The organism is Ochrobactrum sp. XJ1, assembly GCF_024701725.1.
Taxonomy (GTDB): domain Bacteria; phylum Pseudomonadota; class Alphaproteobacteria; order Rhizobiales; family Rhizobiaceae; genus Brucella; species Brucella anthropi.
On the sequence record NZ_VDGD01000005.1, the window covers coordinates 172,659 to 287,746 of the forward strand.

Here is a 115,088-nt window from a genome sequence, read left to right on the forward strand (position 1 = left end):
CTTGTCTATCTTGTCGAGGCGCATCCTGTCGATCCCGCATCGCCTTTGCAGCCCGGCCAGATCGTGGATGTCGATCTGGCTGCCCGATAGGCGGAGGCGGCCATGGCGAACGCTATCGATGTCAAAGGTCTCGTCAAGCGGTTCGGTGACGCTACGGTCGTCGACCATGTGAGCATGTCGGTGGCCGAAGGTGAGATTGTCGGCTTTCTGGGGCCGAACGGTTCGGGCAAGACGACCACCATCCGCATAATGTGCGGGCTGCTGACGCCCGACGAGGGTGAAGGCAAGGTGCTTGGTTTCGATCTTCGTACCGAAGGGCTGAAGATCAAGCGTGAAGTCGGCTACATGACGCAGCGCTTTTCATTCTATGAAGACCTGACAATTGCCGAGAACCTTGAATTCGTTGCGCGTCTCTACCGGTTGAAGCCAGTGAAGGAGCATGTGGCACGGACACTTGAGGAACTGGGCCTGACATCACGCGGAGACCAGCTGGCGGGCACGCTTTCCGGCGGCTGGAAACAGCGGTTGGCACTGGCAGCCTGTATCATGCACAAGCCAAAGCTTCTGCTGCTGGATGAACCAACTGCCGGGGTTGATCCGAAGGCGCGGCGCGACTTCTGGGACGAGATACATCGCCTCGCCGATGGCGGGCTGACTGTGCTCGTTTCGACCCATTACATGGATGAGGCCGAACGCTGCCACCGCATCAGCTATATTTCCTATGGCAAGCTATTGGCGACGGGAACCGTCCGGGACGTTATCGATAAGGCAGGGCTGACAACCTTTATCGTCAACGGTCCGAGGCTCGGCGAAGTGGCGCGCGAACTGGAGGGCGAACCGGGTGTCGAGCAGGTTGCACCTTTTGGTGCGTCGCTCCATGTCGTGGGGTCCGACAGGGTGAAGCTTGAGGCGGCTCTGGAAAAGATCAGGCATCGTGAAGGAATTACCGTCGAGGCGGGTGAAACCAGCCTTGAAGATGTGTTCATCCAGTTCATGGCCAATGCGCAGGACAATATGTCGAAGGGCAGAAGTTCAGGGAGCGATAAGCAATGAGCGGCTGGTTCTCGTTTGAGCGTCTTGGCGCGATGCTGGTGAAGGAATTCATCCAGATGCGGCGTGACCGCATCACCTTCGCCATGATGCTGGTCGTCCCGTTGATGCAGCTGCTGCTCTTCGGCTTTGCCATCAACAATGATCCGAAGAGCCTGCCGAGCGCACTGGTCGCGACCAGCCAGGATCACTATACGCGCGCCATGATTTCTGCGCTGGAAACCACAGGCTATTACCGTTTCGACCATGTCGTGCAAAGTGCGGCGGAAGCCGAGGCGTTGATTGCCGATGGAACGGTTTCCTTCGTGGTGACAATCCCGTCGGATTTCGCAAGGCGTGTCGATGCCGGCGAACAGCCGCAAATTCTGATCGAGGCCGACGCGACCGATCCGTCAGTGGCAAGCGGTGCCATTTCCACGCTTGGAACCGTCGCAGGTCAGGCGCTCCTGCGTGAACAGGGCAAGCAGGCCGAAGCCGCAGATGCCGCGCGAAGCCAGCTACAGGTCATCGTGCATCGGCGTTACAACCCGGAAGGCGTATCGCAATACAATATCGTTCCCGGCCTGCTGGGCGTCATCCTGCAAATGACCATGGTGATGATGACGGCTATGGCACTGACCCGTGAGACCGAACGCGGCACGATGGAAAACCTGCTTGCCATGCCCGCCACGCCTGCCGAAATCATGCTGGGCAAGGTTCTGCCATTTCTGGTCGTCGGCGGCGTGCAGGTTGTGGTCGTGCTGGTCGCGGCAAAGCTTCTGTTCGGCGTGCCCTTTGTGGGATCGCTGGCACTTCTCCTGACCTGCGTGCTGATCTTCGTCCTGTCGCTGGTCCTGCTCGGCTACACGATCTCGACGGCATCGCGCACACAGATGCAGGCCATGCAGCTTACCTTCTTTTTCTTTCTGCCATCGCTGATGCTGTCCGGTTTCATGTTCCCGTTTCGGGGTATGCCTGATTGGGCGCAGGCGTTGGGCGAAATTTTTCCGCTGACGCATTTTCTGCGGATCGTCCGCGCAGTCATGCTTAAGGGCGCCCACCTTTCCGACATCGCCGGAGAGGTGAACGCCCTCATATTTTTCGTGTTCCTGTTTGCGTCGCTGGCGCTTTTGCGCTTCAGGAGAACGTTGGATTAGCAGGCCGATGGCGCCAGCGCTGTTTTCGGGCGGCGGGACAGTGTGAACAACAGTCCTGCCGCTGCCAGAAGACCGCCTGCGACGGGAATGGCTGCATAGCCATAGCCTGCGCTGATGACGCCGCCGCCAAGGGCCGCGCCCACCGCATTGCCGAGGTTGAACGCACCGATATTGATCGACGATGCCAGCCCCGGTGCTTCCGATGCAGCCTGCATCACGCGGGTCTGAACCGGAGGAACGATGGCGAAGGCCGCCGCACCCCAGGCGAGCAGGCCGATTGCTGCGCCGATATGGCTTCCCAGCAGGAACGGCAGTGCCAGACTGATGATGGCAAGTGCTGCAAGAAATATCCGTGTCGCGCCATTGAGCGACCAGTCTGCGAGGCGTCCGCCGAGCGCGTTGCCGATAGTGAAGCCCACGCCGATAAGAATAAGCGCCAGCGTCACGAAGCCTTCCGAAGCGCCGGTAAGGTCGGTCAGTACAGGTGCTACATAGGTGTAGAGCGTGAACATGGCGCCAGCGCCCATGACGGTTGTTGCGAGCGACATCAGCACGGTCGGGCGCATCAGGACGCCAAGCTCGCGCCGGATGTCGGGCATCTTGCCTGCTTCACCGCGCGGCAGTGAAAGCCAGAGCGCCGAGATGGCGAGCAGACCCAGAACAGCAGTACCGGCAAATGACATGCGCCAGCCGATCTGCTGGCCGATCCAGGTCGCAGCCGGGACGCCGCCGATATTGGCAATTGTCAGACCCATGAACATGGTGGCAACCGCGCTTGCCCGCTTTTCAGGAGGCACGACGCTGGCTGCAACAATGGAACCGAGGCCGAAAAATGCACCGTGATTGAGGCTTGTTACCAAGCGTGCTGCAAGCAGCGTCCAGTAGTCCGGTGCGAGAGCCGACAGGATGTTGCCAAGCGTGAAGATACCCATCAGCAGCATCAGGGCCGTGCGTTTGCCGAACCGCCCGAAGGCAAGCGTCATGATCGGTGCGCCGACCATCACGCCGATGGCATAGGCGCTGACCAGAAGCCCGGCTGTCGGGATGGAAACGTCAACGCCGTCGGCAATGACCGGCAGCAGACCCATAGGTGCAAATTCAGTGGTGCCAATACCGAAGGCACCGATTGCAAGCGCCAGAAGCGGCCAGTTGAAACCGGCCGTCTTCGTCGCGCTGTCGTGAGACGTCATCGTGCTCATCATAGTCTCCGTTATTTGTCCCAGACTGGGGCCAGACCTTCGGGGCTGACCAGTCGTCCATCGGGACGGGCGAGTTTGGAAATCGCTGTCATGTCTTCAGCACTGAGCTCAAAGTCGAATATGTCGAAATTTTCAGCGACACGCTCGGGCTTGGCCGTCTTGGAAAGGGCGATGAAGCCGCGTTCAATCAGCCAGCGCAGACCGACCTGAGCTGCAGTCTTGCCGTATCGGGCGCCAATGGCCTGCAAGATGGGGTCGCGCGGCACTGCGCCATCAGCCATACCGTAATAGGCGGTGATAGCGACGCCTGCTGCCTTTGCGGCCTCGGCTACAGCATTCTGGTCGAGATAGGGATGGACCTCGATCTGGTTGGTGACGATGGGCGCGGCACTGCGAAGGATAGACTCTTTCATTTGCGCGACATTCTGATTGCTCACGCCAATGAAGCGCGTCTTGCCTGCCGTTTGCACTGTGTTCAGCATGTCAATCTGGTCGGCAATAGCCACCTTGTCGGCAGGCCAGTGCAGAAGCAGAAGGTCGACCTGATCCACTTTCAGCTTGTCGAGGCTTTCGTCGACGGATGTATTGAATTTGTCAGGACTGTAATTATCGACCCAGACTTTCGTGGTGAGGAACAGGTCCTCGCGTCGTGCGCCGGCCTTTTCCAGTGCGCGCCCGAGAGCAGCCTCGTTCTGGTAGATCTGCGCCGTGTCGAAATGGCGGAAGCCAGCTTCCAGCGCTGCTGGAACAACGTTTTCCACTTCCGCATCCGTCATGCGGAAAACACCGAAGCCGAGCGCGGGTATGGCCGCGCCGTGTGCGTTCACGATTTTCATATTATCTCCTGTTGACTGGCCTTCGGCGTTTCGCGTGAAGAGCGCGAGCTTGGGAGGCTCATGCTTCGGGCCGTCATTTTGTTGATCCTGTACCAAGCAGCTTTCGGTCAGGTTTGATTTCGTGAAGCAGAAATAGGATAATCGCGCGGGCTTGAAAATCCGCTCGGAAACCACATTATCTGTGAAACGGTTTCATAGATGGAGCGGGCGATGGATAATCGCGTTGGTGAAATGCAGGTCTTTCTGCGGGTGGTGGAAACAGGCAGTTTCTCCGAAGCGGCCCGTCTTCTGCGCATGAACCCTTCGACCATCAGCAAGCTCATATCCCGTATCGAAGCAAGGCTCGGCGTGCGGCTTTTGGAACGCTCGTCCCGCCGCCTGTCGCTGACGACCGAGGGGCAGATTTATTATGAGCGTAGTCAGGGGCTGCTGCGCGATTTCGAGGAAGTCGAACGCGAACTTTCGCAAGGTTCTGCAAGCACGGGCGGTACGGTCCGCGTCAATGCATCGGTTGCATTGGGCACGCTGGCGCTGGAGCCTTTGTTGCCAGAATTTCTGTCAGCCTATCCGAATATCGTGATCGACCTGTCCCTGTCGGACGAGCTGGTTGATCTTTATCTTGATCGCACCGATGTGGCTTTCCGTATAGGCACCTTGCCCAATTCCAGCATGATGGCGCGCAAGCTTGGCACGGCTCGGCGCAAGATCGTGACGGCTCCCGCCTATCTGGAACGCTGCGGGATGCCGTTGACCATAGATGATCTCATTGATCACAATTGCATCGGTTTCAATTTCCGCCGTGCAGCACCTGTATGGCCGCTGAAGGAAAGCGGTCGCATCGTGGATCGCGCGGTCTACGGTTCGCTGCTGGCCAATAATGGGGAGACGGTCCGGCGCATGGCGGTCGCGGGGCTGGGGCTCGCTCGTATCGGCGATTATCACGCGCGGAACGACCTCGCGTCTGGCGCATTGGTGGAGGTTCTGGCCGAGGCGGTGGAGAATGACATAGAGGAAGTACACGCCGTATTTCTTGGCGGCGCGCGACTGCCGCAACGGGTCCGTGTCTTCCTCGATTTTGTAGTGCCGCGTCTGCAGGCTTATCTCGCAGCTCAGTAGAGTCTTTTTGCTCGAATCATTGGCAATGATCCCCGGAAACGTCGAATTTCCGGTGTAAAACGTGCGCTTCATCCAAAATAATTAGCTTTCCGATAGCCCAACGATTTCAGCTTGTTGCTGATGCGAACCCCTATGATCACGGGTTAGTGCTCCGCTTTTGTGTTGACTATTAACACTCCGTTAACCACAGTTTGTTGCAATATGTTACAAAGCGTTATCACTCAGTTGTCAGAACGAGGTGTGGATTGAGCAAAAACCGGCAGACCAGACAGCAATCCTTGCAGGCAAGGGGGAGGTCTGCCGTGGCTGACATGACGTCGTTCTGGGGGCTGATGCGCGCCTATTGGGTTTCCGACCGCTGGAAGGAAGCCTGGGTTCTCACCATCGCAATCTTCCTGATGACGGCCTTTGTGAGCAAGACCACCGTATGGGTGGCCGAGGCCTCGGGCCTGCTCATGAATTCCATTGTTAACGTCAACACTGCGCCTGTTCAGCATCCTCTCATGACCATTGCCGCCAATGCGGGCATTCTTGTTCTGCTGATGCTGGCAAAGGATGTGATGCTGGTCGGTTCCCGCCATTTCCTGTCCACGACGCTGCACCGTAAATGGCGCAAATGGCTGAACGACCAGTTCTCCACTGCGCTTTTGAACGGCAAGCATACACATTTCCATCTGCAACAGGGCAGGGGCAAGGATCAGCCCGACAATATCGATCAGCGTCTGCAGGAATCGATCAAGGGCATGACCGGCGGGGCCATCGGCCTCGTCATGGGCATTGTCGGTGTGTTCCTGTCTGCTTTCTTCATCGGCCAGAAGCTGATCGAAATGTCCACCCACGTGGAGGGGCTGGATTTCCTCGGCAGTTATGGCAGCGCCGTTTTGGCCTTTGCTGCGATCGTGATCTACGTCCCGCTCGGAACGCTGGTCGCGATCAAGATCGGCAAGCGTCTGGAGCGCCTCAATCTCGGCATCCAAAAGGCCGAAGGTTCCTATCGTGGCGAGTGGACAACGCTGCTGCGTCGCAGTTTCCAGATTTCGGCATCCGGCGGTGAGGCCGTCCAGCGGTCGGTCAACGACCGTCTCTACAAGGATGTCGATGGCACCTGGAACCGGCTCAATCGTTTCGATGCTGCCTATCTCGCCTTCTCGCAAGCCTATGGCTTTCTGTCGAACCGTATCGTTGCCTATATTCCGGGCCTTCTGCCCTATATGAGCGGTTCCGTCAGTTTCCGGAACTATGTAACGGGCGCGGAACTCGTCGCAGCAATGATCAACGATTGCTCGTGGTTCATTCAGGTGATGCCGGCGATTGCCAATCTGCGCGCCAATGCGGGCCGCGTGATCGGCCTCGCGCAGGCTATCGAGAATGTTCAGGACCCGACCGATTTCTACAGCCGCTCCGGTATCAATCGCTTCGCTTTTGCTGAACAGCATCCGCGTTTCGGCCTGTCGGTACGCAATCTCACCCTCATGCAGGGACCGGATAGCGAAGCACCGTTCCTGCGCTCTGGCGTGATCAATATTCGTTCAGGCGACTGGGTCTATATGCGCGGTGAATCCGGTTCGGGCAAAACTTCCTTCGTAAAGGCGCTGAACGGCCTGTGGCCATATGGTACCGGCGATATCATTTATCCGCAGAATGCCACCTCGTTTTATGCGACCCAGGAGGCCAAGTTCCCCTCCGTCTCATTGAAGCAGCTTGTCAGCCTGCCCGCCGATGAGAGCCTGTTCAGCGATCTCGCTGTTGCTGCCGTCCTGCATGAGGCGGGGCTGGGTGAATTCATCGAGCGTATGAATGACGCCGATGCCGATGGCACGCCTTGGGATATGGTTCTTTCCGGCGGCCAGAAGCAGAAGATCGTGCTGGCGCGCATTCTCCTGCACAAGCCGTCGATTATCTTCCTCGACGAGGCAACCGGTGCCCTCGATCCGGCTTCCAAGATGCGGTTCCATGAGGCGCTGAAGACGCGCTGCCCGCAAGCCATCGTCATCAGCATCATGCATGAGGACAAGCTGCCGCGGCTCGAAAACGGCCAGAACGTCTATTCGCATGTGCTGGATATCCGCAACGGCTATGTCTCGCTGCTTCCGGTCCATTTCGATACAATGCCGGATGTGGTTGCCGAAACGCCCCTTATCGCCGCCGAATAAAGCCTGTCTCATCGCTCGAAACACCGTAGAGTTGCAAAAGTCCAAATTTGGACTATATTCTGATCTGGACGATCGGAGGCAATTATGGCCAGAAGCAATACGGTGTTGAAGACAATGATAGGCAAGGGGCCTGATGTTCTCGACGCGGCTCGTTTTTCTCCTCATTCGCGCAAGCGATTGAGCGGGCCGGGCCTGCGTACATTTCTGACCATTGCCGATCTGTGGGGGCTGGACGAGCAGCAACGGCTGATGGTGCTGGGTCTGCCTTCCAGATCAACCTATTACAACTGGGTGAAGGCGGTGCGCGAGCATCGCGATATCACGCTGGATGTGGATGTGCTGATGCGCTTGTCCGCCGTGCTTGGCATTCATCAGGCGCTGGGCGTACTTTATCCAGATGGGAAAGCTGGTATCCGCTGGCTGCACACGCCCAATCAGTCCGGTGTCTTCGGCGGTCATCCGCCGTTGAGCCTGATAACAAGCGGTCTGCAGGATGGCTTGCTGACAGCTCGCCGGTTTCTGGATGCGGCGCGCGGCGGCCTTTATATGGAACCGAACGAACTGGATCGCGAGTTCCGACCTTATCGCGATGAAGACGTGGTGTTCTCGTGAAGCGCAATCCCGCGCCACAGCCAAGCTATCGCCTAATCCCGTCGCGTTTCCCGCCGATTGGTCTTTTTGACACGGTTGCCACTGCTGCCGATCTGGAAGCGGTGATGGAACTGGCTGGCTGGACGAATGACCGTCTTCTCAGTGAACGATTGCAGCGCCTTCCCCATGAGGAGTGGGTGTTCGGCAGGCCCAATTCCAGCATCGTCATGGCGACGTTTCTGCATGTCGCGCCGGGCGGCATGCGCTTCAATGGTCCTGAGCTTGGCGCCTGGTATGCGGCGGCGCGGCTGACCACGTCCGTCGTCGAGGTTGCGCACCACATGCGTCGCGAAACCGTTGCGATACAGCAGGACAGTCTGGCTCGCACCTTTCGGGTCTATACGGCGAAGCTGGAAGAGGATTTCATCGATATATGCGGCGAACAGGCGACACTACCTGCTGTTTATGATCCGGCAGATTACGCTGCGTCACAGAAGTTCGGCGAGGAGATGCGCGAGAGTGGCGAGTTCGGAATTCTGTTCGACAGTTTGCGCCACGATGGCGGTATCAATGCCGTAGCATTTCGTCCGAGCCGGATCGCTGAGGTAACGCAGGGCGACCATTATGAAATCACGGTCGAAAGAGCATCGCCGCGCATTCAGGCGAAGAAGCTTAGTGCCTGAAAAGGCAGGCGTTGCCGCCTGCCTCAGCTGACCCGATTATGACCACCCATATTCCTCATCGAGATCCTGAAATTTCTTCAGATCAACGATGTCGCAATATTGCTGATAGGTGATCATATCGCCGGAGCGGGCCTTCGGCGTACCGTCGCGCTTGAGGACTGACAGCGTGTCGCTCACCGCCTTCACCGCCGAGAAAAGCGTTGAAAGTGCATAGAATACGACGTTGAAGCCCATCTGTTCGAGGTCGGTGGCCGTCAGAGCCACGGTTTCGTTGCCGTCGACAATGCTGACGACCTTCGGCCCGTCGACGTGGCGGGCGACAGCTTCGACTTCCGCGATGGTCTTGATGCCGTCGACGAAAACAAGATCGACACCCGTATCCTGATACATTTTCGCGCGACGGATGGCTTCTTCCGCACCGGCCGCAGGCATGGCGTCGGTGCGGGCGATCAGGAGCAGGTCCTTGTCGGCGCGCGCCGCAATCGCGCATTTGAGGCGGCGCACATTTTCTTCTGCGGGGATCAGCCGGATACCGGCAAGCTGGCCACAGCGTTTCGGCGCCATCTGGTCTTCCAGATGAATGGCGGCAACACCGGACTGGATATATTCCTCCACCGTACGAACGATATTGGCCGGGCCGCCGTAACCAGTATCGGCATCAGCGATGACCGGAATATCCACCACGCGGGTCATATCCCGCGCATGGGTTGTCATTTCGGTCTGTGTGAGAAGACCCAGATCGGGCGTGCCGAGGCGGCTTGCCGTCGCGCCGAACCCGGTCATGTAAATGGCCGGAAACCCTGCCTGCTGCACGAGACGAGCGGTCAACGGATCGGGTGCGCCCGGCGCCTGAATGATGCGACCGGTTTCGATGAGGCTTTTCAGGGTCTTTGCCTGCGTCATCATTGTCTCCTTATCGCCCGCCCGAAACGTCAAGCACAACACCGGTAATATAGGCCGCTCCCGGCGACAGCAGCCAGATGGCTGCGTCTGCAACTTCGTCGGCAGTTCCAAGCCGCTTCAACGGAATGAGGTCGGCCATTTTCGCGATACTGGCGGGATCGGCAAAGACGTCCTTCTGGATTTCAGTGTCGATCACGCCGGGCGCCAGTGCATTGACGCGGATTTCCGGCGCAAGCTCCTTGGCGAGTGCGTAGGTGTAGGAAGCGATTGCTCCCTTGGTCGTCGCATAGGCGATATTGCCGACCATGCCGCCGGTACGGCCGGCGATGGAAGACAGGCCAACAATCGATTTACTCGGCTTGATGCCCGGATTGTTGAGGAAAGCACTGGAAACGTAGAATACACTTTTCAGATTGACGGCCAGCACCCGATCCAGTTCGTCCGCATCGAAGTCCTTCACGGTCATGCGCTGACCGATGATGCCTGCGTTGTTGACGAGATGATCGATGCCACCCCATTTGGCGGCGATATCATGCGCTGCGCGATCAACTGCGGCCTTGTCAGAGACATCCACAATGGCCGTCAGAACCTGCTCGCCATGTTTGTCCGCCATTTCCTGCAGGCGCGCGCCGTTCACATCCCAAAGCACTATCTTGGCCTTGAGCGCGATGAGTTTTTCAGCAACGGCCTTGCCAATGCCCGATGCACCGCCGGTGACAAGCACCACCCGGTCTGCAAAAAAATCGACTAGAAACGCTGTTGAACTTGTCGTCATGAAATACTCCTCCTCGAAGATGGACGCTGTTGCGCGCCCATAGGTCACCGAAGAGAATCTGCAGACTCAACCATTCGGCGACAGTGGCTTTAAAAGCCATGTGCGGACACTTCTGTCAATCTAAGGTACAAGATTTTGTATGCTACTTGTAAAGTAGTTGTTTGCACGCTAATCATTGCAGTGGGAGTGAGACGATAACGGCCGGATCAGTGCTCGTGGCCTGTCCGTGATCGGGATTGCCTATCTGTTGGAAGTGAGCCGGATTGGCCTCGGTTCCATTTCCGCTGATGAAGCTCTGAACGGGAGCGCGCATTAACGTGTGACAGCTCCCGCAAAGATTATTGCATGCCGCTCATGCTGGAACGTGAGCGGAGACCTGGGAGGACATCGTGGTCAATTCCACTCTGAGTGCGGTCGGCGCAACGCCCGACCTGCGCGACAGCACCATTCGCAAGCTCAATCTGCGGATCGTTCTGTTCTGCTTTATCTGCTTTATCGTCAACTATCTCGACCGTGTGAATATCGGCTACGCCGCGCTTCACATGAACAATGATATCGGCCTGACACCCTATATGTTCGGCATCGGTGCGGGTATTTTCTTCATTGGCTATATGCTGTTCGAAGTGCCGAGCAACATGATGCTGCACAAGCTCGGCTCGCGCGTCTGGATTGCGCGCATCATGGTCACGTGGGGGATCGTGTCCTGCGCCATGGCTTTCGTGCAGGGCCCGGTTTCGTTCTATGTTCTGCGCTTCCTGCTTGGCGTGGCAGAAGCCGGTTTTGCGCCGGGCGTTCTGCTTTATCTGACCTACTGGTTCCCGGCCAAGGAACGTGGTCGCGCAACGGCCCTGTTCATGACTGCAACCGTGCTTTCCATCGTCGTGGGCGCACCGTTCTCCGGCTGGCTGATGGATGCGGGCGAGGGGCTTTTCGGTTTGCATGGCTGGCAGGCGATGTTCATTCTTGAAGGGCTTCCCGCCGTGATCCTCGGTGTCGTGACCTTCTTCTATCTGGTCGACAGTCCGGAAAAGGACAAGCGTTGGCTGACCGCCGACGAACGCGCATGGCTGATGGCCGAACTTGCCAAGGAAAATGCAGGCAAGCAGGCCGATACCCGTCACTCGCTGAAAGAAGTGTTCAGCGATTACCGCGTCTGGCTTCTGACGCTGGTTTATATGTTCAACGGTATCGCTGTTTACGGCGTGATCATGTGGTTGCCGCAGATCGTAAAGAGCCTTGGCGATTATACCGCAGCGCAGACCGGGCTCATTTCGGCCATTCCGTTCGTGTTTGCCGCGATCGGACTTGTCGTGATTTCGCGCAGTTCGGATCGTACCGGCGAGCGCAAGATCCACACGGCAATTGCCGGCCTGTTCGGCGGTGTCTTTCTTGCCGCCAGCGCGCTGGCTCCGTCGCCGATCCTGAGCCTCGTGCTCCTGTCGGTCTGCGCGTTCTTCCTGTGGTCCTATCTCGGCGTGTTCTGGACGCTGCCGACGCAATTCCTGTCCGGCGCCGCTGCTGCTGGTGGACTTGCGGCCATCAATGGCTTTGCGCAGCTTGGCGGGTTCACAGGGCCCTATCTGGTCGGCTGGGTCAAATCCACGACTGACAGCTTCTCGCTGTCGCTGCTGGCTTTGTCCATCTTCCCGATCCTTGGCTTCTTCCTCTGCATGAGCCTGAAAGCCAAACGGGACTAATCAGATTGACGGGTCCGGTTTTCGGCCGGGCCCGTCATCGTTGATGGGTGTAATTTGAATGCGGTTTCAACCGCTCTATACGTCGCAATAAGGCGTCTGTAAGATTCGGACATGAGAGAGATTCGAGGCAAGAGCAAGAAGTCGCTGGCAAGCAGCATCGCCGAACGTATTCGCGGTGCCATTGTCGATGCAGAGTTTCAATTCGGAGAGAACCTCTCCGAAGACATGCTCGCTGCGGCTTTCGATGTCAGTCGCACGCCGGTGCGCGAGGCACTCAACATTCTGCAGATGCAAGAACTGGTTCACATCGTTCCGAAGTCCGGCACCTATGTTTTCACGCCGACGCAGGAAGATATAGCCGAGCTTTGCGATTTCCGCGTCGGGCTGGAAGATCAGGCCATGCGGTTGGCGCTAATCGGCAATCGCAAGAAGCTCGTCTCTCAATTGAAAAAGCAGTACGATCTTATGCGTGCGGCAATAGATGAGGACGATCTGCGCGCTTACGGGCGTTGCGACACCGAATTCCATCTGGCCTTTTTCCGCGTCTGCGGTAATCGCTATCTCGCCCGTGCCTATGACAGCATTCTGGGGCGCGTCGCAGCCTTGCGGACACATCTTGCCATCGGTGCCGAAGGCGAGCCTGCGCGATCCTTCGCCGACCATGCCACCATCATCGAGCTGGCCGATGCCGACAAGCCCGAGGAATTGCGGGAAATACTGGAGGCGCACATCATGCGCACCAAGACCAATTATTTGAATGCTTTCAATCGGCTGCCTCGTCAGCCGGGGGACAGCCGCACGATGCGGCTGCGCCGACAGTTGTCGCTGACGAACGAGTAACAACCATTCAGGTCAGACGGCCCACTCCACATCCGTCGTAAATGCGATGGTCAACCACCGGTCCGGTCCCTCACCGCCGAGTGCATCACCGATTTCGTCGCGTAACGCATCCCACTCCTCGAGCTTTCGTGGCGGAAGATCGGACGGAACGATGAAATAGAGTTCGATCTGCTTGCCGCGACCGACCTTGGCGACATAAGCGCGGTATGACAGAAAGCCGTTGCGTTTGACGAACTCTTCCGCAACCGCATCGACATGCTGCTTAAGGTCGACAGGCGTAACAAGAAATATGTCAGCCAATGCCTGTCTGATCGTGCCGACTGGCATGGGGATGATGACAAGACAAACAACCGCGAGAACTGCCGGATCGATATAGGGCGTCAGCCAGCCGAGTTCTGTTCCTTCAATGGCATAGCCGACCGAAAAAGCGATCAGAAGTGCCGCGGTTATGCCGCCGGACATGATCCAGGCTTTGGCATCGAGTGCGACGAAATCTGATTTTAGGGTTCGGTTTGCACGCATTTCCAGGAGTGCCATACCGAGGCAGGCAATCAGGGCAACGACAGCATAGAAAATCGCGTAGCTGAATTCGAGATCGCGTCCGCCATCCATCAGGCTGCCGACTGCGTTGATGAGCGCGTAGATCGCAACGCCGGTGAGCATCATACCGTTAAGGGCAAGCACCATCGGTTCGAGATGCCAGAAGCCCATTGTGAAGCGATCGCGCAATTTTCCGCGTGGCTGTTCCGGCAAGGCAGAAAGGGCGATGAGGCGTGAGACGAGGAGAGCTAATCCGCTCATCGCAGCATCAGCCAGCATGTAAACACCATCGAAAACGATAGAAAATGAGCCGGATAACAGGCCGAAAACGACACCGAAACCAGCAACCAGAATAGTAACCGCTATGGAAATTTGAAGAATAGATTGTTCACTACGCAATTTTTACTCCGATATAAACCGCATGCAACGCGGTTTGGTTTCAGATGCGTATTTCTACGTGCTGAACCAATTCCGCGTTGCACGACAAATCTACACCAGCGGCCTGAATCTGACAAATCGCGTCAAATCTTGAATATTACTAGGCCCATTCCGGCACGCGGGTTGCTGATTCTCGCAGGATCAGTTCGACCGGCCATAATTCATGGATGTCGGTTGCCGCGCGTCCGTCGAGTATGTCCATCAGGAGATCGGCACAACGTTTTCCAGCAGCGCGCATCGACGAGCGGGTTGCGGTCAGGGACGGCACCATATTGTCGGCGCTCAGGAACGAGATGACATCGTCATGGGCGATGACGGAAATATCCTTGCCGATAGTCAGGCCGAAAGAGCGCGCGGCCCGGTATATGCCAAGCGCAGTCATCATAGAGCCGGCAACAAACGCGGTCGGGCGCGGATCGCGCTCCAGAAGTTTGCGCGCGAGACGATAACCGATCTCGTCCGTGAAGTCGCCGTGCTCGACAAGTTCCGGATCGAAGGCGATGCCTCTGCTTTCGAGAGCGTTCCGGTAGCCTTCGTCGCGATGAAGCGAAAAGGTGAAGCCGTAGCGACCGTTTATCATCGCAATGCGACGGTGGCCGAGGTCGAGCAGATGGGCAGTCGAACGGTAAACCGCGCCTTCATTGTCGATGTCGAGCCATGCATGCGGAATATCGGTTTCAGACCGTCCGTGCACGAGGAATGGCATGCCCAGTTCGTGCAGCATGCGGATGCGCTCATCATTGGGCTTTGGAGATGTCACGATGATGGCATCGACGCGATGGCTGGTGGCCAGACGTCGGCAAAGCTGCACTTCGTCGTCGGTGCCGTTGTTTGCAATCGGGCTGACGAGAATATCGACTTCATCCTGACTGAGCCGTTCTGCCATGCCGCGCATGAACTCGGCGAAATGAAACTCGCTGTTGCGGCCCATCACGACGCCGATTGCACCGGCACGCCCGGTAACCAGTCTGACCGCGTTGACGTTAGGCCGGTAACCGAGACGTACAGCCTCGTCCATGACCCGCTTGCGCGTGCTTTCCGCCACTTCGGGATAGCCGCTCAACGCCCGGCTGACGGTCGTGGCTGAGAGGCCGAGATGTTTGGCGAATTCACGGAGCTTCATTTGGCTTTCGAATTATTCAGGCAGGCAAGGCAGCGGATTATAGCCGCTTCCTTGCGATTAACAATTGGTCGGTTGAGTTCTTTGAACTGCTGCAACATATAGGGTGCACGAAAACCAAACCGATTTCAAGTTTGTTTCAGTTTTCGCTTTGTGATGTTTGGGAAGCTAAGGTTCCAGACCGACAATCAACAATGAAACGGAACGGTAAGATATTGAAATATCGCTGTTTCATGGTTGGTGTTGGATGAAGTGAAGCATGGTGCAGAATCTGCGGCTTGACAGAAATGCGGTCCTCTGCAACCTTTTCGTCATCCAAACCGTTTTCGATTTTATCAAACCGCTTACAGAATGGATGGGAGGAGGGAACAATGAAGGCTTTTCAGGGTGTGCTCGCGGCCTGCGTGGCATTTGGTATGGCGACAGTGAGCGCTCATGCGGTGGAGATTTCCATCGCAGCCAATTCAACGGGCAATAACATCAAGTTTCTGCAGGAGCAGATCGTCAAGTTCGAGAAGGATACCGGCAACAAGGTCAACATCGTCTCGATGCCATCGTCAAGCAGCGAGCAGTTCAGCCAGTATCGTCTGTGGCTTGCAGCCGGTAACGCCGATATCGACGTTTACCAGACGGATGTAGTCTGGGCGCCGCAGCTGTCCGAACAGTTTGTTGATCTGACGGAAGCCACCAAGGATGTCACGGGCGCGCATTTCCCGTCCATTATCGCGTCGCAGACCGTGAATGGAAAGCTGGTTGCGTTGCCATTCTATACTGATGCTCCGGCACTTTTCTATCGCAAGGATCTCCTCGAAAAATACAACAAGCAGGTTCCCAAGACCTGGGACGAGATGACGGCGACTGCCAAGGAAATCATGGACAAGGAGCGGGCCGAGGGAAAGTCCGATCTCTGGGGTTTCGTGTTTCAGGGCAATGCCTATGAGGGCCTGACCTGTAATGCGCTTGAATGGGTAAAGTCGTCGGGTGGCGGCCAGATCGTCGAAGCCGACGGTACGATTTCCATCAACAATGAAAAGGCTGCGGCAGCGATCGATCGCGCCAAGGGCTGGATCGGTTCGATATCGCCGCAGGGCGCACTCGCCTATCAGGAAGAGGAATCGCGTGGCGTCTGGCAGACCGGCAATGCCGTCTTCATGCGCAACTGGCCTTATGCCTATGCGCTTGGCAACAGTGCCGATAGCGGCGTGAAAGGCAAGTTCGACGTTGCGCCATTGCCTGCCGGTGCGGAGGGTGACGCGCCATCCTCGACGCTTGGCGGCTGGAATCTTGCCGTTTCCAAATATTCCACCAAGCAGGATGCTGCCATCGCGCTGGTGAAATATCTGGCTTCGCCGGAAGTGCAGAAGGTGCAGGCGGTCCAGATTTCGCGCCTGCCAACCATTGAAGCGCTTTACGACGACAAGGATATCATTGCAGCGCAGCCTTTCATGGCAAACTGGAAGCCGATCTTCCAGAATGCAGTGCCGCGCCCGTCGGCTGCGACAAAGGTGAAATACAACGAAGTGTCGTCGAAATTCTGGACTGCCGTGCACAAGACGCTCTCGGGCAGCGGTACGGCTGCGGAGAATCTCGAAATGCTTGAGGTCGAGCTGACTGAGCTGGAAGGCTCCGGCTGGTAGGGACCGATCAAGCCGCGTCCGGGTTGTCCTCCCAAGCCCCCGAAAAGGGCAGCCCGGACGCTCCAGTTTCTCTGAGCAGGACCAAGAGTGGGATCATGACGGAGACTTCTCTCGATATCTCGGGGAGCTCGGCAACAACAAGCCGGGTTCACTCCGATCTGCGCGCGCAACGTATCCGGTCGGCATGGGTGTTTCTCGCACCAACACTGATCGTGCTGGCGCTGGTGGCTGGCTGGCCGCTGCTGCGGACCATCTATTTCAGTTTCACCAATGCATCGCTGACGAGCCTCGGTACGGCGGAATTCGTTGGCTTTAACAATTATCTGTCCTGGGTGACGCTCAAGAGCGGTCGTACCGTTTATCGCGGTCTTCTGGCTGATCCCGCCTGGTGGGGTGCGGTCTGGAACACGATCCGGTTCACTATTCTGTCAGTCAGCCTTGAAACGATTTTTGGATTGATCGTCGCTCTGGTGCTGAATGCGAATTTCCGGGGGCGTGGGCTCGTGCGCGCCGCAATCCTGATCCCGTGGGCAATCCCGACGATTGTTTCAGCCAAGATGTGGGGCTGGATGCTCAACGACCAGTTCGGCATCCTCAATCATATCCTGCTCAATCTGGGCCTCATCAGCCAGAAGATCGCCTGGACGGCCAATCCCGACACCGCGATGGTCGCGATCCTGATTGTTGATGTCTGGAAGACGACGCCCTTCATGGCGCTGCTTATTCTGGCCGGTTTGCAAATGGTGCCATCCGACATTTACGAAGCGGCCAAGATCGATGGCGTGCATCCGGTCAAGGTGTTCTGGCGGGTAACGCTGCCGCTGATCCGTCCGGCGCTGATGGTGGCGATCATCTTCCGTATGCTGGATGCCTTGCGCATCTTCGACCTGATCTATGTGCTGACGCCGAATAATGCGCAGACCAAGACCATGTCGGTTTTCGCCCGCGAAAATCTCTTCGATTTCGACAAATTCGCCTATGGTGCGGCAGCATCGACAATGTTGTTCCTCATCATTGCGGCTATCACCGTGCTCTACATGTTCTTCGGACGCGTCAATGTCGGCAGCAGGGGGGAATAGCATGATGCACTATGTGAAAACCCTCAGCTTCTATCTGCTGGTGGCGCTCATCATTTTGATCGCGGTGTTCCCGTTCTATTATGCGATCATCACCAGTCTCAAATCCGGGACGGCGCTGTTTCAGGTCGATTACTGGCCAAGCAGTTTCTCGCTCGACAATTATGCCGGTGTTCTCACGCAGGGCAGCTTCCTACGCAGTCTTGGTAATTCACTGCTGGTGGCGACCGTTGTAGTGGCAATCTCGCTGTTGCTGGCGGTGACAGCTGCCTATGCGCTGGCGCGTGTGAGTTTTCGCGGACGGGGCTTGTTGCTTCTCACCATTCTTTCGGTGTCCATGTTTCCGCAGATCGCCGTTCTGGCGGGTCTGTTCGAGCTGATCCGTTTTCTCGGTATCTTCAACACGCCGCTGGCGCTGATCTTCTCCTATATGATCTTCACGCTGCCGTTTACGGTCTGGGTCCTCACCACCTTCATGCGTGACCTGCCAATCGAGATTGAGGAAGCGGCCATCGTGGATGGCGCATCGCCGTGGGTGATTATCACGCGTGTTTTCATGCCACTGATGTGGCCGGCGCTGGTGACAACCGGATTACTCGCTTTCATCTCGGCATGGAACGAGTTCCTGTTCGCGCTCACCTTCACCTCTTCGGGCAGCCAGCGCACCGTGCCTGTGGCTATCGCGCTTCTGTCCGGCAGCAGTCAGTTTGAAATCCCCTGGGGCAACATCATGGCGGCTTCCGTCATCGTGACGGTTCCCCTCGTCATCCTCGTGCTCATCTTCCAGCGGCGGATCGTGTCCGGTCTGACGGCAGGCGGCGTAAAGGGTTAGGTACAACCATGGCAGAACTTCAGTTGCGCGATGTGCGCAAGTCTTTCGGTAACTTCGAGGTCATCAAGGGCGTGGATATGGATATCCGACCCGGCGAGTTCATGGTCTTCGTTGGTCCATCCGGTTGCGGAAAGTCCACGCTGTTGCGCCTCATTGCAGGCTTGGAGGAAATCTCTTCAGGTGATCTGTCCATCGACGGAACGGTGGTTAACAGCTTCGCACCTTCGAAGCGCGGCATCGCCATGGTGTTCCAGTCCTATGCGCTTTATCCGCATATGACAGTCTACGAGAACATGGCCTTCGGCATGCAGCTCGCGGGCAAGAGCAAGGATGAGTGCAAGAGCCGCATTCACAAGGCTGCGGAGATGCTGCAGCTGACGCCTTATCTCGAGCGCCTGCCACGCCAGCTTTCCGGTGGGCAGCGGCAGCGTGTCGCGATTGGTCGTGCCATCGTGCGCGATCCGAAAGTGTTCCTCTTCGATGAACCCTTGTCCAACCTTGATGCGGCACTACGTGTGGCTACAAGGCTTGAGATCGCCAAGCTCCACCAGAGCATGGAAGACACCACCATGATCTATGTGACGCACGATCAGGTGGAGGCGATGACGCTGGCCGACCGCATCTGTGTGCTGCGCGACGGACGCGTGGAGCAGATCGGAACGCCGCTCGAGCTTTACGAAAAGCCAAATTCGCTTTTCGTCGCCGGGTTCATCGGATCACCGAAGATGAATTTCCTGACCGGCAGATATAGTGAGCCTTTTGGCGCGCATACGGTGGGTTTGCGTCCCGAACATCTCGCTATCGTACACGAAAATGGTCACTGGACCGGTCAGGTAATCCATACCGAAATTCTCGGTTCCGATACCTATGTCTATATCGATCTCGGCCTGGAGGAACCGCTGGTGGTCCGCGAAAGCGACGTGGCAGCGCGTAAATCAGGTGAGACGCTTTCGGTTTCCCTGATGGGTGAAAACATTCATCGTTTCGATGAAAAGGGCCGCGCCGTCTGACGCTGACCTCCCAAGCTTAATGACACATGAGACAAATGGGTTGTGATGCCCGCAGCAAGGAGAATACTCGTGCCTATTCGTACCATCGTCTGGGGTGAAAACATTCACGAGCAGATCAATGAAACAGTGCGTTCGGTTTATCCGGATGGCATGCACAACACTATCGCCAGGGCGCTGAGCGAGGATAGCGCCATCGAAGCGACGACTGCCACCTTGCAGGAACCGGAGCACGGCTTGACTGAAGAGCGTCTCGCCAAGACCGACGTGCTCGTTTGGTGGGGCCACAAGGATCATGGTGGCGTCAGTGACGAGGTTGTGGAACGCGTCGCGAAGCGCGTTTTCGAAGGCATGGGGCTGATCGTGCTCCATTCCGGACATTTCTCCAAAATATTCAAGCGTCTGATGGGAACGCCCTGTGCGCTCAAATGGCGTGAAGCGGGCGAGCGCGAGCGGCTCTGGGTGGTCAATCGCGGCCATCCGATCACACAGGGGCTGGACGAGAACTTTGTGCTTGAGAACGAGGAAATGTACGGTGAACAGTTTTCCGTGCCGGAACCGCTCGAAACCGTTTTCATCTCGTGGTTTGCGGGCGGTGAAGTCTTCCGCTCCGGCATGACCTGGCGGCGCGGTGCGGGCAATGTGTTCTATTTCCGCCCCGGTCATGAAACCTACCCAACCTATCATGATGCGAATGTGCAGACGGTTCTGCGCAACTCGGTCAAATGGGCCTACAATCCGCAACCGGCATGGACGGGCATTCACACCGCGCCGAATGTTCCAGTCGACAAGGCACCAGAGCCGATTGTCGAGCGTGGGCCTAAACTGCACAAGCCGGGCGAAGCCGGTTATCGTTGAGGTGCATGATGCGTCTTCTTATTCTGGGAACAGGCGGCATGGCGAAGAACCATGCCGAAGCCTTCAAGGCCATCGAGGGCGTCGAGGTGGTTGCCGCATGTGACGTTTCGGCGGAGCGTGTCGATGGCTTCTCTGAAAATCACGACATCCACAACCGCTTCACGCGGCTTGAGGATGCGCTGGAGTGGGGCCGTTTCGATGCAGTTGCCAATGTCACGCCGGATGCCATTCATCATCCGACCACACTTGCGCTGGTGGGCGCGGGAAAGCATGTCTTCTGCGAAAAACCGCTTGCAGAAAGCTACGAAAAAGCCGCTGAAATGGCGGATGCTGCCGAGCAGGCCAATGTCATCAACATGGTCAATCTGACCTATCGCAATGTCGCGCCCCTGCAAAAGGCGCGCGACATGGTGATGGCGGGTGAGATCGGCCAGGTGCGCCATTTCGAGGCGTCCTATCTGCAAAGCTGGCTGGTCTCGAAGACATGGGGCGACTGGAAAACCGAAAGCAAATGGCTCTGGCGCCTTTCGACCAAGCATGGTTCGAACGGTGTTCTGGGCGATGTCGGCATCCATATTCTCGACTTTTCCAGCTATGCTATCGGCAGCGATGTGGCGCGGGCCTCGGCACGTCTCAAGACATTTGAAAAGGCGGATAACAACCATATCGGTGAGTATGTGCTCGATGCGAATGACAGCTTCGTCATGATGGCGGAATATGCCAATGGCGCGCTGGGTGTCATTCACGCCAGCCGTTGGGCGACGGGGCACCTGAACGAGTTGCGGCTGCGGATCCATGGCGACAAGGGTGCGCTGGAAATTCTCCACACACCTACAGGCTCAAGCCTGCGCGGTTCCATCGGCGAGGACATTGAAACGCCAGTCTGGCGGGACATCGATGCGGGAACGGTGGAGACGAACTATCAGCGCTTTGCGCGTGCTGTGGCCGATGGTGCGGAACTGGAACCGAGTTTCCGTCACGCCGCCAATCTGCAACGGGTTCTCGATCATGCGATGACAGTGGATCGACCGTTGCCTGAAGTCGTGAGTGGATAAAAACCAGAAGCCCTCCCGGTAGGACGGGGAGGGCTATCGGTCAGTTGTCTTTGGTAAAAGTGTTGTCTACTTCACCACGGAAGAAGTCACGGCCATATATCAAAAGGCAGAGGACGACACCGGTCGCAAAAGCCCAGGCCGCACCGCGAGTGGCAAGAACCGCACCGACCACGCCGGCAATGCCAAGATCGCGTTGGGAACGTGCTTCGAGAATGCCGACGCGAACCGAAACATATCCCTGAATAAGCAAGGTGAGGGCGAGTGCGACGCCAAGGATCGGCTGCACCAGAGTGACGATCGGCATCAGAAACAAGCCGGTATTGGTGCCCCAGCGAAATGAGCCTGCGCCACCAAAGATCGAATGCATGGCCTTCTTTCCTTGCGAAAAACGCTCGGTGATGACGACGTGCATAGCCGACCAGAGCGGGCCGCACATGCATACATCCGGTCCAAGAACACTCATTGCAGCATTGCGTCCGCCAAAAATGAGATGCGCCCGGTCGGGGTTGTAGTCCACTTTTTCATCAGGACGCGCTTCATCGGCTTCCTTCAGAATGGCGCGGCTTTGCAGGACATCGCCGAACACGACGATATAGGCCGCAAGCATTGTCGGGATTGCGCTGAGGAACATCGAAAGCGGCGGCAAGCCGAGGCCGAAAACCGTATATTCGCGCCATAGCGTGGTGAAATCCGGACTTGTGATCGACCATTCAAGCTTTGGCCACTGTGCTTCACCGAAGAGGGGGGCGATAACGACAGCGAGCAGAATAATCGGGAACACACCAAGCTTTCCGACAATGGCAAGCACCGGATTACTGTTCTTGATACGCGCAAAATGGCGAGAGAAGATGACGTAGAAGCCGAGGCCAACAGCAATGGTGATCGTGAACGGGAACGTATCGAAACGTCCGCCCAGCTGGAAAACCGATATCACGGCGGCAAATCCCGCGCCGACAATGATACCTGCCTTGATGGCGGCGGGAATAAGCTGCACCACCCGATGCGCCATGCCCGTCGCGCCGATAAAGATCGAGAATATGCCGAGCATCATCTGGAATGCGACCAGAGCGTGAACGCGTTCGGGACCTTCGGCGAATGTGGAGCAATAGGCCATCAGAAGCGGGATGGCAGGCGTGATCCAGCCCGGAACAACGGGGTCACCCAGAAGATGATGTGCAAGATAGAACAAGCCGTTCAGCACGACCACAGCAAGGGCGACCTCGAAAGGCATCCCAAGAAGTTCAGTCATGAGCGGGATGGCGGACAGATCCACTGCGCACATCAGCAGCCCTTGAAAATAATCGGGCCATTCGAATTTGTAGTGAACGAAAGGCAGGCGAATTTTGAATGGTCCGGCAGGCCAATAGGGCTGCTCCTGACCGTCGATACGTTCAGTGCTCAATTTATTCTCCAAAGACACAGAGACAAACTGCGGAGAAGCGGCTGTCAGCTCGCTTCTCCGGTGTCCGGTCCGTCAGGTCGTTATGTTTGATCAGAAAGCTTCGCGATAAAGCGCCAGAGCGTCGGCCTCGGTCACATCGACCGGGTTGTTACCCAGAAGCCGTGTTTGCAGCATCGCGTCGCGCGCGAGCATTTCGAGGCTTTCTTCCGTCACGCCGACATCACGCAGGCGGCGCGGTGCGCCGGACTTGTTCATCAGCTCTTCCATATAGGTGACGAATGCCGCAGAACGCTCTTCCGTCGTGCCTTCGGATTTCTCCAGCAGCAGATCGCCAAGCTCTGCATAGAGCTTGGCCGCGCCCGCCATGTTGTAACGCAGCACAGGCCCCAGCATCAGCGCATTGGAAAGGCCATGCGGTACATGGTAGTGGCCGCCGAGCGGATAAGCCAACGCGTGAACAGCGCCGACGGGCGAGTTGGAGAAAGCCTGACCGGCATAATTCGCGCCGAGTAGCATGGCCTCACGGGCATGACGATCATTGCCGTTTTCGCAAGCGGCGATCAGATTGGCCGAAAGAAGCTTCAGCGCTTCGCGTGCAAATGCGTCGGACAGCGGGTTCTTCTTGATCCGGCTTGTATAGGCCTCGATTGCGTGGACCATGGCGTCGATGCCGGTTGCGGCTGTATGCAGGGCAGGCAGACCGCAGGTCAGTTCTGCGTCGAGAATAACGAAATCGGCGTAGAGCTGACGGGCAACGACGCCCATCTTCGTGGTTTCACCGGTCGTCAGAATGGTGATGTTCGTGACTTCAGATCCGGTTCCAGCTGTGGTCGGGATTTGGATCAGCGGAAGACGGCTGCCCTGCACCTTGCCGATACCATACAGTTCGGAAAGCTCCTGTTCGGAGACAAGCAGCACTGCTGCGAGCTTGGCGATATCCATGGACGAACCGCCGCCCAAACCGAGTACGATGTCGCAACCAGCGGTCTTTGCTTGCTCGACGCAGGCAAACAGCACGGATTCCGGCGGATCGGCCACCACGTCATCGAAAACGCTGATACCGAAACCAGCTTTCTCCAAAGAAGCCAGTGCACGGTCGAGAACGCCTGCCTTGTGCAGGCCTTTGTCCGTCACGATCAGAATATTGCGTTCGGAAAACCGTTCGCCGAGGATTTCGCCGAGGCGCTTCGCGGCGCTCCATTCGACGAGCATCGAACCGATGGTGTCGAACGAAAATGGCTTGATCTCTGTTGTCATCATTCCACCCTTATCACATTCACCAGCGCCGAGGTCTCTCATTTCCTCACCGGCACACAACGCTGGGCTTATCCCGGACCTGCTTCTGTCTTGGGAAGGAAGCGTATCCGTAATTCTCCGATGCAGCCGATGCACCGATGGCTTTGAAAGAAGGCCTTGGGAGAAACCTTCGATCGTTCAATATATTGAACGATGTTCAAAGCCTAAAGATCGATACATGATGGAAAGGCGGACTGTCAATTTCTCCCTTCGACTAAGACGCTGAAATCCATGTTGGAAAGCTCATCCGTGCACGCCTCGGAGCGATAAGCGATTGAAAATATTGTCGTTCTTGGCGAGTGTCATCAGGCTGTTCTGTGAATATTTCACTCGAAATAACTTGCGGGGCTTCGTCCGAGGCTGCGCTTGAACGTTGCGGCGAAAGCGCTTGCGCTTTGGTATCCGCAATCCAGCGCCACGGTCACGACAGGCACGCCTGCGGCAAGCGCAGGCAATGCAGCAAGCAAGCGGGCCTGCTGCCGCCAGCGACCGTAGGTCATGCCGGTTTCACGCTCGAAATGACGCATGAAACTGCGCCTGCTCATTCCCGCCCGCGAGGCGGCAGCATCGAGCGATAACTCCGTATCGGGTTCCGCTTGCAGCGTCTGGCAAAGGGTGCGGAGCCGGTGATCCGATGGCACGGAAAGACTGAGGGGTTCGGCGGGCAGAAAAGTGAGTTCCTCCAACAGCAATTCGCAGACACGTTGAGCGAAGGGAGTAGCTGGCCGGCCCTGCAATTCCACAAGACGCAGGATCAGTTCGCGCAGCAAGGAAGAAACTTCCACCACGCCGCAGGATGAGGGGAGGGATCGAGCGGCATCCGGGTGGATAAAGATCGTACGAAACTGAACAGGTCCGTGGCTGCGGGTTGCGTGCTCCACCATCGGTGGCACCCACACGGCGCGATTGGGAGGAACGACCCAGCTCCCGTTTTCGGTTGCAACGGTTACCACGCCGGACCGCGCATAGATCAATTGCGCATCGCGGTGACGGTGCGGCGGCCCTGTAAAGGATGCATCGTCCTGCGCGATGGCGGATATGGCGAGTGCAAGGGGCGCCGGATGATTCAGTGACATGGATTGACCCTTTTACGCTCAAGAATGGCCTTAAAGCGCAGGAATGCCAATATCCATTCACATATGATGGAGTGGAGAAGCCATTTTTAAGAGAGCCCCGCAGTGTCCGCTTGCGCCAGCCACAAGACACTTGTTTCAACGGATTTGAACGCTCCGGCTGGCGGCGCACGCCTGGCTTTTTCGCTTCTTCTCCTTCGACCTACCGGCGACCGTTGGGCCTGATGGCATCCCGGCGGTCGTAACCTGCCGTCAATCCCCTTTCCCAATTGTCGCAGCTGCTGCTCCGCAGCCGAAGGAACTATTGTCATGATGCAAAACCCGGATAGCAAATACCGTCCTTTCATATCTCCGATCGAATTGCCGGATCGCCAGTGGCCGAACCGACGGCTGACGCAGCCGCCGCGCTGGGTCTCGACGGACCTGCGCGACGGCAATCAGGCGCTCGCCGACCCGATGGACGGCGAGAAGAAAATGCGTTTCTATCGCATGCTTCTGGAAATCGGTTTCAAGGAAATCGAGGTTGCGTTTCCTTCCGCTTCGCAGACGGAGTTCAACTTTGTTCGTCGGCTGATCGAAGAGGAACTCATACCCGACGATGTGACCATTCAGGTGCTCACTCAGTCGCGCGCTGACCTCATCGCGCGCACTTTCGAATCCCTGCGCGGTGCCCGTCGGGCCATCGTTCATCTTTATAATGCAACCGCGCCGCTGTTTCGTCGCGTGGTGTTCAATATGGAAAAGGAGGAGATCATCGATCTGGCTGTCAGTGGGGTAACTGCCATGCTGGAAGAAAGCCGGAAACAACCAGAGACACGCTGGACTTTCGAATATTCGCCGGAAACCTTCTGCTTTACCGAGCCTGATTTCGCGCTGGAAATCTGCGAACGTGTTCTGGATGTCTGGCAGCCAACGCCCGAAGATAAGGCGATCCTCAACCTGCCGGCTACGGTAGAAGTGGCAATGCCGAATGTCTATGCGGACCAGATCGAATGGTTCTGCCGCAACCTGTCGCGCCGCGACAGCGTCATTATAAGCGTGCATCCGCACAATGACCGGGGGACGGCAGTGGCTGCTACGGAACAGGCCTTGCTGGCAGGCGCTGATCGTGTCGAGGGTTGCCTGTTCGGCAATGGCGAGCGCACTGGCAATGTCGATCTCGTTACGCTGGCGCTCAATTTCTATACGCAGGGCATCGACCCAAAGCTTTATTTCCCGGAGATGCGCTCCGTCGTGCGAACGGTCGAACATTGCAATGACTTGCCGGTTCATCCGCGCCACCCCTATGTTGGCGAACTGGTCCATACAGCTTTTTCCGGCTCGCATCAGGATGCGATCCGCAAGGGTTTTGCCGCGCATCAAAGCCGCAATGACGGCATATGGGAAATGCCCTATCTGCCCATTGATCCGAAAGATATCGGTGAAAGCTATGAAGCCGTCATCCGCGTAAACAGCCAGTCGGGCAAGGGCGGCGTAGCATGGGTGCTGGAGCAGGACCGGGGGCTGAAACTGCCGCGCCCGCTGCAAATCGATTTCAGCCGTCGCGTGCAGGCATTCGCCGACGATACCGGCAAGGAAACGACCGCGGAAATGATCTGGTCGCTGTTCCACGATGTCTATCATCTGGAAGAGAATGCTGATTTTGAGCTGCTGAACTACAAGGAAAGCAGGCCCGCACGGAGCGGAGAGGCGCGTGTCTTCGCCGGGCGCATTCGGCATCGCGGGCAGGAAATCGCCATAACCGGGCACGGCAATGGTTTGATATCAAGTGCGGTCTCGGCATTGCAGGCCGGTTGCGATATCGATCTGGAAATCGTCGACTATCACGAACATTCATTGAAAAAGGGCACCTACGCGCAGGCTGCGGCTTATATCGAATGCCGTACGCATGATGGACGGAAAGTTTTCGGCGTCGGGATCGACGACGATATCGCAACCGCATCGATACGGGCTGTGTTGAGCGCTGCTGCGAATTTTTCCACGAGCGTTGTCTAAAAATGAGGAAGCAGACGAGATTTGCTCTTGACCTCAACCAAGGTTGAGGAACTAGAGAAGCATGGCCGATCATCTGGAGTATCGTCCATGCGCTTGTCGCTTCTTTTTGTTCCCCTTGCTTTTTCCAATGTCCTTCTTGTTTCGACAACTGCCTCTGGTGAAGGGGCAGATGCTGCGGCGGGAGAAAAACTCTTCAAGCGATGCTCCGTCTGCCACACGGCGGATGCCGACGAAAGCAAACGCGGCCCATCACTGAAAGGCGTGGTGGGCCGCAAGGCCGCCTCCTATCCGGGCTATCCCTATTCGGATGCGATGCGCAAGGCGGCTGCTGAGGGGTTGGTCTGGAACGACGAGGAATTGAAGGCTTTTCTCAGGAAGCCGCAGGCCATGGTGAAAGGCACCTGGATGGCTTTTGCCGGACTGACCAGGGAGAAAGACCTCGAAAACATGATCGCCTATCTGAAACAGCATTCCGAATAGCTGTTTGGAAACGATATGGCCGAACGGACATCCCGACGTGAGGCCATGGCCGGTCGGAAGCGCTGCGGGGCGTTTCCGACCGGCGCTATCAGGGACAGAAGCCGAAGGTTGCCTGAGATGATGAACAGAAACGTGCTGCATATAGACCGCGACGCAATCGGCGCCGTTTCGAAGCGAGAGTTCGCGGATGCGATGTCGCGGATGGCCGCAACAGTGTCCGTGCTGACCTCATGCGATGCCGGTGAAGCCCACGGTCGCACGGTGACAGCGGTGTTGTCGCTTTCCGCCGAGCCGCCCATGGTTTTGGTTTCGGTGAAAAGCGACAGCGCGCTGGCAACGGCGATCCTTTCTGATGGCGGCTTCTCGCTCGCCATGCTCGCGGAAGGGCAGGAGATGATCGGCGATGCCTTCGCGGGAAAGGTTCCCCCCGCGCAGAGATTTCTCATTGGTGTGTGGGGCGAATGGCCGTCTGGGAGACCGCGTCTTTTCGGGGCTTCGGCTGCCATTGACTGCGAACTGGCGGGCAACGTTCCAATGGCGGATCACACGCTTTTTGCCGGGCTGGTAACGAATACCGATCTGCCGCTGCATTCGCGCCCGTTGCTATGGGCACGCCGCAATTATCGCGCGTTGAGACATGATGCGGATTTATGACGCGTCTTGCAATTGTGCGGGGCTGCGGCCTACACATTCGGCATGATCGAGTTTGACGATATGGAACATTCAGGTCTCAAGAAAAGCCTGACGGTTGGTGACGTTTCCCGGCGCGCCGGCGTGGCGGTATCTACGGTCCATTTCTATGAAACCAAGGGGCTCATCGAGGGCTGGCGCACAGAGGGCAACCAGCGCCGCTATCACCGTGCCGTGCTGCGCCGCATCGCCATTATCAAGATCGCGCAACGTGCGGGCATCCCGCTTGCGATCATTCGTGAAGCGCTGGAAGACCTTCCCCACGACCACGTACCGACGGCAGAGGACTGGAGACGTTTTTCGGAAGCCTGGAAAGACATGCTTCAGGAACGCATCGACAGTCTGATGCAGCTTCGTGACCAGATTACGAGTTGCATCGGCTGCGGTTGTCTCTCGCTGTCCGAATGCCCGTTGCGAAATCCGGATGACATCCTCGGTCAGCAAGGCGCCGGTCCCAGAAGATTGATGGTCAAGCCCGGCAATCTTATCTGACTTCCCTGCATCTGAGGCGAACCTGTCCGACGCTGCTGCGCTCATTCGCAGCGGCAATCTTGCGGCGTTCCATGCCACATTTCGCACCGGTCAAAAGCCTTCGTTTCCAGTGGAAATAGCCTATTGACCTCAACCAAAGTTGAGGTCCTATAAACCCGTCGGCAACAATTCAGTTCACGGAGGCCGACAGTGCAAAGTTCGATCGAAGAAACAACACCAGCGGGGATTGCGGGACATGCGCCTGCTGGCTGGGGGGAGCTTCTAAGGGGTAAAAATGGTCTCTATGCCCTGGCTTTGGCCGGAGGGGTCACTCTCCATGCGGTCAATATGTATATCGCGACTACAGTCATGCCGAGCGTGGTGCAGGACATTGGCGGCATGGATTTCTATGCCTGGGCGACGACCTTGTTCGTCGTTGCCTCCATTCTAGGGGCTGCGCTCACCGCGCGGCTGCTGAAAAGTGCCGGTCCAAGAGGCGCTTATGTCGTGGCGACCCTGCTGTTCGCAGCAGGCACACTGATCTCGTCTCTGGCCATCAACATGCCGGTCATGCTGGCGGGGCGGAGCGTGCAAGGCCTCGGTGGCGGATTTCTTTACGCGCTCGCCTATGGTCTCACCCGTGTCGTTTTGCCGGAGCGCCTGTGGGGCCGGGCCATCGGTCTTATTTCCGCTATGTTCGGCGTGGCCACGCTGATCGGGCCGGCGATTGGCGGCATCTTTGCCGAATATGGCGCATGGCGCGCCGCTTTCTGGTCATTGCTGCCGGTATCGGGTCTTTTCGCTGTGGTGGCATTCGCGACTTTGCCACGCTCGAGCTGGGATAAAAACGAGCGTGTTTCCATTCCGATTCTTCAACTCATCCTCTTGACCGGCGCTGTCCTTGCGGTTTCAGCGGGGAGCCTGTCACAGGAAACGCTATGGAAGGTCGTCGGTTTGGGTGTGGCGATGTTCATGATCGCCATCATCACATTCGTGGAGCGCGACGCCAAGGCACGTCTCCTGCCGCGCCGCTCGTTCAGCCTGTCGACGCCGCTCGGGACTCTTTACCTTACGATCGCGCTTTTGATGCTCAGCATGCAGCCCGAAATATACGTGCCTTATCTGCTGCAGCACTTGCATGGCCAGTCTCCGCTCTGGGCAGGATATCTGGCGGCACTTATGGCAATCGGCTGGACGGTGGCATCCTTCCTCAGTTCCAGATGGCAGGAGAAGGGGGGCGACAAGCTTGTCGTTGCCGGACCTGTTCTGGCGCTCGCCGGTCTTGTCCTGCTCGCCATATTTCTCCCGATCCATGGCAACGGCAACTGGTTGCTGCTCGCGCCCGTCTGCCTTGGGCTCATCCTGATCGGTTTCGGGATCGGTCTTGCATGGCCAAGCCTCGTTACCCGCGTCTATCAGAGCGCTCCGTCCACCGAGCAGGATCTCGCAGCGGGTGGAATGACGACCGTACAACTCTTCGCCATAGCCTTCGGGACGGCTTGCGCGGGGATGATTGCCAATTTTGCCGGCATTGCCGTGCCGGGAGGTGTGGAGGGCGCGGCAAATGCCTCGCTCTGGCTGTCGGTGATATTCGCACTCGCGCCAGCAGTTGCCGTGGCGGTCGCATTCAAGGTTATCCGTATCACCGGCGGAAAGGGTTGACCAATGCCGCGTTTCATCGCCAACGTCCTCGATTCCCATGCCAGCCTTTTGCTGGCGCGGGTGGTCCTTACCTTCATTTTCTGGTCGAGTGGGTTGGCCAAGCTCTTCAACTTCGGCGCCAATGCTGCGGAAATGGAAAGCTTTGGTCTTCATCCGGGCTGGCTGTTCAACAGCGCAACCCTGCTTTTGCAGATTGTCGGATCGCTGATGATCATCTTCAATCGCGGAATCTGGTTGGCTTGTGGTGCTCTTGCCGTCTTTACGAGCCTGACCATTCCTGTTGCCCACCCGTTCTGGGCAAAGGAAGGAGAAGAAGCTTTCCGGGATATGACGGTGGCGCTGGAGCACATATCGCTGATCGGTGGTCTCGCTCTTGCTGCTATTCTATCGCGCAAGGTCTAAACCACTGGACGCATTGATTGCCCTGCCTGTACCTTGCCTGTCGTCGGATCGATAGGCAGGGGAGGGCCGGGCATGGACGTGACGATCATAACAGGAGCATCGGATGGTATCGGCGCTGAAACCGCGCGGCAAATCGCCCGGCATGACCGTGCCAATGCTGCTCTGGTGCTTGCTGCGCGCAATGTTGAAAAGCTGGAAAATTTGGCCACAGAGTTGCGGCAACTGGGCAGTTCGGTTCTCGTGGTACCAACCGATGTGAAAGATCGTACAGCCTGTATCGATCTTATTAATAAAGCCGTTTCCGCTTTCGGTCGTATCGACACTTTGATCGTGAATGCAGGCATGTCGGCCCACGCCAATTTTGCTGAGATCAAACCAGATGATCTCAACTGGATGCATGATCTGATGGAGTTGAATTACTGGGGTAGCATCTGGCCCATTCATGCAGCACTTCCGTATCTTGCCGCTAGCAAGGGACGGATCGTGGCTGTGTCTTCTGTTGCCGGATTGATCGGTGTGCCGGGGCGCACTGCCTATAGCGGAACGAAGTTCGCTCTTTCGGGTTTCTGCGAGGCGCTTCGCGCGGAACTGGAACCAAGCGGCATATCCATTACCATCGTCTATCCGGGCGTTGTCAAAACCGACATTCGCAAGGTGGGTTACAGCGCAAGCGGCGGCGCGCTGGGAACAAGTGGTGTGCGCGAAGATGACATGATGCCCGTCGAGGAAGCTGTGCGGCTGATGCTGGAAGGCGTGCAGGCTCGCAAGCGTGAAGTGTTGATGACCCGCCAGATGCGATTTGGGCGCTGGTTGAAACTGATTGCCCCCGCAATGGTGGATCGCATGGCCCTCAAGGCCATCAAGCCGGAGTTCAGACCGAAACCGATTAAGCCAGCTGGGTAAAGAACGCTTCGTTCATTCTAAGCTTTACGGCCAACTATCTGTTGACGAGTTTTTAACTTCGACTACTATATATAGTGTTCTAGGTTCTTTCGATTCGTTGGATCGAAAGCTAAGACGGGAATCCGGTGCGTTTCATCCATGATGGATGCGGCAATGCCGGAGCTGCCCCCGCAACTGTAAGAGGAGAGTTCTGTCCATCACGTCACTGGCTTTGGCTGGGAAGGCGGACAGAATGTTGATCCGTGAGCCAGGAGACCTGCCTTGAACGAGTACGTCCACGGGCGGGGTGTCCGGTTGGCGCGCAATCTTGTGTGGTAAATCGTTGCCTTACGGGTTGCTGCCCCGAACTTCCCGCTCATAGCTTCGGGGTGAAGTCCATGTCCAGTTTATTCAGTTTCGGTTCCGATCCTCCCTTCGAGGCATAGTTTGTGTGGTCAGGCTGCTTGTTCGTGCGGCTGGCCGATCCCGTATCTCATGTCTTTCGACGCGCATTTTGCGATGCGCGAACGGCTCTTTGCGTCTCCTATCGAGAGTATTCCAGTTTAAACCGGACCGTTGGGAATACTCTATCTCTTTGTTTTTACGCATGTCTTAACCCCAAAACCGGTTCCCGCTTTTGGGAGACATGCTCCAGTGAGGAAAAAATGAACGTCACCGTTTACAGCAAACCCGCCTGCGTCCAGTGCACGGCCACCACGCGCGCCCTCGACCGCCAGGGTATCGAATATGAAGTCATCGATATCTCTGCCGATGCCAATGCTTTCCATCTCGTTCAAGACATGGGTTATCGCCAGGTGCCGGTGGTTGTGGCAGGTGAATCCCATTGGGCGGGCTTCCGGCCCGATATGATCAGCACTCTCGCCTGAGGGCTATGGTCACATGAGCCTGATCGTCTATTTCTCCAGCCGGTCGGAAAATACACACCGGTTTGTCGAGCGGCTTGGAATGCGGTCGAACCGTATCCCGATGGACGGTTCAGGCGGATTGCAGGTGCGCGAGCCATTCGTGATCGTGACGCCCACATATGGTGGCGGCGGCTCCAAGGGCGCTGTCCCCAAGCCTGTGATCCGCTTTCTCAACGATGAGAGCAACCGCTCTTTCATCCGCGGCGTGATTGCCGCGGGAAACAGCAATTTCGGCGAGGCTTTCTGTATCGCCGGCAACATTATCTCCGCCAAATGTCAGGTTCCCTATCTCTACCGCTTCGAGCTTCTGGGAACCGATGAGGACATTGGCAATGTCAAAAACGGGATGGAACGATTTTGGACACGGCAGACACGACCTTGATCCGAGAGCGCGAGGCACAGCCAGTGGCGCAGGATGCGCCTCAAGCTGTAACTTCCAACAGCAGTAAACCGTCAAAATCTTTGGATGGGCTGGATTATCACGCGCTCAACGCGATGCTGAACCTTTACGATGACGAGGGAAAAATTCAGCTTGACCGCGACCGGCAGGCTGCGCGCCAATATTTCCTCCAGCACGTGAACCAGAACACGGTCTTTTTCCATAACTTGCGGGAAAAGATCGATTATCTGGTGACCGAAGGCTATTACGAGCAAGAGGTACTGGATCAGTATTCCTTCAATTTCGTGCGCGATCTTTTCGACGAAGCCTATGCGAAGAAATTCCGGTTTCCGACCTTTCTCGGCGCGTTCAAATATTACACCAGCTATACGCTGAAAACCTTCGATGGAAAGCGCTATCTGGAGCGCTATGAAGACCGTGTCTGCATGGTAGCGCTGACGCTGGCGCGCGGCAATGAACAGCTGGCACGCAATCTGATGAAGGAGATCATTGCAGGCCGCTACCAGCCTGCGACGCCGACTTTCCTCAATGCAGGCAAGAAGCAGCGCGGCGAGCTCGTTTCCTGTTTTCTGCTGCGGGTTGAAGACAATATGGAGTCCATCGGGCGCTCGATCAATTCGGCGTTGCAATTGTCGAAGCGGGGCGGCGGGGTGGCCTTGAGCCTTACCAATATTCGCGAGGCGGGCGCACCTATCAAGCAGATTCAGAACCAATCATCCGGTATCATTCCGGTGATGAAGCTTCTTGAGGATTCCTTTTCCTACGCCAATCAGCTGGGTGCGCGACAAGGAGCGGGTGCTGTTTACTTGCACGCCCATCACCCGGATATCATGCGCTTTCTGGATACGAAGCGCGAAAACGCCGACGAGAAAATCCGCATTAAAACCTTGTCGCTTGGTGTGGTCATTCCAGACATTACCTTCGAACTCGCAAAGAATAACGAGGATATGTACCTCTTCTCGCCCTATGATGTGGAGCGGGTTTACGGCGTGCCACTGACCGAGATTTCAGTTACCGAAAAATATCGGGAAATGGTCGACGATGCGCGTATTGCCAAGAAGAAGATCAATGCACGCGAGTTCTTTCAGGTGCTGGCGGAAATCCAGTTCGAGTCCGGTTATCCCTATATCATGTTCGAGGACACGGTGAACCGCGCCAATCCGATTGACGGGCGCATCACCATGAGCAATCTCTGTTCGGAAATCCTCCAGGTGAGTGAGGCGAGCATCTTCGGCGAAGACCTTTCCTATGATCATCTCGGCAAGGATATTTCGTGCAATCTGGGTTCGCTCAACATTGCATCGGCAATGGACTCCTCCGATTTCGGCAAGACCATCGAAACCTCCATCCGCGCTCTGACAGCAGTTTCCGATATGAGCCAAATCGGTTCCGTGCCGTCGGTCGCCCGAGGTAATGATGAAAGCCATGCCATCGGTCTCGGCCAGATGAATCTGCATGGTTATCTCGCCCGCGAGCGGATTTATTACGGCTCGGAGGAGGGCGTCGATTTCACGAATATCTATTTCTATACGGTTACCTATCACGCGATCCGCGCATCGAACCTGATTGCAGTGGAAACGGGCAAGTCCTTTAAAGGTTTCGAGAAATCCAAATACGCAACAGGTGAATATTTCGACAAATATACCGAGCAGCTTTGGGAACCGGCGACGGAAAAGGTTCGAGAAATTTTCGAAAAGGCTGGCACTGCGATTCCGACGCAGGATGACTGGCGCGATCTGAAAAATGCGGTGATGGAGGGCGGGCTTTATAACCAGAACCTTCAGGCCGTGCCGCCGACAGGCTCGATTTCCTACATCAATCATTCGACGTCCTCGATTCATCCGATCGTGTCGAAGATTGAGATCCGCAAGGAGGGCAAGATCGGTCGCGTCTACTATCCGGCAGCGTTCATGACCAATGACAATCTCGATTACTATCAGGACGCCTATGAGATCGGGCCGGAAAAGATCATCGACACTTACGCGGCAGCAACACAGCACGTCGATCAGGGCCTATCTTTGACATTGTTCTTCCGCGATACCGCAACGACACGCGATATCAACCGCGCACAGATCTACGCGTGGAAGAAGGGCATCAAGACCATCTACTACATTCGCCTGCGCCAGATGGCGCTCTCCGGCACGGAAGTGCAGGGTTGCGTTTCCTGCGCCCTCTGACCACTGGTGATGACCAATGAATATTCAAGTGAAAACCAAGAACCCGAAACCCGCCGCAGTGCGTGCGATCAACTGGAACCGGATCGAAGATGAGAAAGACCTTGAGGTCTGGAACCGTCTGACCGGCAATTTCTGGCTGCCGGAAAAGGTGCCGCTTTCGAACGATATTCAGTCGTGGGAAACGCTGAAACCGCAGGAAAAGCAACTGACGATCCGCGTTTTCACCGGGCTGACACTTCTCGATACGATCCAGAACGCAGTCGGTGCCGTGAAGCTGATGGATGATGCAGCGACGCCGCATGAAGAAGCGGTGCTGTCCAACATCTCCTTCATGGAAGCGGTTCATGCACGATCCTATTCGTCGATATTCTCGACTTTGTGCCTGACGCCGGATGTTGACGATGCCTATCGTTGGTCCGAGGAAAACGAATTCCTGCAGCGCAAGTCCGTTCTGATCCTGGACCAGTATCGCGCGGATGATCCGCTGAAAAGGAAAATCGCCAGCGTTTTCCTGGAGAGCTTTCTGTTCTATTCCGGCTTCTATCTGCCCATGTACTGGTCGAGCCGGGCAAAGCTGACCAATACAGCCGATCTTATCCGGCTCATCATCCGTGATGAGGCTGTGCATGGCTATTACATCGGTTACAAATTCCAGCGCGGACTGGAACGCTTGAACGAAGAGCAGAAGCAGGCAATCAAGGATTTTGCCTTCGAACTTCTTCTGGAACTTTACGACAATGAGGTTCGCTACACGGAAGCGCTATATGATGGCGTTGGCCTAACTGAAGACGTCAAGAAATTCCTGCATTACAACGCCAACAAGGCTCTCATGAACCTCGGCTATGAGGCACTCTTCCCGGCTGAAGCGTGCAAGGTCAACCCGGCGATCCTGTCCGCTCTTTCGCCGAATGCAGACGAAAACCACGACTTTTTCTCCGGTTCCGGCTCTTCTTACGTCATCGGCAAGGCGGTCGCGACTGAGGATGAAGACTGGAGTTTCTGATGGCATCTCGGCGCCGCGTAACACCGGTGCCGAAGTTTTCTGTTCTGGAGATGACGTTGACGTTGCGGTCTTGTTTTGCGACACATGAATGATGCAGACCGCCATCACAATCGATCAGGACTATCTCGTAACACGGCTCAAGGCGCTTCTCGCCATACCGAGTCCGACCGGGTTTACCGACGAAGCCGTGCGTTATGTTGCGCGCGAGCTGGAGCATCTGGGACTTGAGGTTATGCTGACGCGCCGGGGGGCTATTCGCGCGCGCAGGGTGGGCCTGACGGAGAGACCGGCGCGCGGGATCGTATCGCACGTCGATACGCTCGGCGCGCAGGTAAAATATCTGAAGGAAAACGGACGGCTGGAACTGGTTTCCATCGGTAACTGGTCAGCGCGTTTCGCTGAAGGTGCCCGCGTTTCCATCTTTTCGTCCAAAGGAATTTATCGCGGTTCGATCCTGCCGTTGAAAGCTTCCGGCCATACATTCAATGACGAAGTCGATACGCAGCCGGTCGGCTGGCCTTATGTCGAACTCCGCGTCGATGCGCTCGCCCGAAATCGTGATGATCTGCTGCAGCTCGGTATCGATGTCGGTGACATAGTTGCTGTCGATCCCGCGCCCGAATTCATCGATAATGGCTTTATCGTCTCGCGTCACCTTGATGACAAGGCAGGCGTTGCAATCATGCTTGCGGCCCTCGAAGCGATGCAGAGAGCCAATGTGGAAACGCCGGTCGATAGCTATTGGCTGTTCACCATCGGCGAGGAAGTTGGAGTGGGTGCCTCTGCGGTCGTTGTGCCGGATATTGCCTCGCTGGTCGCCATCGATAATGGCACGACTGCGCCGGGCCAGAATTCATCGGAATTCGGCGTCACGCTTGCCATGGCGGACCAGACCGGACCGTTCGATTACCATCTGACGAAGAAACTTTACGAGCTTTGCGGAGAGCATGACATTCAGGTCCAGAAGGATGTGTTCCGTTATTACCGTTCTGATGCCGCGTCTGCGGTTGAGGCCGGGCATGATGTGCGTACGGCTTTGCTGACCTTCGGTGTCGATGCCTCGCATGGTTATGAGCGCATTCATCTAAGCGCTCTGACTTCCATTGCAAAACTTGCAGTTCATTATGCAATGAGCGAAGTCGAGATCAAACGCGATGCCGAGGAAACCGCCAAGGGCCTCAAGGGTTTCACGCATCAGAAATCGACCAAGGCAGAGCAGGATTTGAGACCCGAGGATACGCCTGCGGAATAGGCTCTGAACTTTCTGAAATCGCGAGCGGGCTCAGGCCCGCTTTTTTGTCTCGCAAAAATTAATTATGATAATTCATTGATGATAGTTGATTTATGCCTATAAATTAGAGTCTGACGGATTTGACAAATGAAGGGGAACCCCATGAGAAGGTTATTCCGTGCCGTCCTGACTGCTATGGCGCTTTCGGTCGCCGGGGCGGGCACAGTCGCGCTGGCCCAAACGCCGCCCAATGTGCTGATTGTCGGGCAGATTGCAGAGCCGCAATCGCTCGATCCGCATACAGTCACGGCCACCAATGATTTCCGCATCCTCGTCAATATTTATGACGGCCTTGTGCGCTACAAGGACGGAACGCTGGAAGTAGAACCGGCACTGGCGGAAAGCTGGACGATTTCGGACGACGGCAAGACCTATACGTTCAAGCTGCGTCAAGGCGTGAGGTTCCATGACGGTTCGGATTTCAATGCCGAAGCGGTCAAGTTCAACTTCGACAGAATGCTAAAGGAAGACCATCCCTTCTATAACACCGGCCCATTTCCGCTTTCGTTCAATTTCTCGTCCATCGATGCAGTCAATGTGCTCGATGAACACACTGTCGAGTTCAAGCTGAAGGAGCCTTTCGCTCCATTTCTTTCCAATCTGGCCTATCCGACCGGCCTGATCGTGTCGCCGGAAGCGGTCAAGAAATACGGTAAAGAATTTGGCCGTCATCCATCCGGAACCGGTCCGTTCAAGTTCGCGGAATGGCAATCCGGCCAGCGTGTGGTGGTGGAGCGTAATCCCGACTATTGGGACACAGCGCCAGCATTGGAAGCAGTTGTGTTCCGCCCGATCACGGATGCCAATACCCGCGTCGCGGAGATGATGGCAGGCGGGCTGGATGTCATGGTGGAAGTGCCGCCGGATAATCTTGCCACCTTCAAACAGGACGCGAATTTCGCGGTTGCCGAACAGGCGGGCCCCCATGTCTGGTTTACCATCCTGAACGCGAAGAGCGGTCCATTCGCGGATAAGAAAGTGCGTCAGGCGGCGAATTATGCGGTTAACAAGCAAGGCCTCGTAGATAATGTGTTGCAGGGTTCCGCAACTGTTGCTGCGGGGCCGATCCCACCTGCCTTCAACTGGGTCGAGAACAAAACCGAACCCTATCCCTATGATCCTGAAAAGGCCAAGGCGCTCCTTGCCGAAGCTGGTGCAAGCAACCCCGAAGTCACGTTCTATGTGACCGAAGGCGGTTCTGGCATGCTTGATCCAATCACGATGGGTGCCGCAATCCAGGCCGATCTTCAGGCTGTGGGCTTCAAGGTCAAGATTGAAACCTATGAGTGGAACACGTTCCTTGGCAGGGTAAATCCGGGACTGGATGGCAAGGCCGATATGGCCGAGATGGCATGGATGACCAATGATCCGGACACGGTGCCTTATCTGACGCTTCGCAGCGACGCACTGCCGGACAAGGGCGGTTTCAATTCCGGTTACTATTCCAACCCCAAAGTGGATGAGCTTCTGGAAAAGGCGCGGTCATCGACCGATCAAACCGAGCGCGGCAAGCTTTATGGCGAAGTGCAGAGCATTGTCCATGACGATGCACCATGGCTGTTCGTGGCGAACTGGAAGCAAAATGCAGTCACGACCGCTGCCGTCAAGGGGTTCAAGTTGCAGCCGTCCTTCCTGCTGCATTTGAAAGACGTAACCAAGCAATAAGCGGGGAGGGCATTCATGTCAGCCTATATCCTCAAGCGACTTGTCGCCGTTGTTCCTGTGTTGCTCGGGCTCTCGATCATCGTTTTTCTCGTCATGGCGATGATCCCCGGTGATACGGCGACTGCGTTGCTCGGATCATACGCAACACCGGAAAATGTCGAGCGGGTCAATCGCGATCTCGGTCTCGACAAGCCGTTGCTGCAACAATACTTCATCTGGATGGGCAATCTCCTGCATGGGGATTTCGGGCGTTCCTTCGTGCTCAATCGTCCGGTGCTGGATGAGGTTATGGAGCGCTTTCAGGCGACACTCGTGCTTGCAGGCGTAGCACTGGTACTGTGTTCAGTCTTCGGCCTGCTCGCGGGTATCGTTTCGGCAGTGCGCCAGTTCGGCTGGGCAGACAGGGCGATCACTTTCATCGTGCTTGCCGGAATTTCCATTCCCTCATTCTGGTTGGGGTTGCTTCTGATCTATCTCTTCGCGGTTCATTGGCGCATTCTGCCAGCGTCCGGCATGTATGCTGTTTATGGCGGCGGTGACCTGAAGGATCTGCTCTGGCATCTGATCCTGCCTGCCACGACGCTGGCCGTGGTAGCGGCAGGCGTGATCGCACGTCTGACCCGCGGCGCGATGCTGGAAGTGCTTCGTCAGGACTATATCCGGACAGCTCGGGCCAAAGGTCTCAACGAACGTCGCGTGATATACGGTCATGCGTTTCGCGCCGCACTTGTCAGCGTCATTCCTGTGATCGGTATTCAGGCGGGATTTGTGCTGGGCGGCGCCGTCTACATTGAAACCGTGTTCCAGTGGCCCGGTATTGGCGCCATGCTGGTGAAAGCCATTTCCACCCGCGATATCTTGCTGGTGCAGGGTGGCGTACTTGTGGTTGCCGCGAGTTATGTCCTCTTCAATCTACTCGCTGATGTCATCCAGACCATGCTCGATCCAAGGATACGCTCATGAGCGCGCTTCCTGAAATTTCTGCCGCGCCAACGGCGGTCCGCATGTCATCATGGCGGCTCCTGATGAGCAATCGACTGGCAGCTTTCGGTTTTTTTATGCTGGTCCTGATCTGCCTCGTCATTCTGCTGGCCCCGGTTCTCCCGCTTCCCAATCCTGACGCGACTTCTCCCGCAATGCGATTAAAACCCGTGTTCAGCGAAGGACATCTTCTTGGAACGGATCAACTCGGGCGCGATATATTGAGTCGTGTCATATGGGGCACGCGGGTGTCTGTCGCAGTAGGATTTGCAGCGACGCTGATCGCAGCGATTGTTGGCTCGGCGATCGGTCTCGTGGCCGGCTATGCGGGCGGACGAACCGACAATTTGATGATGCGCGGCATCGATATGCTGATGGCATTTCCTTATATCCTGCTGGCGCTGGCTATCGTGGCAGTGCTTGGGCCGGGCCTGATGAATGCGCTCTACGCGATTGCGGTGGTCAATATTCCATTCTTCGCGCGTAATGTTCGCGGGGTTACGCTTGGTCTCGCGCATCGTGAGTTTATTGATGCTGCCCGGCTCTCCGGGAAAAGTCCGGTTTCGATCCTGTTAAGCGAAGTGCTGCCCAATGTGCTGCCGGTTATCGTCATTACCATGTCGACCACGGCGGGCTGGATGATCCTCGAAACGGCAGGCCTGAGCTTCCTTGGTCTTGGCGCGCAGCCGCCGCAGGCCGATCTCGGCTCCATGCTCGGCGAGGGCCGCGCGCAACTGTTCAATGCCCCGCATGTCTCCATCGTGCCGGGATTGATGATCTTCCTGCTGGTCATCAGTCTCAACGTATTGGGAGATGGGGTGCGCGATGTTCTCGATCCGCGATTGCGGTCAGGTGCGCTGGGGCGGCCAGGTGCTGTAACCGATATTGCCAAGGACCGGTCATCGCCCATGATCAAGGATAGCGAAAAAGCTCTTTCTATTGCCGGTCTCGAAACGGGCTTCGTCAATGGTGGGCATTTCACCGCCGCTGTCCGCAGCGTTTCACTGGAACTTGAACGCGGCGAATGTCTCGGCCTGATCGGGGAGAGCGGATCGGGCAAAAGCGTGACCGCCCTGTCAGTAATGGGCCTCGTGGCGTCCCCGCCCGGACTTATCCGCAACGGCGCGATCTATCTGGGCGACCGGGACGTTCTTTCAATGTCTGAAACCGAGTTGACGGCGGCACGGGGCGCAAGAGTTGCTTATGTGTTTCAGGACCCACTGACAACGTTGCATCCTATGTATCCGGTCGGTCGGCAGGTCGAGGAAGCAATTGCAGCGCATCGGCGGATCGGAGCCAGTGAGCGGCGGGAACAGGCGATTGTGCTTCTTGACAAGGTTGGCATTCCAGATGCAGCGGAACGGGCCAATCACTATCCGCACCAGCTTTCAGGTGGCCAGCGTCAGCGTGTCGGCATTGCCATGGCTCTGGCCAATGATCCCGATATCATCATTGCGGACGAGCCGACCACGGCGCTCGATGTCACGGTGCAGGCGCGCATTCTCGAACTGCTGCGCGATCTCCAGCGCGAGCGTGGCATGGCTCTGCTGTTTATCACCCATGACTTTGGAGTGGTTTCGGAGATTTGTGACCGCGTGGCAGTGATGAAAGACGGCGAGATTGTCGAGACGGGCACGACATCGGAAGTTCTTTCCAATCCGCAGCACAGCTATACGAAACGCTTGATAGCCTGCGTTCCCGAACTTGGGCAGGGTGCCGACTTTCTGGAACGTGTGGCTGGTCTCTTCAAGCGCGAAAACGGGAGGGTGGCAGGATGAGCGGAAATGCGATCAGCGTTCGCGATCTCACCAAAACCTTCGGTGGCGGACGAACACTTCTGGGTAAAGAGCGTCACAAGGTCGAGGCGGTTAAAAATGTTTCGTTCGATCTTGGAAGCGGTGAGACACTGGCGATTGTCGGTGAAAGCGGATCGGGCAAAAGCACGCTCGCCAGAATGCTCGTCGGGCTGACAGAGCCGACGGGCGGTACGATGACGATTGCTGGACGCGACGCGCATGAACTGCGAAATTCCGGTGCACAGGCATTTGGCAAGGTCATACAATATGTATTTCAGGACCCTGTCGCATCGCTCAATCCCAGAAAGACAATCCGGCAGATACTGGAAACACCACTCAGGCTTCTGGGCGGGCTGGATTCAGCTCAGTGCCAGCAGCGCATGATCCAGTTGCTGGATGCCGTTCAGATGCCCAAGGATACGCTGGAACGATATCCGCACGAATTCTCCGGCGGGCAGGCGCAACGTATCGCCATTGCGCGCACGCTGGCCGCTGAAGCGGAAATCGTCGTACTCGACGAACCGGTTAGCGCGCTGGATGTCTCTGTTCAGGCGCAGGTTCTTCTGCTTCTGGATCAACTGAAGAAAGAGTTTGGTCTCTCTTATCTCTTCATCAGTCATGATCTTGCCGTGGTGGAAGCCATCTCTGACAGGGTTGCAGTTATGTATTTCGGGGAAATCGTTGAGGAAGCAACTGCAAGCGCTCTTTTTGCCAGACCTGAACATGCCTATACACGACAACTCGTGGAAAGCGCGCCGCGCATCAGGAGAGAGTAGCAAGATATGGTCAGAATGGGCCGGAATTCCGATCACGAACCGCAATCGCGCGCGAGGGCGGCAAAGGTCCGTCGGCGACCGGAAGAGATTGCTGACCGTATCAAGGATGTTATCCGTTCCGATGCATTGAGGCCGGGAGATCGACTGCCACAGGAAAAGGAACTGATTGACCAGTTCAAGGCTGCCAAGGGCACTGTGCGCGAAGCGATGAAGGCGCTGGAGACGCAGGGTCTGATTTTTACGCGCAGCGGTCCCGGCGGCGGGGCTTTTGTTGCCGAACCTTCCGCCCAGCACGCAATGGAAATGCTCGGAAGCTATTTCTTTTTCGATCAGCCGAGTCTTGCCGAAGTTTACGCTATCCGTAAGCATCTCGAACCGGAGGTTGCTGCTCTGTTGTCCGGCAGATTGACCGGTGACGACATTGCTCGGCTGGAAAATGCGATGCGGGTCTATGATCGCCCGCCGGTCGATCTTGATGATCAATATCGCCAGCGGATTGCGGAACTGGATTTCCATTCCTTGCTGGCACAGCTTTGTCCGGACCGTCTGTTGGGCTTCATCTGCGGATTGACCCACAATCTGTTGCGAAGCCTGCCAATAGCGCGCGCGATCTATGCTGATCCGACACCGGCTTCGCGCGAAGAAGGACTTATCTTCCAGCACCGATTGCTTGCAGCGCTTGTCGAAAATCGCAGCGAGGATGCGCGCCGTATAACGTTTGAGCATATGGTTTCCGCTGAAAACTATATGCTTTCCAAGGCGAATTTAGTCGGGAAAGCCACATAGCGGAAACGAAAAAGTTGGGAACAATCCCGGCGCTCCCGCATTTGCAATTATGCAGGCCGCCGCCTTAACAGATGCGACGGCCTCATTTGTTTATGAATGACAATGGAGGTTTCGACCCTTTTTATGTGTGGTATTTGCGGAGAAGTCAGGTTTGACGGTGGTTCGCCGTCAGTTTCGGCAGTCTCGAAAATGGCGGATGTACTCAGTCCTCGCGGGCCCGATGCATCCGGGATTGTGATCCGGGGCAATATCGGCTTCGGGCATCGAAGATTGAGAATCCTTGATCTTTCCGAAAAATCGCAGCAACCGATGATCGACGCCGACCTCGGTTTGACGCTTGTGTTCAATGGCTGCATCTATAATTTCCGCGAATTGCGCACAGAGCTGGAACAGAAGGGCTACAAGTTCTTCTCCGACGGTGACACAGAAGTCATTCTCAAGGCATGGCATGCATGGGGCGAAAGCTGTGTAACGCGTTTTCTTGGCATGTTTGCTTTCGCCATTCACGAACGTGATACCGGCAGGGTTATCCTCGCGCGTGATCGGTTCGGCATCAAGCCGCTCTATATTGCCGAGGCGGAGGGTGCCTTGCGGTTCGCCTCTTCCTTGCCTGCTCTGGTTAAGGCAGGCGGCATCGATACCTCGATAGACCGCGCGGCCTTGCACAATTACATGAGCTTTCATGCCGTCGTGCCGCCACCGCGCACGATCTATAACGGTGTTCGAAAGCTCCCCCCGGCGACGATCCGTGTCTATGAACCGAATGGGCGTTTCGCTGACCGCATCTATTGGCAGGCGCCTTATCGCCGACTGCCCGGCGACGGCGCATTGAGCCGCGAGGAATGGAAGGAGCAATTGCTCGCCATGCTGCGTGTCGCTGTCAAGCGCCGGATGATTTCCGACGTGCCGGTCGGCGTGCTTTTATCCGGCGGGGTGGATTCCAGCCTGATCGTCGGTCTGCTTGCTGAGGCAGGTCAATCGGGCCTGATGAGTTTTTCTGTCGGCTTTGAAGAAGCCAACGGGGAGAAAGGCGACGAATTTGTCTATTCCGATCTGATCGCCGAGCATTTTGGCACCGAACATCATAAGATCTTTGTGCCCTCGGCAGACCTCATGGAAGCCTTGCCGGGAACGATCGCGGCAATGTCCGAACCAATGGTGTCCTATGATAATGTCGGCTTCTACCTCCTTTCCAAGGAGGTTTCGAAGCATATCAAGGTTGTCCAGTCGGGACAGGGGGCAGATGAAGTTTTCGGCGGCTATCACTGGTATCCACCGCTAGTCGATTCCAACGATGTCGTCAGCGACTATGCCAAAGGGTTCCGTGACCGCTCGCATGACGTTCTCGCCACGCAGCTATCGCCGGAATGGATGCCGGAACGTGATTACAGTCAGGACCTTCTGGAAGAACATCTGCTGCAGGATGGAGCGGATACGCCTGTCGACCGTGCGCTGCGGCTCGATACGAATGTGATGCTCGTGGACGATCCGGTCAAGCGCGTGGACAACATGACGATGGCCTGGGGGCTTGAAGCGCGGGTGCCATTTCTGGATCATGAACTGGTCGAGCTTGCTGCCCGCATTCCGCCGGAGGAAAAACTGCGTGACGGCGGCAAGGGTATCCTCAAGGATGTGGCGAGAAAGGTCGTTCCAAGCGAAGTGATTGATCGCAAGAAGGGATATTTCCCGGTTCCGCAGCTCAAATATATCGATGGCCCTTATCTCGATATGTTGCGAGACGCCCTCTCTTCACAAAAGGCGAGGGAGCGCGGACTTTTCCAACGCGATTATCTTGAACGCCTGTTTGCAAAACCGTCCGAACACATAACGCCGTTACGCGGTTCTGAGCTTTGGCAGGCTGGCCTCCTTGAAATGTGGCTGCAAACGCAGGAGGCATGAAATGCGGAAAACCGGTGAGGTGGATATGACCCGGCAGAAAGCGAAAGGTCGCAAAGCCTTTTCGCACCGTCTTACGCGCTTGCGTACACCTGAAAGCGCAGGCTTTTATCAGGAACATGCGCACGGCCATGACAAGGCGGGAAGCGAAGATCGCAAGCAGGATGTGGTTGTCGATTGTGGCTGGGGTCGACTACTCTTCGCGCAGACCTTCGAGACCAATGAAGCCATAGTGGAAGCATTGCGGGGGGAAGCGCCAGCGAGCCGCGATATCGTCTTTTACGTCAGCGATCCTCATGTGTTGCTGTCACTGGCACCACATGAGATATTTCTCGATCCGTCGCATACATACCGGATTGAACTTGCGACCTATCGACCGGGCGGGCGACGGATACGTGGCATCACCATACGTCGCGCAGTCTCCGAAGTGGACGCGGAAGGCATCAACGCTGTTTACGCGGCCTGTGGGATGGTTCAACTACGTCCCGACTTTTTCTCATCGGAACGAGACAATCGTGCTGTTACCTATTTTGTGGCTCAGGACGATGCTACCGGCGAAATTGTTGGCACCGTAACTGGCATCGACCATCAGCGCCTTTTCGATGATCCTGATCGCAGTGCTTCGCTTTGGTGTCTTGCAGTTCATCCTCAAGCGCGGCAGCCAGGTATCGGTGAAAAACTGGTGCGAAAACTTGCCGAGCATTTTCAGGCTCGCGGCTTGAGCCATATCGATCTCTCGGTTCTGCACGATAATGAGAATGCCATAAGGCTCTATGAAAAGCTGAAGTTTCGTCGCGTTCCGCTCTTCGCGATAAAGCGCAAGAACGCAATCAACGAGAAATTTTTCGCCTCGCATCTGGAAACCTTCGATGCGCTCAATCCCTATGCTCGCATAATCGTGGATGAAGCGGTGCGTCGTGGTATTCAGGTTGAAATAACTGATGCTGAAGGCGGTTTTTTCCGCCTCTCCTATGGCGGGCGTTCCGTCCATTGCCGTGAGAGCTTGTCTGAAATGACATCGGGTGTAGCGATGTCAATCTGCGACGACAAGGCCGTGACGCGGCGCGTCGTCGAGAAGGCTGGTCTGACAGTGCCGGAGCAGATTGCGGCCGAAGCGGACGATGATGCGCTGGAAGCTTTTCTAAAACGTCACGGCAAGCTGGTGGTGAAACCAGCCCGGGGCGAACAGGGAAGAGGAATTTCTGTCGGCATATCGACCATAAAAGACCTGCGAACGGCAATCAAACAGGCGCGAACCGTGTGCGACCGCGTGCTGCTGGAGGCGTGTTTTGAAGGTGAGGACCTTCGGCTGGTGGTTATCGACTACCAGCTCGTTGCCGCTGCGGTTCGTCGCCCGCCACGCGTTGTCGGTGACGGCAAGGCAACCATCCGCAAGCTTATCGAGATACAATCGCGCAGACGCGCTGTGGCGACTGGCGGAGAAAGCCGCATACCGGTCGATACGGAAACGAAAAGGTGTCTTGAGGAGCAAGGACTGTTGCTCGATTCCGTTCTGGAAGATCATCGTGAAATCACGGTGCGCAAGGCGGCCAATCTACATACAGGCGGTACGATCCACGACGTGACAGCGACTGTTCATAGAAACCTTGTCGATGCTGCCTGTAAGGCTGCGCGTGCAATCGGCATTCCCGTTGTCGGGATCGATTTCATGGTCAAGCAGCCCGAAAAGCCGGACTATATTTTCATCGAAGCCAATGAGCGTCCCGGCCTTGCCAACCACGAACCGCAACCGACTGCAGGCAAGTTTGTCGATTTGCTTTTTCCAGGCTCAAGATAATGATAGTTTAGGGATGTCTAAACTATGGAATGTTCGCCGGAAAGTCTCTCCGGCGAACTTGAAACTATGCAACCCGCAAACAATATGCTGTATTTTAGCTATTGAGGAAATTTTAAGCAGAAACTGTACTCAGCAAATCAATTCTCGATTGTAACGGAAAAATTCATTTTTCATTTGGTTTCTGCCTCTATCCCTTTACGACAGGGGGCTCGGGCGGAAAAGGTTGATCGAACCGCATTCACGCCTGAGCGGAAAAGGGCTGAAAATGGATACGCGGGGGCAAAGCAGCAAGAATGTGCCGCTGGCAGTCGATCTGGACGGAACTCTGGTTTCGACCGATCTGCTGTGGGAGGGTATTTTTCTTCTTTTGAAGAGGAACATCCTGTTCGTCTTCATGCTGCCGGTGTGGCTGTTCTCAGGCAAGGCATATCTCAAGCGACAGGTGGCTGAGCGCGTAACGCTCGATGCATCGCGACTTCCCTACCGAACCGAGTTTCTGGAATTTCTGCGTAGCGAACATGGGTCGGGGCGGACTTTGGTGCTGGCAACAGCTGCCGCTGAACCGATGGCCAAGGCTGTTGCGTCTGAGCTTGGGATTTTCAGCGCTGTCTATTCAACATCCGGTACGACCAATCTTTCGGCACAGCGCAAGGCTGATCTGCTTGTCGAGCACTATGGGCGACAGGGATTCGACTATGCCGGAAATGATCGTGATGACCTGCCTGTTTTCGATGCAGCCCGACAGGCGATCGTTGTCGCACCTGATCGTGGAGCGGCACATTTCCAGAAGCAAACTGGTTGTGAACTTTTCAGTGCCGAAAAACCAACTATTCGAACCTATGCTCGTATGCTCCGCGTTCATCAGTGGCTAAAGAATCTGCTCGTCTTTGTCCCGGCCATTCTGGCGCATGACATAATGAAGCCAGACGTGTTGATTGCGACTTGCCTGGCATTCGTGGCCTTTTCTGCGGCATCGTCTGCGATCTATATCGTCAATGATATTGTCGATCTTCCGGTGGATCGAAGACATGTGCGAAAAAATCAGCGACCTTTTGCACACGGAAAGATATCCATTCCCTTTGGCCTAAGCGTTGCGGCCCTGTTGTTGCTTCTGACGGCTTTCGTCTGCCTTTTCCTTCCGCCCGCCTTTACGCTTGCAATCGTCACCTATCTGTTTTTCACGACCGCCTATACCTTCGCCTTGAAACGCATGTTGTTGGGAGACGTGATTTGCCTCGCGGGACTTTACAGCCTGCGGCTATTGGGAGGGTCGGCGGCTTCCTATATCCCGCCATCGTTCTGGCTGATGGCCTTTGCCATGTTCTTCTTTCTGTCGCTGGCGCTGGTGAAGCGTTATGTCGAACTGCAGGGCGCTACCGTGACAGAAAAGGACCGGATTTTGGGGCGAGGCTACCGTCCGGAAGATCGCGATATTGTCGGACAGTGTGGGGTCGCAGCCGCGTTTACCGCAGCGCTGGTTTTGGCACTCTATATCAATAGCGATGCCGTCAAGACGCTCTACACCTATCCCTGGCTGATATGGCCGCTCGGTCCGATCGTACTCTATATCAACGTGCGTGTGTGGATATTGGCGCATCGCGGCGACATGGATGACGACCCGGTCCTCTTCATTGCCAGGGATTGGCGCAGTCAGGTCGTCATCGCGCTTGGCGCGGTGCTGCTTCTTGTGGCTGGTATGCGCTGATGGAACAATCCTTCGACAGTTTCGGACGTATTAACCGGCGAAGCCGGCAATACCTTCCGCTGGAGAGACTGGAGACTGATTTCACGCGAGCCTTGCTCGGCGATGCGAGCCTTTTGCCATTCGGAAATGGTCGCTCCTACGGCGATAGCTGCCATAATGATATGGGCTTTCTCGTGCCCATGCAGGCGCGGAAAAAGATACTACACTTCGATCCAGATACGGGATTGCTGACGGCTGAGAGCGGCGTGTTTTTGAGTGAAATCGTCACCCATGTTACTCCGCATGGCTATTTCCTCCCTGTCACGCCGGGCACGCAGTTTGTGACGCTCGGCGGCGCCATTGCCAATGACGTGCATGGTAAAAACCATCACCGGCAGGGTACTTTCGGGTGTCATGTTGAAAGGCTGGAACTGCTTCGCTCGGACGGCGTCTACTACAGATGTTCCGATACGGAGCACATTGATCTGTTTCGGGCAACCATCGGTGGAATGGGACTAACCGGATTAATTCTTCGCGCAACGATCCGGCTCAAGCGGGTCGGCGGTCTCGATGTCGAGGAAAAGGTTCTGCCCTTCGCCAACCTTGATGCTTACTTTGATATGGCCGGGGTGGCCGATCATGAAAATGAATATGCTGTTGCCTGGGTCGATCAGCTCTCCGATGGCCGGGGCTTGCTGATGGTCGGTAATCATGTTGCCGCGCCGAATGGCTCTATTTCGATCGCTGGGCGGTTTGGCGTGCCGGTTGAATTGCCATTCTCGCTGTTGAACAAGACAAGCCTGTCGCTTTTCAATGCGGCCTATTTCCAGCGCAAGAGGTGGCTGAAAACAGCGCGTAGAGTGCCGTATCAAAGCTTCTTTTATCCACTCGACGGAGTGAGAAACTGGAACAGGCTTTACGGCCCGGCAGGGCTCTACCAGCATCAAAGTGTAATTCCGTTCGAAGCAGCCCGAAAGATCGTTCCAGCGATGCTTGAGGCAAGTCGCAATGCAGGACAGGTCTCCTTTCTGACGGTACTCAAGCGTTTCGGTTTGATGAAGTCTCCCGGTCTCATGTCATTTCCGATGCCGGGATATACGCTGACGATGGATTTCCCCAATCGTGGCCACACAACGCTGGAATTGCTGAACCGTCTGGACCAGATGACTGTTGAGGCCGGTGGCCGGGTCAATCCATATAAGGACCAAAGGATGAGCGCAGAGGTTTTTGCTGCAAGCTATCCGCGCTGGCGCGATTTCGAGGCCTTTCGCGACAAGGCTTTCAATTCCAATTTCTGGCGCCGGACCGCATTGATGCTCGGCGCTGCAGGTTAGGAAACGTGATGAAATATATTCCCTTCATCCTGTTCACAGTCATGACCAATGCTGCCGCGCAGTTGATGTTGAAATATGGCATGCTGACGCTCGGGCCGATCAGCTTTTCAGCCGAAACATTGATCCAGCGCATATTCCAGATTGTCTTCAATCCCTGGATTTTTGCCGGTTTGCTCACCTTCGTGATCTCGATGGCGTCGCATCTTTACGTGCTGTCGAAAGTGGATCTTTCGTTTGCCTATCCGTTCCTCAGTCTTGCCTATGTCGCGGTCGCTCTGTTCGCCTGGCTTTTGTTCAAGGAGGAACTTGGCGCCTACAAGATTGCGGGAATTGCGTTCATCTGCATCGGGACAGTGCTGATCGCACAAAGCGGCAAGCCGTCCGAACCGCAGGCGGAGACGCATGTGAACCAGCAGACACATAGTTGAACGGGGCAGTACGATGAGACATGTAATCTTCGGTGGCGACGGTTTTGTCGGGCGCTATCTTGCTCCAAAGCTACTTGCCGATGGTCACGAGGTCCTTGTCGCGGATATCGTGAAAAGCGATCTGCCACACTATACTGATGCCGCTTTCATCGCGACTGATGTGACCGATCCGGAAGCAATCCACAGGCTTGGTATCCGCGCAGACGACATGGTCTATAACCTGTCCGCCAAAATGCTTTCACCAATTCAGGTCCGGGCAAAGCGGCACGACTTCTTCTTTCCCGTCAATTATTACGGGACGGCGAACATCATCAAGGCGATGGATGTGGCTGGTGCCAACAAGCTCGTCCATTTCACCACCGATATGGTGTACGGGCACACCTATGTCTGGCCGCAGAAAGAAGACCATCCGTGCAAGCCGCTCGGTGAGTACGGCCTGTCAAAACTGAAAACCGAAGAACTCGCCATTGAATGGCGCGTGCGGGGCATGAATATCTCCCTGTTTCGTCCTCGTCTTATCATTGGACCGGGCCGTCTCGGCATTCTGGAAAAGCTGTTCAAGCTGATTGATTACAATTTGCCGGTGCCGATGATCGGCTCGGGCAGGAACCCTTACCAGTTCATTTCGGTGTTCGACTGTGCGGAGGCGGCACGTGCCGCTTTCAAGGCTGGTGTTCCAAACGAGGCCTATAATCTCGGCTCGCTCAATCCGCCTCCTGTCCGCAAACTGCTTGGTGATCTGATCAGCCATGCAGGTTCGAAATCTATTTTGTTGCCAACACCCGCCTGGGCGGTGAAACGCACGCTGGATCTGCTGGACTGGATGAACATGCCGATCATGGACCCGGAGCAATATCTGATTGCCGACGAAATGTGTGTTCTCGATGTCTCGAAGGGCGAGCGCGAGCTTGGCTGGATACCGCAATATCGTGATGAGGATATGCTGATCGCGGCTTACAGCGAATATCGCAAGAAAATCGGCGCGGCATCATCGGATGTGCGGGCTTCCGAAACGGCATAGAGGCAGAAATGAACAAGACCAATACAACGCCGAAGCCGAAGCTGTTGACGGTTGCCGAGGCGAAAGCGCTCGATCTGCCACGGATGACGGAGCTGTTTACCACTCACCTCAATCCAGGCCAGCTTCACTTCATGAAGCTGCTCGGCTTTCACAAGGTGAAGATCGAACGCGCTGAAGGCATGTATTATTATGATCAGAATGGGCGCGCCATTCTCGATTTTTTCGGCGGGTTCGGATCGCTGGCTTTTGGCCATAATCACCCGCGTATTCTCGAAGCACGGCGTCAGTTTCAGGAAGAAATGCGCCACGAGATTGCAATCGCCTTCATGTCGCAATATGCGGCCGCTCTTGCTTATGACATTGCGGCTTGCTCGCCGGGAGATCTCGACATGGTGTTTCTGGGGTCTTCCGGTTCTGAGGCGATGGAAGCCGCGATCAAGGTCGCAGAGCGCGCCGCAGGTCCTAAAAAGCCCAAGATCGTCTATGCGGAAAATTCGTTCCATGGCAAAACGAAGGGTGTTCTGTCCATCACTGATGGCGGGCTATATCGTGGCGAATTCAAGCTGGTCGATAACACCGTTCGGGTTCCCTTCGGTGACATTGCAGCCATTGAAAATGCGTTTCGCTCTGACCCCGAGATCGGGGTGATTGTGCTTGAAACGGTGCAAGGTGGTGGCGGTATCATTCAAACTGATGCACAGTTCTGGCAAAAGTTGCGAAGCCTTTGCGACCAGTATGGTGTGATCTGGGTTGCCGATGAAGTGCAATGTGGACTGGGGCGAACCGGGAAATTCTATGCTTTCGAGCATTATGGCGTCATACCGGATGTCACCGCACTGGCGAAGTCGCTTGGCGGTGGAAAGACCGCAATGGCCGCCATGATCGCGCGGCGCGACGTCTACATGAAGGCTTACGGCACGCCCAAGACGGCGATGATCCATGCGATGGCGACTTTTGGCGGGATTGGCGAAGCCTGCGTTACGTCGATTGAAGCTCTGAACGTGCTTTACGACGAGCATCTGATTGATAATGCAGCCGATGTCGGGGAATATCTTCTGGATCGGCTGCACGAACTGCAGAGCCGCTATCCTGCGCTTTTGAAAGATGTGCGCGGGAAGGGGATGATGGTGGGGCTGGAGTTCCATGATTTTTCCCAGACGATGCCGGTCGTGCTGCGACCAGTCCTGGCAATGCTTGATGAAAAACTGAAAGGTTCACTTCCCGGCTTTATTGGCAGCCATCTGCTGCGCGATCATGGGGTTCTGGTCGCCTTTACTGAATATAATCGAAACGTCATCCGTCTTGAGCCGCCGCTGATCTGCGGGCGGGAGCATGTGGACGCATTCATCAAGGCTCTGGATGAGGTCCTTTCACGCGGCATCGTCCGGATTGTGCGGGATTTCGTCAAGGCTCAGATCAAATGAGCCGTTTCTGATTACGGAATAAAGCCGGGGCGAAGCAGCAAATCCCAACAGGGGTTCAAAGCGACGACGGCGCGATCCTGCAGTGCTTCGGCATATATTTTCTGCAAGGCAAGACGATTGGTCGTCGTCGGACATTTCGGGCGCAATATGCCGTCTGTTGCTTCTACGGCAGCCTTCGTTTCCTTGGATAACGCCGGGACAGTGCGGAAGGGGTCGGCGCCGATCTGGATATGCCGTGTCGCATCGCGATCCAATATCCATGCAAACGGATTGACGAAGTCAAGCGACATGATGCTTTGCAGGCGAACGTTATTCCGGGTCTCGAAGGATTTCAGATCCTTCACCATCCGGTTTGCAGAAACGAGCCAGTAGACCTGGAAATCGATTTCCGAATAAAGCTGCCAGCTAGGTAGTTGGCCTTGCGCTGCCAGCGCGTCATAGGCTGCATTGTTTTCCGGGTAGTGGGTTTCGAAAAGCTCTGCCCGTTGCAGGAAATCGGGCCGGGTCAACACCTGCCCGAGGTTCTTCAGTTCCGGGAAGGACGGTTGCACATAAGTCGGGGCTACGGCAACGGCGCGCAGGGTACGGTGCGCAACCTTGGTGAATGTCGGGAGGGCACAGAAGGCAGCGAGCACGACGAAGGCGATTTTGAGCTTCTCGGTGCCGGCTTTTATCCGCTGAAAAATCATAAGCAGGATGGGCCAAAGGAATATGAATTCCTGACTTCCGGTGTTCTGTGTCTCAAGGATGATGCCACCCAGAAGCCCAACGGCGAGCCAGACCGAACTCCGGTCGAAAAAGCGATTGTGTTTGCCGGAATGGAACTGTTCATTCCAGAAAAGAATGAGAACAAGGATCGTCGCTGGCAGAATGACGTCCAGCTTCAACGATATGACGGTCAGGAAACGCGGCAGCAGGGCTTCTTCGTTCAGGGCGATCAATGAGGCGATATCGCGAATATATCCGCCGATAATCCCATTGTACAATTCAAGGACGAACAGAAATGCAACGGTAATGGCGGCGGCCAGCAGAACGTTGCGTATAGAGATTCGTCCAGCGAGAAGTGCCGCAAGCCCGAACAGTCCACCTGCAAGAAAGCCCGTGACCTTCATCAAAAACAAGGCGAGCATCACTGCCGCACAAAACAGCGCGAGCTTTGCGCCGTTTCGCATAAACAGCAATCCGCACATCAGCACGTAGAGCAAAAGCGATGTATGGCGGTTATAAATGCCAAACCCATCCAGTCCGGGGTAGGGATAAAAGCTTTGTGTATTGGCCGGAAAGATTGCGAAAACCAGAAATGGAACAAGGATCAGAAATCCGGTTATTCGATTATGGGGGGGAAGCTCTGTCAGTACCCATGCCATCAGAGGGGCTGCAACGACCAATATTGACCATTGAACGAGCAAAAGCGGTTGTGCCTGTGGGAACAGGGAGTGTCCCCATGCAAAAAGATAGTAGCCAAGCGGTCCGACAGGCGTGGAAAAGTCTACACCGGGAATCTGGTCCATTCTTATGCGCTGGGCTGCGTCGAAGTAGATGTAGCTGTCCCAGTACATTGGCCCAATGGGGGCATTGAGCCTGAATGACAGAAGCGCGATCAGCAGAACGAGAACAAAACCTAGCCAGAGCATAGGCGCGCATAGCAGCGTCGGTCTGGCCGATTTGAAGGTCGTGCTGAAGAACATGGAACCCCGCTCCCTCGTGCATCACGCGCAGAAATTACCTGCAAACCCTTAAAACTACTGAAATAGCCACAGGGTCACCTGATTGGGCACAAATTTCCGATATGTGTGAAGAGCTTTCCAGAAAAGAGAGCGCCCACTGCACTGGGAGGAGGAATGTGCAGTGGGCGGATCTATAAAGCGCGATTGGGAGGAGGAGTATCGCGCTTTGGGTTCGGTTTTTGGGAGGAGGAGTAAAACCGAACAAGCCCAAGATAGGAATAAGGGCCGCTGCTTACAAGGGGCAACGCTGCAATGCAGATATGCATTTTTGGGTAGCTAAAAAAGAAACCGCCCCGCAGCGGTCTAGCGCGCTGGGGCGGTACTCCCTCCTCCAAGTGAGAGGAACAATAACCGTGCTCATGGAGAAAGCAACCCCTTAATAAAACTCTATAACTTTCAGAAAATACTGAAATTTGTGTAGGGTTATTGGGTGATAGTCATTCAGGTTCCATCCGGTACAAGAGCATTTTAATTGCACTGCAGGACTGAACTATACCCGATCTTTAATAGTGTTTAGTCGAACGGTTGCAGACGCGGAAAAGTTCGTTGAGATAGGTTTCTCAACCATTGGCTGATATTGTTCACCAGATTTTCAAGTGTGCATGCAGATTGTCTATTTATTTTCGTCAAAGCTGTGAGTAAGTTCTTCTATCTTCTTCGATTGGGGGCTTTCGGGGGAGATATGCCGCCTCAGCGCGTTCATTCGCTGCGAGGCGGTTTTCATTTGGATCTGTTGAAAGTGCATATCAGCAATGCAAGCTTGTTGATTGAGTAGGCCGGCCGAACGGGTTATTAAAAAAACGTCCGGTTCACTCCTCCTCCCAAGAACCGGACCCAAAGCGCGATACTCCTCCTCCCAATCGCGCTTACAGATTAAGCCCACAACGTTCTCCTCCTCCCAAGCGTTGTGGGCTTTTCTATATTCTACTCACGTAATTTTTCAGGCTGGAACGTATTGTTAGTTCCAGAATCGGAGCTAACGTTCCATTTTCCCTGTGCGTGCACTCCTGAGAGCTCGCCCGCCTCGCGCCCCTAAGCCCCCCGCCCAAACGCGAGGCGGTTCCTTTGAGCGGAACCTTCCAGAAGATTTATATTTCAGTGTTTCCGTCAGGGATTCTTCCCACTGAATAAAGCTGCGTTCGAAGAGGAATGAAAGCGATCAGAAAGATCGCTGTTGCTTCGTTGGGTTATACTCATTTGCTGCGTCGGCTAGGTTGGCTGATAGGGCGTGTGAAGATTCCTCATGGCGCAGGTTGTTCATGGAATTCTTGACGCAGTGTCGACAATACCAGAAACTGATTTAGTTGACCTGCAATTCCGGAACAATTAGAAGAAATATACTTTAAAAAGAATCGGATAAGGTTCGGCGGCTTTCCACTTGCTACAAGTTATTCTGATTTTTGACCAAATAAAAATATATTATAAAATTATAATACATTACGTAGCGTCATATTTGATTGGAAATTAATTTTATATTTTCTGCGCTGTCTTCTGTGGATGGGTGAAGAAACGATGATTATCGATCCTGAAATCCGTTTACAGTCAAGAATAAGCTGAGTCGTTTCCAGGCTGGAGGCGCTTTCGGCTGTTCAGGTGGGCACAATGTTGCGTTCTGTGTCTGGAGGCTAATGCCTCGTCGATAGTTATGCTTTGATCGTCAAAAGGGACCGGCCGCTCCAGCAATGGGGGCGTTCTGGCTTCAGAAATTAACCATCTGTTAACCATTGCACATATAGACCGGATAAACCGTTTTTTAACCAAGATGAATCAAGTGCTAACACAGTCTCGTCCAATCCGTTTGAAAGGGAGATCCTTTCTTGCGCTGGTACTCTCGCCTGAACTGCCGCTCGATGGCTGGCTCGACAAGCTGGACGATCTTGCAGCCCGTTCCGTGGGTTTTTTTCTGAATCGCCCGATCGTTCTCGATCTGGAGAACGTTTCGATCGAGCGTCCGCAATTGGTTCAATTGCTTGAGGATTTGGTTAAACGTGGTGTCTGGATCACGGGCTTTGAAAATGCGCGGCCCTCTCTGCTGGGGCCAGGCATGCCGCCAGCGATGCGTGGCGGACAACCTGCCGCAGATTTCGACCCGGAGATCACAGAACCGAAGTCGCAGGAGCGCACTCCGGTGGCACCCGCATCGGTACAACTCGTCAAGGCCGTTCCGTCCATGGTGGTTACCGAGCCGGTACGGTCTGGTCAGTCGGTCTACTTTCCGGACGGCGATGTAACGATTGTTGGTTCTGTAGCGTCTGGTGCGGAAGTGGTGGCTGGTGGCTCGATCCACGTTTATGGCGCGCTGCGCGGTCGTGCGATGGCTGGGACAGCCGGAAATGCCGATGCGCGCATTTTCTGTCGCAAGATGGAGGCAGAACTCGTTGCAATCGACGGTCTTTACAAGACGGCCGAAGACATGGAGAGCCGATTGCGCGGACAGGCAGTCCAGCTCTGGCTCGACGGCGATTACATGATGGCCGAAACGCTAAACTAGCATGTTTCCCAAACGGCCGAACAGCCTTGGGAAAATGCTGGTCCAGACAAATTGTCAGGGCACTTTTGAGTGCTGAAAAAGAAAAGCAGAGCATTTCATATCCCGGGTAACGAATGCTCTGGAGGCGCGCGGGAGATACAGGAGACAAATATGGCAAAAGTGATTGTTGTAACTTCCGGTAAGGGTGGCGTTGGCAAAACGACATCAACCGCTGCAATCGGCGCTGCGCTGGCGCAACGCGGCGAGAAGACAGTCGTTATCGACTTCGATGTTGGTCTGCGTAACCTTGACCTCGTCATGGGGGCTGAACGTCGCGTCGTGTTCGATCTGGTTAATGTCATTCAGGGTGACGCAAAGCTTCCGCAGGCTTTGATCCGCGACAAGCGCCTTGAGACACTGTATCTGCTGCCTGCCTCCCAGACGCGCGATAAGGATAACCTGACCACTGATGGCGTCGACCGCGTCATGGAAGATCTCAAGAAAGAGTTCGACTGGATCATTTGCGATAGCCCCGCCGGGATCGAACGCGGTGCCACACTCGCCATGCGTCATGCGGATATGGCTGTGGTTGTCACGAATCCTGAAGTGTCATCTGTGCGCGATTCCGACCGTATCATCGGTCTGCTGGATGCCAAGACACTCAAGGCCGAACGTGGCGAACGTGTGGAAAAGCATCTCTTGCTGACCCGTTATGACCCGGTACGTGCCGAGCGCGGCGACATGCTGAAGGTTGATGACGTTCTCGAAATTCTGTCCATTCCGCTTCTGGGTATCATTCCGGAAAGCCAGGACGTTCTGCGGGCATCCAATATTGGTTCCCCAGTAACGCTCGCCGATCAGCGCAGTGCGCCTGCATTGGCTTATCTCGACGCAGCCCGCCGCCTCGCCGGCGAAGAAGTGCCGATGACTGTTCCATCCGAAAAGCGCGGCCTTCTGGGTAAACTTTTCGGAAGGAGAGCGGCATGAGCCTGTTTCGTTTCTTCAGCAAGCCTGCTTCCGCGCCGCAAGCGCGCGAACGGTTGCAGGTTCTGCTCGCCCATGAAAGGGCGTCACACGAACATTCCGATCTTGTTGCGGTATTGCGGGAGGAAATTCTCGCCGTTATCGCCAAGCATATCCAGATTGATCGCGACAAGGTCAGCGTGAAAATGGATCGGGGTGACCAGATGTCGACGCTCGAAGTCGATATCGAGCTTCCGTTGAAAACAAAAGCGAAGGTGCGGGCAGCCTGATTAAAGCACAATCCGACCGGAGTGAAACGAAGGTCGATAAGATTATGCTTACAATAGAAAAGGTTAGAGCGCCGATCTGATTCAATCGGATCGAAATGCATTCTAACACCAGTCTTGCGGATAGCCAGAAAGATGGAGGGAAAACCATGAACCGCGGTGCACTTCTCACCAGATTGAAGGAGCTTCAGGAGCTTCCAAAGTTTCAGAAGCGGGATATCTGTACCATAAGCGCTTTCCTGCAGCTTGAGGCACTGGCTGAACATGTCAGAGTCTGTGAAGAGGCAGCAGGCGTTGCACAAACGGGGCAGGATCATTGATCCTGCCCTTTCCTTGTAGGGTTGAGCTTTCCTGAACACTCATAGCGTGTGTTCTCGGCAGATCAAGATTGTTGCGTGTTTACGGCACGGCAAAAAACATCTGCAAATAGCAGCCGAGAAAGGCAAGGGCGATCAGCGCCACGATGAGGAACAGGAGCTTCATGCAACATGCATCGCTCAATCGCTGTTCACGTTCAAGAAAACAGATGGTGATTGACGGCACTGGTACAGAAAATATTGCTTTATCCCATTGTTTCCATGTGTTTTTCGAATTGGCGGCTTTCCTCATTTGTTTGAGATAGGCGCAAGCTCCTGTCGTGCCGTCGTCAAAACCGTCTGTGTCAGGCTTGCGAGCCTGTCGGCCGCAAGGCGGTTGACCTGCCAGAACAGGGGAATATCCAGCGGCGTATCCGGGATGAGTTCGACCAGTTTGCCCGACTGCAAATAGTCACCGACCAACTGCACCGGATTCATCCCCCATCCCATGCCTGACAGGCTTGCCTCGACAAAAGCCTGTGTTGAGGGAAGCCAATGTGTCGGGCATGCTATGTCGGTTCGGAGGGCAGTGCGCACCCACTGATCCTGCAATCTGTCCTTTTGGTTGAACGTCAGTGCCGGAGCTTTGGCAATAGCATCGTGGGTTATTCCGTCTGGAAAGTGGCGAGCGGCGAATTCCGGTGATGCCGTGGCGCGATATTGAAGGATACCAAGCGGGGTTAGACGACAGCCTTGAACTGGCTTTGATAAAGAAGTCACGGCGGCTACGACACGCCCGCGCTGCAGCCATTCGGCAGTGTGATCCTGATCGTCGACCGCAATGTTGAAAAGATATTCCGCTGTCGTGCTGAAATGCGAGATTGCTTTCAGAAACCACGTGCCCAGACTATCGGCGTTGGTCGCTATATGAAGCGTTACGCGCTGTGCAGTATTCTCGCTTCCGGACAGTCCAGGCAACTCTGCCAGAAGTTCGCGTTCGAGCATGCCTACCTGCTCGATATGCCGGCACAACCAGTCTCCTTTTTCGGTCGCCGTGCAAGGAGAGCCTCGCTCAATGAGTACTGCGCCAAGCCGCTCTTCGAGATGTTTGACGCGTTGTGAGATTGCTGACGGAGTGACGTTCAACGCTCGTGCGGCTTTCTCAAAACTGCCCGTCTGAACCACCATCGCCACTGCTCTCAAGGCGGAATAGTCGATCATTAGAATTCCTAAACTGAAGTTATTAAGTTTAATTATTCTAATCATCTAGCATTTGGTATCCAAGTGCCAACTTACTCCCAGATGGCGACCATTTATGAACACTTCAATCTACGTAACCGGCTTTACCATGGGCCTCACCCTCATTGTCGCGATTGGTGCACAAAACGCTTTCGTTCTGCGGCAGGGTTTACGCGATGAGCATGTGTTCGCCGTCAGCCTCGCTTGTGCCGTATCGGATGCCATCCTGATCCTGATAGGTGTGACAAGCTTCCAGAAGATCGCTGCCATCATGCCTGCGCTCGATCCCATCATGCGATATGGCGGTGCAGCTTTTCTGATCTGGTATGGTGCGCGAAGCCTTTACTCCGCTTTCACCTCGTCAGCGGTTCTGGCCACTGCGAACGGGGCGTCCGTGAGCCTCACCAAGACGCTCGCTACTTGTCTGGCACTGACTTGGCTCAATCCGCATGTCTATCTGGATACTGTCGTGCTGCTCGGAACGATTTCTACGCAGTTTCCCGGTTTGGAAACGTCGTTCGCGGCGGGTGCTATCACTGCATCCTTCGTGTTTTTCTTTTCGCTTGGCTTCGGTGCCCGCTGGCTGCGCCCGATCTTTGCCCGCCCGTCGTCATGGCGCGTTCTTGAAGGCATCATTGCCGTTACGATGTGGTCTATCGCGCTGAAACTCGTGACCGGCGTGTAACGATCTCAGGCTAACCAAACTAAAAAGCCGGATGCATTTACTGCATCCGGCTTTTTAGTTTTTGGAAGAACACACCTAGAGGCCCATAGCCTTCAATTCCTGAAGCGGAGGGATCGTTTCGTACATGATCGGGTCGAGACGGTCCCAGATGATGCCACAGGTTGGCTTGTGCGGATCCTTCACCTCTATTGTGCGGGTGGGCGTGAAAATCACGTCCGCGACGGTGTCATAGACATCCGGCGTGAGCTTTTCGCTCAGAACCTGACAGTCGTGTACGACAGCGGCGGCAGGCGTCGCTGCGGTGATACGGCCCAGACGGTAAAGCATGCCCCATTCGGCATCGAAGAAGCCATGCCCTTTGCCGAAGCGTACGCCCTCGAGATTGATCGCGCCGGTGCCGGTGACCATGTAATCGACGACCGGCATAGCCGAGATATCTTTCAGCGTGACCGGCTGTCCCACACGCTCCATGCCGTCGAGCGTCGAGGCGTAAAGATAATAATCCGGCGAAATCAGCTTCGGATCGAGAACCCAGAAGCCGCGCTTGATGGAATATGTGGTTATCAGAACGGTCTTGCCGTCTTTCAAAGCCTGAAGACGCAGGCGGTCGAGACAATTATCGGGCGTAATGAAGATGAAATCTGCATTCTGATAATAATGATGGCTTGTCAGCCGGGCTACCGCATCCTCTCCACCTTCAAAATCTGCGATGAACTCGCCGAAGTCGAAATGGAAACGGCTATCCGGGACGGCCACCTTGCGCAACTCGCTCCACACACGTTCGCGAACGGAAGCTTTGTGATCGGTGATTTCCATGGGGACTCCTTGCATTCTAGTCTGCCGGGCTCATGCCTCGGCGTGCGAGCACCTGGCGCTCGCAGAGGGCTACGATTTGATAGAAAATGACGGACAGCATCACGGACACCACGGCAACGGCCCAGATCATGCCGTAGTCGAGATAGCCGCGTGACTGGTTGAGAAGGTTTCCGAGCCCCGTACCCGTTGCCAGCCATTCTGCAATCATGACGCCGAGCAAAGCGCGCGGTACGGCAAGGCGGATGGCAGCGAAGAGATAGGGCAGGGAGGCGGGCACGGATACCAGACGGATTTGTGCCCAGATGCTGGCGCCATAGGCGCGGGGCACATCCAGTGCGGCACGAGGAACCAGTGCCATGCCCTGAGCCATAGTCACGAAGGCAGGGAAGAATGTGACTGAGACCGTAATCCAGAGGATGACGGACGGGCCGCGTCCCAATAACAAAACGAGCAGGGGTGTCAGGGCAACGAGTGGCATTGTCTGCGTGACAAGGGCGACAGGCATGAAGCCGCGCACGATGGCAGGCTTGGCGACTGAGGCGATGGCGAGGGCAAAGGCGAAAAGGATGCCTGCTGCCATGCCAAGAAAGGTAAGCGGTAAAGTCTGTGAAAGCGCTGTCAGCAATTTTGCCTGTGCGGGAGCTGCGGACGGAGCGAGGAAAAGATAGTCGAACAGTCCGGCTGGTGTCTTGGCGATCATGGCCGGTGTTCCCATGAAAACGAGCAGCAGCCACCACAAGACGAACGGAAGCGCGATCGAACAAAAGACGAGAATAAAGTTTAGGCCGCGAGAGCCGCGCGGGGCAGTGTTTGGAGCGTTGGCTGGGACGGTGATGGCCTTGGTGCTGCCAGTCAGCATTTTTGCAAGAATGGAAAAGAGCGCATAGGCCAATCCTGCGAGCAAGGTAGCGCACAGACCTATACCCCAGAGCCGGGTCGGTTCTGCTCGCCCGAGAGAACCGATCAGATAGGCGCCGAGACCGAAACGCCCACCGCCGCCAAACTCAGCCAGAATGGAGCCTAGAACCGCATTGGGAGCGGCAATACGCATACCGGCAAGGATTGACGGCAGAGCGGATCGCAATTGGGCCAGACGCAGCACTTTCCATCGGCTGCCACCATAGGCACGAACAATATCCACCATACGGCGGTCCGTCTGGCTGATGCCAGTCATGGTGGCGGCCATGGTGATGAAATAACAACCAAGTGCCGCCAGCGTGATACGCGGCGTCATTCCTGAAAAAGTCAGAACCAGAATAGGCGAGATGGCAATTGGAGGCAGTGCAAAAATCGCGATGTTGACGCCCCGACCCAGTTTTGCGGCAGCTGGAAAGAGGGCGAACAGAATGCCTGCAGCTACGGCAACAAGGTTTCCGATGACAAAGCCAGCACCGGCGCCCTGAAGCGTCGCTAGTATATGAGCTGGATAATCGGCACGGTCGATCCACAGACGGGCCAGGACCGCCGAAGGTGCTGGCAAGGCGCCGTCTGCAATCAGGGAAAAGCGGCCACAAATCTCCCAGACTGCAAGAAGAATAACCCAGTTGCGCAAGGTGGAGAGATGGGTTGATGGCTTCATGTCAGCCATGCAAAGCCTCCGCGACAGCGTCCTCCAGCGCATGGAATTGCGATGTGCTGAATATTTCGGGGCTGCGTGGGCGTTCCAGCGGAATATTGATGATCTTCGCGATGCGTCCGGGGCGACTGTGCATCACCACGATCCGGTCGGCGAGGAAAACCGCTTCGTCTATGCCATGGGTGACAAGCAGGGTGGTGGCCTTGCTTTCAAGCCATATGCGTTGAAGCTCAATGTTCATCTGGCGGCGCAATATCTGGTCGAGTGCGCCGAAAGGCTCGTCAAGAAACAGAACGCGCGGATCGGTGACCAGAGAGCGGGCAATTGCCACACGCTGGCGCATGCCGCCGGAAAGCTCACCCGGAAGTGCTTTTTCGAAGCCTTTGAGGCCAACAAGGGCGATCAATTCGGCAATCCGGTCGGTCTTTGCTGAACGAGACAGGCCAAGCACATCCAACGGCAAGGCAATATTGTCTTCGACATTGCGCCATGGCATGAGCGCTGCATCCTGAAAAGCCACACCGGTCAGTCCGACCGTTGCGGCCTCTACAGGGCTTTTGCCCATGACTGAAATCGAGCCGTTATCAGGCTGATCGAGACCGAGTGCCAACCGCAACATGGTCGACTTGCCACAACCGGACGGTCCTATGAGTGCAGTGAACGAGCCGGTGGGGCATTCGAGCGAGACATCGGATAGTGCAATTACATTCGTGCCGCGCCCCGAAAAGGAGCGCGTCACATTTTCAAGTTTGATCCCGGACATATCAGGCATCAAATCTCTTCAAGAAGCGTTGTGTCGAAATGATCGCGCTTGGCGGCGATGCCAATCGTACCGAGCGCCTTGATCGTGTTCTCGATGGCTTCTTCGCTCATGGAGAATACACCATTCGGCGTCTCGATCAGCGGCTTCTGCGCCGTGTTGAAATAGACTTCGTTTTCGATCGAGCGGCCGGTGCCCTTGAACCAGCTGTCGGCAAATTTTGGTGGGTAGGCTGCCGGGTCCTTGAGGTTTTCATCCCAGCCCTTGCGGCTTGCGCGAAGGAAAGCAACGAGATCCTTGCGCTTTGTCTTGAGTGTTTCTTCCGTAACGACAACCGTATCGTTGAAGATCGTAAAGCCAAAATCATAGAGCAGGAAGGAAACTGCTTCTTCGCCAGCCTGCTTGATGGTGAAAGGAACATTGGTCGTAAAATCGAGTGAAGCGTCGATTTCACCCTTGATGAGCGGCGTCGGATCATAAGCGTAAGGAACGATGTTGACTTGAGAAGGCTCTATGCCCGAAATCTTCAGCATGGCTTCAACCGAGATGACGTTGACCGGCGGTACAGCCAGCGTTTTGCCGATCAGGTCCTTTGGCTCCCTGATCGGGTTCTTGGCCAGCGAAATAATACCGATTGGGTTCTTCTGATACTGGGCGCCGATGATCTTGAAAGGCGCACCCTGTTCGACGATTGCCTTGATCGTCGTGTCGGGGGTGGTGAGGGTCAGATCGGCCTTGCCCGCAATGATCGTGCTTTCCGGAATGACGTCGGGGCCACCGGAGATATAGTTCAGGTCGAGGCCTTCTTCGCGATAGAAACCCTTGTCTACTGCAATGAAATAACCGCTGAATTCCGCGTCATTGATCCAGGAAGCCTGAAAGTTGAATGGTGTATCCGCAGAGGCAAAACGGCTCATGGCTGGCAGAGCGGCTGCGGCGCCCATCAGTCCGAGAAAACGACGGCGATCCAGGGCAATATTCATTGAATTTTCCTTTTGGTGCTGAACTGTCAGGCAATGCCGCGCATGCGCGCAAGCTCACGCAGCGGCGGGATGGACTGGATGTCTTCGGCTGAAACGTCGTTCCAGCGAATACCGCGCGGCCTGCGACGGTTGCGCGTTATCTCGATCAGGCGGCTGGGCGTGGCAATGAAGTCGAGAGCAATATCGTTCTCCGATACGTTGAGGCGCTCTTCCACGATCTGTACGTCATGCACGGCTGCCACAATCAGAGACTGCTCGTCGGCAAGTCCCAGATCGGTGAACATGCCCCATTCCAGATCGAAGAACGCATGGCCTTTGCCAAAACGGACTCCATCGATGGAAACAGCGGATGCGCCAGTCGCAATGACATCAAAACGACCGATATGGGTCAGGTCTTCTAGACTGACCGATCGACCGAAATGTTCCATTCCATCAAGCCAGGCTGCGGCTTTCTCCAACCCCGGGGGAACGGATCCCGGTTCGAGCAGGAGAAAGCCGCGCTGCATGCCGTAGGTCGGCATGATGAATGGTGTACCCGACATGATCAGGCGACGGCGCAACTCGATCATGGAATTATCTGGCGTCACAAAAACCAATTTGGCTTTCGCAATCCCTTCAATCGCCAGCAAGCGATCCGTAGCTGCCTCTACTCCTTCAAAGTCCGGTATGAATTCCGAGAATTTGAAGTGGAAGCGTGCATCAGGGCGCGCGACGTCTTTCAGCCGATCCCAGATGCGCTGCCGTGTATTGCGGGAATACGCCATGGAGAATCCATGAATTTCAATGTTTCACTATCAATGAAACAAATGTTTCAGTATTGCAAGAGGCGATGATAAGCTTTTTTAGTGCACAGAGAGATTCGGAATAAACGCACATGGCTTCACGTCTGGTACTGCGCATACAGGAGCGCTACGCAAAGCTCACGGCAGGCGAGCAGAAAATCGCGCAGCTCGTTCTCGAGCGCGAGGACGACATTCTGATTCATTCCGCTACCGAAATCGCGGAGATGGCCGGCGTATCCAAGGCGACCACAGCTCGCTTCTTTCAACATCTGGGCTATGCCGATTTCAATGAAGTGAAACTTCAGGCGCGTGAGGAGCGTAACCGTACCGAACCTTTTGAATATTCGAGTACGGTTGACGAAGAAGTGCCGCTGGTGCGTACCATCAGCGCACATCTCGATCTGGAGATCGCCAATATTACCCGGACGTTCGAGGCGCTTCGCTCCGACAAGATGCGCGAAGCTGCCGAACTTATTGCAGAAGCACCGCGTGTCTGGGTGATCGGGCTTGGTGACGAGGAAGGGTTTGCGCGCTACGCGCGGCTTCTGTTTTCAAGGCTGCGCCACAGCGTGATGCTCCTGGGCATCAACCAGGGGTCATGGGCTGAGGATCTGGCCATGACTGGTCCGAAGGATGTGTTGCTGCTGATCACATTGCCACCGCATCGGGCATTGCTGAAACAAATTCTGGGTTATGCCGTGACGAGCCGGTTGAATATCGTGACCATTACGGACCGAGGATCTGTTTTTGAGGCACAGCGTTACGCGCGTGTTGTTCTTCCGTGTCATGTAGACAGTATCGGATTGGGCGCATCTTATACCGCCGTCAGCAGCGCCATCCGGCTTCTGGCGTTGACCTATGCTTCATATGCGGGGAAATCGGCGCAACAGCGACTTGAGATCGTCGCCGGTATTCACGACGAACTTGACGATATGGACTGAAACTCAGCCGTTCAGTTGTTCCTGACATGCTCCGGGCGGAAGCCGACACCGATCAACCTGCCCGCAAGATGTGCAAGAATGGGCCAGCGTGCGAGGTGACGCATAAAGGCGGGTGGCTCATCGCGTCTGGTATTGTTCGTTTCACGCTTGCGACGATCACTGCGCATCATCAGTTGCAGTTTCTGCGTTGCCTTTGTGGGAAAGCGACGTCGGGCTTCGACTGCTAGGAGATACGGTTCCAAAGTTTGGTTATCCCTGAGCGGAGCGGCCAGAATATTGGCTGCTGCAACAGCATCCTGAATGGCGAGATTGACCCCAAAGCCACCAATTGGCGACATGGCATGGGCGGCATCGCCGATACACAGAAGCCCCGGTTTCCACCACGTTCTAAGTCGGTCGATGCGTACGCTCAAGAGATGAATGTCATCCCATGTGCCTATTTCGTTCATTCGGTCAGGAGGCAATGGAGAGACTTCTGCAACTGCCTTGCGGAATGCATCGAGTCCTCCCTGCCTGACATCGGCAAAGGTCTGTTTGCGGAGTACATAACCGCATTGCCAGTAGTCACCGCGATCGATCATGACGAAACCCTGTCGAGGGCCGCCATGGCCCATCGTATAGGGTGGGTCATTGGGAGCGTGCGACAGCTTCATCCAGAGAATTTCGCTTGGCGAGCCAAAACTTTCGACCTCCAGACCGGCTTTTGTGCGCACCACGGAGTTTCTTCCGTCCGCACCCACAACAAGTTTGGCATTGATATTTATGGTTTCAGCTGGTGTTGTCGCGACGAGGCCGGTGACACTTCCGTCCTTCTCGGTCAGATTGATCACACTTGCAGGCATAAGGAGCCTGAAGTTTGAATATTTCGCAGCTTCGCGTGCAATGTAATTCAGAAATTCCCATTGCGGCATGAAAGCGATGAAACGACACTGAGCGGGAATTCTCGAAAAATCGGCTATCGTAATGTCCTTGCCGCCAATCTCCGCATGTAGCCGATACGCCTTGGTATGGGGCAAGTCGAGAAGACCGTCCAGCAAGCCGAGTTCATGCATGACTTGAAGCGTGGACGGGTGAATTGTGTCCCCGCGAAAATCACGCAGAAAATCTGGATGCTTTTCGAGAACGGTCACGTTCACACCAGCGCGTGCAAGCAAAAGTCCCAGCATCATTCCTGCTGGCCCACCGCCCGCAATCGCGCAATCGGTTTCGATATAGCTTATTGGCTGCGTCATAACTGTTCCACTCGACCGCGCTTGTTTTGCACAAGACATAAAAAGACCGGCGCTCTCAATAGGTCAAGCGCCGGCTGGAAGTCTACGCGACCAGTAGAGGTCAAAACATGAATTAAATTATCAAGTTTAATTTGTCAAGCCAGTGAGCCCTGTCGTTGGGTCAGTGATTGGAGCCGATTTGATGGAAAGTACTCGAAATCTCTGACTCGTCAGTATATCAGGCATTGAGAATTGAAACCTATCCAAGCGCGGGTGGATTTCTTTTGCCAAGCTGCCGCTCGCGGAAGACCGAGAACAATCCGGCGCTGACGACGATGACCGCACCGGCAATGATGTTCCATGTCAATTGCTCGTGGAACACTGTGACTGCGATACACGCGCCGATAACGAGCTGCAGATAGGTAAGCGGTTGTACTTCTCCTGCCTCCAGAATGTTGTAGGCACGGATGAGGAAATAATGGCTTGCGATACCGCAGGCACAAAGGGCTGCCATCCAGAGCCAGTCGCTTCTGGCAATAGGCATGAGATAGAAACTGCCGACAAATGTGAGGGCAACAGCGCCTGCTATGCCGGTGTAGAAGAAGCTGGTCATGGCATCGTCGCTCTTGCTGACGGCGCGTGTCGCAACCGCGTAAACGGCGAACATGATCATCGCCGCCACGGGCAGAAGCAGGCTTGCGTCGAATGTCGCGTTCACTGGATTGATAATCAGCAGAACACCGATCAACCCGACAATAATTGCAGTCCAACGTCTCCAGCCAACCTTTTCGCCAAGGAAGGGCACGGAGAGCATGGTCACCAATAGCGGTGCGCCCTGAAAGATCGATTGTGCCGTTGCCATGCCCGCGCGACTGAGGGCGAATATGAATGTAACGATTTCAGCAGCAAGCAGGATGCCGCGAAAAACCTGTAAAAAGGGACGTTTCGTTGCTGCGGCCTTGGCAATGCCTCCGGAGCGGATTGCAAGCAGGAGGACGAAGGCTGCAAAGACCCAATAGCGGATCATCGTTATGAGGATCGGCGAATAATGGGTGCCAAGATACTTCGAAATACCATCCTGCGTTGCAAAAATGGTAACCGCGAGAAGTGTGAAGAGATAGCCCTGGCCTTTGCGTGTCATGGCGCACTCATATCGACACAGCTTTGGTGCTGCCACCCATAAAATCCGAAATGCCCACATAGTATGAGCATTCCATCGTTATCGACGGAAGATTTCCAGTCGATGTGCTTTGATGGATTGACACCTCCAAGTTCTCGGTTATTCTTTTATAAAAGCCTATATAACATAATTGTGGAACAAATCAAAAATGGGGGTTCTGCCTTGCGGATCAAATTTGCACTCCTTCTGGCTTCTGCCATGATCTTCAGTCCCGGCGTTTCGCTGGCTCAGGACAAGGGTGGTGTCATCAATGTCGCGACCATTGGCGAGCCGCCGACGCTTGACCCGATGGTATCCACTGCCGATCTTGTGGGTATCGTCACGCAGCATATCTTCGAAACGCTCTATACGTTCGACAAGGAATGGAAGCCGACGCCATTGCTGGCAGAAAGCCTGCCTGAAATCAGCGCGGATGGAAAAACCTATACGATCAAGCTGCGTTCCGGCATCAAGTTCCATGACGGTAGCGACATGACGTCGGAAGACGTGGTTGCGTCGCTGGAGCGCTGGACGAAGCTCGCTTCGCGCGGAAAGCAGGCGTCGGCCTTTATCGATAATATCGCGGCGACCGATCCGGCCACAGTGACGATAACGCTCAAGCAGCCTTATGCGCCATTGACCTCTCTGCTTGCCTTCAACAACTCTGCGGCGATCATCATACCGTCAGAAAAACAGGCTGAGCCGATGAATGAATTTATCGGTACCGGTCCCTATATGCTCAAGGAGCGAAAGGCTGATCAGTATATTCAGCTCGTGCGTTTCGACGGATACAAGTCGCGCGACGGTGAGAGTGATGGTTACGGTGGCGCACGCCATCAATATCTAGACGAAATCCGTTTCGTGTCAGTCCCGGATGCTAACACCCGTGTCGAGGCAGCGGTTTCCGGACAGTATGATTATGTCGATTCCATTCCGGTTGAATCATTTGACAAGATCAAGTCTTCGACAGCTTCCCAGCCATTGCTTCTCAAGCCCTTCGGCTATCCTGTCTTTGTTTTCAACACCAAGGAAGGTGTGGCGTCGAAACTGCCGGTCCGAAAGGCCGTGACACATGCGCTGAGCATGGAAGACATGCTTGCAGCGGCATTTGGCAGCACGGAATTCTATGCATTGGACGGCGCTTTCTATCCGTCCAATTTTGTCTGGAATACAGAAGCTGGCGTCGAAGGGAACTACAATGTGGCCCAGCCGGAAGCTGCAGCGGAAGAATTGAAGGCGGCCGGCTACAACGGCGAGCCGCTGCGTATTCTGACCAGCCGCCAGTACGAGTTCCATTACAAGATGGCGCAGGTGGCTGCCGAATATCTGAAACTTGCCGGTTTTACAGTGGATTTGCAGGTTGTCGATTGGGCGACGCTGACACAGCGCCGCGCAGATCCCAAGCTCTGGGATATCTACATAACGCACAGCCCCTTCCTGCCCGAGCCTGCTTTGATGGGCTCTCTGTCGACCAGTTCGCCGGGTTGGTGGGACACGCCAGCGCGTAAAACCGTCGTCGATGCTTTCACGTCCGAATCCAATCCGGAAAAGCGCGTTGCGCTGTGGGCGGACGTTCAGAAGACCATCTATGACGAACTGCCCCTGATCAAGATCGGCGACTTCAATGCCGTTGCAGCGATGTCCACCAAGCTGGAGGGCGTCGAGCCAGCGCCGTGGCCTTACTTCTGGAATGCTTCGTTGAAGAAGTAACTTCCGGCAAGGCGAATGCCGTCCTTACGGTCGGCATTCGCTGAATGGTTCAACCTGGAGAATCTGATCGCATGGTGCGCTACATCCTTCAGCGGTTTGTCGGCATGGCTGTCGTCATGTTTCTGGTCGTAACGATCGTATTCGTGATCGTTCGTGTGACGCCCGGCGATCCTGCCGCCGTCATGCTTGGGCCGGACGCATCGGCGCAGGACATTGCCGATCTGCGCGCTCGACTCGGACTCGATCAGTCGCTGGTCATCCAATACTTCTACTACATCGGTCAGCTACTGAAGGGCGATCTCGGCCAGTCGATCTTCCTCAACATGCCGGTTGGTGCAGCATTGCTCGACCGGGCTGAGCCGACCTTCTTTCTGACCGTTCTTTCGCTTCTGATTGCCTGCATCATTGCCCTGCCGGTTGGAGTTTATGCAGCTTATCGGCGCGGTTCCTTTGTCGATCAGGCGGCGACAACGGTTGCTATGCTTGCAGCGAGCATACCGAGCTTCTGGCTCGGTCTCATCCTCATGCAGTTTTTTGCCGTCCGGCTGAACCTGTTTCCGGTATCCGGCTATGGCGGGCCGGGTTCGAGCTTCATCGATCGAATGTACCATCTGATCCTGCCAGCCATCGCGCTGGGGCTGGTTTCCTCCGCTCTGATCCTGCGTTTCACGCGCGCCTCAATGCTTGATGTTCTTGGTGACGATTACATCCGCACGGCGCGCGCAAAGGGGTTGATCGAGCGGCGCGTGATCATGAAGCACGCATTGAAGAATGCGCTTATCCCTATCCTCACAGTCGTCGGTCTCACCGCAGCCGTTCTGATCTCCGGCGCTGTGGTGACGGAGACTGTGTTCGGCCTGCCGGGGGTTGGCAATCTTGTCGTGTCTGCGGTCCTTCGACGGGATTACCCGGTAATTCAGGGCGCGCTGCTCGTCATCGCGGGGCTCTATGTCCTGATCAATTTCATCATCGACATGCTCTATCTGTTCGTAGATCCGAGGGTTCGCTACTGATGGCCGATCTTGTTACGACCACGCAAAAAGCCCCTTCGGAACGCGCTTTGTTCATCCGTCGGCTGTTCAAACGCAAGACGGTGGCGGCAGGCATCATTGTGCTTGCCGTCTTCGCTATCCTCGCGCTGCTGGCACCCTGGATCGCGCCTTATTCACCGTCGAAGCTTTCTATCGTCAACCGGCTCAAGCCACCGAGCGAGATGTTCTGGTTCGGTACGGACGAGTTCGGGCGCGATGTCTTTTCACGCACGATCTATGCCGGACGGCTGTCACTTATGGTGGGCGCGGCGGTCGTTGTCCTGTCGGCGATCATAGGGGTTACGCTCGGATTGCTTGCAGGCTTCTTTCAGCGTCTGGATACGCCGATCGCTCGCCTGATCGACGCGATGATGGCATTCCCCGATATTCTGCTGGCCATTGCGCTGGTCGCGGCGCTCGGTCCGTCGCTGGCGACGGTCATCGTTGCGCTGTCTGTTGTTTACGCACCGAGGCTGGCGCGCATTGTGCGCGCCTCAACGCTGGTGATCCGTGAGCTGCCCTATGTCGAAGCGGCCCAATCGCTTGGAATTTCGACATTCCACATCATGACGCGGCACGTGCTGAGAAATCTGATCTCACCCATCATCGTGCAGTGCACTTTCCTTTTTGCGAGCGCAATGCTCGCCGAAGCGGGGCTCTCTTTCCTTGGTCTCGGCGTAAGCCCCGAGATTCCAACCTGGGGAACCATGATTGCGGCAGGACGCCAATATATCGGTCAGGCCGACTGGATGACCTACTTCCCCGGCTTCGCCATCATTCTTTCTGTTCTCTCGCTCCAGATGGTGGGGGATGGACTACGCGACATGCTCGATCCAAGACTGCGAAGGGATTTGTAATATGATTTCCGGTGAACAGGCGAAGCCGCTTCTTATCACCAATGTCAAACCGGTAGCCTTCGGGGTGGAACACTCCGACGCGATGACCGATATTCTGGTCGGAAAAGACGGTAGTATCAGCGCCATCGGCAAGTCGTTGAACGCACCAGCCGATGTGGAGCGTGTCGATGGCAAAGGAGCCTGGATTTCGCCGGGTTGGGTCGACCTGCATGTCCATATCTGGCATGGCGGTACGGATATTTCCATACGCCCTTCAGAGTGCGGCGCTGAACGAGGAGTGACGACGCTCGTCGATGCCGGTTCGGCAGGAGAGGCCAATTTCCATGGCTTCCGGGAATATATCATCGAGCCGTCCAAGGAACGGATCAAAGCCTTCCTCAACCTCGGCTCAATCGGCCTTGTTGCCTGCAACCGGGTTCCGGAACTGCGAGACATCAAGGACATTGATCTCGACCGTATTCTCGAATGCTACGCAGCCAACAGCGAGCATATTGTTGGGATCAAGGTCAGGGCCAGTCACGTCATAACCGGGTCATGGGGCGTTACGCCGGTCAAGCTTGGCAAGAAGATCGCCAAGATACTCAAAGTGCCCATGATGGTGCATGTGGGCGAACCGCCGGCGCTCTACGACGAAGTTCTGGAAATCCTTGGGCCAGGCGATGTGGTCACACATTGCTTCAACGGAAAATCCGGCTCCAGCATCATGGAAGACGAAGACCTCTTCAACCTCGCGGAACGCTGCGCAGGCGAGGGCATCCGGCTGGATATAGGCCATGGTGGGGCATCCTTCTCGTTCAAGGTCGCCGAAGCGGCAATTGAACGCGGTCTCCTTCCATTTTCGATCTCGACGGACTTGCATGGCCATTCGATGAACTTCCCTGTTTGGGATCTGGCGACAACCATGTCCAAACTGCTGTCGGTCAACATGCCGTTTGAAAATGTCATCGAAGCCGTCACACATAATCCGGCGTCGGTGATTAAGCTCTCGATGGAAAACCGGCTGTCGGTTGGGCAACGTGCTGATTTCACGATCTTTGATCTGGTTGACGCCGACTTGGAAGCGACGGATTCCAATGGCGATGTGTCTCGCCTGAACAGGCTATTTGAACCCCGCTACGCCGTCATCGGTGCCGAGGCCATTACGGCCAGCCGCTATATACCGCGTGCGCGCAAACTCGTTCGCCATAGCCATGGCTATTCGTGGCGCTGAAACTGTCGGCGCAGCATTGAATTTGCGGGAACGTCCCGTGACGAAATGATGAGGAAAATTCGTGTCTCATTCTCCCCAAACGACCGAAGTACAGCATTCTCCCTACGACCGGCTGGCTTCACTTGGCATAACTTTGCCGCCACCGCCGCCGCCTATCGCGAATTTTGTCACGCATGTTCGGGAAGGCAATATCCTCTATCTTTCGGGGCAAGGACCGCGGGAAGAGAGCGGCCATTTGCGCGCGGGTAAAGTCGGTGGCGACATCGGCGTGGATCAGGCTTATCAGGATGCCCGTCTGACGGGTATCAATCTGCTGGCTGTCATGCACGAGGCGCTTGGTGACCTTTCCCGTGTCAAGCGGGTCGTGAAGCTATTGGGTATGGTCAATGCCGTGCCAGATTTCGAACTGCACCCCAATGTCATCAATGGCTGCTCCGATCTTTTCATCGAAGTATTTGGCGCTGCCGGCCAACATGCGCGTTCAGCCGTCGGCTTCGGTTCCTTGCCGGGCAATATCACGGTGGAAATCGAAGCGATTGTCGCCCTGAACGATTAGGACAGCGTCAATGATTGCGCCAGCCCATCAGCTTTTCGATCTTCGCTGCCGAAGCACGCACCTGACTGGTGTAGCGGCTTTCGTCGGAAAGCACCTTCTGTTCGGGAAGCACGATGGAAATGGTCGCAACGCATTGTCCATCGCGGTCGCAGATCGGGGAAGCAATACAGGCCACCGCATAGTCGGATTCCGCAATCTGGATCGAGAGCCGCTCATCGAAGGCTTTCGCTGCAGCCTCCGAGAGACTTGTGGCGTCGATTTCGGCCCGACCGGTTGGAGAAGTCCGGGCGCAGCGTTTGAAAAGCTCGATCCGTTCATTCGCAACCAAATGACCGACCAGAAGGCGACCCGACGCGGTCCAGTTCAAAGGCACTCTTGTGCCGACTCGCGAGGCAACCTGAAACGGGCTTGGTCCATCCGCCATGGCCAGAACAAGCATATGATCGCCATCCCGGCCGCAAAGCTGCACCGCTTCGTTTGCTTCGCGGCAGAGATCATGCATCTCGTGCGTAGCGACGCTCATGAAATCAAGCGATCGCGCATAGGCAAGACCATAGTGGTAGAGCCGCGCGCCGAGCCAGATTGCACCATCCACGTTGCGGGCAAGCATGTTCTTTTCAACCAGATCGTCGATGGTCACATAGACTGTCGACAAAGGCGCCCTGATCGCTTTTGCAATCGCATAGGGACCAGCCGGAGCGCCGGTTTCATAAAGATAATCAATCACCTGCAGTGCGCGGTCTATGCCGCTCACACGCGAGCGGCGTGTCGACTTGTTTTCAAGGTCGTCCGCAGGGGACGTTTCGGCGGGGACGGTGGGTGATGATGCGCTCACTCAAGTGCTCCATGTGAAACTCAAGAAGTTATTACATTATTATGGCATATTCGTCTATGCCCGAGACAGTGAAAGAAATGGGAGAAATGAAATGACCGATGATATTCGCCGCAAGATCGGGCTTCGACCGGTCATCAATGTTTCCGGTACGATGACATCACTTGGTGCATCCATCGTTGTGCCCGAGGCAGTCGAGGCGATGGCGGCCATCCTGCCACAATTCGTCGAGGTCAATGATCTGCAGCGTAAGGCGAGCGAAGTGATCGCACGATTGACAGGTGGCGAAGCTGGCTTCGTCACTGCGTCCTGCTCATCAGGCATTACGCTTGCCGTTGCCGGAGCTATGACAGGCAACAACCTCCTAGCGATTGAACGATTGCCGGATATCACGTCGGAAAAGAACGAAGTTCTGGTGCAGACCGGTCACGTGGTCAGCTACGGCGCGCCGGTCGATCAGGCAATCCGGCTCGCGGGAGGCAAAGTCGTCCTGATCGGACAGGCAACATCGACCCACCGTTATCACATGGAAAATGCGATTACCGAGAAGACGGCTGCGGCGGTTTATGTCGTATCGCATCATGTCGTGGACTACGGCCTTCTCCATCTCAGCGAGTTTGTCGAGATCGCGCATGCCAAGGGCGTGCCCGTGATCGTGGATGCTGCATCTGAATATGACCTGAAGCTGTTTCTGGAAAAGGGCGCAGATATCGCAATCTATTCGGGACACAAGTTTCTGGGCGGCCCGACCTCTGGCATCGTTGCAGGCAGGAAGGAACTTGTCCGTAATGCTTTCCTGCAGAATCTTGGCATCGGGCGAGGCATGAAAGTCGGCAAAGAGAGCATTTACGGCGTCATGGCAGCGCTGGAAGCGTGGGAAAAGCGTGACCATGCTGGAATTCGCGAGAGGGAAACCGGATATCTGGAACTGTGGAAGAAGACGCTGGATGGTCGCCCCGGTATCACGGCTCTGATCGAACCAGATCCGACCAACAACCCGCTCGACCGCCTGCGAGTAATTGTATCAGCTACTGATGCCCACATCACGGCCTGGGATTTGGTAACCGCTCTTGCGCGAGGGAACCCACCGATCATCACACGTGACCATGAGGTAGAGCACAACTATTTCTATCTCGATCCCTGTAATCTTCATCCCGGTCAGGAAACCGTTGTTGCGCAGCGTCTTGGTGAGGAGCTCGATAAAGCCCGGGCGTCTAATGAGATTATCGCCACTCCTTTTGAGGACCGAAGCAGACATCGTTTCGACGGTTTGCTGCGTTGGCCGGATTGATAATCGGAAGAGTCTGAGTAAAGCGGAGGAACATCATGACGTCTGAGAAAATAGCGACGGTTGGAAAACACGAACCTGTTCTATCCGTTCAAGGACTGACCACTTCTTTTCTGGTCGATGGTGTCTGGAAGCCTGTTGTCGATGACGTTTCCTTCGATGTCCACCCCGGAGAAACCGTGGCAATCGTCGGGGAATCCGGCTCGGGCAAGAGCGTAACCTCGCTGTCGATCATGCGGCTTCTGCAGAAGGATACGAGCCGCACCGAAGGCAGTATCAGGTTGGGAGATCTGGAGCTTCTGACGCTCCCGGAAGAGGAAATGCGCCGGATACGCGGCAATGAAATCTCCATGATCTTTCAAGAGCCGATGACCAGCCTCAACCCGCTCTTCACAATCGGAGACCAGATCTCGGAAGCATTGCTCTGCCATTCGCAAATGTCGAAGGCAGATGCGCGTGTTGAAACGATCCGCTTGCTTGAAAAGGTCCGTATCCCGTCGGCTGCTTCCCGCTTCGATGAATATCCGCATCGCTTTTCAGGCGGTATGCGTCAGCGTGTCATGATCGCGATGGCTCTGGCGTCGAGACCCAAACTGCTGATCGCCGACGAACCGACAACGGCATTGGATGTAACCATTCAGGGGCAGATACTCGATCTTATCAAGACATTGCAGGAAGAAGAGGGCACGTCCGTTCTTTTCATCACGCATGACATGGGCGTGGTGGCCGAAATATCGGATCGTACGGTCGTCATGTTTCGGGGAAAGCAGGTCGAGACAGGGCAGACTGCCGATATTTTCCGGCAGAGCCAGCATCCTTATACGCGAGCACTTTTGTCGGCGGTTCCTGTACTGGGTTCAATGCAGGGCTATCAACGTCCTCTGCGGTTTCCGATAGTAGACAATGCGACTGGCCTTTCGGAAACGCCAGTCGAGGTGGCGGATACGGTCGACAAGATCGATGTACCCGTGTTGGAAGTAAAAGGCCTTACAAAGCGCTTCGAGATTTATTCGGGCTTTATGTCTCGCCTGAGCGGGCGTGTTCATGCCGTGGAAAACGTGTCCTTCGATCTTCGCAAGGGCGAAACCCTTTCGCTGGTTGGCGAGAGTGGGTGTGGGAAATCGACGACCGGCCGTGCCATCATGCGGCTGAGCGAACCGGATTCCGGTGAAGTTCTGGTTGAAGGCCGAAACATTCTGTCCCTCGACAAACAGGCTATGCGCGAGATGCGACGGTCGGTTCAGATGATCTTTCAGGATCCCTATGCATCGTTGAACCCGCGCATGACAGTGGGTACCGCGATCGCGGAACCCTACATTGAACACCGGCTGGGGAGTGTGCGGGACGCGAAGGATGTTGTTGCAGACATGCTGGAGAAAGTTGGCCTCACGCCTGATATGGCAAAGCGCTATCCGCATGAATTCTCTGGCGGGCAAAGGCAGCGTATCTGTATCGCCCGCGCGCTTGCCTTGAAACCTAAAGTCATCGTGGCAGATGAGAGTGTGTCGGCGCTCGACGTCTCGATCAAGGCGCAGGTCATCAATCTCATGCTCGATCTTCAACAAAGTCTCGATCTGGCGTTTCTGTTCATCTCACACGATATGGCCGTCGTTGAGCGTGTAAGCCATCGTGTGGCCGTCATGTATCTGGGCGAGATCGTAGAAATCGGACCGAGATCGGCGGTATTTGAGAACCCTCAACATGATTACACACGCAAGCTGATGGCGGCTGTTCCGGTTCCTGATCCTGACCGACGCCGGGTGAAGCTTTCAAGCGAAACGGGAGAACTCAAAAGCCCAATCCGTCCCGCGGATTTCGTTGTGCCTTTGCGCGAATATCGAGAGGTATCGCCGCAGCACTTCGTGGCGTTGTAGAGCATGCAATTCATTATGGTGCGCCGAGACGATCCAGTGCAGTGCGAAGCGGAGTTTCGGAAATGTGGATCAGTCCGGCATAGGGGCTCGCCATATCCGAAATCACGAAAATCGCGCCGGCAACGGACAATGAGCATACGATTATTATCAGTATGACAGTGCTGTTTAGCGGGGCCTGTAGGCCAAAAGTTGCGAATAAAAGCGCCAGCCATGAAATCAGCACGATGAGAAATGGGACAGGCAGCCCTTCATCTGTCGTTTCCACCAATTGCCAGTGACCTTCTGCAATCATGCTGCTGACTTCAAGCGCGCGTGTTTGGAGAGAGCCTTGCGCGGTGTCCTTCGGGTTCAAAGCGCGCAGACTGTCCTGAATATCCTCAATATCCTTGAACTCCGGCAAAGCTCCATTGGACAGCTCATCGGCTCGCTCAGCATTCCATGCCCGATCGAGACGTTTCTGGATTATTTGCTTGAGTACGGCACGTGGATGCTCCGTTTCAGGACCATAGCGGGCCATGATCCGGTCCAGGAGAACAATGCGGGCTGCCGATGTCTTCATCTCGGCTTGCGCATTGTCGTAATCGGATTTTGCCGAAGCAATCAGAAGTCCGAGAGCGAGAGCGGAAAGTGTTCCGACAACAGCGGTGGCAAGGCGTATGACATCCTTGGACTCAGAGTTAAGATGATGCTCGGGCAAACGCGATCGAGCGAACATGCCAAGCATAGTCGCCAATATCAGGATGAAGAATACCAGTGCGCCAAGCAATAAGGAGTTCAACTTCGCCTTCCGCGACTTGCTCTCGAATGATCGCCCATTGAAGCTTAGTATATCATCTGTGAGTTGAGATGCAGCTTCACCAAAAGGGTGGTGTTTTAGGCTCGATATGGCCCGGTATGCGAAGAAAGTGCATTCAATAAATTACACCGCGATCAGATGAAAAAGGTCGGCACATATGGCCGACCCTTTGTTATCAAAACTGCTTTCAATCAGTTCTCTGTATGTTGCTGCTTGGCGAGGTCCTCGACGCTCATGTCCGGTTCGTTACGGGTTTTATACAGCGAATAAAGCACGCCGCTTGCGAGGATAGCCAGCGTTACGACAAGCGACAGCAGCGTGTTGATGTGAACGCCCAGCGGTACGAGGAAAATCTTGATGCCGATCAGCACGAGAATGATAGCAAGCGAAACCTGTAGATAGCGGAACCGGTTCATCGCCGCAGCCAGCGCGAAATAGAGCGCGCGCAAGCCCAGAACGGCAAAGATGTTCGAAGTGTAGACGATAAACGTGTCCTGAGTGACTGCGAAGACGGCGGGGACAGAGTCGACTGCAAAGATCAGATCGACAGTTTCCACCATGATGAGCGCGACCGCCAAAGGGGTCAACCAGGTGACCATCTTGCCGGTTTTAGGGTGTGGCTGTTTAACCGTGAAGTTGCGACCATGCAATTCGCGGGTGATATTGAACCGGCGACGAAGGAACTTGAAGACAGCGTTCTGCTCGATGTCGGGCGTCTCGTCCTGATGGCCGAACATCTTGAAGCCGGTGAAAACGAGAAACGCGCCAAAGAGGAACAGAATCCAGTTGAACTCGTGCACAAGGGCTGCACCAAGTCCGATCAGGATTGCCCGGAAGGCGATAACGCCGAGAATACCCCAGAACAAAACACGATGCTGGTAAAGACGAGGGATGCCAAGAAAGCCGAAGATCGTTGCGATAACAAACATGTTGTCCATCGCAAGACTCTGTTCGATCAGATAGCCGGTATAAAATTCCAGGCCGGATTCCGCTCCGCGCTGCCACCACACCCAGCCACCGAAGGCGAGTGCGATCAGAACATAAAAGCCATAAAGCAGGAGGCTTTCCTTGGCTTCGATCTCGTGTTCGTCACGATGGAGAATGCCGAGGTCGAAGACAAGCAAGCCAACGACGACGACGATAAACGCCGCCCAGAAATATACAGGTGTGCCAAGAAAATCGCCCGAAAGGGCTACAATAAGCGAATCCATCGCCGGACCATCTCCATTTGAACAAGTGGAGCAGCCCCGACATCGCCATAGCGGTAGCCATGACCAGAGGGGCCCGGCGCTGCATTTCTTCAAATGTGTATGGTTTTGCCAAGTTCAAGAGTGGAGCCTGAATTTTTTGTAATGTTCGATCCGGTACGTGTCCCGTTCTGAGAACTTTCGATGCGAGTTACGATATCTAAGCCAAGTACTGGAAGCTGATTGCCGCTAAACGCGACATGAAAAAAGCCAGGAAGTGTCCCAGCTTGCTGTCTATAACATTGATTTTATTGAAGAAAGTATTGGCTGGGGAACCTGGATTCGAACCAAGACTAGCGGAGTCAGAGTCCGCTGTTCTACCCTTAAACTATTCCCCAGCAGGAATATGCAAATGCCTTCGATCTGGAGGCCTGCAAGCGCGGTAAAGCATCAGCTCATCCGCGACGGCTTCCATCTAGCGAACTCAAACACCGAACGCAATACTTTTCTTCGAAAAAAATCAAAGCGATTTAAGTTATCCAGCAATTGCTGATTTCATGCGATAGGGTCGCTGCAAATTGATGCGCTGAGGAATGGTTTCTGGAAGCCGGCGCATAAAAAAAGCCCGGCCAGCGGAGGAGCGGCCGGGCAAGAGGCAGGCTGACCGGGAGGGGACCCGGTATGTGAAGGTGGCGCCTGCCAGATGATTTGTCTGCGGGCTTAAAAAGGCTGCGCCTTACTTACCCGAAGAGATGTTGGTTCAGCAGATCAGGCGTGTAGCCTTGATCTGCAACCGAGCGTCTGCCAGCTCACTCAGAACCCGCGTAGGGTCTTCCGTGCCGCGATAATGAGCTGCCGTGTAAATATCCTCACGGCGAAGTCCGATATCGCGCAGCATGTGGTCGTCAAAGCTGCTCAGGTTCAGCACTTGCCGTCGACCATTGGAAAACGTCCAGCGACGCATGATCGACGTAAATACGGTCTTTACCATCTGCACGAACGTGGAGGTTTGTCCGCTTATTGCAGGTAAATGCGTTGTCGTTATCTTGCTTGTCGCTGTCATGTCCGCTCTCCTTTGATCTGGCGGGGCTAAGTGATCCTTATCGTCAGGGTCATTCGCTTTCGCGGCTCCTTTTCCTTTACGATGGCGGCTTTATCCAACAATCGAATTGATTGTTCCAACGAATGTTTTTAATGTAATTCTTCAATAATAATGATGGATGACGCCGATGAGCACGCCTCTGGATCTCGATCAGTTGCAAACCTTCATAGCCATAGCGGATGCGGGCAGTTTTACGCGGGCAGCCGATGCTGTTTTCAAGACGCAATCCGCTGTTTCCATGCAGATGCGCCGGCTGGAAGAGCGTATTGGTAAACCGTTATTTGAACGTGATGGACGGATCAATCGTCTTACTGAAGAGGGCGAGCGGCTTCTGCTTTATGCACGCCGCATGATGCAGCTCAATGGTGAAACCATCGCTGCGTTTGATGACACTCAACTGGAAGGCCACGTGCGTATCGGTACGCCGGACGATTATGCCGATCGGTTTTTGCCGGAAATCATGGCGCGTTTTGCGCGATCAAACCCGCGCGTCGAATTGTCGGTTGTGTGCGAACCGACCGTCAATCTGGACGAGATGATCCGCCGCGGAACACTGGATATTGCTCTTGTCACCCAGTGCGATGACAAACGTCGCTCGGAAGTTGTTCGAACGGAGCCATTGCTTTGGGTGACTTCTGCCAATCATGCGGTGCATGAAGAGGCTGTCCTGCCGCTTGCTGTCGGGCGCCCGACCTGTATCTGGCGACATGCAGCCATTGATGTACTGGAAGCGGCCAGACGCGATTATCGTATCATCATTACCAGCTGGTCAGCGACCGTTCTGGCGGCGGCAGTTCTCTCCGGCCTTGCGGTCTCAGTTCTTCCGGAATGTGCACTGCGTCCCGGTATGCGGGTCCTTGGTGAAGCAGACGGGTTTGGAATGCTGCCGGAGTTCGGTATTGGCATCATGCGCGGCCATACAAAACAGAATGCCGTCGTCGACGCACTTGCGCAGCATATTATTGAAAGTCTAGACAATATATCGTCACCGCAGCCCGGCGCGATGGCTTCGGCGGAAATTTCACCGTTTCCGGCGGTTCGTACGAGGAGGGTGCGAGCCAACGAATTGCTGCCAGGCTGGTGACGACATCGTAAATCGCTGCATGGCTTCTTGACCAGCCATGCCACCTGGTTGCCTATGATGGGATGAGCATGGGTTCCGATTCGAGTTTTACCGGCGCATCGTCTAATGTTGCCGAGTATAGCGTTTCCGAGATTTCCGGCGCGTTAAAGCGCACGGTTGAGGATACGTTCGGGCATGTGCGCGTGCGCGGCGAAATTTCCGGCTATAGAGGTCCGCATTCGTCGGGGCATGCCTATTTCGCATTGAAAGATGATCGCGCGCGTCTTGAAGCCGTCATCTGGCGCGGTTCGATGAGCCGCCTCCGCTTCCGTCCCGAAGAGGGGATGGAAGTCATTGCTACAGGCAAACTCACGACCTATCCGGGCTCGTCGAAATACCAGATTGTCATCGAACAGATGGAGCCTGCCGGGGCTGGCGCCTTGATGGCGCTTCTGGAAGAACGCAAGCGACGGCTTGCTACTGAAGGGTTGTTTGATCCAGCAGTAAAGCAGCTTCTACCCTTTATGCCGCGTGTGATCGGGGTGGTGACATCTCCAACCGGAGCGGTCATTCGTGATATCATCCACCGCATTGCTGATCGTTATCCGCTGCATGTCATTGTCTGGCCTGTGCGTGTGCAGGGCGAGACAAGTGGACCTGAAGTGGCCGCCGCGGTGGACGGTTTCAACGCTTTGCCCGACGAAGGGAATATTCCGAGGCCGGATGTGCTGATCGTTGCGCGGGGTGGCGGCAGTCTGGAAGACCTTTGGGGCTTCAATGACGAAATCGTCGTTCGTGCCGTTGCTGCATCGCATATACCGGTAATTTCTGCGGTCGGCCACGAAACCGACTGGACTTTGATTGATCTTGCAGCCGACATTCGTGCTCCCACGCCAACAGGCGCGGCGGAAATGGCGGTGCCTGTAAAGGAAGATCTTCTGGCAGCGCTGGCGGGGCAATCCGCGCGACTTTCGTCGGCCATGTCACGCTTTATCGATCTGAAACGACAAGCACATCGTTCGGCAGCGCGTGCTCTTCCGTCGGCTGACCAGTTGCTGGCTTTACCGCGTCGGCGTTTCGATGAAGCCGCTGCGCGCCTCACGCGGGCTCTGTTCGTTAATACGCAAAAGAAGCGGGTCCACTTTGACGGTCATGCGCGACAGTTATCGCCGCGTCTCCTTCAACGCCGGTTTACGGAACTGCAGCGCGATGTTTCCGCTCTTGGACAAAGACTGCCTCGTGCGCTCGAGGCATTCCTGCGCGAACGAAGAACAGCTTTCATTCATCGGGCAAATCGCCTTTCGGCGGAGCCGATACTGCGGCGAACAAAACTTACGAGCGTTGCAATAGAACAGCTGGATCGTCGTCGCGATCAAGCCGTCCGTCTTCTCATTGAACGAGCTAAACGGCGCGGGCAGGAACTGGAGCGTCTTATGCGCACGCTTTCTTATGAAAGCATTCTAGAGCGCGGTTTTGCGGTTGTCTTCGATGAAGAAGGGAAACCGGTGAAGCAGGCTGGATCCGTATCGGCTGGCGATGCATTGTCTATTCGGTTTCGCGATGGTGACGTTGCAGTCGTTGCGGGTGATGAGGACGAGAGCGAGCCCGCAAAGCTTGTACAAACAAAAAAGGTTCAGTCTCCCGGCTCTGGCAATCAGGGATCGTTATTTTAGCAACAGTCAGTCGCTGTGTTTTCCGTTTTCTGCTGAGATTGTTTGGCCTTAAGGCTGGCTTAAGCTTGGACGTCTTTTTCTCGCGCATCTGTCATTGTTAGAGATTTAGGATGTCGCGTAAAAAATCCCAGGACGACCTCACAAATGGCTTTGCGAAGGCTGCTTTCAGCCGTCGCGGCTTTCTTATAGGTGTAAGCGCGGTTGCGTTGTCGGGCTGTGTTTCCACGACGCAACAGCCACCTCAACCGGTGAAAAAACTGCCTGAACCTGCACCGTCGCGACCTGTGCCGCTGATGTACCAGGCGCTGCCGGAAGAACAGTTCCCGATCCCGGCTGTCGATACGAGCAAGGTTGATCCAAAATTCTGGCGGCAGGAAGTGGATTATCCAACGGACGAAGTCAGAGGCACTGTTATCGTCGATACGCCGAACAAGTATCTCTACCATGTACTGGGCAATGGGCGGGCCATGCGCTACGGTATCGGTGTCGGGCGCGATGGTTTTGCATGGGCCGGACGCGCCAAGATCGCTTATAAGCGCCAATGGCCGCGCTGGACGCCGCCGGATGAGATGGTTGCACGTCAACCTGCGCTGGAGCCTTACAGCATCGCCAATGGCGGGATGCCCCCTGGTATCAAGAATCCGCTGGGTGCGCGAGCGATGTACATTCACAAGGATGGGCGCGATACGCTCTATCGCATTCACGGATCGCCGGAAGCATGGAGCATCGGTAAAGCCGTGTCGTCGGGGTGCATTCGCATGCTCAATCAAGATGTGATTGATCTTTACAATAATGTACGCGATGGCAGCACGATTGTCGTGATACCCGATCCGAGCAAAGGCCAGCAGGTCACAAGCTGACTAAAACAAAAAGGGCGCGGTATCCGCGCCCTTTTTGTTGGATGTGTTTTGCGGCTCAATGCTCAATAGGCATATTCGAGAAAGATTGGATCGACCGACCCTGCCCATACGCTGTTATATGCCTTCAGCATGCGCTCGGCATCCGTGACGCCTGCTGCTACGATTTCTTCAAGCGGTGCAAGGAAATGCGTTTCGTCATGGCCTTCGCTGTTGAGCTTGTTGCGGTTCAAAAGACCGAGCCGGGAGATTTTCAAAGTCTCACGAGCGACCTGTTCCAGCGGCTTGCCCCGGAATGTCGTGTTCAAAGCTTTAGCGGGAACCTCGTTACGAAGGGCAAGGACCTCTTCGTAAGTCCAATCCTTGGTGAGAAGCTCGGCAGCAGTCAGAGCCTCTTCATCATAAAGCAGGCCGACCCAGTAGGCTGGAAGCGCACAGATACGGCGCCACGGACCTCCATCGGCTCCCCGCATCTCAAGGAAGCGTTTCAGACGGACTTCGGGGAAAAGCGTGGAAAGGTGATTGGTCCAGTCGCCCATATTGGGAACCGGGTCGCTCACTTCACCGTTCAGCGCACCATTCATGAACTGACGGAACGTGACATGCGTACAGTCGTGATAATGGCCGTCGCGCAGGATGAAGTACATCGGTATATCAAGCGCCCATTCGACATAATCGGCGAAACCGAAGTTCTCCGAGAAGACGAACGGCAGCACGCCCGAACGCTGGTTATCGGTATCGCGCCAGATATTCGAGCGCCACGACAAAAGGTGGTTTGGCTTGCCTTCGGTGAATGGGGAGCTGGCGAAAAGTGCGGTGGCCACAGATTGCAGCTTCATCGAAACCTGCATCTTGCGGCGCATGTCGCGTTCCGAGCTGAAGTCGAGATTAACCTGAATGGTCGACGTGCGGTACATCATGTCCAGACCTTCATGCCCGACTTTTGGCATATAGTTGGTCATGATCTTGTAGCGTGATTTCGGCATGACAGGTGTTTCAGCCAAGGTCCATTTTGGACTGCCACCAACACCTAAAAATTGGATGCCCAGAGGCTCGGCAATTTCGCGGACCTGGGACAGATGCGCATTCACTTCACGACACGTCTGGTGAATGGTTGAAAGCGGTGCCCCGGAAAGCTCAAACTGGCCTCCGGGTTCCAGCGAAATGGCGCCCTGTCCGGTTGGCTCTACCAAGCCGATGATATTGCCTTCATCGATAATAGGCTCCCAACCAAGCGTGGCCTGCATGCCTTCGAGTATGGCTTTGATACCGCGCGGCCCCTCATAGGGAACAGGACTGTTATCGGTTGTGTAAAATGGAAATTTCTCATGCTCGGTGCCGATACGCCAGGCATCCTTGGGCTTGCATCCGCCAGCCAGATAGTTCGCCAGTTGTTCAACGCCCGTCAGTGCCGTTTCGTCAGTTGTATCGCGCGCCATGCAGTCTATCCCTAGCCTATTTTTCGCTTTTCAGCGTGATTGGACAAATTTGTCAAATCACGCAAGTCAATTCCATTGAACGTCAGATTTCGAGAACGTCATCCTGCATTCCGCCAGTCTCCGAGCACAGATTGTACCAGAGCCATCGCAGCGACAGCAGCTGTGTCGGCACGCAGGATTCGAGGGCCGAGCGGAATAGCTGTCACGAAGGGGAGATTTCGGAGCGTTTGACGTTCGTCTTCTGAGAAGCCACCTTCGGGACCAATCAACAACGCGACAGGGCCGGGCGCCATTTTCTGCAAGATGGTCAACGGATCGTCCGATTCGTACCCTTCATCGCAGAAGATCAAATGTCGGGATTTGTCCCACTGCTCAATGAAGCGGTCAAAGCAAATGGCCTCACAACATTCCGGTATGGAAAGTACGCCGCACTGTTCCGCAGCTTCTATCGCATTGGCCTTGATGCGATCGGCCCCCAGCTTTGGTACCTGCGTGTGCTGTGTGATGACAGGTTGCAGTATACCTGCGCCCATCTCGACAGCTTTCTGGACCATATAGTCCAGCCGCCCCTGTTTCAGAGGGGCGAAGCAATAAACAAGATCACTCGCTAAAGGCTGCGGGCGCGTCTGTTCGAAGGGCATGAGGAACAGACGCTTTTTACCCTCCGGCTTCAGCCGTGATTTCCATTCGCCGTGGCGTCCATTGAAGGCGAGAATTTCATCGCCATCCTTCAAGCGAAGGACGTGGGTGAGATAATGTGCGGCCTGCGGGGCGACCTCAATCTGGTCGCCGTCGTCGAGGTCGTTTTCAACGTATAGTCTCTGCATTTTGTAGTTTGCGCGCATGACAGCATCGATGGCAGAGGGCAGGGGCGGCGGTCAAGCGCTTTGGTAATGCATCAAGAGACAATTAATTAGCATTCCTACACAAACAATTGATGGGAAACATCATGGCAGTTGCATTTAATTAGATTGTATCCATATAGGTATGAAGCTATCTATTTGAATGGAATTGATGTGATGAAACAAACTTGGGTCGAATTCGCACCGCTTCTTGCAAGCACCGCCAGAGGATGGCGGAAAGCTTTCGATGCAGCGATGGCGGAACATGGTCTTTCCGACGCGAAAGCCATACCGCTGATGATCCTGTTGCGGCACGGAGATCGTATTCCCCAAGGTGTGCTGGCCGAACGGGTCGGTATCGAGGGAGCAACGATTGTCCGGGTTGTCGACGAGTTGGAGAAGGATGGCCTGATCCAGCGGGTTGCCGACGATGCTGATCGTCGCGTCAAGCTCATTCAACTGACAGAGGACGGTCGCGCCCTTGCCGCCAAGGTGGAAAAGTCTGCTGCCCGTCTTCGCGCCATTTTCCTTGGTGATTTCGATTCCGATGCGGTCGACATTGCCATGGAAGTGCTGCGCAAGCTGAATGAGAAGTTTCAAACACAATCTTTCTGATCGGTCGCGCGACCGGAAAGATGCGATGCATTCAACCGGTGCCCTCACAGCCATGACGAAGCCAGTCGAAACAACTCCGAAGTTCTGGGACGTGGTCTTTTCACTGAAGACTTTCGCTGCAGCCATGCTTGCGCTGTGGATCGGCCTGATGGCCAATTTGCCCAATCCTTACTGGTCCATTGCGGCTGTCTATATTGTTGCGCATCCGCTCTCAGGTGCGACGACATCAAAGGGTTTTTACCGTCTGATCGGTACGATTATCGGCGGAGCAGTGACCATTCTGTTCGTGCCGCATCTGGTCAATTCTCCTGAAATACTGACGCTGGCGATCGGTCTTTGGATGGGCCTCTGCCTTGCGATCAGCCTGCTCGATGGTACGCCGCGCAGTTATTTGTTCATGCTGGCTGGCTATACGGTGGCTATCGCGAGTTTTGCCGTTGTTTCCGTGCCTGAAACGACTTTCGACTATGCCGTGGGTCGTGTGGAAGAGATCGCAATCGGGATCATTTGCGCTGCTGTCGTCAATCGACTTGTTTTTCCACGTCACAGCGGCCCGGTGCTCGTCAGTCGTATCGATAATTGGCTGCGTGACGGTTCAAAGCTGGCGCTGGCAAGCATGCGGGGGGAAGGTGCTACACCTGAATTTCTTCGGGATCGCCAGCGTCTTGCAGCCGATGCGCTCGAGCTGCGCAATCTGACGACGCATGTTGCCTATGACACTTCATCAATCAGAAATGTCGGAACGCAGCTTCACGTTTTGCAGCAGCGTATGGTGGCTGTTCTTCCGATCATATCAAGCTTGCACGATGTGCTGGCTATGAAGCCTGGTGAAAATGAAAAGTCCTGGCATCCAGCGGTGCAGAAACTGTTGGACGAGGCCTGTGACTGGATCGAGAGCGGCGAAAACCTGACAGAGGAACGCCGTGCTGTTTTCTTGCAGTTGATCGACGAAATCGACCGGCATGGGAAGGATGCGACAAGTTGGGGTGAATTGCTGCCGTTCAATGTGGCTGCGCGCGTTCGCGATCTGGTGCAGATATGGAGCGATTGCATCACACTGCGTCAGGACATTGTTTCCGGTTCCCGACATTCGCTGCGCTGGCGTCGCTACGACGCACATTTGAAGGCCCGCCCTATGCATCGGGACTACGGCATGGCCTTCCTGTCTGGCTTTTCCGCCTTTCTGGCAACTTGTGTAGCGACTGCATTCTGGATTGCGAGCGGCTGGTCTCAAGGCAGTGCTGCAGCCATGATGGCCGGTATTTTCTGCTGCATCTTCGCAACCATGGATGATCCGGTGCCGGTCATGCGCAAGTTCAACTGGCTGCTTTTGATTGTCATCGTTGCCGCCTTCATTTTTGAGTTTGCGTTGCTGCCACTTGTGGATGGGTTCTTCCCGCTGGTTCTGGTGCTGGGACTGTTCCTCATCCCGGCAGGCTTGCTGCTTGCCATTCCTTCGCAATTTTTGCTCGGCATGGTGCTCTGCGTGAACTTGCCGAACATGCTCATGCTACAGGGCCATCTGACCCACGATTTTGTCAGTTTTGCCAATGCCAATCTGGCCACCGTAGTGGGGATCGTAATCGCTGCCGTAGTGACTTCAATTGTCCGGTCCGTCGGTGCTGAATGGAGCGTGCGCCGCCTGATCAAGGCGGGTTGGAACGATATTGCACTTGCTGCTGAACGGCGCCCCGGACGTCATCGTCGCCAGCGCATGAATCGCCTTTTGCTCCGGATGATCGACCGTATCGGCATGATGACCCCGCGTCTCGCGCTGGTCCCGGCGGCAGATGTCGCGAAGGTCGATCTGTTGCGCGATCTGCGAAACGGCATGAACACGATCGATCTCCAGCAATACCGCTCCAAACTGCCCGAAAACTGTCGGCCAGCTGTCGATGAAGTGCTGGATGGTGTTGGCGCGCATTACCGAGCCTTGGCCAACAAGCCACAGGAGGCAGGTGAAATCGACAGAAACCTGCTCGCCTCCATTGATGCGGCAATCACTACCATTATCGAGAGCGGATCGCCAGCAATAGCCAAACGTACGCGAATGGCGCTGGTCGCCCTTCGCTTCAATCTGTTTCCGAAAGCGCCACCTTTTGCCTTGCCGCCGCGTCCACTCATGGAACTCCCGCAAGCAGCCTAAGACAACGATGTGATTTGTGATGCAACCTGAACTCGATATCTACGGAATTTACATTCCGACCCTCGGCGTGCTGGCGCTTGGCGCTTATTTTGCAAATACGGTCATGCAACGCCTTTTGGCGCGGGCACGCCTTTATCGTTTCGTCTGGCATCGGCCTTTGTTCGATGCTGCGATGTATTTTTGTATTCTCGGTGTTGCCGCCGTCATTCTCAATGGAATACCGCTATGAAAAAGCTCTTTGCACATTCAGGTCGTGTCTTTGTAACCGTCGTCATGGTCACGATGGCAGGGCTCTTCGGTTGGCATTTGTGGGATTACTACATGAACGCGCCATGGACACGCGATGGCAAAATTCGTGCCGATGTCGTGCGTGTTGCGCCGGATGTCTCGGGCCTTGTTGGCGAAGTGCTCGTCCACGACAATGCGACTGTTCATCAGGGCGACGTTATCTTTCGCATCGATCAGGCCCGTTACAAGCTCGCCCTGCAAACAACGGAAGCAAAGGTTGATAGCAGCAAGGCGGCACTTGATATGGCAAACCGCGATCTGGTCCGCTATCGCCAGCTTAACGACACGACCGTGACACGCCAGAAACTGGAGCAGATTGAAACGACGGCCCAGCAAGCGGAAGCTTCCTATCGGCAGGCGCAACTGGATCGCGATCTTGCAGCACTCAATCTCGATAGATCGTCGGTAAAAGCGCCCGTCAACGGTGTGATTACCAACTTCTCGCTTCAGCCGGGTGATTACGTCTCCGCAGGCTCAGCAGTGACTGCCTTGGTGGATACGGACTCGTTCTACGTTTCTGGCTATTTTGAAGAGAACAAACTCGAGCGTATCCAGATTGGTGACCCGGTAGTGGTCGATATCATGGGCAGCAAAGTGCAACTCAAAGGAAAGGTTGAAGGCATCGCTGGAGGTATTGAAGATCGTGAGCGTAGCGATTCTTCCAGCTTGCTTGCGAATGTTTCGCCGACCTTCAACTGGGTGCGTCTGGCACAACGTGTGCCAGTGCGTGTGAAACTTGAAGAGGTGCCGGACAGTGTCCATCTCGTTGCTGGCCGAACGGTCAGCGTTTCGGTGGTGAACTGATTTAAAGGCCCGGCTGTCGTCCGGGCTTTTTCCATGTTAGCAAAGACAAAAGCGGTTGGGGATTTCTCATGGGTGTGCTGGTTGTCCAGAACTACGATGGGTCCGGATTGGGACAGATCGAGCCAATACTGGTGAATGCTGGGCATTCGATTGATCTGCGTCATCCCTACAACGGCGATTCATTACCCTCCGATGACAATGGCTATCAAGCCTTGATCGTTCTTGGCGGCGAGCAGAATGCGCTTGCCGACGCCGAATGTCCTTACTTCCCCCATTTGCTCGAGCTTATACGCCGGTTTGGCGATCATGATAAGGCCGTTCTCGGCATTTGTCTGGGCAGCCAGCTCGTGGCTCGTGCTTATGGTGGGGAGAATATTCTGGATCGCCCGATGGAGTTCGGCTGGCAAGAAATTCGGCTTACCGAGGAGGGTAAAAGCGATCCGGTCTTGTCTGCCGCGGGTGACATCTTTCCAATCTTTCATTGGCATCGCGATACGTTTTCGCTTCCGAAGCAAGCTTTGCATATGGCGATAAGCGATATGACACCTCATCAGGCTTATCGCATTGGACGTGCAGTCTATGGCACGCAATTCCATTTCGAGGCGAACACGCAGCTTGTGGCCGAGTGGAATGACCAGCTAAGCGAACTGATCGCGGGTTTCGCGCCGGATTGGGCGTTACAATATCCAGAGCTTGCAAAGAAGTTCGGAGCACAGGCGGATGCCGCAGGTGCTGCATTAGCCAAGGCGTGGGTAAACCAAATCTAGAGGCCTCGTAACTGCGTCTTAACCTTAAGTCGAAGTATCGCGTTGCCGCTTTGCCACAGCGTTCAACCAATTCGGTTTTTCAAGAGAAAAGCGGTGGCTTGGCTGGAACCGTTCAGTTGCGGGTAACTTTTTTCGGGTGTAACTGAACGCCGTCTCCCCGGGCAGCAACCGAATGAGCAAGGCTGATCGCCATGCTCTCAAGTGGCGGCTCGTCTACCGAACTTTATCCGGCCACCGTCGAAAGAGTTTCCGAATATGACCGCCAAGCATGCCGCTCTTCTCACCGTCCTGATGGTTTCCGCGATTGTATTCATGGCGGTCGGCATATTTACCGTCGATGCGGGCAACAACGCGATGTCTACTGACGGTTATGGCATTTCCAGCGCTCATTGAGCGTACTAGCTCGTTGCAATAAAACGCTTTTCAGAGCCGTTGATCACGATGGCTGAAAGCTGCCCACTTCTCCATGCATATGTATCGAGATTGACCCTGTTCGGTTGAATATCGATAGCGCTTTGCGGTGTATGCCCGTGGATGATGACCTTTTCGAAGGGCTCAGTCCATTTGAGGAAAGCTGTGCGAATCCAGATCAATTCTTCCGGGTCTTGTGCATCCAGCGGCACAGCAGGGTTTATGCCTGCATGACAGAAGAAGAATTCGCCAAAAGCGACTGAGCGCGGCATGGCGCGAATGAAGTCGATATGGGTTTGGGGAACGGCCTTGACGAGCGCGGCATGACCTAGGCGCGCTGAATCTGCATCAGTAAAATCAACTTCCACATTGTAGGAGCGGGCGGTATCAATGCCACCGTGGAGTGCGAATATCCCGGCAACGTCTCCCGTTGCTAGATAGGTAAGAAAACCGTCGTCGTGATTGCCCAACAGCGAAATGACGCGCTTATCCCGACGTGACACATCAATCAGAAAATCCAGCACTTCTTTCGAGCGCGGACCACGATCGATATAATCACCAAGATGAATGATACGCCAGTCGTGAGCGGGGCGGTGGTCAAGGTCGGCACGGATCAGCCCGTGCATATCCTGCAACAAGTCGAGACGGCCATGTACGTCGCCGATGGCATAAAGGCGGATACCGTCGGGTCCTTTGGCATCTTTGAAAACTACGCCGTTCATTCGCTGTCATTTTCCTTCGTGTCCTTGCCTGACTTCGCACCCGCCCGCTGCCGATAGCGCAGGCGCGAGACACGTTCGCGTTCTTCGTGAAGCTCGCGATCATGCGTGGCCTGTTCCACGAAACGAATGTGTTTTCGCACCGCTTCGCGTGCCGCTTGCGGATTACCGGCCATGACGGCATCGTAAATGGCGCGGTGCTGCGAAAGAAACATGTCGGCGACGCCAGGATAGCTGTAAATTAGGCTGCGATTGTAAAAAACGCCATCCTTCAGAAGTTGATAGCAAGACCGCAGGGTGTGCAGCAGAACGATGTTGTGTGCTGCTTCACCAATGGCATTGTGCAATTCCACATCGAGGCGTGCCTCCGTGTCGAAGTCGCTGACGCCATGAGCCTTTTCCATGGCCTCCATGATCTCGGTCAAAAGCGCTTTGTCAGCTGGTGTAGCTCGAAGTGCTGCATATTCTGCGGCAATGCTTTCGATTTCCCGGCGATATTCGAGATAGTCTGCGGTCGCCTTGCGATGATCGGCAAAAAGCTTGACCACAGGGGCGCTGAATACCTGTCCGATCACGTCTGCAACGAATGTGCCTCCACCATGACGAGAGATGAGGAGTTCGGCAGTCTCAAGCCTTTTTAGAGCATCGCGCAATATCGGGCGAGATATATCGAACTGGCGCGCCAGTTCACGCTCGCCGGGAAGCCGGTCGCCACCGCGCAGAACGCCTTCGAGAATGAGCGTTTCGATCTGATGCACAACGTCGTCTGCCGTGCGGCTTGCCTGTATGCGTGAAAAAATTGTTTCGGCCATGCCGTCTGAAGCCCTCTCCATAACGGCGGCAAATTAGCCTTTAGGTCGATGTCCGGCAACGGAATATATTGAAAAGGAAAGTCCGATCGATGATGCGACCGGGCTTTCGGAATACATGATCAAAAAATGATCAGGCTTTTTTGCGCTTGCGTGTCGCGACGAGTACGAAAAGACCTGCGACAAAGCCGTACATAGCCCATTTAAACGGGAGTGCGTCAGCGGTTTCGCTGCGGATCGGAAGTACGGTCACAGTGCCGGGGCGGCTTTCTACGCCCGATTTGCCTTCGGCTTTAGCTTGTTCGATCTGTTGTGGAGAAACGACCCACTCGGCGCCACGTGATTTGTCATAGAACATGAAACCACAGCCGACGATAACGGCGACGATGATCGCTAGAATAAAACGTAAAGGTGTGTTCATCATTTTTCCCAGAAAATCAGGACAATGGGAGAAAATCATCCGATTCGCTTGAATAACGGATTGCGGGATATTTAAGCCTTTTAGAATCAAAAGCTTAGTTAGCTTTATATGCTGGCACACTAATATAGCGCGCGCGACTTATTAACCGACGAACGAAAGCCAGTCTATTTCTTTGCTACTTCGTGCGGAGATGCGCCGCTTTCCCAGTAAGGAACAGGGCCATAAAGATCTGCCAGATAGTCGATGAACAGTCTGACCTTTGCCGGGAGGAACTGTTTCGATGGATAGACGGCATGAATTGCAACGTTGCGAGACGCGGCATAGTCGGGCAGAACTTGTACCAACTTGCCTGCTGCAAGTTCCGGGCCGATATCCCAGGTCGAGCGTTGCGCTATGCCGAGGCCTGCCAGGACTGCCTCGCGTACCATTTCGCTGGAATTGGTTTGCAGTGGCCCCACTGGGCGAATGACGATGGGGCCTTTGGGGCCTTCCAGTCGCCAGGGGTCGTTGTTGTGAGGTGCCAGACAGATATGGTCCTGCAAGTCCTCAATCGTCTGTGGTGTACCCCGTTCCGCGATATAGCCGGGTGAAGCGACGAGAATACGACGCACGGGTGCGAGACGGCGTGCGACGAGGGTTGAATCGGAAAGTTCGGCGATCCGAATGGCAAGATCGTATCCATCGCCTACAATGTCGACCATCTCGTCGGTGAGCTGCATATTGACGGTAAGGTCTGCGTTGGCGCGCATGAACGGCACGAGATAGGGCGCAATGTGCATGCGACCGAAAGTCGTAGGGGCTGAAATTTTCAATGTACCGCGCGCATCGGCAGAACGGCGGGCAACAAAGGCTTCCGCTTCTTCGATGTTGGAGAGAATGGCCAGAACCCGCTCATGATAACCCTGACCGGCCTCAGTCAACGCGATCTGGCGTGTCGTTCGTTGAAGCAGTCGGGTTCCGAGGCGCTCTTCCAGCCGTCCCAGACGTTTTGAGACGACCGCTGGCGAGAGGCCCAGATCGCGAGCGGCTGCTGACATGCTGCCCGTTGCCACGACGCGGGCAAAGATTTCCATATCCGCCAGACTGCTCATCATGTTCTGCTATCCCACTCATTGCCGTGCTTTGCTAAAGCTTTGGGTTTAAAGCATCTAGCCGAGCGCTAGGAAACTAGGCAAGCAATTATGCCGCAGTGTGAAAACTGTTTAGCCGCTGACTAAAGTGGTAAAAATGATTTACCACTTGACGAGAATGGTGCGGAGTGCACTTTGACCACATAAGTGGTGGAGGAGAATATGAGCGGACTCATCATGCCGGAGCTGGACGCGTTCGTCATGCAGCGGCGCGAGCAGATCGTTGCAGACTTGCGCGACATCGTGCCGGGCGAAGGCGTTGTGGATGCTATCAATGCGATGCGCGTGTTCGAGAGCGATGGCCTGACCGCGCACCGTTCGTTGCCGTTGGTCGTTGTGCTGCCAGAAACGGTTGATCAGGTTTCGCAGGTTCTGCGCTATTGTCACGATAACAACGTTCGTGTCGTGCCACGGGGAGCGGGTACATCACTGTCCGGCGGTTCCATGCCGCTGCAGGATGCGGTTTTGCTTGGCATGTCGCGCTTCAATCGCATTCTTGAAATCGATTATCCGAACCGCGTCGCTGTGGTGCAGCCAGGCGTGACCAATCTCGGCATTACCAAGGCTGTTGAACACGAGGGGTTTTATTATGCGCCTGATCCCTCGTCACAGATTGCCTGTTCCATCGGTGGCAACGTCGCGGAAAATGCGGGTGGTGTGCATTGCCTTAAATACGGTCTGACCGCCAATAATGTGCTCGGCATCGAAATGGTGCTTATCACCGGAGAAGTTATCCGGCTTGGCGGTAAGCATCTCGACAGTGAGGGCTACGATCTTCTCGGTCTGATGACCGGCTCAGAAGGACTGCTCGGTGTCGTGACAGAGATTACGGTCCGTATCCTGCAAAAACCGGAAACGGCGCGTGCAGTCATGGTCGGCTTTCCCTCCAGCGAGCAAGCCGGTCAGTGTGTCGCTGACATCATCGGCGCAGGTATCATACCAGGCGGCATGGAGATGATGGACAGGCCAGCCATCAAGGCCGCCGAAGATTTCGTGCGGGTCGGTTATCCGCTCGATGTTGAAGCGCTGCTGATCGTCGAACTGGATGGGCCGCCCGTCGAAGTGGACTATCTGATAGGTCGGGTCGAAGCACTGGCGCTTACAAACGGTTCCACAACCTGCATTCTGTCGCAATCGGAAGAACAGCGTCTGGCTTTCTGGGCAGGCCGGAAGGCGGCATTCCCGGCAGTGGGACGCATCTCGCCGGACTATCTGTGCATGGATGGCACCATTCCGCGCAAAGAGCTGCCGCGTGTTCTGTCCGGGATGCGCGAACTTTCCGAGAAATACGGATTGCGGGTGGCCAATGTGTTCCACGCGGGCGACGGCAACCTGCATCCGCTTATCCTCTATGATGCGAATATTCCTGGCGAACTGGAAGCTGCGGAAGATTTTGGCGCGGACATTTTGCGCCTTTGCGTGAAGGTCGGCGGTGTTCTCACCGGCGAACACGGCGTCGGAATTGAAAAGCGCGATCTGATGCCGGAAATGTTCAACGACATCGATCTTGACCAGCAGATGCGTGTCAAATGTGCTTTCGATGCCAAGCACCTTCTTAACCCCGGTAAGGTTTTTCCGCAATTACGCCGCTGCGCCGAGCTTGGTCGTATGCATGTGCATCGTGGCGAGCTGGCCTTCCCGGATATTCCCCGATTCTGAGTTGTGGTTTGATCATGAGCGATGCAAATATTCTAAAGCCGCAAGATGAGGCTGGTGTTCTGGATGCCGTGCAGGATGCACTGGCCAGTTCCACGCCGCTGGAAATTATCGGCCATGGCTCCAAGCGTGGCATCGGACGCAGGGTTGATGCCGGTCGCGTGCTCGACGTGTCGCGGCTTACGGGCGTGACCTTGTATGAGCCGGACGAACTGGTGCTCTCGGCAAAGGCCGGAACGCCGATGGTCGAGATCGAAAAGCTTCTGGCCGACAACAATCAGTGCTTTCACTTCGAGCCGATGGATTACGGCCCGTTGCTGTCGGGCGAGGGTGGGCGCGGCACGATTGGTGGCGCGCTTGCCGCCAATCTGTCCGGTCCGCGCCGTCTCAAGGCAGGTGCTGCCCGCGATCATGTGCTTGGGGTGCGCGTCGTGTCCGGGCGTGGCGAATTGTTCAAATCTGGTGGTCGCGTGGTCAAGAACGTGACCGGCTATGATTTGTCCAAAGGCATGGCTAATTCCTGGGGCACACTGGGCGTTGCCACCGAGGTGACGTTCAAGGTTCTGCCGAAGCCGGAAACGGCGGCAACGCTTGCCGTGCGCGGTCTGACCGACGAACAGGCGGCGCGCGTCATGGCCATGGCTATGGGATCGCGAGAGGAAGTCGCTTCCGCCGCGCATCTGCCGCCGACTGTTGCCAATCGCTTCCTTGACGGTAAGCTCGGCTGGGATGCGGCGACCGTTCTACGGCTCGAAGGCTTTGCACCTTCGGTCGAGCACCGTAGTCGGCAATTGCAGGCGCTGCTCCGCCAATCCGGCACGGTGGAAGTGTTGAACGGGGGGCAATCGCAGCAGCTCTGGCGTGAAGTGCGCGATGTCCTGCCTTATGCCAATGCAGGCGACAATCGCGCTGTCTGGCGCGTTTCGATGACGCCGATGCAAGGCTGGCAGATGGTGGACGAGTTCCGCCGTCATGCGGGCGTCGATGCCTATTACGACTGGCAGGGTGGGCTGATCTGGATGCGGATGGAAGCGGACCCGGAAGCGCAAACTTTGCGCAAGCTGATTACCAAATATGGCGGTGGCCATGCGACGCTCGTGCGCGCATCGGAACATATTCGCGCAAGCAATGCAGTGTTCGAGCCGCAACCGGCAGCACTTGCAGCGCTTTCTCAGCGGTTGAAGCAACAATTCGATCCCGAAAATATCCTCAATCCGGGGCGTATGCATCCCCGTCAGGCTGGAGCTTGAAGCCATGCAGACCCATTTCAGCCCCGATCAGTTACGCGATCCTGGTGTCAGCGAAGCCGAGAAAATTCTGCGTAAATGCGTGCACTGCGGCTTCTGTACCGCAACATGCCCGACCTATGTGACGCTCGGCAACGAACTCGACAGCCCGCGTGGCCGCATCTACCTCATCAAGGATATGCTGGAAAACGGTCGCCCGGCGGATGAGGAAATCGTTCGCCATGTTGACCGTTGCCTGTCCTGCCTTTCCTGCATGACGACATGTCCTTCCGGGGTCAACTATATGCATTTGGTCGATCATGCACGGGCGCATATCGAAAAAACCTATAAGCGCCCATTTATGAACCGCTTCCTGCGTGGGGTTTTGGCACAGGTGCTGCCCTATCCGGGCCGTTTCCGCGCTGCGCTAAAACTGGCAAAACTTGGAAAGCCGTTTGCGCCGCTCCTGCGCAAAAGCCAATCCCTACGACCGATGGCGGCCATGCTCGACCTAGCGCCGCAAAGTCTGCCAGCGGCTGCCAATATCGAAACAGTTAGTGCTGCCAAAGGTGAGAAGCGTGGTCGCGTGGCGATCCTCAATGGCTGCGCGCAGCCAGTGCTCAATCCGGGCATAAATGCCGCCACCTTGCGGCTTTTGAACCGCTTCGGCATCGAAGTGGTGACACCGAAGGGCGAAGGCTGCTGCGGTTCGCTGGTCCATCATATGGGCCGCGAGGAGCAGGCGCTTGAACAGGCACGGCACAATGTCGATGTCTGGACGCGTGAGATCGAAGCGGGTGGTCTTGATGCCATTATTGTCACTGCATCGGGCTGCGGCACGACCATCAAAGACTACGGCTACATGCTGCGTCTCGATCCATTCTACAAGGACAAGGCAGCACACGTATCAGCGTTGGCCAAGGACATCACCGAATATCTCACCGGCATCGATCTGCCGGAACCCGATGCGCCGCAGACGCTGACAGTCGCCTATCACTCGGCCTGCTCGATGCAGCACGGGCAGAAAATTGTGCGGCAGCCGAAAGACCTGCTGTCAAAAGCGGGCTTCACGGTGAAGGAACCGCTGGAAGGGCATCTGTGCTGCGGATCGGCTGGCACCTATAACATCATGCAGCCGGAGATTGCCGCCAAGCTGCGTGACCGCAAGGTAAAGAACATTGAGGCGACAGGCGCCGATCTGATCGCTACCGGTAATATCGGCTGCATGACCCAGATCGCCACCGGCAGCAAGCTACCCATCGTGCACACGGTGGAACTGATCGACTGGGCCTATGGTGGGCCGAAGCCTCAGGGATTGTCACAAATAGCTGCATAAAAAAACCGGGCAATTGCCCGGTTTTGTCTTCGATGTCTGCTCAGCCAGCCGAAAAGGTACTCGGATTCGGGCCGATCCGGCCGTCTGCCTTGTCCAGTTTCGTAATCGCATCGTGATCGGTTCCGTTGAGACGGAAATCGAAAATATCGAAATTTTCTTTGATACGGGCGGGCGTAACGGACTTGGGAATGACGATATTGCCCGTTTCGATGTGCCAGCGCAGGATGATTTGTGCGACCGACTTGCCATGCTTTTCCGCGATGGCCTTCAGCGTGGCATCCTCCAGAATTTTACCCTGACCAAGTGGGCTCCACGCTTCCGTCGCGATGTCGTGTTTGCTGTGGAACAGACGCAACTCGTCCTGCTGGAACTGTGGGTGCAGCTCAATCTGATTGAGAACCGGCGTTACGCCGCTTTCCGTGATGATGCGTTCGAGATCGGCTGTACGGAAGTTGGATACACCAATGGATTTGGCTCGACCCTCTTCTTTCAATTTGAGAAAAGCGCGCCATGTTTCCATGAAAAGATCTTTCGATGGCATCGGCCAGTGGATGAGATAGAGATCCACATAATCCGTGCCAAGCTTTTTCAAGCTGGCGTCGAATGCTTTCAGCGTCGATTCATAGCCTTGTTCACCGTTCCACAGTTTCGTGGTGAGGTAAATGTCGCCGCGCTCGATTCCGGAACTCTTGATCGCCTTGCCGACGCCTTCTTCATTGCCGTAAATGGCAGCGGTGTCGATGTGACGATATCCTGCTTTCAACGCTTCGCTGACAGCGGCCACTGCTTCGTCATTACCTACTTGCCAGACACCGTAACCGAGCTGCGGAATGTGATTGCCGTCGTTCAGTTTAACCGTCGGTACGGTCATGATTTATCCTTTCCCTCCGAAGCATTCAGCGCAAAGGTGGATCCTTTGATGCGCATGAATGCTATTGACCTGCATGCCGGTTCTTTCTCCAGCACGAACTGCCATTTGGCAGCCATTTTCATATCTCTTTGGACTTTGCCACTGTCAGCATATGGGTGTTCGGGGGAAAAGGAAAAGCCCTTTCAATCATGTTTCCAAGTCTGCAATCATTCTTTCTGTGCAGAAATTTTGATCTTTTCAGATTTATGAAAACAATACGACCGCCTCCGAGAGAAGGCGGTTGTAAATGGCAGAAAAAAGATGGTTCGATTAGCGGACAACCACCTTTGCGCCGACCGGGACACGTTCATAAAGATCGGTGACGTCTTCATTGCGCATGCGAATGCAGCCGGACGACATTGCCTTGCCGATAGTCCAAGGCTGGTTAGTCCCGTGGATACGATAGAGTGTTGAACCGAGATAAAGCGCGCGCGCGCCAAGCGGGTTATTTATCCCCCCTTCCATACGCGCCGGGAGGATACGCCCCTTCTTGCGCTCGCGGGCGATCATTTCCTTCGGCGGTGTCCAGGTTGGCCATTCAGCCTTGCGGCTGATGCGCTGCGAACCCTTCCAGCTGAAACCTTGTTTCCCGACGCCGACGCCATATCGCATCGCTTTACCGCCGGATTGAACGAGATAAAGGAAGCGCTTGCCTGTATCGATGACGATTGTGCCCGGTTTTTCGTTGCCGGAATAGGAAACCGTCTGCGGCAGGTAAGCGGGATCGATCTGGTGCTTTCGTACTGTGGTTGCCGGATTCGCAGCCGGGCGTTGATACGAAACCTGACGATAGCTGGATTTGACTTTCTGCTTCTGTCTGGCGGCAACACGTGGCGCTGGCTGCAAAGATTGCGGTACGGCCTTTATGCGGGCAGGCTGTCCATGCAATTGAGCTACCCATGGCGCGGAAAGATCAGGACTCACACGTACCGGCGGCAGTGTTGCATAGCGGTCATTGGCAAAGGCCATGCCCGTGCTGACGATGGAAACGGCAATCGCCGCAAGCGACCCAATTAAAAGAAGATGCCGTGGTTTCATAATTCAGATCCGTATCTTTGCGCCTGAAAATCTTTGTGACGCAGTTGCCCGTTGCAGCTCCTGACATCTGCTGTCAGGAGAGCGACCCTCATGCTCGTGTGGGGATTGTGTGCCGGAATGGAATCGTAAAGGTAAATTTTGGTCGCGTGTTTTGCCTGACGGCCCTTCCAATTAAAGTTGTGGTTAGTGTCAGGTTGCGCGACATAATTAATTATGGATGAAACTTGAGAGGCGGAACAATGAGCGATGTCGCTGAGGCAAAAACCGGTCTGATCGTTGGCGCCGATGGAATGACGCGTTGCTTCTGGCCGGGCGAGTTACCCGATTATCTTGCTTATCATGACAAGGAATGGGGTGTTCCTGTCTCTGACGATTTCCGGCTTTTCGAAAAAATCTGCCTTGAGGGTTTCCAGTCAGGCCTGTCGTGGCTCACGATCTTGCGCAAGCGTGAGAACTTTCGGGCCGCTTTCGATGGCTTCGATTTCCATCGTGTTGCGCAGTACAATCAAGAAGATGTGGCGCGCCTGCTGGCCGATAAGGGTATCGTGCGCCATCGCGGCAAGATCGAATCCACGATCAACAACGCCAAGCGCGCAATTGAGCTGGTTGCCGAAAAGGGTTCACTTGCGGCCTATTTCTGGTCATTCGAACCGGGCGTAAAAGATCGCCCTACCGTGGTGGACTATCCAACTCTTGTTGCCAATCCGAAGACTGAAACATCAATTCGCATCTCCAAAGATTTGAAGAAGCGCGGCTGGTCATTCGTTGGTCCAACGACTGTATATGCTTTCATGCAAGCAATGGGGCTGGTGAACGACCACATCGAAGGTTGTCACTGTCGGACACACATTGAAAAATTGCGACAGAGTTTCAAACGACCCAGCTAGAGCAACGATTGCTAAGCCGCATCATTTCTGCGAGAAACATCCATCTTTGAGTATGGGAGACGATCATGGATTTGGTGTCGTTGTTGGCATTTGCCGGTATTCTGGTTGTGGCGGCGGGTACGCCGGGGCCGAATGTCGGCGCGCTGGTGGCACGCGTCATCAGCCGCGGCCACAAGGGCGTCTTTCCATTCATGTTCGGTCTGTGGCTTGGTGATGCTATCTGGCTTTCACTCGCAGTCTGGGGACTGGCTGCGCTGGCCAACACATTTCACACTGCGTTTCTCATCCTCAAATATGTGGGCGTAGCCTATCTGATCTATCTTTCGTGGAAGATGTGGATCGCACCGGTAGATGAAGTTGCGGATGAAAATGCCATTCCGCGTCAGGGTGAGGCTGGGAAGCTCTTCCTTAGCGCGCTGGCGATTACACTTGGTAATCCGAAAATCATGGTTTTCTACCTCGCCATTCTGCCGACGGTGGTTGATATCACCCATGTTTCGCTGGTTGGTTGGGCTGAATTGCTGGTGGTCATGTTTACTGTTCTCGCTGCAGTTGATACGGCGTGGGTGGTGCTTGCCGCGCAGGCAAGACGGTTTCTGCGCAGTCCTCGCATGATGCGGATCGCTAACAGAACCAGCGCTGGCATGATGGCAGGCGCGGCCGTCGCCATTGCGACACGCTGAACACGCTTCCTGCACTTGCCGCAACGGACTTGATCGGTTAGGAAACCGGCAACAGAATTGATGCCGGTTCCAATCGGCATGTGTGTATAAATCAGCGATCAGGCAGGAAAAATGGCCGATAAAGCGGACAAGATGAAGGCGCGGTTGCCGCGCGGGTTTGTCGATCGGGTGCCGGATGATTTGCGCGCCGCTGAAAAGATGATGGCGACAATCCGTGAAGTTTACGACCTATATGGCTTCGAGCCGGTGGAAACTCCGCTCGTGGAATATACGGATGCACTCGGCAAGTTTCTGCCGGATCAGGACCGCCCGAACGAAGGCGTGTTCTCGTTTCAGGACGACGATGAACAATGGCTGTCGCTGCGCTACGATCTGACTGCGCCGCTGGCACGTTACGTCGCTGAAAACTACGAGTCGTTGCCAAAGCCTTATCGCAGTTATCGTAATGGTTGGGTGTTCCGCAATGAAAAGCCGGGACCGGGTCGTTTCCGTCAATTCATGCAGTTCGACGCTGACACGGTCGGTGCGCCGAATGTCTCGGCCGATGCCGAAATGTGCATGATGATGGCCGACACGATGGAGCGCCTAGGCATCAGTCGTGGCGATTATGCGATCCGCGTCAATAACCGCAAGGTTCTTGACGGTGTGTTGGATGCTATCGATCTTGAAGGTGAGGGCAATGCTGTCAAGCGCCTCAATGTACTGCGTGCCATCGACAAGCTCGACAAGTTTGGACCTGAAGGCGTTCGCCTTCTGCTCGGCAAGGGCCGTCTTGATGAAAGCGGCGATTTCACCAAGGGCGCTGAACTTACTGATGATGCAATCGAGAAAGTTTTGGCTTTCACTGCGGCGGGCGGGGCGACAGGCGTCGAAACGATCGCCAATCTCCGTGCAGTTGTGGCTGGCAACGCCAAGGGTGAGGAAGGTGTAACCGAACTTGCCGACATGCAGGTGCTGTTCTCGGCGGGTGGCTACGATGGTCGTGTGAAGATTGACCCGTCCGTTGTGCGTGGTCTTGAATATTATACGGGGCCGGTTTTCGAAGCGGAACTGCAATTCGACGTTACCAATGAAGACGGTCAGAAGGTCGTGTTTGGTTCTGTGGGCGGTGGTGGCCGGTATGATGGTCTCGTGTCACGCTTCCGCGGCGAGCCAGTACCAGCGACGGGCATTTCTATTGGTGTTTCGCGCTTGATGACGGCTTTGAAGAACCTCGGCAAACTTGATGTTTCCGATGTTGTCGGCCCGGTAGTGGTTCTGGTTATGGACAGGGATACAGAAAGCCTTGGCCGTTATCAGAAGATGGTCTCCGACCTGCGCCAGGCCGGTATTCGCGCTGAAATGTATGTCGGCGGGTCCGGCATGAAGGCGCAGATGAAATATGCTGATCGTCGTGAAGCGCCTTGCGTCATCATTCAGGGCTCGCAGGAGCGTGAGGCCGGTGAGGTGCAGATCAAGGATCTGGTCGAGGGCAAGCGCCTTTCTGCGGAGATCGAGGACAATGTAACCTGGCGCGAAAGCCGCCCGGCTCAGATCACGGCCAAGGAAAATGGCCTCATCGATGCCGTCCGTGAAATCCTTGCCAGCCAGGCGCGAGATCGCGCAGAACAGTCGAAGTGACGGAAACCATGGCTGGATCGAGCTCGTCTGGTGTTTTCAATTCTCTTCGTGCGACGCTTGGTGCGCGCGAAGCCGAACTTGTCGAAATTCCGCTGATTCAGCCGGCTGATCCATTTCTGGATATGGCGGGCGAGGATTTACGCCGTCGTATTTTTCTCACTGAAAACGAGAACGGCGATAGTTTGTGCTTGCGGCCGGAATTTACCATTCCCGTCTGCCGCAACCACATCGCCCTGAATGCTGCCACGCCGAAGCGCTATGCCTATCTGGGCGAAGTGTTCCGTCAGCATCGTGACGGTGCGGCTGAATTCCTTCAGGCCGGTATCGAAGACTTGGGTGCTTCCGACGAAGCCGCATCGGATGCGCGCTCGATTGCTGATGCGCTTTCCTGTGTTCGCGCGGCGGCTCCTGAAGCAGAGCTTGAGATTGTTCTGGGAGACCAGTCGGTTTTTGCGGGTATGCTGAAGGCGCTGGGCCTGCCACAAGGTTGGCGCAAGAAGCTTCTGCGTTCTTTCGGCGATGCGAATTCCATGGAACAGGTACTTGCTGAACTGACTGGCGCACAACGGCGTGATCCGTTGCCGGAAACGCTTGCCGGGCTGGTGGCAGAGGGCGATGAATCCGGGCTTGCACGCATGCTGGAAGCGGAAATGCTCGAAGCTGGCATTTCGCCCAGTGCAGGACGTTCGCCGGCCGAGATTGCACGCCGGTTGATCGAGAAGGAAGATCTTGCGGTTACGCGCTTTCCTGCATCCGCGCTTGATCTTCTGAAACAGTTTCTTGAAACGCGCGTCTCGCTTGATTCCGCAGCCGTTACCTTGCGGGCATTTGCTTCGGAACACGCCCTTGATCTTGCTGCAGTCTTGCAGAAGTTTGAGGCGCGCAGTGAAGCTATTGTGAATGCGGGCATCGCCACAAAAGATATTATCTACGATGCCTCCTTCGGGCGTCCGCTCGATTACTATACCGGTCTCGTTTATGAAATCCGGGCTCCGGGTGTTGAAAAGGAAGGCGTTCTCGCTGGCGGCGGTCGCTATGACCGGCTTCTGACCATGCTTGGCGCTTCGGAAAACATTCCCGGCGTCGGCTTTTCCATCTGGCTCGACCGACTGCAAATGCTGGCGGGAGAGAAAAAATGAGTGTGACTCTGGCATTGCCGTCCAAAGGGCGCTTGAAGGAACAGACGCTCGCAGTACTAGACAAGGCAGGTTACAAAGTGATCCTGCCGGATGACTCGCGTAATTACCGGGCTCGTGTTGAGGGCGAAACTGATCTCGACATTCTGTTCCTTTCGGCTTCCGAAATCGCCCGTGAACTGGGATACGGCAGTGTTGATCTGGGCGTTACAGGCGAAGATCTTGTTCGCGAAACATTGGCGCATTCGGAAGAACGCGTGGCCATCGAAGCGGAACTGGGGTTCGGTCATGCTGACGTTGTGGTGGCAGTTCCGGAAGTCTGGCGTGATGTGACCAGCATGGCTGACTTGGACGATGTGGCGGCTGATTTCCGCCAGCGTCATGGTCGCCGTCTGCGCATCGCCACCAAATACTGGCGACTGACACAGCAATTCTTTTCGCAGAAGCATGGCATTCAGGTTTACCGCATCGTTGAAAGCTTGGGGGCTACTGAAGGCGCTCCGGCTGCAGGTTCTGCAGACATGATCGTCGATATTACATCGACGGGTTCAACACTGCGGGCTAACCGCCTAAAGGTTCTGGAAGACGGCGTTATTCTGCGCTCGCAGGCTTGCCTTGTTTCAGCGCGCCGCAGTCGCGAGAATGCACGTGTCACAGAAGTTGCGACCCGTATTCGTAAAGGACTGGGCGGGTAGATAACTTCAAGTTTGTCTTTTATGTTGCGAGTTGCCATTTCACAATTGGAACTCGGAACAGTTCAGATGAATAGTGTGCGGAAATTGATTGGACGTTGTACCTGCGAAGCAGTCCGTTTCACAGTGACGGATGAATTCGAATATGCCCTGAACTGCCATTGCTCATTATGTCGTCGTGCCACTGGCAGTGCATTCAAGGCTTTCGGTGGAATAAAAACCCACGCACTCGAAGAGACAAATAGTAAATCGTCGCTCATGCTTGTCGGCAACGAGATCGATCACGATGTGCGATGCGCTTCTTGTGGTTCTTTTCTATATTCCATCGTTCGCGGGGGCGAATATGTTCACGTCAATTATGGTGTGTTGGCTGAGGAGCCAAAGCTGAAGCCGTCTGCTCATATTTTCGTCGGCTCGAAAGCTCCATGGTATGACATTCTGGATGACTTACCTCAATTCGAGGAGAATCCTCCTTTTTAACCATTGGCAGCAAGACGCTGGAAATTAAAAAACCGCGCCATCTGAATAGCGCGGTTTCTTTATGTTGTGTTGCTGATTTCTGATCAGCCGCGCTTGGCGTCAATCGAAAGCGAACCTGCACCATGCAGGGCGAGGATAAAGAGACCACCCGCAATTGCGAGGTTTTTCTGCGCCATCATGGCGTTCATGCCTTGCGAGAAGTCCATGTGGGCAACAAGCGTCGCGCCGATGGTGAACAGACCGACAATGGCTGCCGCGATGCGGGTCTGAAAGCCGACGAGAATTGCGAGGCCGCCGACAAATTCCACCAGACCGACAATGACAGCCGTAACGGTTGGAACCGGAAGGCCGAGACCAGCGAAGTAACCTGCAGTGCCCGAGATGGCGGTCAGCTTGCCGTAGCCGGCAAGAATGAAGAGGATCGAAAGAAAGATGCGGGCGATGAGCGTTACAGCGCCATTGGACTGTGGAGTGATAGAGGACATGCGGGGCTATCTCCTGTTGAACTGAGGCATCAATTAACGACTGCAGACTGTCAAGGAAAGCCGTCTAATCCTCGACAGTTTGTTTACAGTATGAATACCAATTCACTCTGGTGCAATCATTCTCTCTGCCCGCACCAGCCGCTCGTAGTCTTCTGCCGACACCAATCCGCTCGCCAATGCTTCTTCACGTAAGGTCGTTCCATTCTTGTGCGCAGTCTTGGCGATCTTGGCTGCATTGTCATAACCGATCGCCGGAGCCAGCGCGGTCACAAGCATCAGCGAGCGGTCCAGCAGTTCCTTGATACGGTTCAGGTTCGGTTCGATTCCCTCCACACAATGATCGGCAAACGACACCATGGCGTCACTGAGAATGCGGATCGATTGCAGGACGTTATATGCGATTACCGGTTTGAACACGTTAAGCTCGAAGTGACCCTGGCTTGCGGCGACCGTAATTGTGGTCTGGTTGCCAAACACCTGTGTTGTGACCATAGTCAAAGCTTCTGCCTGGGTCGGATTGACCTTGCCCGGCATGATTGAGGAGCCGGGTTCGTTTTCCGGCAGTGACAGTTCACCAAGCCCGGAACGCGGACCCGAACCGAGGAAACGAATGTCATTCGCGATCTTGAAAAGATCCGCCGCCAAAGCATTCAGGCTGCCATGGAAATTGAGGATAGCGCCGTGGCTGGCAAGAGCCTCAAATTTGTTGGGCGCAGTCTTGAAAGGGAGGCCGGTAATTTCGCTCACGGCTTCAGCAAAGCCCGTGTCGAAACCGATTGGCGCGTTCAGGCCCGTGCCGACTGCAGTCCCGCCTTGTGCGAGCAGAAAGACGTCTGCGAGCGATTGCTCGATGCGATGGCGCGCATATTCCAACGCGGCGCGATACCCGGAGAATTCCTGTCCCAGTGTAACCGGCGTTGCATCCTGCGTATGGGTACGACCGATCTTGATGATATCCTTGAAGGACTCTTCCTTGGCCTGGAGCGCCTTGGTCAGATGTTCAACCGCCGGATAAAGCCGATTGACGGCCTCGACTGCCGTGGCAACATGGATTGCCGTTGGGAAGCTATCATTGGACGACTGGCTCATATTCACGTGGTCATTGGGATGGACCGGCTTCTTGGACCCCATTTCACCACCGAGAAGTTCGATAGCCCGGTTTGAAATGACCTCGTTGGCATTCATGTTCGATTGCGTTCCCGAACCAGTCTGCCAGACGACCAGCGGGAAGTGCTCGTCGAGCTTACCCTCGATGACTTCGGACGCCGCCACTGCAATTACCTGGCCGAGAACCGGATCGAGTTTGCCAAGCGCAATATTGGTTTCCGCTGCCGCGCGCTTGACGACACCCAGTGCGTGGACCAACGGAAGCGGCATGCGCTCCCCGCCGATCTTGAAGTTTTGCAACGAGCGTTGCGTCTGAGCGCCCCAGTAGCGGTCTGCAGGAACATCAATCGGTCCGAACGTATCTGTTTCGGTACGCGTAGCGGTCATTTCAGGTCTCCGGGTAATTGGACTCGAAACCGAGCCATCCAAAGCAAATATAGCACCGCCAGGTGCTTGGCGGGCTAATGTTTCTTCGTGAAACTTTTATAACGCAATCATTTGATAAAGCATGACTATAAAAGTCAATTTTTGTTGACCGGCACTTCCACGGTCAAGCGTCGTCCTCTTCGTCACCGTTATCCGTTTCGGAAATCCAGGCGGTCGGTTCGATCTTGCGCTGGGTTTTGCTATCGGTGAACGTCCACCAGCCAGTATCTGTCTCATCCCACTGACCGCCACCGGCCTGCAATTGGGCTAGCGTTCGATACTGTGCAATTGACTCATTGCGCTGGTCATCTTCATCGGTCCAGACGACTGTAATCTTACGGCCGTCTTTCGGAGCTGTGGCGATAGGAAGTTCTTTACGCATATGATCATCCATTACATTGTGACAGCGGATAATCATAGGGCATACAATGCTAGCGGCAAGCCGGAACTCTAACGTTCCGGCTTGCCGTCTTATTCAGACGGCACGCGCCGACTTAAGTGCCTTGCCCCACCAAACCAACTGATCCAGCATGTTTTTGGCTGCTTCTGCCAGATGAGGGAAGTCGTCCAGCTTATTCTCGCCTTTGACGACGGCGAGATAATCAGGGAAAAGTATATGAACGCCGGTCTTGACTGACATAGAAGACATTTCGACTGCAATCATCCGCAGTTGTTCGACAGCGCGAGCACCACCGACGCCACCATAGCCGACAAATCCCATTGGCTTCTGAATCCAGTCACCATAGTCGATGGCGTTTTTCAGAACAGCAGTAGGAGCGTGATTGTATTCAGCCGCAGTCAGGATGTAGGCATCGAACTCGCGCAGCTTGTTTTTCCATTTGTCAGCAGTTTCTGCTTGTGCGGTCGTGGTGGAAGTGTCGCCATAGAAGCCCATCGGATAATCGGCGACATCGAGAATTTCCACGTCCAGTTCCGGGCGTTCTGCTACGAGTTTCGCAATCCACTGAGCAGGGACTGGAGCAAAACGCTGTTCACGTGTACTGCCGACGATGACGGCGACTTTGAGCTTAGACATAGATAGCACCTTTATTTAGAGTGGTAACCGTTAGAAACTGACGCTATATAAGTGACTTACCTAGCGCACAAGGAGGCACTTTTATGAAACCCGGTGACTTCAAGGAAACCAGTGCATGCAGGACCGTTGCGGATATTCTGTCTCGCGTGGGCGATAAATGGACGGTGCTTGTGGTGAGCTATCTCGGTAATCATCCAATGCGTTTCAACGAGTTGCGTCGAAGCGTAGATGGTATTTCTCAGAAAATGCTGACGACGACGTTACGCAATCTGGAGCGAGATGGTTTCGTCACGCGTACGATCTTTCCGACAATTCCGCCCAAGGTCGAATATGAACTGACTGAAATGGGGAGCGATCTCTTGCGGCCTGTGCGCGCATTGGGTGAGTGGGCGATAGCCAATGAAGCAAAGGTAATGATGGCTCGTGCGCGTTATGACGCCTCGATATCAGGAAAGGCGCAGATTGACGCCGCAGAATAGAAGCTGAGTTTTTTGGAAGTGCAAGTGGAAAGACAGGCCGAAGCCTGCCTTTCCTGTTGCCTGAGACAGGACTTCCAAAGTGCGGGGGCAAACAGGAAGTCCATCTCTGTGTCATTCGGGATTGACCATGATTGGTGGTTATGAGTCAATCAGAAGTTTCTAAAATAACGACTTCGGTGCAGCAAAGCGCGAGCAGAGTAAATTTTTCATAAATCACAAACGGTTATGCAACGTAAAAAGAAAGGCGGCCCAAGGCCACCTTTCTCGCATTTTCATCAAAGTAAGCTTGACGGACTTCTTGGAAGTCCATGCCGCCACCCGCACCGCCTTGCGGTGCGAGCTTATTACCTGATGGGCGTGCTTTATAGACTTCTTAGAAGTCCATGCCGCCCATGCCGCCCATGCCGCCAGGCATGCCAGCCGGAGCTGCATCCTTCTTCGGCAGTTCAGCGATCATGGCTTCCGTCGTGATCAGGAGGCCGGCAACCGAAGCAGCATTCTGCAGGGCGGTACGGACAACCTTAACCGGATCGACAACGCCAGCCTTGATCAGGTCGCCGAATTCACCATTGGCAGTGTTGTAGCCGTAGGTTTCAGAGGCATTCTCAAGGATCTTGCCAACGATAACCGAAGCTTCTTCACCGGCATTGGTCGTGATCTGACGAGCTGGAGCCTGCAGAGCGCGACGAACGATGTTGATACCAGCTTCCTGGTCGGCGTTGATGCCCTTGGCGGAGATCTTGGCCGAAGCGCGGAGGAGGGCGGTGCCGCCACCAGCAACGATGCCTTCTTCAACCGCAGCGCGGGTTGCGTTCAGGGCGTCGTCAACGCGGTCCTTCTTTTCCTTCACTTCAACTTCCGTTGCACCGCCGACGCGGATCACGGCAACGCCACCAGCAAGCTTGGCAAGACGTTCCTGAAGCTTTTCACGGTCGTAGTCCGAAGAGGTTTCTTCGATCTGCTGTTTGATCTGGCTAACGCGAGCGTCGATTTCAGCCTTCTGGCCTGCACCGTCAACGATCGTGGTGTTTTCCTTCGAGATCGAAACCTTCTTTGCACGGCCGAGCATGTCGAGCGTAACGGTTTCGAGCTTGATGCCGAGGTCTTCGGAGATAACCTGACCGCCGGTGAGGATCGCGATGTCTTCGAGCATGGCTTTGCGGCGATCGCCGAAGCCAGGAGCCTTGACAGCAGCGATCTTCAGGCCGCCGCGCAGCTTGTTGACGACGAGCGTTGCAAGAGCTTCGCCTTCGACGTCTTCAGCGATGATGACGAGCGGCTTGGAGGTCTGAACGACAGCTTCCAGAACCGGCAGAAGAGCCTGGAGGTTCGAGAGCTTCTTTTCGTGCAGAAGGATGTAGGCGTCTTCGAGGTCAGCAACCATCTTTTCAGGGTTGGTGACGAAGTAAGGCGACAGGTAGCCGCGGTCGAACTGCATGCCTTCGACGACTTCGAGTTCGGTTTCAGCGGTCTTGGCTTCTTCAACCGTGATCACGCCTTCATTGCCGACCTTCTGCATCGCATCAGCAATCATCTTGCCAATTTCGGCTTCGCCGTTAGCGGAGATGGTGCCAACCTGAGCAACTTCTTCCGACGTGTTGATCTTCTTGGCCTTGCCGAGAAGTTCAGCAACAACTTCGGTTACTGCGAGGTCGATACCGCGCTTCAGGTCCATCGGGTTCATGCCGGCAGCAACAGCCTTTGCGCCTTCCTGAACAATTGCCTGACCGAGAACTGTAGCGGTCGTCGTGCCGTCACCGGCAGTGTCGTTGGTCTTCGAAGCCACTTCGCGCAGCATCTGTGCGCCCATGTTTTCGAACTTGTCTTCCAGTTCGATTTCCTTGGCGACCGATACGCCGTCCTTGGTGATGCGCGGAGCGCCAAAGGACTTGTCGATGACAACGTTACGACCCTTCGGGCCGAGCGTTACCTTTACAGCGTCAGCAAGGATATCGACGCCGCGCAGCATCTTTTCGCGCGCAGAGCGACCGAATTTTACGTCTTTTGCAGCCATTTTACTCTCCTGGGAATTGTCCCGGTCAGATTATGGTGAATTGGTTTGTGGTATATGATCGACCCGTATGTAGGCCATATTAGCCGACGATACCGAGTCGGAGGCGTTAGCCGACAATACCCAAAATGTCGGATTCCTTCATGATCAGCAGGTCTTCGCCGCCGATCTTGACTTCGGTTCCCGACCACTTGCCGAACAGAACTTTGTCGCCAGCCTTGACTTCCAGAGCGATCAGCTTGCCAGCTTCGTCACGGGCACCTGCGCCAACAGCGACGATTTCGCCTTCCTGCGGCTTTTCCTTGGCGGTGTCAGGGATGATGATGCCGCCAGCGGTCTTGGCTTCCGATTCAACGCGACGAACGACGACGCGGTCATGAAGCGGGCGGAACTTGATATCAGCCATGGTATAACCCTTGGTGTTATAGACGTTGAACCCTGTTAACGGATCGAGCCGATCCGCGCTTGTTAGCACTCATCATGCGAGAGTGCTAACGTGGCTCTGAGATAGAAGCCGGACCTTATCTTGTCAAGATTGCCTGAGAAATTTGACAGATGAATGATGGTTAATTTGCACCATCCTTAACGCGGAACGGCCACGGGTTGACTATGTCCGATCCGGCATATGGTGATGTCGTTGGCAATATCAATCCACAATGCGCAAATTGGAGAGTTCATCGCCGATCTGCCTGAATGTTTCGCTTAGTTCACCGCCGGTTGAGTTCCAGAAAAGCTTGGCTGGCCTGCCACTCTCCATGCGAACGCGCGAGTTTGAAGAGCAGGATCTCAACAGATCTATTTGTGCTTTCTCGGTGCTGTTCGTCTCGCTGAGGTCCAATGCGACTGTCATAACGATGATACTGGCTGACTTGGCATTGTCGCAGAGCTTTGCGAAACGCGCATTCATAGCCTTCGTATATGTACTGTTATTTTGCGAAACCGAAACGCCGCTTTCCTGAAATAAACGTGCCTGGCTGTAGTGTTTGGTTATGCGAGCAGTGTAGCCGTGCGCTGAATAGTAGGAAAAGTTTGCAGCTCTGTCGGGACCCGAGCCAGCCAGTCCGTCATATTTATAATAGGTGTTGGCGCCGTCGGTCAGCACGATCACAACTTTATCATTGCCGCGTTCGGTCGAAGGCCGGGCTTCTGTAAACGGTGCTCCTCGGACGATCGTTCGCCAGCCCCAGGCCATAGCCTCGGGAACATTCGTACCGCCGCTTGGTACCATCGCCTTGATTGCGGTTTGAATTGTTTTCATCCCCTCTTCGGTAGTGACGTCCGTCAATGGGGTGAGAGGTGATGATGTGCAGCTATAGTTGGGGCCGCCGCCATTCGATCTACCGCCTCGGTAAATCTTGTCGAGGGAATCGCGCAGATAGTATTTCTTGAGGTCGCTTTGCCGGGGCGAGTAAGCCAAGGATGTGTCGTCTTGCCACCAGCTGTTCAAAACGGTGGAAGTGACGTTTCCCCTGCTATCGGTATTGTAATACTCAGCCGGGCCGAACATGGGGACAAATAATGTGTCTGGGTTGTTGTCAGAAGGAGGCGTTACATCCAGCGCATAGGTGCCCGGACGAGATTCGACACAACCCTGCCAAGGGAGCCAAGTCTCTTTCGATCGCAGGGAAAGGTCGGCATAAAGTTCTGCACGCGAATAAGGTTTGTTATTGCGTTCCCCCCAGCCGGTTCCAGATTTGTAATATCGCCCGCTGCCTACCGGCTTTTCTTCTATCTTGCGTGTACTGTCGATGGTGACAGGCAGCGTAAAGTTTTCGAGATTGACGGGAGACCTGCCTTCCGGATCCATCCAGGCTGCGTTCAAATATTGCGGGCCGACATTTACTGAACCAGCAAAGGGAACGAGTGAAAATTGCACAGGGTTTTCAACGTGCGTTATGAGCGTGGATTGCGCGGCCATTGTCTCCACGAGCTGTGAGGCGGCTTCTTTCAGAAGGTCGATGCGCTTTTTTGTCGACCCGCTTCTAGTTTCATCCATGGAGCGGGAATTGTCGAGAACGAGAGCGACTTCAATCGTGTTCTTAAGCCTGACCGAAGAGCTGAGCGTATATTGGTTTTGATCCCAATCATCTCCTGTAAGGCGTGAAGCAATGACACCAAACAGGGACTTATAAGTGAATCCAGCGGTCGCCTGTATCTGTTGATCAGTTGTTTTATCTTTTGGAAAAGCGACGTCGAAATTGACCGCATCTGCGCTCAGTGCGGTAAGGTTGGCGGTAAAAACTTGCGCACCGTAGATCTGCACGACAGTTTGACTTT

The 115,088-nt window shown here is 55.2% G+C and carries 108 protein-coding genes, 1 tRNA gene and 1 riboswitch (2 of these 110 cut by a window edge); of the genes, 71 read left to right on the forward strand and 38 right to left on the reverse strand.

The genetic code is table 11. The features are described from left to right. The 3 genes in view from FG152_RS10555 to FG152_RS10565 are tightly spaced (at most 12 nt apart) and all read left to right on the forward strand, a layout consistent with a single transcriptional unit that may run on beyond the window. Positions 1-90 carry the final stretch of an HlyD family secretion protein gene (locus FG152_RS10555; RefSeq protein WP_029928097.1) on the forward strand. It extends 855 nt beyond the left edge of the window, so the window shows 90 of its 945 coding nt (coding positions 856-945); its start codon lies off the left edge, out of view; the stop codon is at positions 88-90. A 12-nt stretch (positions 91-102) separates the two neighbouring features. Beyond that, positions 103-1,053 (forward strand): ABC transporter ATP-binding protein, encoded by a 951-nt coding sequence (locus tag FG152_RS10560; protein ID WP_029928094.1) that lies wholly within the window; start codon positions 103-105, stop codon positions 1,051-1,053. Continuing rightward, entirely contained in the window at positions 1,050-2,186 is a 1,137-nt protein-coding gene (locus tag FG152_RS10565; RefSeq protein ID WP_029928093.1) for an ABC transporter permease, read from the forward strand. The genes FG152_RS10560 and FG152_RS10565 overlap by 4 nt, the downstream gene beginning before the upstream one ends. Here the strand turns inward: FG152_RS10565 and FG152_RS10570 are convergent. Next, entirely contained in the window at positions 2,183-3,385 is a 1,203-nt protein-coding gene (locus FG152_RS10570; RefSeq protein WP_029928091.1) for an MFS transporter, read from the reverse strand. The two genes, FG152_RS10565 and FG152_RS10570, sit on opposite strands and share 4 nt — an antisense overlap. An 11-nt stretch (positions 3,386-3,396) precedes the next feature. Then, complete coding sequence (locus tag FG152_RS10575; protein ID WP_036587155.1) at positions 3,397-4,221, reverse strand: aldo/keto reductase; 825 nt, start codon at positions 4,219-4,221, stop codon at positions 3,397-3,399. A gap of 210 nt (positions 4,222-4,431) precedes the next feature. Here FG152_RS10575 and FG152_RS10580 point away from each other — a divergent pair, with 210 nt between their 5' ends. From FG152_RS10580 to FG152_RS10595, 4 genes are all read left to right on the forward strand, one after another. Continuing rightward, the gene (locus tag FG152_RS10580) at positions 4,432-5,337 is read left to right on the forward strand and encodes a LysR family transcriptional regulator (protein WP_278524699.1); all 906 of its coding nucleotides are present in this window, start codon (positions 4,432-4,434) and stop codon (positions 5,335-5,337) included. A gap of 302 nt (positions 5,338-5,639) precedes the next feature. Continuing rightward, entirely contained in the window at positions 5,640-7,490 is a 1,851-nt protein-coding gene (locus FG152_RS10585) for an ABC transporter ATP-binding protein/permease (RefSeq protein ID WP_029376203.1), read from the forward strand. Positions 7,491-7,574: 84 nt separating this feature from the next. Further along, positions 7,575-8,102, forward strand: coding sequence for an MbcA/ParS/Xre antitoxin family protein (locus FG152_RS10590; RefSeq protein ID WP_029928086.1), 528 nt, complete (start codon positions 7,575-7,577; stop codon positions 8,100-8,102). Next, the gene (locus FG152_RS10595) at positions 8,099-8,764 is read left to right on the forward strand and encodes an RES family NAD+ phosphorylase (protein WP_010660893.1); all 666 of its coding nucleotides are present in this window, start codon (positions 8,099-8,101) and stop codon (positions 8,762-8,764) included. Before FG152_RS10590 ends, FG152_RS10595 begins: the two co-directional genes overlap by 4 nt. Before the next feature lie 36 nt (positions 8,765-8,800). Here the strand turns inward: FG152_RS10595 and FG152_RS10600 are convergent, their stop codons facing one another. Both FG152_RS10600 and FG152_RS10605 read right to left on the reverse strand, forming a co-directional pair. Continuing rightward, positions 8,801-9,667 carry an isocitrate lyase/PEP mutase family protein gene (locus FG152_RS10600; protein WP_029928084.1) on the reverse strand — a complete coding sequence of 289 codons (867 nt, stop codon included), beginning with the start codon at positions 9,665-9,667 and terminating at the stop codon, positions 8,801-8,803. A 10-nt stretch (positions 9,668-9,677) separates the two neighbouring features. After that, on the reverse strand, positions 9,678-10,442 hold the full coding sequence (locus FG152_RS10605) for an SDR family NAD(P)-dependent oxidoreductase (protein WP_029928081.1): 765 nt from the start codon (positions 10,440-10,442) through the stop codon (positions 9,678-9,680). A gap of 389 nt (positions 10,443-10,831) precedes the next feature. Between FG152_RS10605 and FG152_RS10610 the strand changes: the two genes are divergently transcribed. Both FG152_RS10610 and FG152_RS10615 read left to right on the forward strand, forming a co-directional pair. Further along, positions 10,832-12,139, forward strand: a complete 1,308-nt coding sequence (locus tag FG152_RS10610) for an MFS transporter (protein WP_010660896.1) — start codon at positions 10,832-10,834, stop codon at positions 12,137-12,139. Positions 12,140-12,250: 111 nt separating this feature from the next. Further along, a complete protein-coding gene (locus FG152_RS10615; protein WP_011982676.1) occupies positions 12,251-12,979 on the forward strand; it encodes a GntR family transcriptional regulator in 729 nt (242 codons plus the stop codon). Between the two features lie 12 nt (positions 12,980-12,991). On the opposite strand, the gene FG152_RS10620 is transcribed toward FG152_RS10615, so the two are convergent. Then, entirely contained in the window at positions 12,992-13,918 is a 927-nt protein-coding gene (locus FG152_RS10620; RefSeq protein ID WP_498986425.1) for a cation diffusion facilitator family transporter, read from the reverse strand. A 139-nt stretch (positions 13,919-14,057) separates the two neighbouring features. After that, entirely contained in the window at positions 14,058-15,080 is a 1,023-nt protein-coding gene (locus FG152_RS10625; RefSeq protein ID WP_029928076.1) for a substrate-binding domain-containing protein, read from the reverse strand. Between the two features lie 368 nt (positions 15,081-15,448). On the opposite strand from FG152_RS10625, the gene FG152_RS10630 reads away from it, so the two are divergent. The 6 genes from FG152_RS10630 (at position 15,449) to FG152_RS10655 (ending at position 21,542) form a co-directional block, all read left to right on the forward strand. Then, positions 15,449-16,714, forward strand: coding sequence for an ABC transporter substrate-binding protein (locus tag FG152_RS10630; protein WP_036587160.1), 1,266 nt, complete (start codon positions 15,449-15,451; stop codon positions 16,712-16,714). A gap of 95 nt (positions 16,715-16,809) precedes the next feature. Next, positions 16,810-17,793 (forward strand): carbohydrate ABC transporter permease, encoded by a 984-nt coding sequence (locus FG152_RS10635; protein WP_029928074.1) that lies wholly within the window; start codon positions 16,810-16,812, stop codon positions 17,791-17,793. A gap of 1 nt (position 17,794) precedes the next feature. After that, the gene (locus tag FG152_RS10640) at positions 17,795-18,622 is read left to right on the forward strand and encodes a carbohydrate ABC transporter permease (protein WP_011982680.1); all 828 of its coding nucleotides are present in this window, start codon (positions 17,795-17,797) and stop codon (positions 18,620-18,622) included. An 8-nt stretch (positions 18,623-18,630) separates the two neighbouring features. Further along, positions 18,631-19,632 carry an ABC transporter ATP-binding protein gene (locus tag FG152_RS10645; protein WP_036579401.1) on the forward strand — a complete coding sequence of 334 codons (1,002 nt, stop codon included), beginning with the start codon at positions 18,631-18,633 and terminating at the stop codon, positions 19,630-19,632. A gap of 69 nt (positions 19,633-19,701) precedes the next feature. Then, positions 19,702-20,487 carry a ThuA domain-containing protein gene (locus FG152_RS10650; RefSeq protein WP_036579398.1) on the forward strand — a complete coding sequence of 262 codons (786 nt, stop codon included), beginning with the start codon at positions 19,702-19,704 and terminating at the stop codon, positions 20,485-20,487. Between the two features lie 8 nt (positions 20,488-20,495). Further along, on the forward strand, positions 20,496-21,542 hold the full coding sequence (locus FG152_RS10655) for a Gfo/Idh/MocA family protein (protein WP_036587161.1): 1,047 nt from the start codon (positions 20,496-20,498) through the stop codon (positions 21,540-21,542). Between the two features lie 40 nt (positions 21,543-21,582). Here the strand turns inward: FG152_RS10655 and FG152_RS10660 are convergent, their stop codons facing one another. The 3 genes from FG152_RS10660 to FG152_RS10670 form a co-directional block, all read right to left on the reverse strand. Beyond that, entirely contained in the window at positions 21,583-22,944 is a 1,362-nt protein-coding gene (locus FG152_RS10660) for a hypothetical protein (protein ID WP_036579387.1), read from the reverse strand. A gap of 90 nt (positions 22,945-23,034) precedes the next feature. Continuing rightward, entirely contained in the window at positions 23,035-24,204 is a 1,170-nt protein-coding gene (locus tag FG152_RS10665) for an iron-containing alcohol dehydrogenase (RefSeq protein WP_036587163.1), read from the reverse strand. Positions 24,205-24,566: 362 nt separating this feature from the next. Next, a complete protein-coding gene (locus tag FG152_RS10670) occupies positions 24,567-25,316 on the reverse strand; it encodes an AraC family transcriptional regulator (protein ID WP_010660908.1) in 750 nt (249 codons plus the stop codon). A gap of 306 nt (positions 25,317-25,622) precedes the next feature. On the opposite strand from FG152_RS10670, the gene leuA reads away from it, so the two are divergent. The 24 genes from leuA to FG152_RS10790 all read left to right on the forward strand — a co-directional run bounded on the left by leuA (position 25,623) and on the right by FG152_RS10790 (position 53,281). Further along, complete coding sequence (gene leuA / locus FG152_RS10675) at positions 25,623-27,308, forward strand: 2-isopropylmalate synthase (protein WP_029928064.1); 1,686 nt, start codon at positions 25,623-25,625, stop codon at positions 27,306-27,308. An 87-nt stretch (positions 27,309-27,395) separates the two neighbouring features. Beyond that, positions 27,396-27,788: a c-type cytochrome gene (locus tag FG152_RS10680; RefSeq protein ID WP_036587165.1), complete on the forward strand. Its 393-nt coding sequence runs from the start codon at positions 27,396-27,398 to the stop codon at positions 27,786-27,788. Positions 27,789-27,905: 117 nt separating this feature from the next. Then, entirely contained in the window at positions 27,906-28,442 is a 537-nt protein-coding gene (locus FG152_RS10685; protein ID WP_029928060.1) for a flavin reductase family protein, read from the forward strand. 60 nt (positions 28,443-28,502) lie between these two features. Further along, positions 28,503-28,970 carry a redox-sensitive transcriptional activator SoxR gene (soxR, locus tag FG152_RS10690; RefSeq protein WP_029376206.1) on the forward strand — a complete coding sequence of 156 codons (468 nt, stop codon included), beginning with the start codon at positions 28,503-28,505 and terminating at the stop codon, positions 28,968-28,970. Positions 28,971-29,159: 189 nt separating this feature from the next. Then, the gene (locus FG152_RS10695) at positions 29,160-30,611 is read left to right on the forward strand and encodes an MFS transporter (protein ID WP_029928058.1); all 1,452 of its coding nucleotides are present in this window, start codon (positions 29,160-29,162) and stop codon (positions 30,609-30,611) included. A gap of 3 nt (positions 30,612-30,614) precedes the next feature. After that, a complete protein-coding gene (locus tag FG152_RS10700; RefSeq protein ID WP_036587167.1) occupies positions 30,615-31,013 on the forward strand; it encodes a DoxX family protein in 399 nt (132 codons plus the stop codon). 72 nt (positions 31,014-31,085) lie between these two features. Then, positions 31,086-31,916, forward strand: coding sequence for an SDR family oxidoreductase (locus tag FG152_RS10705; RefSeq protein ID WP_036579370.1), 831 nt, complete (start codon positions 31,086-31,088; stop codon positions 31,914-31,916). Positions 31,917-31,980: 64 nt separating this feature from the next. Further along, a riboswitch (cobalamin riboswitch) is annotated at positions 31,981-32,194 on the forward strand. A gap of 366 nt (positions 32,195-32,560) precedes the next feature. Beyond that, entirely contained in the window at positions 32,561-32,782 is a 222-nt protein-coding gene (gene nrdH / locus FG152_RS10710) for a glutaredoxin-like protein NrdH (protein WP_036579367.1), read from the forward strand. A 13-nt stretch (positions 32,783-32,795) separates the two neighbouring features. Then, complete coding sequence (nrdI, locus tag FG152_RS10715) at positions 32,796-33,203, forward strand: class Ib ribonucleoside-diphosphate reductase assembly flavoprotein NrdI (protein WP_011982689.1); 408 nt, start codon at positions 32,796-32,798, stop codon at positions 33,201-33,203. Continuing rightward, a complete protein-coding gene (nrdE, locus tag FG152_RS10720) occupies positions 33,179-35,398 on the forward strand; it encodes a class 1b ribonucleoside-diphosphate reductase subunit alpha (protein WP_080641663.1) in 2,220 nt (739 codons plus the stop codon). Before nrdI ends, nrdE begins: the two co-directional genes overlap by 25 nt. Positions 35,399-35,414: 16 nt before the next feature. Then, positions 35,415-36,401, forward strand: coding sequence for a class 1b ribonucleoside-diphosphate reductase subunit beta (gene nrdF / locus FG152_RS10725; protein ID WP_011982691.1), 987 nt, complete (start codon positions 35,415-35,417; stop codon positions 36,399-36,401). A gap of 91 nt (positions 36,402-36,492) precedes the next feature. Beyond that, positions 36,493-37,653: an osmoprotectant NAGGN system M42 family peptidase gene (locus FG152_RS10730; RefSeq protein ID WP_029928050.1), complete on the forward strand. Its 1,161-nt coding sequence runs from the start codon at positions 36,493-36,495 to the stop codon at positions 37,651-37,653. A gap of 141 nt (positions 37,654-37,794) precedes the next feature. Continuing rightward, complete coding sequence (locus tag FG152_RS10735) at positions 37,795-39,357, forward strand: ABC transporter substrate-binding protein (protein ID WP_036577892.1); 1,563 nt, start codon at positions 37,795-37,797, stop codon at positions 39,355-39,357. 15 nt (positions 39,358-39,372) lie between these two features. Continuing rightward, positions 39,373-40,320: an ABC transporter permease gene (locus tag FG152_RS10740; RefSeq protein WP_036577895.1), complete on the forward strand. Its 948-nt coding sequence runs from the start codon at positions 39,373-39,375 to the stop codon at positions 40,318-40,320. Next, a complete protein-coding gene (locus tag FG152_RS10745) occupies positions 40,317-42,116 on the forward strand; it encodes a dipeptide/oligopeptide/nickel ABC transporter permease/ATP-binding protein (RefSeq protein WP_036577897.1) in 1,800 nt (599 codons plus the stop codon). The genes FG152_RS10740 and FG152_RS10745 overlap by 4 nt, the downstream gene beginning before the upstream one ends. Next, the gene (locus tag FG152_RS10750) at positions 42,113-42,910 is read left to right on the forward strand and encodes an ATP-binding cassette domain-containing protein (protein WP_010660924.1); all 798 of its coding nucleotides are present in this window, start codon (positions 42,113-42,115) and stop codon (positions 42,908-42,910) included. Before FG152_RS10745 ends, FG152_RS10750 begins: the two co-directional genes overlap by 4 nt. 6 nt (positions 42,911-42,916) lie before the next feature. Beyond that, positions 42,917-43,696 (forward strand): FadR/GntR family transcriptional regulator, encoded by a 780-nt coding sequence (locus FG152_RS10755; protein ID WP_029376210.1) that lies wholly within the window; start codon positions 42,917-42,919, stop codon positions 43,694-43,696. A gap of 123 nt (positions 43,697-43,819) precedes the next feature. Beyond that, positions 43,820-45,595, forward strand: a complete 1,776-nt coding sequence (locus FG152_RS10760) for an N-acetylglutaminylglutamine amidotransferase (protein ID WP_036577907.1) — start codon at positions 43,820-43,822, stop codon at positions 45,593-45,595. Between the two features lies 1 nt (position 45,596). Next, on the forward strand, positions 45,597-47,390 hold the full coding sequence (ngg, locus tag FG152_RS10765; protein WP_036577899.1) for an N-acetylglutaminylglutamine synthetase: 1,794 nt from the start codon (positions 45,597-45,599) through the stop codon (positions 47,388-47,390). 265 nt (positions 47,391-47,655) lie between these two features. After that, positions 47,656-49,095, forward strand: a complete 1,440-nt coding sequence (locus tag FG152_RS10770) for a UbiA family prenyltransferase (protein ID WP_036577909.1) — start codon at positions 47,656-47,658, stop codon at positions 49,093-49,095. Next, the gene (locus FG152_RS10775) at positions 49,095-50,408 is read left to right on the forward strand and encodes an FAD-binding oxidoreductase (RefSeq protein ID WP_036577901.1); all 1,314 of its coding nucleotides are present in this window, start codon (positions 49,095-49,097) and stop codon (positions 50,406-50,408) included. Before FG152_RS10770 ends, FG152_RS10775 begins: the two co-directional genes overlap by 1 nt. A gap of 8 nt (positions 50,409-50,416) precedes the next feature. Continuing rightward, the gene (locus tag FG152_RS10780) at positions 50,417-50,836 is read left to right on the forward strand and encodes an EamA family transporter (RefSeq protein WP_010660930.1); all 420 of its coding nucleotides are present in this window, start codon (positions 50,417-50,419) and stop codon (positions 50,834-50,836) included. A 13-nt stretch (positions 50,837-50,849) separates the two neighbouring features. Then, positions 50,850-51,857 carry an NAD-dependent epimerase/dehydratase family protein gene (locus FG152_RS10785; RefSeq protein ID WP_036587171.1) on the forward strand — a complete coding sequence of 336 codons (1,008 nt, stop codon included), beginning with the start codon at positions 50,850-50,852 and terminating at the stop codon, positions 51,855-51,857. Positions 51,858-51,865: 8 nt separating this feature from the next. Beyond that, on the forward strand, positions 51,866-53,281 hold the full coding sequence (locus FG152_RS10790; protein ID WP_043061615.1) for an aspartate aminotransferase family protein: 1,416 nt from the start codon (positions 51,866-51,868) through the stop codon (positions 53,279-53,281). An 11-nt stretch (positions 53,282-53,292) separates the two neighbouring features. Here FG152_RS10790 and FG152_RS10795 read toward each other — a convergent pair whose 3' ends face one another. Continuing rightward, on the reverse strand, positions 53,293-54,969 hold the full coding sequence (locus tag FG152_RS10795) for a hypothetical protein (protein WP_010660933.1): 1,677 nt from the start codon (positions 54,967-54,969) through the stop codon (positions 53,293-53,295). A 1,801-nt stretch (positions 54,970-56,770) separates the two neighbouring features. Here FG152_RS10795 and minC point away from each other — a divergent pair. The 4 genes from minC (at position 56,771) to FG152_RS10815 (ending at position 59,048) form a co-directional block, all read left to right on the forward strand. Continuing rightward, entirely contained in the window at positions 56,771-57,499 is a 729-nt protein-coding gene (gene minC / locus FG152_RS10800; protein WP_010660935.1) for a septum site-determining protein MinC, read from the forward strand. A 150-nt stretch (positions 57,500-57,649) separates the two neighbouring features. Then, positions 57,650-58,465 (forward strand): septum site-determining protein MinD, encoded by an 816-nt coding sequence (gene minD, locus FG152_RS10805; protein ID WP_010660936.1) that lies wholly within the window; start codon positions 57,650-57,652, stop codon positions 58,463-58,465. After that, positions 58,462-58,731 (forward strand): cell division topological specificity factor MinE, encoded by a 270-nt coding sequence (gene minE / locus FG152_RS10810; RefSeq protein WP_006468449.1) that lies wholly within the window; start codon positions 58,462-58,464, stop codon positions 58,729-58,731. The genes minD and minE overlap by 4 nt, the downstream gene beginning before the upstream one ends. 146 nt (positions 58,732-58,877) lie before the next feature. Further along, positions 58,878-59,048 carry a hypothetical protein gene (locus FG152_RS10815; protein ID WP_010660937.1) on the forward strand — a complete coding sequence of 57 codons (171 nt, stop codon included), beginning with the start codon at positions 58,878-58,880 and terminating at the stop codon, positions 59,046-59,048. Between the two features lie 285 nt (positions 59,049-59,333). Here the strand turns inward: FG152_RS10815 and FG152_RS10820 are convergent, their stop codons facing one another. After that, positions 59,334-60,245 (reverse strand): LysR family transcriptional regulator ArgP, encoded by a 912-nt coding sequence (locus FG152_RS10820; RefSeq protein WP_036582115.1) that lies wholly within the window; start codon positions 60,243-60,245, stop codon positions 59,334-59,336. A 94-nt stretch (positions 60,246-60,339) separates the two neighbouring features. Between FG152_RS10820 and FG152_RS10825 the strand changes: the two genes are divergently transcribed. After that, positions 60,340-60,948 carry a LysE/ArgO family amino acid transporter gene (locus FG152_RS10825; protein WP_036582113.1) on the forward strand — a complete coding sequence of 203 codons (609 nt, stop codon included), beginning with the start codon at positions 60,340-60,342 and terminating at the stop codon, positions 60,946-60,948. Positions 60,949-61,023: 75 nt separating this feature from the next. On the opposite strand, the gene FG152_RS10830 is transcribed toward FG152_RS10825, so the two are convergent. The 5 genes from FG152_RS10830 to FG152_RS10850 are packed head-to-tail and all read right to left on the reverse strand — an operon-like array spanning position 61,024 to position 65,847. After that, positions 61,024-61,764 (reverse strand): 5-formyltetrahydrofolate cyclo-ligase, encoded by a 741-nt coding sequence (locus FG152_RS10830; protein ID WP_036579718.1) that lies wholly within the window; start codon positions 61,762-61,764, stop codon positions 61,024-61,026. A gap of 16 nt (positions 61,765-61,780) precedes the next feature. After that, a complete protein-coding gene (locus FG152_RS10835; RefSeq protein WP_036579720.1) occupies positions 61,781-63,352 on the reverse strand; it encodes an ABC transporter permease in 1,572 nt (523 codons plus the stop codon). Beyond that, a complete protein-coding gene (locus FG152_RS10840; protein WP_036579724.1) occupies positions 63,345-64,112 on the reverse strand; it encodes an ABC transporter ATP-binding protein in 768 nt (255 codons plus the stop codon). Before FG152_RS10840 ends, FG152_RS10835 begins: the two co-directional genes overlap by 8 nt. Further along, positions 64,112-65,083, reverse strand: a complete 972-nt coding sequence (locus FG152_RS10845; protein WP_010660943.1) for an ABC transporter substrate-binding protein — start codon at positions 65,081-65,083, stop codon at positions 64,112-64,114. Before FG152_RS10845 ends, FG152_RS10840 begins: the two co-directional genes overlap by 1 nt. Positions 65,084-65,109: 26 nt before the next feature. Next, the gene (locus tag FG152_RS10850; protein ID WP_010660944.1) at positions 65,110-65,847 is read right to left on the reverse strand and encodes a 5-formyltetrahydrofolate cyclo-ligase; all 738 of its coding nucleotides are present in this window, start codon (positions 65,845-65,847) and stop codon (positions 65,110-65,112) included. A 110-nt stretch (positions 65,848-65,957) separates the two neighbouring features. Here FG152_RS10850 and FG152_RS10855 point away from each other — a divergent pair, with 110 nt between their 5' ends. Continuing rightward, positions 65,958-66,806, forward strand: coding sequence for a MurR/RpiR family transcriptional regulator (locus FG152_RS10855; RefSeq protein WP_036579077.1), 849 nt, complete (start codon positions 65,958-65,960; stop codon positions 66,804-66,806). A gap of 11 nt (positions 66,807-66,817) precedes the next feature. Here the strand turns inward: FG152_RS10855 and FG152_RS10860 are convergent, their stop codons facing one another. Together FG152_RS10860 and FG152_RS10865 are read right to left on the reverse strand one after the other, a co-directional pair. Continuing rightward, positions 66,818-68,038 (reverse strand): FAD-dependent oxidoreductase, encoded by a 1,221-nt coding sequence (locus tag FG152_RS10860; RefSeq protein ID WP_036579075.1) that lies wholly within the window; start codon positions 68,036-68,038, stop codon positions 66,818-66,820. Positions 68,039-68,276: 238 nt separating this feature from the next. After that, the gene (locus FG152_RS10865) at positions 68,277-69,158 is read right to left on the reverse strand and encodes a DMT family transporter (protein ID WP_036577523.1); all 882 of its coding nucleotides are present in this window, start codon (positions 69,156-69,158) and stop codon (positions 68,277-68,279) included. A 237-nt stretch (positions 69,159-69,395) separates the two neighbouring features. Here FG152_RS10865 and FG152_RS10870 point away from each other — a divergent pair, with 237 nt between their 5' ends. The 5 genes from FG152_RS10870 (at position 69,396) to FG152_RS10890 (ending at position 74,540) form a co-directional block, all read left to right on the forward strand. Next, positions 69,396-70,886: an ABC transporter substrate-binding protein gene (locus FG152_RS10870; protein ID WP_373418748.1), complete on the forward strand. Its 1,491-nt coding sequence runs from the start codon at positions 69,396-69,398 to the stop codon at positions 70,884-70,886. A 71-nt stretch (positions 70,887-70,957) separates the two neighbouring features. Further along, entirely contained in the window at positions 70,958-71,899 is a 942-nt protein-coding gene (locus FG152_RS10875; RefSeq protein ID WP_010660949.1) for an ABC transporter permease, read from the forward strand. Further along, positions 71,899-72,774, forward strand: a complete 876-nt coding sequence (locus tag FG152_RS10880; RefSeq protein WP_010660950.1) for an ABC transporter permease — start codon at positions 71,899-71,901, stop codon at positions 72,772-72,774. The genes FG152_RS10875 and FG152_RS10880 overlap by 1 nt, the downstream gene beginning before the upstream one ends. A 1-nt stretch (position 72,775) precedes the next feature. Next, positions 72,776-73,984, forward strand: a complete 1,209-nt coding sequence (locus tag FG152_RS10885; RefSeq protein WP_036577526.1) for an amidohydrolase/deacetylase family metallohydrolase — start codon at positions 72,776-72,778, stop codon at positions 73,982-73,984. 61 nt (positions 73,985-74,045) lie between these two features. Then, positions 74,046-74,540 (forward strand): RidA family protein, encoded by a 495-nt coding sequence (locus tag FG152_RS10890; RefSeq protein WP_036577528.1) that lies wholly within the window; start codon positions 74,046-74,048, stop codon positions 74,538-74,540. A 7-nt stretch (positions 74,541-74,547) separates the two neighbouring features. Here the strand turns inward: FG152_RS10890 and FG152_RS10895 are convergent, their stop codons facing one another. After that, positions 74,548-75,375, reverse strand: a complete 828-nt coding sequence (locus FG152_RS10895; RefSeq protein WP_036577530.1) for an IclR family transcriptional regulator — start codon at positions 75,373-75,375, stop codon at positions 74,548-74,550. A gap of 91 nt (positions 75,376-75,466) precedes the next feature. Here FG152_RS10895 and FG152_RS10900 point away from each other — a divergent pair, with 91 nt between their 5' ends. Together FG152_RS10900 and FG152_RS10905 are read left to right on the forward strand one after the other, a co-directional pair. Beyond that, complete coding sequence (locus FG152_RS10900; RefSeq protein ID WP_036577532.1) at positions 75,467-76,663, forward strand: aminotransferase class V-fold PLP-dependent enzyme; 1,197 nt, start codon at positions 75,467-75,469, stop codon at positions 76,661-76,663. A gap of 35 nt (positions 76,664-76,698) precedes the next feature. After that, positions 76,699-78,534, forward strand: a complete 1,836-nt coding sequence (locus FG152_RS10905; protein WP_036577533.1) for an ABC transporter ATP-binding protein — start codon at positions 76,699-76,701, stop codon at positions 78,532-78,534. 13 nt (positions 78,535-78,547) lie between these two features. Here the strand turns inward: FG152_RS10905 and FG152_RS10910 are convergent, their stop codons facing one another. The 4 genes from FG152_RS10910 to FG152_RS10925 all read right to left on the reverse strand — a co-directional run bounded on the left by FG152_RS10910 (position 78,548) and on the right by FG152_RS10925 (position 81,580). Then, positions 78,548-79,312 carry a bestrophin-like domain gene (locus tag FG152_RS10910; protein WP_036577535.1) on the reverse strand — a complete coding sequence of 255 codons (765 nt, stop codon included), beginning with the start codon at positions 79,310-79,312 and terminating at the stop codon, positions 78,548-78,550. Between the two features lie 209 nt (positions 79,313-79,521). Next, positions 79,522-80,541 carry a TerC family protein gene (locus tag FG152_RS10915; RefSeq protein ID WP_010660957.1) on the reverse strand — a complete coding sequence of 340 codons (1,020 nt, stop codon included), beginning with the start codon at positions 80,539-80,541 and terminating at the stop codon, positions 79,522-79,524. Positions 80,542-80,841: 300 nt separating this feature from the next. Next, positions 80,842-80,915 (reverse strand) — tRNA-Gln (locus FG152_RS10920). Between the two features lie 362 nt (positions 80,916-81,277). Continuing rightward, positions 81,278-81,580 (reverse strand): DUF1127 domain-containing protein, encoded by a 303-nt coding sequence (locus FG152_RS10925; RefSeq protein ID WP_010660959.1) that lies wholly within the window; start codon positions 81,578-81,580, stop codon positions 81,278-81,280. A 166-nt stretch (positions 81,581-81,746) separates the two neighbouring features. Here FG152_RS10925 and FG152_RS10930 point away from each other — a divergent pair, with 166 nt between their 5' ends. From FG152_RS10930 to FG152_RS10940, 3 genes are all read left to right on the forward strand, one after another. After that, positions 81,747-82,703, forward strand: a complete 957-nt coding sequence (locus tag FG152_RS10930; protein WP_036578458.1) for a LysR substrate-binding domain-containing protein — start codon at positions 81,747-81,749, stop codon at positions 82,701-82,703. Positions 82,704-82,771: 68 nt separating this feature from the next. Beyond that, complete coding sequence (gene xseA / locus FG152_RS10935) at positions 82,772-84,355, forward strand: exodeoxyribonuclease VII large subunit (protein WP_036578456.1); 1,584 nt, start codon at positions 82,772-82,774, stop codon at positions 84,353-84,355. Positions 84,356-84,465: 110 nt separating this feature from the next. Then, complete coding sequence (locus FG152_RS10940; RefSeq protein ID WP_010660962.1) at positions 84,466-85,215, forward strand: L,D-transpeptidase; 750 nt, start codon at positions 84,466-84,468, stop codon at positions 85,213-85,215. Between the two features lie 62 nt (positions 85,216-85,277). Here the strand turns inward: FG152_RS10940 and FG152_RS10945 are convergent, their stop codons facing one another. After that, positions 85,278-86,651, reverse strand: a complete 1,374-nt coding sequence (locus tag FG152_RS10945) for a glutamate--cysteine ligase (RefSeq protein ID WP_498986462.1) — start codon at positions 86,649-86,651, stop codon at positions 85,278-85,280. 98 nt (positions 86,652-86,749) lie between these two features. Then, positions 86,750-87,496 (reverse strand): 16S rRNA (uracil(1498)-N(3))-methyltransferase, encoded by a 747-nt coding sequence (locus FG152_RS10950; RefSeq protein WP_498986469.1) that lies wholly within the window; start codon positions 87,494-87,496, stop codon positions 86,750-86,752. A gap of 174 nt (positions 87,497-87,670) precedes the next feature. Between FG152_RS10950 and FG152_RS10955 the strand changes: the two genes are divergently transcribed. The 6 genes from FG152_RS10955 (at position 87,671) to FG152_RS10980 (ending at position 92,506) form a co-directional block, all read left to right on the forward strand. Further along, positions 87,671-88,108 (forward strand): MarR family winged helix-turn-helix transcriptional regulator, encoded by a 438-nt coding sequence (locus tag FG152_RS10955; protein ID WP_010660965.1) that lies wholly within the window; start codon positions 87,671-87,673, stop codon positions 88,106-88,108. A gap of 52 nt (positions 88,109-88,160) precedes the next feature. Continuing rightward, a complete protein-coding gene (locus FG152_RS10960) occupies positions 88,161-90,254 on the forward strand; it encodes an FUSC family protein (RefSeq protein ID WP_010660966.1) in 2,094 nt (697 codons plus the stop codon). Between the two features lie 19 nt (positions 90,255-90,273). Then, positions 90,274-90,483 (forward strand): DUF1656 domain-containing protein, encoded by a 210-nt coding sequence (locus tag FG152_RS10965; RefSeq protein ID WP_010660967.1) that lies wholly within the window; start codon positions 90,274-90,276, stop codon positions 90,481-90,483. Beyond that, entirely contained in the window at positions 90,480-91,346 is an 867-nt protein-coding gene (locus FG152_RS10970) for an efflux RND transporter periplasmic adaptor subunit (RefSeq protein ID WP_010660968.1), read from the forward strand. Before FG152_RS10965 ends, FG152_RS10970 begins: the two co-directional genes overlap by 4 nt. Positions 91,347-91,414: 68 nt before the next feature. Continuing rightward, a complete protein-coding gene (locus FG152_RS10975; protein ID WP_010660969.1) occupies positions 91,415-92,113 on the forward strand; it encodes a type 1 glutamine amidotransferase in 699 nt (232 codons plus the stop codon). A gap of 255 nt (positions 92,114-92,368) precedes the next feature. Next, the gene (locus FG152_RS10980; RefSeq protein ID WP_010660970.1) at positions 92,369-92,506 is read left to right on the forward strand and encodes a hypothetical protein; all 138 of its coding nucleotides are present in this window, start codon (positions 92,369-92,371) and stop codon (positions 92,504-92,506) included. 5 nt (positions 92,507-92,511) lie between these two features. On the opposite strand, the gene FG152_RS10985 is transcribed toward FG152_RS10980, so the two are convergent. From FG152_RS10985 to FG152_RS11000, 4 genes are all read right to left on the reverse strand, one after another. After that, positions 92,512-93,246 (reverse strand): metallophosphoesterase, encoded by a 735-nt coding sequence (locus tag FG152_RS10985; RefSeq protein WP_010660971.1) that lies wholly within the window; start codon positions 93,244-93,246, stop codon positions 92,512-92,514. Further along, positions 93,243-94,055: an FCD domain-containing protein gene (locus tag FG152_RS10990; RefSeq protein WP_010660972.1), complete on the reverse strand. Its 813-nt coding sequence runs from the start codon at positions 94,053-94,055 to the stop codon at positions 93,243-93,245. The genes FG152_RS10985 and FG152_RS10990 overlap by 4 nt, the downstream gene beginning before the upstream one ends. Before the next feature lie 130 nt (positions 94,056-94,185). Continuing rightward, entirely contained in the window at positions 94,186-94,473 is a 288-nt protein-coding gene (locus tag FG152_RS10995) for a hypothetical protein (RefSeq protein ID WP_010660973.1), read from the reverse strand. Between the two features lie 164 nt (positions 94,474-94,637). Further along, positions 94,638-95,567, reverse strand: coding sequence for a LysR family transcriptional regulator (locus FG152_RS11000; protein ID WP_010660974.1), 930 nt, complete (start codon positions 95,565-95,567; stop codon positions 94,638-94,640). A gap of 198 nt (positions 95,568-95,765) precedes the next feature. Here FG152_RS11000 and FG152_RS11005 point away from each other — a divergent pair, with 198 nt between their 5' ends. Genes FG152_RS11005 through glcF form a run of 3 tightly spaced genes read left to right on the forward strand, consistent with a single transcriptional unit; the run spans position 95,766 to position 99,821 of the window. Continuing rightward, the gene (locus tag FG152_RS11005; RefSeq protein ID WP_498986488.1) at positions 95,766-97,262 is read left to right on the forward strand and encodes an FAD-linked oxidase C-terminal domain-containing protein; all 1,497 of its coding nucleotides are present in this window, start codon (positions 95,766-95,768) and stop codon (positions 97,260-97,262) included. Between the two features lie 14 nt (positions 97,263-97,276). Beyond that, entirely contained in the window at positions 97,277-98,509 is a 1,233-nt protein-coding gene (gene glcE, locus FG152_RS11010) for a glycolate oxidase subunit GlcE (RefSeq protein ID WP_010660976.1), read from the forward strand. Between the two features lie 4 nt (positions 98,510-98,513). Next, positions 98,514-99,821: a glycolate oxidase subunit GlcF gene (gene glcF / locus FG152_RS11015; RefSeq protein ID WP_010660977.1), complete on the forward strand. Its 1,308-nt coding sequence runs from the start codon at positions 98,514-98,516 to the stop codon at positions 99,819-99,821. 40 nt (positions 99,822-99,861) lie between these two features. Here glcF and FG152_RS11020 read toward each other — a convergent pair whose 3' ends face one another. Together FG152_RS11020 and FG152_RS11025 are read right to left on the reverse strand one after the other, a co-directional pair. Next, on the reverse strand, positions 99,862-100,692 hold the full coding sequence (locus FG152_RS11020) for an aldo/keto reductase (protein WP_010660978.1): 831 nt from the start codon (positions 100,690-100,692) through the stop codon (positions 99,862-99,864). 309 nt (positions 100,693-101,001) lie between these two features. Beyond that, positions 101,002-101,769, reverse strand: a complete 768-nt coding sequence (locus tag FG152_RS11025) for a L,D-transpeptidase (protein ID WP_010660979.1) — start codon at positions 101,767-101,769, stop codon at positions 101,002-101,004. Between the two features lie 239 nt (positions 101,770-102,008). On the opposite strand from FG152_RS11025, the gene FG152_RS11030 reads away from it, so the two are divergent. The 6 genes from FG152_RS11030 to FG152_RS11055 all read left to right on the forward strand — a co-directional run bounded on the left by FG152_RS11030 (position 102,009) and on the right by FG152_RS11055 (position 107,267). Further along, entirely contained in the window at positions 102,009-102,656 is a 648-nt protein-coding gene (locus FG152_RS11030) for a DNA-3-methyladenine glycosylase I (protein WP_010660980.1), read from the forward strand. A 65-nt stretch (positions 102,657-102,721) separates the two neighbouring features. Beyond that, positions 102,722-103,339 carry a LysE family translocator gene (locus tag FG152_RS11035; RefSeq protein ID WP_010660981.1) on the forward strand — a complete coding sequence of 206 codons (618 nt, stop codon included), beginning with the start codon at positions 102,722-102,724 and terminating at the stop codon, positions 103,337-103,339. 111 nt (positions 103,340-103,450) lie between these two features. Beyond that, on the forward strand, positions 103,451-104,959 hold the full coding sequence (gene hisS / locus FG152_RS11040; RefSeq protein ID WP_010660982.1) for a histidine--tRNA ligase: 1,509 nt from the start codon (positions 103,451-103,453) through the stop codon (positions 104,957-104,959). 8 nt (positions 104,960-104,967) lie between these two features. Further along, positions 104,968-106,098: an ATP phosphoribosyltransferase regulatory subunit gene (locus FG152_RS11045; protein WP_010660983.1), complete on the forward strand. Its 1,131-nt coding sequence runs from the start codon at positions 104,968-104,970 to the stop codon at positions 106,096-106,098. Then, positions 106,095-106,790 carry an ATP phosphoribosyltransferase gene (hisG, locus tag FG152_RS11050; protein WP_010660984.1) on the forward strand — a complete coding sequence of 232 codons (696 nt, stop codon included), beginning with the start codon at positions 106,095-106,097 and terminating at the stop codon, positions 106,788-106,790. Before FG152_RS11045 ends, hisG begins: the two co-directional genes overlap by 4 nt. Before the next feature lie 123 nt (positions 106,791-106,913). Beyond that, on the forward strand, positions 106,914-107,267 hold the full coding sequence (locus tag FG152_RS11055; protein WP_308669810.1) for a GFA family protein: 354 nt from the start codon (positions 106,914-106,916) through the stop codon (positions 107,265-107,267). Positions 107,268-107,350: 83 nt separating this feature from the next. On the opposite strand, the gene FG152_RS11060 is transcribed toward FG152_RS11055, so the two are convergent. The 4 genes from FG152_RS11060 to FG152_RS11075 all read right to left on the reverse strand — a co-directional run bounded on the left by FG152_RS11060 (position 107,351) and on the right by FG152_RS11075 (position 110,321). Continuing rightward, a complete protein-coding gene (locus FG152_RS11060) occupies positions 107,351-107,752 on the reverse strand; it encodes a DoxX family protein (protein ID WP_010660986.1) in 402 nt (133 codons plus the stop codon). A gap of 102 nt (positions 107,753-107,854) precedes the next feature. Then, positions 107,855-109,246: a class II fumarate hydratase gene (fumC, locus tag FG152_RS11065; protein ID WP_010660987.1), complete on the reverse strand. Its 1,392-nt coding sequence runs from the start codon at positions 109,244-109,246 to the stop codon at positions 107,855-107,857. Positions 109,247-109,409: 163 nt separating this feature from the next. Beyond that, positions 109,410-109,667: a hypothetical protein gene (locus FG152_RS11070; protein WP_010660988.1), complete on the reverse strand. Its 258-nt coding sequence runs from the start codon at positions 109,665-109,667 to the stop codon at positions 109,410-109,412. A gap of 93 nt (positions 109,668-109,760) precedes the next feature. After that, positions 109,761-110,321, reverse strand: a complete 561-nt coding sequence (locus FG152_RS11075) for an NADPH-dependent FMN reductase (RefSeq protein ID WP_010660989.1) — start codon at positions 110,319-110,321, stop codon at positions 109,761-109,763. A gap of 83 nt (positions 110,322-110,404) precedes the next feature. Here FG152_RS11075 and FG152_RS11080 point away from each other — a divergent pair, with 83 nt between their 5' ends. Further along, positions 110,405-110,800: a winged helix-turn-helix transcriptional regulator gene (locus FG152_RS11080; protein WP_010660990.1), complete on the forward strand. Its 396-nt coding sequence runs from the start codon at positions 110,405-110,407 to the stop codon at positions 110,798-110,800. Between the two features lie 373 nt (positions 110,801-111,173). Here FG152_RS11080 and groL read toward each other — a convergent pair whose 3' ends face one another. From groL to FG152_RS11095, 3 genes are all read right to left on the reverse strand, one after another. Further along, positions 111,174-112,814 (reverse strand): chaperonin GroEL, encoded by a 1,641-nt coding sequence (gene groL / locus FG152_RS11085; protein WP_010660991.1) that lies wholly within the window; start codon positions 112,812-112,814, stop codon positions 111,174-111,176. 106 nt (positions 112,815-112,920) lie between these two features. Beyond that, complete coding sequence (gene groES / locus FG152_RS11090; protein ID WP_006472506.1) at positions 112,921-113,217, reverse strand: co-chaperone GroES; 297 nt, start codon at positions 113,215-113,217, stop codon at positions 112,921-112,923. 240 nt (positions 113,218-113,457) lie between these two features. Next, a protein-coding gene (locus FG152_RS11095) for a TadE/TadG family type IV pilus assembly protein (protein WP_226622662.1) crosses the window boundary here: on the reverse strand, positions 113,458-115,088 show its 3' portion. The gene runs 253 nt beyond the window's last position; the window shows 1,631 of its 1,884 coding nt (coding positions 254-1,884); its start codon lies beyond the right edge, outside the window; the stop codon is at positions 113,458-113,460.

Excerpts from the sequence above, each read along its gene's own strand:
- FG152_RS10750 (WP_010660924.1), top strand. The coding sequence starts at position 42,113 with ATGAGCGGAAATGCGATCAGCGTTCGCGATCTCACCAAAACCTTCGGT.
- FG152_RS10985 (WP_010660971.1), bottom strand. The coding sequence starts at position 93,246 with ATGAACGGCGTAGTTTTCAAAGATGCCAAAGGACCCGACGGTATCCGC.
- FG152_RS10850 (WP_010660944.1), bottom strand. The coding sequence starts at position 65,847 with ATGGCGTATTCCCGCAATACACGGCAGCGCATCTGGGATCGGCTGAAA.
- FG152_RS10950 (WP_498986469.1), bottom strand. The coding sequence starts at position 87,496 with ATGCGCGCAAACTACAAAATGCAGAGACTATACGTTGAAAACGACCTC.
- FG152_RS10840 (WP_036579724.1), bottom strand. The coding sequence starts at position 64,112 with ATGCCTGATATGTCCGGGATCAAACTTGAAAATGTGACGCGCTCCTTT.
- FG152_RS11075 (WP_010660989.1), bottom strand. The coding sequence starts at position 110,321 with ATGTCTAAGCTCAAAGTCGCCGTCATCGTCGGCAGTACACGTGAACAG.
- FG152_RS10900 (WP_036577532.1), top strand. The coding sequence starts at position 75,467 with ATGACCGATGATATTCGCCGCAAGATCGGGCTTCGACCGGTCATCAAT.
- leuA (WP_029928064.1), top strand. The coding sequence starts at position 25,623 with ATGATGCAAAACCCGGATAGCAAATACCGTCCTTTCATATCTCCGATC.
- FG152_RS10830 (WP_036579718.1), bottom strand. The coding sequence starts at position 61,764 with ATGGAAATCACCGATCACAAAGCTTCCGTTCGCGAACGTGTGTGGAGC.
- nrdI (WP_011982689.1), top strand. The coding sequence starts at position 32,796 with ATGAGCCTGATCGTCTATTTCTCCAGCCGGTCGGAAAATACACACCGG.
- fumC (WP_010660987.1), bottom strand. The coding sequence starts at position 109,246 with ATGACCGCTACGCGTACCGAAACAGATACGTTCGGACCGATTGATGTT.
- FG152_RS10570 (WP_029928091.1), bottom strand. The coding sequence starts at position 3,385 with ATGAGCACGATGACGTCTCACGACAGCGCGACGAAGACGGCCGGTTTC.
- FG152_RS10925 (WP_010660959.1), bottom strand. The coding sequence starts at position 81,580 with ATGACAGCGACAAGCAAGATAACGACAACGCATTTACCTGCAATAAGC.
- minD (WP_010660936.1), top strand. The coding sequence starts at position 57,650 with ATGGCAAAAGTGATTGTTGTAACTTCCGGTAAGGGTGGCGTTGGCAAA.
- FG152_RS10770 (WP_036577909.1), top strand. The coding sequence starts at position 47,656 with ATGGATACGCGGGGGCAAAGCAGCAAGAATGTGCCGCTGGCAGTCGAT.
- FG152_RS10600 (WP_029928084.1), bottom strand. The coding sequence starts at position 9,667 with ATGACGCAGGCAAAGACCCTGAAAAGCCTCATCGAAACCGGTCGCATC.
- FG152_RS10975 (WP_010660969.1), top strand. The coding sequence starts at position 91,415 with ATGGGTGTGCTGGTTGTCCAGAACTACGATGGGTCCGGATTGGGACAG.
- FG152_RS10960 (WP_010660966.1), top strand. The coding sequence starts at position 88,161 with ATGACGAAGCCAGTCGAAACAACTCCGAAGTTCTGGGACGTGGTCTTT.
- FG152_RS10635 (WP_029928074.1), top strand. The coding sequence starts at position 16,810 with ATGACGGAGACTTCTCTCGATATCTCGGGGAGCTCGGCAACAACAAGC.
- FG152_RS10930 (WP_036578458.1), top strand. The coding sequence starts at position 81,747 with ATGAGCACGCCTCTGGATCTCGATCAGTTGCAAACCTTCATAGCCATA.
- FG152_RS11030 (WP_010660980.1), top strand. The coding sequence starts at position 102,009 with ATGAGCGATGTCGCTGAGGCAAAAACCGGTCTGATCGTTGGCGCCGAT.
- nrdF (WP_011982691.1), top strand. The coding sequence starts at position 35,415 with ATGAATATTCAAGTGAAAACCAAGAACCCGAAACCCGCCGCAGTGCGT.
- FG152_RS10875 (WP_010660949.1), top strand. The coding sequence starts at position 70,958 with ATGGTGCGCTACATCCTTCAGCGGTTTGTCGGCATGGCTGTCGTCATG.
- xseA (WP_036578456.1), top strand. The coding sequence starts at position 82,772 with ATGGGTTCCGATTCGAGTTTTACCGGCGCATCGTCTAATGTTGCCGAG.
- FG152_RS11080 (WP_010660990.1), top strand. The coding sequence starts at position 110,405 with ATGAAACCCGGTGACTTCAAGGAAACCAGTGCATGCAGGACCGTTGCG.
- FG152_RS10885 (WP_036577526.1), top strand. The coding sequence starts at position 72,776 with ATGATTTCCGGTGAACAGGCGAAGCCGCTTCTTATCACCAATGTCAAA.
- FG152_RS10700 (WP_036587167.1), top strand. The coding sequence starts at position 30,615 with ATGCCGCGTTTCATCGCCAACGTCCTCGATTCCCATGCCAGCCTTTTG.
- FG152_RS10645 (WP_036579401.1), top strand. The coding sequence starts at position 18,631 with ATGGCAGAACTTCAGTTGCGCGATGTGCGCAAGTCTTTCGGTAACTTC.
- FG152_RS11025 (WP_010660979.1), bottom strand. The coding sequence starts at position 101,769 with ATGAAACCACGGCATCTTCTTTTAATTGGGTCGCTTGCGGCGATTGCC.
- groL (WP_010660991.1), bottom strand. The coding sequence starts at position 112,814 with ATGGCTGCAAAAGACGTAAAATTCGGTCGCTCTGCGCGCGAAAAGATG.
- FG152_RS10575 (WP_036587155.1), bottom strand. The coding sequence starts at position 4,221 with ATGAAAATCGTGAACGCACACGGCGCGGCCATACCCGCGCTCGGCTTC.
- FG152_RS10630 (WP_036587160.1), top strand. The coding sequence starts at position 15,449 with ATGAAGGCTTTTCAGGGTGTGCTCGCGGCCTGCGTGGCATTTGGTATG.
- FG152_RS10905 (WP_036577533.1), top strand. The coding sequence starts at position 76,699 with ATGACGTCTGAGAAAATAGCGACGGTTGGAAAACACGAACCTGTTCTA.
- FG152_RS10745 (WP_036577897.1), top strand. The coding sequence starts at position 40,317 with ATGAGCGCGCTTCCTGAAATTTCTGCCGCGCCAACGGCGGTCCGCATG.
- FG152_RS11035 (WP_010660981.1), top strand. The coding sequence starts at position 102,722 with ATGGATTTGGTGTCGTTGTTGGCATTTGCCGGTATTCTGGTTGTGGCG.
- FG152_RS10590 (WP_029928086.1), top strand. The coding sequence starts at position 7,575 with ATGGCCAGAAGCAATACGGTGTTGAAGACAATGATAGGCAAGGGGCCT.
- FG152_RS10880 (WP_010660950.1), top strand. The coding sequence starts at position 71,899 with ATGGCCGATCTTGTTACGACCACGCAAAAAGCCCCTTCGGAACGCGCT.
- FG152_RS10775 (WP_036577901.1), top strand. The coding sequence starts at position 49,095 with ATGGAACAATCCTTCGACAGTTTCGGACGTATTAACCGGCGAAGCCGG.
- FG152_RS10855 (WP_036579077.1), top strand. The coding sequence starts at position 65,958 with ATGGCTTCACGTCTGGTACTGCGCATACAGGAGCGCTACGCAAAGCTC.
- FG152_RS10730 (WP_029928050.1), top strand. The coding sequence starts at position 36,493 with ATGCAGACCGCCATCACAATCGATCAGGACTATCTCGTAACACGGCTC.
- nrdH (WP_036579367.1), top strand. The coding sequence starts at position 32,561 with ATGAACGTCACCGTTTACAGCAAACCCGCCTGCGTCCAGTGCACGGCC.
- FG152_RS10970 (WP_010660968.1), top strand. The coding sequence starts at position 90,480 with ATGAAAAAGCTCTTTGCACATTCAGGTCGTGTCTTTGTAACCGTCGTC.
- FG152_RS10965 (WP_010660967.1), top strand. The coding sequence starts at position 90,274 with ATGCAACCTGAACTCGATATCTACGGAATTTACATTCCGACCCTCGGC.
- FG152_RS10940 (WP_010660962.1), top strand. The coding sequence starts at position 84,466 with ATGTCGCGTAAAAAATCCCAGGACGACCTCACAAATGGCTTTGCGAAG.
- FG152_RS10865 (WP_036577523.1), bottom strand. The coding sequence starts at position 69,158 with ATGACACGCAAAGGCCAGGGCTATCTCTTCACACTTCTCGCGGTTACC.
- FG152_RS10670 (WP_010660908.1), bottom strand. The coding sequence starts at position 25,316 with ATGTCACTGAATCATCCGGCGCCCCTTGCACTCGCCATATCCGCCATC.
- FG152_RS10685 (WP_029928060.1), top strand. The coding sequence starts at position 27,906 with ATGATGAACAGAAACGTGCTGCATATAGACCGCGACGCAATCGGCGCC.
- soxR (WP_029376206.1), top strand. The coding sequence starts at position 28,503 with ATGGAACATTCAGGTCTCAAGAAAAGCCTGACGGTTGGTGACGTTTCC.
- FG152_RS11005 (WP_498986488.1), top strand. The coding sequence starts at position 95,766 with ATGAGCGGACTCATCATGCCGGAGCTGGACGCGTTCGTCATGCAGCGG.
- FG152_RS11060 (WP_010660986.1), bottom strand. The coding sequence starts at position 107,752 with ATGTCCTCTATCACTCCACAGTCCAATGGCGCTGTAACGCTCATCGCC.
- FG152_RS10735 (WP_036577892.1), top strand. The coding sequence starts at position 37,795 with ATGAGAAGGTTATTCCGTGCCGTCCTGACTGCTATGGCGCTTTCGGTC.
- FG152_RS10820 (WP_036582115.1), bottom strand. The coding sequence starts at position 60,245 with ATGATCGACTATTCCGCCTTGAGAGCAGTGGCGATGGTGGTTCAGACG.
- FG152_RS10860 (WP_036579075.1), bottom strand. The coding sequence starts at position 68,038 with ATGACGCAGCCAATAAGCTATATCGAAACCGATTGCGCGATTGCGGGC.
- hisS (WP_010660982.1), top strand. The coding sequence starts at position 103,451 with ATGGCCGATAAAGCGGACAAGATGAAGGCGCGGTTGCCGCGCGGGTTT.
- FG152_RS10870 (WP_373418748.1), top strand. The coding sequence starts at position 69,396 with ATGATCTTCAGTCCCGGCGTTTCGCTGGCTCAGGACAAGGGTGGTGTC.
- FG152_RS11000 (WP_010660974.1), bottom strand. The coding sequence starts at position 95,567 with ATGATGAGCAGTCTGGCGGATATGGAAATCTTTGCCCGCGTCGTGGCA.
- FG152_RS10655 (WP_036587161.1), top strand. The coding sequence starts at position 20,496 with ATGCGTCTTCTTATTCTGGGAACAGGCGGCATGGCGAAGAACCATGCC.
- FG152_RS10980 (WP_010660970.1), top strand. The coding sequence starts at position 92,369 with ATGACCGCCAAGCATGCCGCTCTTCTCACCGTCCTGATGGTTTCCGCG.
- groES (WP_006472506.1), bottom strand. The coding sequence starts at position 113,217 with ATGGCTGATATCAAGTTCCGCCCGCTTCATGACCGCGTCGTCGTTCGT.
- FG152_RS10760 (WP_036577907.1), top strand. The coding sequence starts at position 43,820 with ATGTGTGGTATTTGCGGAGAAGTCAGGTTTGACGGTGGTTCGCCGTCA.
- FG152_RS10780 (WP_010660930.1), top strand. The coding sequence starts at position 50,417 with ATGAAATATATTCCCTTCATCCTGTTCACAGTCATGACCAATGCTGCC.
- FG152_RS11070 (WP_010660988.1), bottom strand. The coding sequence starts at position 109,667 with ATGCGTAAAGAACTTCCTATCGCCACAGCTCCGAAAGACGGCCGTAAG.
- FG152_RS10990 (WP_010660972.1), bottom strand. The coding sequence starts at position 94,055 with ATGGCCGAAACAATTTTTTCACGCATACAGGCAAGCCGCACGGCAGAC.
- FG152_RS10845 (WP_010660943.1), bottom strand. The coding sequence starts at position 65,083 with ATGAATATTGCCCTGGATCGCCGTCGTTTTCTCGGACTGATGGGCGCC.
- FG152_RS10625 (WP_029928076.1), bottom strand. The coding sequence starts at position 15,080 with ATGAAGCTCCGTGAATTCGCCAAACATCTCGGCCTCTCAGCCACGACC.
- FG152_RS10680 (WP_036587165.1), top strand. The coding sequence starts at position 27,396 with ATGCGCTTGTCGCTTCTTTTTGTTCCCCTTGCTTTTTCCAATGTCCTT.
- FG152_RS10565 (WP_029928093.1), top strand. The coding sequence starts at position 1,050 with ATGAGCGGCTGGTTCTCGTTTGAGCGTCTTGGCGCGATGCTGGTGAAG.
- ngg (WP_036577899.1), top strand. The coding sequence starts at position 45,597 with ATGCGGAAAACCGGTGAGGTGGATATGACCCGGCAGAAAGCGAAAGGT.
- FG152_RS10605 (WP_029928081.1), bottom strand. The coding sequence starts at position 10,442 with ATGACGACAAGTTCAACAGCGTTTCTAGTCGATTTTTTTGCAGACCGG.
- FG152_RS10580 (WP_278524699.1), top strand. The coding sequence starts at position 4,432 with ATGGATAATCGCGTTGGTGAAATGCAGGTCTTTCTGCGGGTGGTGGAA.
- FG152_RS11020 (WP_010660978.1), bottom strand. The coding sequence starts at position 100,692 with ATGACCGTACCGACGGTTAAACTGAACGACGGCAATCACATTCCGCAG.
- minC (WP_010660935.1), top strand. The coding sequence starts at position 56,771 with ATGAATCAAGTGCTAACACAGTCTCGTCCAATCCGTTTGAAAGGGAGA.
- FG152_RS10995 (WP_010660973.1), bottom strand. The coding sequence starts at position 94,473 with ATGAACACACCTTTACGTTTTATTCTAGCGATCATCGTCGCCGTTATC.
- FG152_RS10835 (WP_036579720.1), bottom strand. The coding sequence starts at position 63,352 with ATGGCTGACATGAAGCCATCAACCCATCTCTCCACCTTGCGCAACTGG.
- FG152_RS10705 (WP_036579370.1), top strand. The coding sequence starts at position 31,086 with ATGGACGTGACGATCATAACAGGAGCATCGGATGGTATCGGCGCTGAA.
- FG152_RS10615 (WP_011982676.1), top strand. The coding sequence starts at position 12,251 with ATGAGAGAGATTCGAGGCAAGAGCAAGAAGTCGCTGGCAAGCAGCATC.
- minE (WP_006468449.1), top strand. The coding sequence starts at position 58,462 with ATGAGCCTGTTTCGTTTCTTCAGCAAGCCTGCTTCCGCGCCGCAAGCG.
- FG152_RS10795 (WP_010660933.1), bottom strand. The coding sequence starts at position 54,969 with ATGTTCTTCAGCACGACCTTCAAATCGGCCAGACCGACGCTGCTATGC.
- FG152_RS10640 (WP_011982680.1), top strand. The coding sequence starts at position 17,795 with ATGATGCACTATGTGAAAACCCTCAGCTTCTATCTGCTGGTGGCGCTC.
- FG152_RS10740 (WP_036577895.1), top strand. The coding sequence starts at position 39,373 with ATGTCAGCCTATATCCTCAAGCGACTTGTCGCCGTTGTTCCTGTGTTG.
- glcE (WP_010660976.1), top strand. The coding sequence starts at position 97,277 with ATGAGCGATGCAAATATTCTAAAGCCGCAAGATGAGGCTGGTGTTCTG.
- FG152_RS10755 (WP_029376210.1), top strand. The coding sequence starts at position 42,917 with ATGGTCAGAATGGGCCGGAATTCCGATCACGAACCGCAATCGCGCGCG.
- FG152_RS10915 (WP_010660957.1), bottom strand. The coding sequence starts at position 80,541 with ATGGATTCGCTTATTGTAGCCCTTTCGGGCGATTTTCTTGGCACACCT.
- FG152_RS11045 (WP_010660983.1), top strand. The coding sequence starts at position 104,968 with ATGGCTGGATCGAGCTCGTCTGGTGTTTTCAATTCTCTTCGTGCGACG.
- FG152_RS10785 (WP_036587171.1), top strand. The coding sequence starts at position 50,850 with ATGAGACATGTAATCTTCGGTGGCGACGGTTTTGTCGGGCGCTATCTT.
- FG152_RS10560 (WP_029928094.1), top strand. The coding sequence starts at position 103 with ATGGCGAACGCTATCGATGTCAAAGGTCTCGTCAAGCGGTTCGGTGAC.
- FG152_RS10665 (WP_036587163.1), bottom strand. The coding sequence starts at position 24,204 with ATGATGACAACAGAGATCAAGCCATTTTCGTTCGACACCATCGGTTCG.
- hisG (WP_010660984.1), top strand. The coding sequence starts at position 106,095 with ATGAGTGTGACTCTGGCATTGCCGTCCAAAGGGCGCTTGAAGGAACAG.
- glcF (WP_010660977.1), top strand. The coding sequence starts at position 98,514 with ATGCAGACCCATTTCAGCCCCGATCAGTTACGCGATCCTGGTGTCAGC.
- FG152_RS10945 (WP_498986462.1), bottom strand. The coding sequence starts at position 86,651 with ATGGCGCGCGATACAACTGACGAAACGGCACTGACGGGCGTTGAACAA.
- FG152_RS10815 (WP_010660937.1), top strand. The coding sequence starts at position 58,878 with ATGAACCGCGGTGCACTTCTCACCAGATTGAAGGAGCTTCAGGAGCTT.
- FG152_RS10955 (WP_010660965.1), top strand. The coding sequence starts at position 87,671 with ATGAAACAAACTTGGGTCGAATTCGCACCGCTTCTTGCAAGCACCGCC.
- FG152_RS10825 (WP_036582113.1), top strand. The coding sequence starts at position 60,340 with ATGAACACTTCAATCTACGTAACCGGCTTTACCATGGGCCTCACCCTC.
- FG152_RS10790 (WP_043061615.1), top strand. The coding sequence starts at position 51,866 with ATGAACAAGACCAATACAACGCCGAAGCCGAAGCTGTTGACGGTTGCC.